This is a genomic window from Reyranella soli, assembly GCF_007992495.1.
Taxonomy (GTDB): Bacteria; Pseudomonadota; Alphaproteobacteria; order Reyranellales; family Reyranellaceae; genus Reyranella; species Reyranella soli.
The window spans coordinates 111340-196573 of sequence record NZ_BKAJ01000030.1 but is presented as its reverse complement, the minus strand read 5'-3'; the positions used below and the strand labels follow the sequence as shown (position 1 = coordinate 196573).

82 protein-coding genes (1 of these 82 cut by a window edge) are annotated in these 85234 nt (G+C 65.8%); 53 read left to right on the top strand and 29 right to left on the bottom strand.

Features of this window, described 5'->3' with window-relative positions; all coding sequences use genetic code 11:
• Positions 1–70 precede the first annotated feature (70 nt).
• Positions 71–1195: an EF-hand domain-containing protein gene (locus RSO01_RS08250; protein ID WP_147148037.1), complete on the bottom strand. Its 1125-nt coding sequence runs from the start codon at positions 1193–1195 to the stop codon at positions 71–73.
• Between the two features lie 260 nt (positions 1196–1455).
• Between RSO01_RS08250 and RSO01_RS08245 the strand changes: the two genes are divergently transcribed.
• The 9 genes from RSO01_RS08245 to RSO01_RS08205 all read left to right on the top strand — a co-directional run bounded on the left by RSO01_RS08245 (position 1456) and on the right by RSO01_RS08205 (position 11698).
• On the top strand, positions 1456–2244 hold the full coding sequence (locus RSO01_RS08245; RefSeq protein WP_147148035.1) for an ABC transporter ATP-binding protein: 789 nt from the start codon (positions 1456–1458) through the stop codon (positions 2242–2244).
• A complete protein-coding gene (locus RSO01_RS08240) occupies positions 2244–2957 on the top strand; it encodes an ABC transporter ATP-binding protein (protein WP_147148032.1) in 714 nt (237 codons plus the stop codon). The genes RSO01_RS08245 and RSO01_RS08240 overlap by 1 nt, the downstream gene beginning before the upstream one ends.
• A 9-nt stretch (positions 2958–2966) precedes the next feature.
• Positions 2967–3872, top strand: a complete 906-nt coding sequence (locus tag RSO01_RS08235; RefSeq protein WP_147148030.1) for a branched-chain amino acid ABC transporter permease — start codon at positions 2967–2969, stop codon at positions 3870–3872.
• Between the two features lies 1 nt (position 3873).
• A complete protein-coding gene (locus RSO01_RS08230) occupies positions 3874–4935 on the top strand; it encodes a branched-chain amino acid ABC transporter permease (protein ID WP_147148028.1) in 1062 nt (353 codons plus the stop codon).
• Positions 4936–5013: 78 nt separating this feature from the next.
• On the top strand, positions 5014–6234 hold the full coding sequence (locus tag RSO01_RS08225) for an ABC transporter substrate-binding protein (protein WP_147148027.1): 1221 nt from the start codon (positions 5014–5016) through the stop codon (positions 6232–6234).
• 104 nt (positions 6235–6338) lie between these two features.
• The gene (locus tag RSO01_RS08220) at positions 6339–7559 is read left to right on the top strand and encodes an ABC transporter substrate-binding protein (protein WP_147148025.1); all 1221 of its coding nucleotides are present in this window, start codon (positions 6339–6341) and stop codon (positions 7557–7559) included.
• Positions 7560–7661: 102 nt separating this feature from the next.
• On the top strand, positions 7662–8882 hold the full coding sequence (locus tag RSO01_RS08215) for an ABC transporter substrate-binding protein (RefSeq protein ID WP_147148023.1): 1221 nt from the start codon (positions 7662–7664) through the stop codon (positions 8880–8882).
• Positions 8883–9135: 253 nt separating this feature from the next.
• Positions 9136–10365 carry an ABC transporter substrate-binding protein gene (locus tag RSO01_RS08210; protein WP_147148021.1) on the top strand — a complete coding sequence of 410 codons (1230 nt, stop codon included), beginning with the start codon at positions 9136–9138 and terminating at the stop codon, positions 10363–10365.
• A gap of 112 nt (positions 10366–10477) precedes the next feature.
• Entirely contained in the window at positions 10478–11698 is a 1221-nt protein-coding gene (locus RSO01_RS08205) for an ABC transporter substrate-binding protein (RefSeq protein WP_246158191.1), read from the top strand.
• Between the two features lie 154 nt (positions 11699–11852).
• On the opposite strand, the gene RSO01_RS08200 is transcribed toward RSO01_RS08205, so the two are convergent.
• Positions 11853–12323, bottom strand: a complete 471-nt coding sequence (locus RSO01_RS08200; protein WP_147148017.1) for an EF-hand domain-containing protein — start codon at positions 12321–12323, stop codon at positions 11853–11855.
• A gap of 137 nt (positions 12324–12460) precedes the next feature.
• Here RSO01_RS08200 and gor point away from each other — a divergent pair, with 137 nt between their 5' ends.
• The 5 genes from gor (at position 12461) to RSO01_RS08175 (ending at position 18180) form a co-directional block, all read left to right on the top strand.
• Positions 12461–13846: a glutathione-disulfide reductase gene (gene gor, locus RSO01_RS08195; RefSeq protein WP_147148015.1), complete on the top strand. Its 1386-nt coding sequence runs from the start codon at positions 12461–12463 to the stop codon at positions 13844–13846.
• A 124-nt stretch (positions 13847–13970) separates the two neighbouring features.
• Positions 13971–15407 (top strand): class II 3-deoxy-7-phosphoheptulonate synthase, encoded by a 1437-nt coding sequence (locus RSO01_RS08190; protein WP_147148013.1) that lies wholly within the window; start codon positions 13971–13973, stop codon positions 15405–15407.
• Positions 15408–15437: 30 nt separating this feature from the next.
• Positions 15438–16589, top strand: a complete 1152-nt coding sequence (locus RSO01_RS08185) for a nicotinate phosphoribosyltransferase (RefSeq protein ID WP_147148011.1) — start codon at positions 15438–15440, stop codon at positions 16587–16589.
• A 132-nt stretch (positions 16590–16721) separates the two neighbouring features.
• The gene (locus RSO01_RS08180) at positions 16722–17531 is read left to right on the top strand and encodes an adenylate/guanylate cyclase domain-containing protein (protein WP_147148009.1); all 810 of its coding nucleotides are present in this window, start codon (positions 16722–16724) and stop codon (positions 17529–17531) included.
• Between the two features lie 19 nt (positions 17532–17550).
• Positions 17551–18180: a glutathione S-transferase family protein gene (locus RSO01_RS08175; protein ID WP_147148007.1), complete on the top strand. Its 630-nt coding sequence runs from the start codon at positions 17551–17553 to the stop codon at positions 18178–18180.
• Between the two features lie 16 nt (positions 18181–18196).
• Here the strand turns inward: RSO01_RS08175 and RSO01_RS08170 are convergent, their stop codons facing one another.
• Both RSO01_RS08170 and RSO01_RS08165 read right to left on the bottom strand, forming a co-directional pair.
• A complete protein-coding gene (locus tag RSO01_RS08170; RefSeq protein ID WP_147148005.1) occupies positions 18197–19078 on the bottom strand; it encodes an alpha/beta fold hydrolase in 882 nt (293 codons plus the stop codon).
• Positions 19079–19122: 44 nt separating this feature from the next.
• Positions 19123–20115 (bottom strand): TauD/TfdA family dioxygenase, encoded by a 993-nt coding sequence (locus RSO01_RS08165; protein WP_170302925.1) that lies wholly within the window; start codon positions 20113–20115, stop codon positions 19123–19125.
• 251 nt (positions 20116–20366) lie between these two features.
• On the opposite strand from RSO01_RS08165, the gene RSO01_RS08160 reads away from it, so the two are divergent.
• The 3 genes from RSO01_RS08160 to RSO01_RS08150 are packed head-to-tail and all read left to right on the top strand — an operon-like array spanning position 20367 to position 23009.
• Complete coding sequence (locus RSO01_RS08160) at positions 20367–21152, top strand: ABC transporter ATP-binding protein (RefSeq protein ID WP_147148001.1); 786 nt, start codon at positions 20367–20369, stop codon at positions 21150–21152.
• Positions 21149–21979, top strand: a complete 831-nt coding sequence (locus RSO01_RS08155) for an ABC transporter permease (RefSeq protein WP_147147999.1) — start codon at positions 21149–21151, stop codon at positions 21977–21979. Before RSO01_RS08160 ends, RSO01_RS08155 begins: the two co-directional genes overlap by 4 nt.
• Before the next feature lie 52 nt (positions 21980–22031).
• Complete coding sequence (locus RSO01_RS08150) at positions 22032–23009, top strand: ABC transporter substrate-binding protein (protein WP_147147997.1); 978 nt, start codon at positions 22032–22034, stop codon at positions 23007–23009.
• Between the two features lie 6 nt (positions 23010–23015).
• On the opposite strand, the gene RSO01_RS08145 is transcribed toward RSO01_RS08150, so the two are convergent.
• The 6 genes from RSO01_RS08145 to RSO01_RS08120 are packed head-to-tail and all read right to left on the bottom strand — an operon-like array spanning position 23016 to position 30324.
• The gene (locus RSO01_RS08145) at positions 23016–23747 is read right to left on the bottom strand and encodes a GntR family transcriptional regulator (protein ID WP_170302924.1); all 732 of its coding nucleotides are present in this window, start codon (positions 23745–23747) and stop codon (positions 23016–23018) included.
• 1 nt (position 23748) lies between these two features.
• On the bottom strand, positions 23749–24489 hold the full coding sequence (locus tag RSO01_RS08140; RefSeq protein ID WP_147147994.1) for an SDR family NAD(P)-dependent oxidoreductase: 741 nt from the start codon (positions 24487–24489) through the stop codon (positions 23749–23751).
• Positions 24486–25424: an NAD-dependent epimerase/dehydratase family protein gene (locus RSO01_RS08135; RefSeq protein ID WP_147147992.1), complete on the bottom strand. Its 939-nt coding sequence runs from the start codon at positions 25422–25424 to the stop codon at positions 24486–24488. The genes RSO01_RS08140 and RSO01_RS08135 overlap by 4 nt, the downstream gene beginning before the upstream one ends.
• Positions 25421–27475 (bottom strand): hydantoinase B/oxoprolinase family protein, encoded by a 2055-nt coding sequence (locus RSO01_RS08130; protein WP_147147990.1) that lies wholly within the window; start codon positions 27473–27475, stop codon positions 25421–25423. Before RSO01_RS08130 ends, RSO01_RS08135 begins: the two co-directional genes overlap by 4 nt.
• Positions 27472–29502: a hydantoinase/oxoprolinase family protein gene (locus tag RSO01_RS08125; protein WP_147147988.1), complete on the bottom strand. Its 2031-nt coding sequence runs from the start codon at positions 29500–29502 to the stop codon at positions 27472–27474. Before RSO01_RS08125 ends, RSO01_RS08130 begins: the two co-directional genes overlap by 4 nt.
• 30 nt (positions 29503–29532) lie before the next feature.
• Positions 29533–30324, bottom strand: coding sequence for an enoyl-CoA hydratase/isomerase family protein (locus tag RSO01_RS08120; RefSeq protein ID WP_170302923.1), 792 nt, complete (start codon positions 30322–30324; stop codon positions 29533–29535).
• A gap of 107 nt (positions 30325–30431) precedes the next feature.
• On the opposite strand from RSO01_RS08120, the gene RSO01_RS08115 reads away from it, so the two are divergent.
• From RSO01_RS08115 to RSO01_RS47145, 10 genes are all read left to right on the top strand, one after another.
• On the top strand, positions 30432–31613 hold the full coding sequence (locus RSO01_RS08115) for an ABC transporter substrate-binding protein (RefSeq protein WP_170302922.1): 1182 nt from the start codon (positions 30432–30434) through the stop codon (positions 31611–31613).
• 6 nt (positions 31614–31619) lie between these two features.
• The gene (locus tag RSO01_RS08110; protein ID WP_147147983.1) at positions 31620–32501 is read left to right on the top strand and encodes a branched-chain amino acid ABC transporter permease; all 882 of its coding nucleotides are present in this window, start codon (positions 31620–31622) and stop codon (positions 32499–32501) included.
• A gap of 1 nt (position 32502) precedes the next feature.
• Positions 32503–33510, top strand: a complete 1008-nt coding sequence (locus RSO01_RS08105) for a branched-chain amino acid ABC transporter permease (protein ID WP_147147981.1) — start codon at positions 32503–32505, stop codon at positions 33508–33510.
• Positions 33507–34298, top strand: a complete 792-nt coding sequence (locus RSO01_RS08100) for an ABC transporter ATP-binding protein (RefSeq protein WP_147147980.1) — start codon at positions 33507–33509, stop codon at positions 34296–34298. Before RSO01_RS08105 ends, RSO01_RS08100 begins: the two co-directional genes overlap by 4 nt.
• Positions 34276–34980, top strand: a complete 705-nt coding sequence (locus RSO01_RS08095) for an ABC transporter ATP-binding protein (protein ID WP_147147978.1) — start codon at positions 34276–34278, stop codon at positions 34978–34980. Before RSO01_RS08100 ends, RSO01_RS08095 begins: the two co-directional genes overlap by 23 nt.
• 102 nt (positions 34981–35082) lie before the next feature.
• Positions 35083–35607, top strand: a complete 525-nt coding sequence (locus RSO01_RS08090; protein WP_147147976.1) for an RNA polymerase sigma factor — start codon at positions 35083–35085, stop codon at positions 35605–35607.
• 75 nt (positions 35608–35682) lie between these two features.
• Complete coding sequence (locus RSO01_RS08085; RefSeq protein WP_147147974.1) at positions 35683–36672, top strand: FecR family protein; 990 nt, start codon at positions 35683–35685, stop codon at positions 36670–36672.
• Positions 36673–36793: 121 nt separating this feature from the next.
• On the top strand, positions 36794–39172 hold the full coding sequence (locus RSO01_RS08080) for a TonB-dependent receptor (protein WP_170302921.1): 2379 nt from the start codon (positions 36794–36796) through the stop codon (positions 39170–39172).
• Positions 39172–40329, top strand: coding sequence for a PepSY-associated TM helix domain-containing protein (locus RSO01_RS08075; protein WP_147147971.1), 1158 nt, complete (start codon positions 39172–39174; stop codon positions 40327–40329). The genes RSO01_RS08080 and RSO01_RS08075 overlap by 1 nt, the downstream gene beginning before the upstream one ends.
• A gap of 1 nt (position 40330) precedes the next feature.
• On the top strand, positions 40331–40483 hold the full coding sequence (locus tag RSO01_RS47145; RefSeq protein WP_170302900.1) for a hypothetical protein: 153 nt from the start codon (positions 40331–40333) through the stop codon (positions 40481–40483).
• A gap of 1 nt (position 40484) precedes the next feature.
• Here the strand turns inward: RSO01_RS47145 and RSO01_RS08070 are convergent, their stop codons facing one another.
• Entirely contained in the window at positions 40485–40874 is a 390-nt protein-coding gene (locus RSO01_RS08070; protein ID WP_147147969.1) for a hypothetical protein, read from the bottom strand.
• A gap of 173 nt (positions 40875–41047) precedes the next feature.
• On the opposite strand from RSO01_RS08070, the gene RSO01_RS08065 reads away from it, so the two are divergent.
• On the top strand, positions 41048–42208 hold the full coding sequence (locus RSO01_RS08065; protein ID WP_170302920.1) for an MFS transporter: 1161 nt from the start codon (positions 41048–41050) through the stop codon (positions 42206–42208).
• A 44-nt stretch (positions 42209–42252) separates the two neighbouring features.
• Here the strand turns inward: RSO01_RS08065 and hemA are convergent, their stop codons facing one another.
• Positions 42253–43473 carry a 5-aminolevulinate synthase gene (gene hemA, locus RSO01_RS08060; RefSeq protein ID WP_147147965.1) on the bottom strand — a complete coding sequence of 407 codons (1221 nt, stop codon included), beginning with the start codon at positions 43471–43473 and terminating at the stop codon, positions 42253–42255.
• A 248-nt stretch (positions 43474–43721) separates the two neighbouring features.
• Here hemA and RSO01_RS08055 point away from each other — a divergent pair, with 248 nt between their 5' ends.
• On the top strand, positions 43722–44300 hold the full coding sequence (locus tag RSO01_RS08055) for a ferritin-like domain-containing protein (protein WP_147148063.1): 579 nt from the start codon (positions 43722–43724) through the stop codon (positions 44298–44300).
• A gap of 1 nt (position 44301) precedes the next feature.
• A complete protein-coding gene (locus tag RSO01_RS08050) occupies positions 44302–44667 on the top strand; it encodes a c-type cytochrome (RefSeq protein WP_246158185.1) in 366 nt (121 codons plus the stop codon).
• Between the two features lie 159 nt (positions 44668–44826).
• On the opposite strand, the gene RSO01_RS08045 is transcribed toward RSO01_RS08050, so the two are convergent.
• Positions 44827–46236 carry an aspartate aminotransferase family protein gene (locus tag RSO01_RS08045; protein WP_147147963.1) on the bottom strand — a complete coding sequence of 470 codons (1410 nt, stop codon included), beginning with the start codon at positions 46234–46236 and terminating at the stop codon, positions 44827–44829.
• A 211-nt stretch (positions 46237–46447) separates the two neighbouring features.
• Between RSO01_RS08045 and RSO01_RS08040 the strand changes: the two genes are divergently transcribed.
• The 5 genes from RSO01_RS08040 (at position 46448) to RSO01_RS08020 (ending at position 52434) form a co-directional block, all read left to right on the top strand.
• On the top strand, positions 46448–48061 hold the full coding sequence (locus RSO01_RS08040) for an ABC transporter substrate-binding protein (RefSeq protein ID WP_147147962.1): 1614 nt from the start codon (positions 46448–46450) through the stop codon (positions 48059–48061).
• A 248-nt stretch (positions 48062–48309) separates the two neighbouring features.
• Entirely contained in the window at positions 48310–49302 is a 993-nt protein-coding gene (locus RSO01_RS08035; protein ID WP_147147960.1) for an ABC transporter permease, read from the top strand.
• Positions 49303–49309: 7 nt separating this feature from the next.
• Entirely contained in the window at positions 49310–50242 is a 933-nt protein-coding gene (locus RSO01_RS08030) for an ABC transporter permease (RefSeq protein ID WP_147147958.1), read from the top strand.
• 118 nt (positions 50243–50360) lie between these two features.
• Positions 50361–51395 (top strand): ABC transporter ATP-binding protein, encoded by a 1035-nt coding sequence (locus tag RSO01_RS08025; RefSeq protein WP_147147956.1) that lies wholly within the window; start codon positions 50361–50363, stop codon positions 51393–51395.
• A gap of 10 nt (positions 51396–51405) precedes the next feature.
• Positions 51406–52434, top strand: a complete 1029-nt coding sequence (locus RSO01_RS08020) for an ABC transporter ATP-binding protein (RefSeq protein WP_147148059.1) — start codon at positions 51406–51408, stop codon at positions 52432–52434.
• 572 nt (positions 52435–53006) lie between these two features.
• Here RSO01_RS08020 and RSO01_RS08015 read toward each other — a convergent pair.
• Positions 53007–53942, bottom strand: a complete 936-nt coding sequence (locus RSO01_RS08015; protein ID WP_147147954.1) for a lytic transglycosylase domain-containing protein — start codon at positions 53940–53942, stop codon at positions 53007–53009.
• A 198-nt stretch (positions 53943–54140) separates the two neighbouring features.
• On the opposite strand from RSO01_RS08015, the gene RSO01_RS08010 reads away from it, so the two are divergent.
• Both RSO01_RS08010 and RSO01_RS08005 read left to right on the top strand, forming a co-directional pair.
• A complete protein-coding gene (locus RSO01_RS08010; protein WP_147147952.1) occupies positions 54141–55334 on the top strand; it encodes a M20 aminoacylase family protein in 1194 nt (397 codons plus the stop codon).
• Positions 55335–55380: 46 nt separating this feature from the next.
• Positions 55381–56250: a DUF6671 family protein gene (locus RSO01_RS08005; RefSeq protein WP_147147950.1), complete on the top strand. Its 870-nt coding sequence runs from the start codon at positions 55381–55383 to the stop codon at positions 56248–56250.
• Between the two features lie 94 nt (positions 56251–56344).
• Here the strand turns inward: RSO01_RS08005 and RSO01_RS08000 are convergent, their stop codons facing one another.
• Together RSO01_RS08000 and RSO01_RS07995 are read right to left on the bottom strand one after the other, a co-directional pair.
• Complete coding sequence (locus tag RSO01_RS08000) at positions 56345–57100, bottom strand: response regulator transcription factor (RefSeq protein WP_170302919.1); 756 nt, start codon at positions 57098–57100, stop codon at positions 56345–56347.
• Between the two features lie 131 nt (positions 57101–57231).
• Positions 57232–58773, bottom strand: a complete 1542-nt coding sequence (locus RSO01_RS07995) for a winged helix-turn-helix domain-containing protein (protein WP_147147946.1) — start codon at positions 58771–58773, stop codon at positions 57232–57234.
• 308 nt (positions 58774–59081) lie between these two features.
• On the opposite strand from RSO01_RS07995, the gene RSO01_RS07990 reads away from it, so the two are divergent.
• The 5 genes from RSO01_RS07990 to RSO01_RS07970 all read left to right on the top strand — a co-directional run bounded on the left by RSO01_RS07990 (position 59082) and on the right by RSO01_RS07970 (position 62061).
• Positions 59082–59576: a hypothetical protein gene (locus RSO01_RS07990; RefSeq protein ID WP_147147944.1), complete on the top strand. Its 495-nt coding sequence runs from the start codon at positions 59082–59084 to the stop codon at positions 59574–59576.
• Between the two features lie 264 nt (positions 59577–59840).
• Complete coding sequence (locus RSO01_RS07985; RefSeq protein WP_147147942.1) at positions 59841–60812, top strand: tripartite tricarboxylate transporter substrate binding protein; 972 nt, start codon at positions 59841–59843, stop codon at positions 60810–60812.
• Between the two features lie 93 nt (positions 60813–60905).
• The gene (locus RSO01_RS07980; RefSeq protein ID WP_147147940.1) at positions 60906–61229 is read left to right on the top strand and encodes an ArsR/SmtB family transcription factor; all 324 of its coding nucleotides are present in this window, start codon (positions 60906–60908) and stop codon (positions 61227–61229) included.
• Positions 61226–61648: an SRPBCC family protein gene (locus tag RSO01_RS07975; RefSeq protein ID WP_147147938.1), complete on the top strand. Its 423-nt coding sequence runs from the start codon at positions 61226–61228 to the stop codon at positions 61646–61648. Before RSO01_RS07980 ends, RSO01_RS07975 begins: the two co-directional genes overlap by 4 nt.
• 17 nt (positions 61649–61665) lie before the next feature.
• Positions 61666–62061 carry a DUF1801 domain-containing protein gene (locus RSO01_RS07970; RefSeq protein ID WP_147147936.1) on the top strand — a complete coding sequence of 132 codons (396 nt, stop codon included), beginning with the start codon at positions 61666–61668 and terminating at the stop codon, positions 62059–62061.
• 12 nt (positions 62062–62073) lie between these two features.
• Here the strand turns inward: RSO01_RS07970 and RSO01_RS07965 are convergent, their stop codons facing one another.
• Entirely contained in the window at positions 62074–62265 is a 192-nt protein-coding gene (locus tag RSO01_RS07965) for a hypothetical protein (RefSeq protein WP_147147934.1), read from the bottom strand.
• Between the two features lie 189 nt (positions 62266–62454).
• Here RSO01_RS07965 and RSO01_RS07960 point away from each other — a divergent pair, with 189 nt between their 5' ends.
• Positions 62455–63291: a TauD/TfdA dioxygenase family protein gene (locus tag RSO01_RS07960; protein ID WP_147147932.1), complete on the top strand. Its 837-nt coding sequence runs from the start codon at positions 62455–62457 to the stop codon at positions 63289–63291.
• Between the two features lie 254 nt (positions 63292–63545).
• Here RSO01_RS07960 and RSO01_RS07955 read toward each other — a convergent pair whose 3' ends face one another.
• Positions 63546–64316, bottom strand: a complete 771-nt coding sequence (locus RSO01_RS07955) for a helix-turn-helix domain-containing protein (protein WP_147147930.1) — start codon at positions 64314–64316, stop codon at positions 63546–63548.
• Between the two features lie 20 nt (positions 64317–64336).
• The gene (locus tag RSO01_RS07950) at positions 64337–65356 is read right to left on the bottom strand and encodes a succinylglutamate desuccinylase/aspartoacylase family protein (RefSeq protein ID WP_147147928.1); all 1020 of its coding nucleotides are present in this window, start codon (positions 65354–65356) and stop codon (positions 64337–64339) included.
• A 70-nt stretch (positions 65357–65426) separates the two neighbouring features.
• Here RSO01_RS07950 and RSO01_RS07945 point away from each other — a divergent pair, with 70 nt between their 5' ends.
• Both RSO01_RS07945 and RSO01_RS07940 read left to right on the top strand, forming a co-directional pair.
• Complete coding sequence (locus RSO01_RS07945) at positions 65427–65852, top strand: DUF1801 domain-containing protein (protein ID WP_246158183.1); 426 nt, start codon at positions 65427–65429, stop codon at positions 65850–65852.
• Between the two features lie 35 nt (positions 65853–65887).
• Positions 65888–66889: a TauD/TfdA dioxygenase family protein gene (locus RSO01_RS07940; protein ID WP_147147924.1), complete on the top strand. Its 1002-nt coding sequence runs from the start codon at positions 65888–65890 to the stop codon at positions 66887–66889.
• A gap of 13 nt (positions 66890–66902) precedes the next feature.
• On the opposite strand, the gene RSO01_RS07935 is transcribed toward RSO01_RS07940, so the two are convergent.
• Positions 66903–67397: a hypothetical protein gene (locus RSO01_RS07935; RefSeq protein WP_170302918.1), complete on the bottom strand. Its 495-nt coding sequence runs from the start codon at positions 67395–67397 to the stop codon at positions 66903–66905.
• Positions 67398–67533: 136 nt separating this feature from the next.
• Positions 67534–68445, bottom strand: coding sequence for a LysR family transcriptional regulator (locus tag RSO01_RS07930; protein ID WP_147147919.1), 912 nt, complete (start codon positions 68443–68445; stop codon positions 67534–67536).
• 99 nt (positions 68446–68544) lie between these two features.
• Between RSO01_RS07930 and RSO01_RS07925 the strand changes: the two genes are divergently transcribed.
• Entirely contained in the window at positions 68545–69618 is a 1074-nt protein-coding gene (locus RSO01_RS07925) for a TauD/TfdA family dioxygenase (RefSeq protein WP_147147918.1), read from the top strand.
• A gap of 158 nt (positions 69619–69776) precedes the next feature.
• On the opposite strand, the gene RSO01_RS07920 is transcribed toward RSO01_RS07925, so the two are convergent.
• Positions 69777–70346: a hypothetical protein gene (locus RSO01_RS07920; protein ID WP_147147916.1), complete on the bottom strand. Its 570-nt coding sequence runs from the start codon at positions 70344–70346 to the stop codon at positions 69777–69779.
• A gap of 89 nt (positions 70347–70435) precedes the next feature.
• On the opposite strand from RSO01_RS07920, the gene RSO01_RS07915 reads away from it, so the two are divergent.
• The gene (locus RSO01_RS07915; protein ID WP_218037276.1) at positions 70436–71410 is read left to right on the top strand and encodes an NADPH:quinone oxidoreductase family protein; all 975 of its coding nucleotides are present in this window, start codon (positions 70436–70438) and stop codon (positions 71408–71410) included.
• Between the two features lie 81 nt (positions 71411–71491).
• Here the strand turns inward: RSO01_RS07915 and RSO01_RS07910 are convergent, their stop codons facing one another.
• The 5 genes from RSO01_RS07910 to RSO01_RS07890 form a co-directional block, all read right to left on the bottom strand.
• A complete protein-coding gene (locus tag RSO01_RS07910; RefSeq protein ID WP_147147912.1) occupies positions 71492–72427 on the bottom strand; it encodes an ABC transporter permease in 936 nt (311 codons plus the stop codon).
• Complete coding sequence (locus tag RSO01_RS07905) at positions 72424–73401, bottom strand: ABC transporter permease (protein WP_147147910.1); 978 nt, start codon at positions 73399–73401, stop codon at positions 72424–72426. The genes RSO01_RS07910 and RSO01_RS07905 overlap by 4 nt, the downstream gene beginning before the upstream one ends.
• An 87-nt stretch (positions 73402–73488) precedes the next feature.
• Positions 73489–75150, bottom strand: a complete 1662-nt coding sequence (locus RSO01_RS07900) for a peptide ABC transporter substrate-binding protein (RefSeq protein WP_147147908.1) — start codon at positions 75148–75150, stop codon at positions 73489–73491.
• Positions 75151–75262: 112 nt separating this feature from the next.
• Positions 75263–76045 carry an orotate phosphoribosyltransferase gene (locus RSO01_RS07895; RefSeq protein ID WP_147147906.1) on the bottom strand — a complete coding sequence of 261 codons (783 nt, stop codon included), beginning with the start codon at positions 76043–76045 and terminating at the stop codon, positions 75263–75265.
• Between the two features lie 102 nt (positions 76046–76147).
• Complete coding sequence (locus tag RSO01_RS07890) at positions 76148–76765, bottom strand: trimeric intracellular cation channel family protein (RefSeq protein WP_147147904.1); 618 nt, start codon at positions 76763–76765, stop codon at positions 76148–76150.
• A 65-nt stretch (positions 76766–76830) separates the two neighbouring features.
• Between RSO01_RS07890 and RSO01_RS07885 the strand changes: the two genes are divergently transcribed.
• Positions 76831–77502 (top strand): DUF1345 domain-containing protein, encoded by a 672-nt coding sequence (locus RSO01_RS07885; protein ID WP_170302917.1) that lies wholly within the window; start codon positions 76831–76833, stop codon positions 77500–77502.
• Between the two features lie 2 nt (positions 77503–77504).
• Complete coding sequence (locus RSO01_RS07880; protein ID WP_147147900.1) at positions 77505–77996, top strand: TspO/MBR family protein; 492 nt, start codon at positions 77505–77507, stop codon at positions 77994–77996.
• Positions 77997–78005: 9 nt separating this feature from the next.
• Here RSO01_RS07880 and RSO01_RS07875 read toward each other — a convergent pair whose 3' ends face one another.
• Complete coding sequence (locus RSO01_RS07875) at positions 78006–79448, bottom strand: MFS transporter (protein ID WP_147147898.1); 1443 nt, start codon at positions 79446–79448, stop codon at positions 78006–78008.
• Positions 79449–79540: 92 nt separating this feature from the next.
• Here RSO01_RS07875 and RSO01_RS07870 point away from each other — a divergent pair, with 92 nt between their 5' ends.
• The 3 genes from RSO01_RS07870 (at position 79541) to RSO01_RS07860 (ending at position 83608) form a co-directional block, all read left to right on the top strand.
• Complete coding sequence (locus RSO01_RS07870; RefSeq protein ID WP_373867880.1) at positions 79541–80542, top strand: HAD family hydrolase; 1002 nt, start codon at positions 79541–79543, stop codon at positions 80540–80542.
• Positions 80542–80964 carry a DUF333 domain-containing protein gene (locus tag RSO01_RS07865; RefSeq protein WP_147147896.1) on the top strand — a complete coding sequence of 141 codons (423 nt, stop codon included), beginning with the start codon at positions 80542–80544 and terminating at the stop codon, positions 80962–80964. Before RSO01_RS07870 ends, RSO01_RS07865 begins: the two co-directional genes overlap by 1 nt.
• A 238-nt stretch (positions 80965–81202) precedes the next feature.
• Positions 81203–83608 (top strand): phosphoketolase family protein, encoded by a 2406-nt coding sequence (locus RSO01_RS07860; RefSeq protein WP_147147894.1) that lies wholly within the window; start codon positions 81203–81205, stop codon positions 83606–83608.
• 85 nt (positions 83609–83693) lie between these two features.
• Here the strand turns inward: RSO01_RS07860 and RSO01_RS07855 are convergent, their stop codons facing one another.
• The gene (locus RSO01_RS07855; protein WP_147147892.1) at positions 83694–84764 is read right to left on the bottom strand and encodes a hypothetical protein; all 1071 of its coding nucleotides are present in this window, start codon (positions 84762–84764) and stop codon (positions 83694–83696) included.
• A gap of 114 nt (positions 84765–84878) precedes the next feature.
• On the opposite strand from RSO01_RS07855, the gene RSO01_RS07850 reads away from it, so the two are divergent.
• Positions 84879–85234, top strand: the start of a protein-coding gene (locus RSO01_RS07850) for a VTT domain-containing protein (RefSeq protein ID WP_147147890.1). The gene runs 1735 nt beyond the window's last position; only the first 356 of its 2091 coding nucleotides appear in the window; it begins with the start codon at positions 84879–84881; the stop codon falls past the right edge of the window.

Sequence of the window (85234 nt, the reverse complement as noted above, 5' to 3'; positions counted from 1 at the left end):
CGAATAGCGGGAGCGCGGGCCTCTGGCCCGCATCAGATCATGAGCGGGCCAGAGGCCTGCGCTCCCAATACTACCGCGTTCCCTGCGGAAGCCCCGGGGCCAGGCCCTGCGGCTGCTGCGGCGCTTGCTGCGGCTGGGGACCGCGCGGCTGAGCCGGCGCGGGGGCTGGGCGCGGCTGGGCGGGCTGCGCCGGCTGCATCGCCTGGATGATGGCGCGCATCTTCTTGGTCTCGTTCTCCTGCGCCTTTTTGAACTCTTCCTCGGTGAGGAAGCGGTCCTTGTTGTCGTCGATCTCGAGGAACTGCCGGACAGCGGCGCCCGTCAGCTCGACTCGATCGAGCTGGCCGTCCTTGTTGGTGTCGATCTCGGCGAACTTGCGCAGCACGAGCTGCTTGCGGATGTCGTAGGGCAGCAGTCCCTTGGCCTGTGGCCCGTCGGCCGGACCACTCAGCACGAGATATTCCTGCTGGTTGATCTTGCCGTCGTTGTTCTTGTCGAGCTTGTCGGCCTCGCGCAGCTGCATGTCGATGAAGTCGTTGATCGCCGCCATGCCCTGGCGGCGGCGCTGCTCGACTTCCTGGCGTGCGGCGGCCTCGCGCTGCAGCGAGCGCTGCACGATCAGGCGTACCTCGGGCTCGGTCACCTTGTTGTCGCGGTCCGTGTCGTACTGGTTGAACTCGGAATGGACGAGCGCCTCGGCTTCGGCACGCTCGATGAAGCCGTCGCGGTTGGTATCGAGGTTGCCGAACTCGGCCTTGGCGCGGTTGCGGCGCTCCTCGAGAGTCGGCCCGCCCGGCACGTCGGTCGACATCGGCGGCTCGGCGACCTTGAGGAACTCGTCAAGCGAGAGCTTGCCGTCCTTGTTGGCGTCGAGCTCTTCGAACGACTTCATGCGGTACTTCAGGAAGTCGGCGCGCGAGACCTCGCCCGTCTTGGCAGTGTCAATTTCGACGAACCATTGCGGCAGCGGAATCGCCGGAGGCGCCCCCGTGGCTTGCTGAGCCTGACCGCCCGGTGCGGGAGCGGCGGGCGCGCCTACTGCTGCCGGTGGCGTGGCCGCCTGCGGCGGCGTGGCCTGCGGCGCTGCGGCGGGCGGCCGGTTGGCCGGCCAGCCTTGCGTCGGCGGCGTCTGGGCTGCGACCGGTAGGCTGATGATGGCGGCGGTGTAGAGGAGAGGTCGGAAGATGCGTTTCATCGGCGGTAAACCCGCATTGAGAGGGGTGCTGTCGTATCGGCGGCAACGCGCAACGTGTCAACGTCCGCGCTGCGGATCAATCCTGCGGCGCAATCGCGCCCAAAGCATGGCGTGCCGCCAATGGGGTTGCGTCCCCCAGGCGGATAGGCCATCGTCTTTGCGGACGACGATTCCGCAGAAGGGTCGCAAGTGTTTGGGAGGCAAGGGTAATTTCGCGGAGCCGGCGCGTTGAATGGCTGGCCTTCGAAACCAGCGTGAACATGGCAGGACCGACTTCTTCCAGCGGCTCGCCGCTGCTTAGCGTGCGCGACGTCTCGGTCCGCTTCGGCGGCATCGTGGCGCTCGATGGCGTCACCTTCGACGTCTCCCCTGGACAGATCGCCGGCTTGATCGGCCCCAACGGTGCCGGCAAGACGACGCTCTTCAACTGCCTCAGTCGACTCTACACGCCCAACGGCGGCGACATTCTGTTCGAGGGCGCGTCGATCCTCGGCCGGCCGCGCCACGATATCCCGCGCATCGGCATCGGCCGCACCTTCCAGAACGTGGCGCTGTTCGACCGCATGTCGGTGCTCGACAACGTCAAGGTCGGCTGCCACAGCGTCAGCAGCACGAGCTTCCTCGACAATGCGCTGCGCCTGCCCAAGGTCGCGCCCGAGGAGGCGCACATCGCGGCGCGCGCGATCGAGCTGATCGATTTCATGGACCTCGTGCCCTTCACCAACGCCATGGCCGGCGGCCTGCCGTTCCCGATCCGCAAGCGCGTCGAGCTCGCCCGCGCGCTCGCCTCCAGCCCCAAGCTTCTGCTGCTCGACGAGCCGGCGGCCGGACTGAACCACGACGAGATCGAGGTGCTGAAGGGCCAGATCAAGCGCGTGCGCGACACCCAGCACGTCACCGTGCTGCTGGTCGAGCATCACATGAGCCTGGTGATGTCGGTGTCCGACAAGGTGGTCGCCATCGACTTCGGCAAGAAGATCGCCGATGGCACCCCGGCCGAGGTGCAGCGCGATCCCGAAGTGATCCGTGCCTATCTGGGGACTTCGTAATGGCCGCGTTGCTGGAAGTGAAGGGACTGAAGGCGTTCTACGGCCAGACTCAATCGCTCTATGACGTCGGATTCGAAATCGAGACCGGCGGCATCACCACCCTGCTGGGCGCCAACGGCGCCGGCAAGACGACCACGCTCCGTGCCATCTGCAACATGGTGCGCTGCGAGGGCGTCATCCGGTTCGACGGCAAGGACATGACCAAGCTGCCGACCGAGGAGATCGTCCGGCAGCGCATTGCCCACGTGCCCGAGGGCCGCGGCACCTTCACCACGCTCACGGTCGACGAGAACCTGCGCATCGCCGCCTACACCCGCAGGGACAAGGCCGGCGTCGCGCGCGAGCTCGAGCGGGTCTTCGCCTATTTCCCGCGGCTCAAGGAGCGCGTCCAGCAGCAGGCCGGCACGCTGTCGGGCGGCGAGCAGCAGATGCTGGCGATCGCCCGCGCCCTGATGCTGGGACCGCGCCTGATGCTGCTCGACGAGCCGTCGTTCGGCCTCGCCCCGCTGATCGTGGTCGAGATCTTCCGCATCCTGCGGCGCATCAACGAGGAGGAGAAGGTGAGCATCCTGTTGGTCGAGCAGAATGCGGCGCTCGCCCTCGACCTCGCCGATCACGCCTATGTGCTTGAAACTGGCCACGTCGTGATGTCCGGCCCCTCGTCAGTCGTGAAGAACGACGAGAACATCCGCAAATCCTACCTAGGGTACTGAGGCGCAGACATGGAACAGTTCCTCCAGCAGGTCGCTTCCGGATTGGCCAACGGCGCCATCTACGCCTGCGTGGCGCTGGCGCTGGTCATGATCTACGTGTCGACAGACCACATCAATTTCGCCCAGGGCGAGATGGCGATGTTCTCGACCTACATCAGCTGGCAGCTCATGAGCTGGGGCCTGAGCTTCTGGTTCGCCTTCATCCTGGCGGTGGTGCTGTCCTTCATACTTGGCGTGGTCATCGAACGGGTGATCCTGAGACCGCTGCACAACGCGCCGGTGCTCTCGATCGTCGTGGTCTTCATCGGCCTGCTGGCGATCTTCAACTCGGTCGCCGGCGCGATCTGGAGCTACCTGATCAAGGAGTATCCCTCGCCGTTCCCCAAGAGCAGCTTCGGCATCGCGGGCGTCATCGGGCCTCACCAGCTCGGCGTGGTGCTCGTCACCCTGATCGTGCTCGGCCTGTTGTTCGCCTTCTTCCGCTACACGCCGCTCGGGCTCGCCATGCGCGCCGCGGCGCAGAACCCGCAGATGGCCCGCCTGGTCGGCGTGCGTGTTGACTGGATGCTGGCGCTGGGCTGGGGCCTGGCGGCATCGGTCGGTGCGGTGGCCGGCATCATGGTCGCCCACATCGTCTATCTCGACCCCAACATGATGGCCGGCATCCTGCTCTACGCCTTCGCCGGCGCCCTGGTGGGCGGCATCGGCAATCCGGGCGGCGCGGTGCTGGGCGGCTTCATCGTCGGCGTGCTCGAGAACATGGTGGCCTTCGCCGGCAACCAGATCGAGAAGGCGACCGGCATCTACATCATCGGCAACGGCGAGAAGCTCACCGTCGCCCTGATCATCGTGATCTTCGTGCTCACCGTGCGACCGGCCGGCATCTTCGGCCGCGTCGTCGTGAAGAGGGTCTGACATGACCGCATCGACCAAGAAGTGGTGGCTGTGGCTGGTGCTGGCACTGGCCTTCCTGGTGCCGCTGCTGCGGCCGGTGCTGCCCGACCTCGTCTCCGACTACCGGCTGTTCCTGGTCAGCACCATGATGATCGCGGCCATCGCGGTGCTCGGCCTCAACCTGCTGACCGGCTTCAACGGCCAGATCTCGCTCGGCCACGGCGCGTTCTATGCGGTCGGCGCCTATACGGCGGCGGTCCTGATGGACCATCTCAACATGCCGTACTGGCTGACCCTGCCGTGCGCGGCGGTCGTCTGCTTCATGGTCGGCTACCTGTTCGGCCTGCCGGCGCTCAAGCTCGAGGGCCATTACCTCGCGCTCGCGACCTTCGCGCTGGCGCTCGCGGTTCCGCAGATCCTGAAATACAAGTGGCTGGAGGGCCTGACCGGCGGCGTCCAGGGCATCGTGCTCAACAAGCCCGAGGTGCCGTTCGACCTGCCGCTGACCGAAGACCAGTGGCTCTACTACTACATCCTGATCGTCATGGTGCTGCTCTACTGGGCGGCCGCCAACATGCTGAACAGCCGCAGCGGGCGGGCCATGATGGCGATCCGCGACTACACCATCGCGGCCAGCACGATGGGCATCGACACCTCGCTGTACAAGACCGTGACCTTCGGCATCAGCGCCGCCTACACCGGCATCGCCGGCGCGCTTTCCGCCTCGGCCATCGCCTTCGTGGCGCCCGACAGTTTCAACATCTTCCTGTCGATCAAGTTCCTGATCGGCCTGGTGGTGGGCGGCATTGGCTCGCTGGTCGGCTCGGTGGTCGGCGGCATCTTCTACGTGCTGGTCGACAACTCGGCACAGGCGCTCTCGACCTTCGCCAAGAACGACCTCGGCCTGCAGTTCGACCTGTCGGCCTACACCGTGTTCGGCATCCTGCTGATCGTGTTGATGTACCTGATGCCGATGGGCATCGTCGGCGGCGTCTACTACCTGGTGCAGAGCCTGCGCGGCAGCCTGCGCGGCGGTCGGGCCGCCCAGCAGCAGGCAGCACAGAAACAGCCGGCAGCCCGGTAGCGGGCTGCGTCTCGAACCAACCGTACCAACAGCGAGTGAGGAGTAGTTGATGGCGTAAACCCAACAGGGAGAAGAATCATGAAGACGAACAGGCGTACTTTCGTGGGCGGCCTTTCTGCCGCTGCGGTGCTTTCGGGTTCCCGATCAGCGTTCGCTCAAAAGAAGTATTCCGACGGCGCGACCGACAAGGAGATCAAGATCGGTCACACCAACCCCTACAGCGGGCCGGCGTCTTCCTACGGTGTCATCGGCAAGTGCATTGAGGCTTATTGGAAGAGCGTCAATGACCGGGGCGGCATCAACGGCCGCCGAATCAACTTCATCACGCTGGACGACGGCTACAATCCCTCCAAGACGGTGGAGTGCGTCCGCCAGCTCGTCGAACAGGACAAGGTGCTGTGCACCTTCAATACGCTCGGCACGCCGACCAACACGGCGATCCACAAGTACATGAACCAAAAGAAGGTGCCGATGCTGTTCGTCGCCACCGGTGCGTCGAAGTGGGGCAAGCCCAAGGAGTTCCCGTGGACGATGGGCTATCAGCCCGACTATCACACCGAGGCCGTCATCTTTGCAAAGCACATCCTGGCCAACGTCAAGGATCCCAAGATCGCCGTCCTCATGCAGAACGACGACTACGGCAAGGATTACTGGGAAGGCTTCCGGGAAGGCCTCGGCAAGGAGGCCGGCCGCGTCGTCAAGCACGTGACCTACGAGGTGACCGATCCGACGGTCGACAGCCAGACCATCCAGCTGAAGGATTCCGGCGCCAACGTCTTCTTCAACATCTCGATCCCGAAGTTCGCGGCCCAATCCATGCGTAAGGCGGCGGACATCGGCTGGAAGCCCGCGATCTACCTCAACAACGTGGCGGCCCAGGTGACGACGACCATGAAGCCCGCCGGGTTCGAAAACGTGCAGGGCGTGATCACCGCGGCCTGGCTCAAGGATCCCACCGATCACCAGTGGGACAACGACGAGGAAATGAAGGCCTGGCGCGACTGGATGGCCAAGTACATGCCCGGCGCGAACCTGGGTGACGTGAACTTCAACTATGCGTGCTCGGTGTCCTGCCTGATGGAGCAGACACTGAAGAAGTGCGGCGATGAGTTGACGCACGAGAACCTGATGAAGCAGGCGGCCAACCACCAGAAGCTTCGGGTTCCCGGCCTGCTGCCGGGCATCACGGTCTCGACCAGCCCGACCGATTTCTACCCCGTGCAGGCTGTGCAATTGCAGCGCTTCAAGGGCGAGTCGTGGGAGCTCTTCGGCGAGATCATGCACGCCGAAAGCAGCTAAGAGGTGCAACATTCCCGTATCGCGGAAGGCCGCTTTCGAGCGGCCTTCTTTTTTGCGTCATTTCAAAAGAAACTCCGCGCCGCTTAACAGCAGGGAGGATTTAAGTGGTTACGAGTAGGCGTGTTTTTGTGGGTGGGGCGTCGGCGTTGGCGTTGCTTTCCGGTTCTTCATCAGCGTTCGCTCAGAAGAAGTACTCAGACGGTGCGACCGACACCGAGATCAAGATCGGTCATACCGGCCCCTATAGCGGCCCGGCTTCGTCCTACGGTCAGATCGGCAAGACGATCGAGGCCTACTGGAAGAGCGTGAACGACGCGGGCGGCATCAACGGCCGCAAGGTCAAGTTCATCACGCTGGATGACGGCTACTCGCCGCCCAAGATGGTCGAGCTGGTGCGCCAGCTGGTCGAGCAGGAGAAGGTGCTGTGCACCTTCAATACGCTCGGCACGCCGACCAACACGGCGATCCATCGCTACATGAACCAGAAGAAAGTGCCGATGCTCTACGTCGCCACCGGTGCGTCGAAGTGGGGCAAGCCCAAGGAGTTCCCGTGGACGATGGGCTTCCAGCCCGACTACCACACCGAGGGCGTGATCTATGCCAAGCACATCCTGGCCAACGTCAAGGACCCCAAGATCGCCGTCCTCATGCAGAACGACGACTACGGCAAGGATTACTACGAAGGCTTCAAGGAAGGCCTCGGCAAGGATGCGGACAAGATCGTCAAGCATGTGACCTTCGAGGTCACCGATCCGACGGTCGACAGCCAGGTGATCCAGCTCAAGGACTCCGGCGCCAACGTCTTCTTCAACATCGCCACGCCCAAGGCCGCCGCCCAGGCGATCCGCAAGGCCGGCGACCTCAGCTGGAAGCCCGCGCAGTACCTCAACAACGTCTCGGCCTCGGTCGGCTCGGTGATGAAGCCGGCCGGCTTCGAGAACAGCCAGGGCATCATCACGGCGCAGTACCTGATGGACCCGACCGACAAGCAGTGGGCCGACAACGCCGACATGAAGGGCTGGGTCGCCTGGATGGACAAGTGGATGCCCGGCGGCAACAAGGCCGACGCCAACCACGTGTTCGGCTACGCCGTCGCCATCCTGATGCACGAGACGCTGAAGAAGTGCGGTGACGATCTCACGCGCGACAACGTCATGAGGCAGGCGGCCAACTTCCAGAAGTACAAGCTGCCGATGCTCATTCCGGGCATCACCATCAACACCAGCCCGACCGACTACTATCCGATCCAGTCGGTGAAGCTCGCCAAGTTCTCGAACGATACCTGGGAGCTGTTCGGCGACGTCATGTCGGCGGAAGGGGCCTAAGATCCTGCGACATCTTGGTTGCGAAGGCCGCCGAAAGGCGGCCTTCTTTTTGGGTCGCTTTTGGGCTTAGCTGCGGCACCATTTCTCAGGGAGGAATAATAAGTGCATACAAGCAGGCGCGGTTTCGTGGGGGGCGTATCGGCGCTGGCCCTGGCTTCGGGTTCGACTTCGGCATTTGCGCAGAAGAAGTACGACGATGGGGTGACCGACACCGAGATCAAGATCGGCAACACCAACCCCTATAGCGGCCCGGCCTCGGCCTATGCCGCGATCGCCAAGACGATCGATACCTACTTCAAGGTCGTAAACGAGGCCGGCGGTGTCAACGGCCGCAAGATCAAGTTCATCTCGCTGGACGACGGCTACAATCCATCCAAGACGGTGGAGATGGTCCGCCAGCTGGTCGAGCAGGACAAGATCTTCGCCCTGTTCCAGTCGCTCGGCACGCCGTGCAACACGGCGATCCACAAGTACATGAACCAGAAGAAGGTGCCGCAGCTCTACGTCGCCACTGGCGCGTCGAAGTGGGGTGACCCCAAGAACTTCCCGTGGACGATGGGCTTCCAACCCGACTACCACACCGAAGCGGTGATCTACGCCAAGCACATCCTGGCCAACATCAAGGACGCGAAGATCGGCGTGCTGCACCAGAATGACGACTACGGTCGCGACTATCTGGGCGGCTTCAAGGAGGGCCTGGGCAAGGAGACGGACCGCATCGTCAAGGTGGTGACCTTCGAGGCCACCGATCCGACGGTCGACAGCCAGATCATCCAGCTCAAGGATTCGGGCGCCAACGTCTTCTTCAACGTCTCGGGCCCCAAGGCCGCTGCGCAGGGCATCCGCAAGGCAGCCGACATCGACTGGAAGCCGGTGCATTATCTCAACAACGTGTCGGCTTCGGTCGCGGCGGTCATGAAGCCCGCGGGCTTCGACAACGCCCAGGGCATCATCACGGCGGCCTACATCATGGACGCCACCGACAAGGCCTGGGACGATAACGCCGAGATGAAGGAGTGGCGAGCCTGGATGGACAAGAACATGCCATCCGCCAACAAGGCCGACGCCAACCACATCTACGGCTATGCCGTCGCCGCGCTGATGACCGAGACGCTGAAGCGCTGCGGCAATGAGATGACGCGCGCCAACCTGATGAAGCAGGCGGCGAGCTTCCAGAAGTACCGCCTGCCGTTGCTGCTGCCTGGCATCACCGTCAGCACCAGCCCGACGGATTTCTATCCGATCCAGGCGGTCCAGCTGCAGCGTTTCAAGGGCGAGACCTGGGAGCTTTTCGGCGAGGTCATGCACGCCGAGAGCACTTAAGCGCCTAAGCTTTGCATCGTCCTCGCGACGATGTGACCCTCCTTCGCTCCTGGCGGAGCTTCGGAGGGCAAGCCCGTCCTCCGAAGCCTTGGCGAAGGAGGATGAAAGGCCGCCGGTTACGGCGGCCTTTTCTTTTGGCGCTTCCGCGCTGCAACATTGAAAAGTTGTATATCGCCTCGCGAGTTTTTTCCTTTCCCGCGCACGTATTTCGGGCAACTCTCGCACTGCAAACCATAAAACACAGGAGGACGCGTTGAGGACCAATAGGCGTACGTTTCTAGGCGGCGTTTCCACGGCCGCCGTGTTGTCAGCGTCGGGCGTATCGTTCGCGCAAGGCGCGAAGAAGTACTCGGACGGCGCCAGCGATACCGAGATCAAGATCGGTCACACCAATCCTTACAGCGGCCCGGCCTCGGCCTACGGCGTGATCGGCAAGACGATCCAGGCGTACTGGAAATTCGTCAACGAGACGCAGGGCGGCGTGAACGGCCGCAAGATCAACTTCATCACCTACGACGACGGCTACAACCCGGCCAAGACGGTCGAGCTGGTCCGTCAGCTCGTCGAGCAGGACAAGGTGCTGTGCACCTTCAATACGCTCGGCACGCCGACCAACACGGCGATCCACAAGTACATGAACCAAAAGAAGGTGCCGATGCTGTTCGTCGCCACCGGTGCGTCGAAGTGGGGCAAGCCCAAGGAGTTCCCGTGGACGATGGGCTTCCAGCCCGACTACCACACCGAGGCTGTCATCTATGCCAAGCACATCCTGGCCAACGTCAAGGATCCGAAGATCGCCGTGCTGATGCAGAACGACGACTACGGCAAGGACTACTGGGAGGGCCTGAAGGAAGGTCTCGGCAAGGATGTCAACAAGATCGCCAAGCACGTCACCTACGAGGTGACCGATCCGACCGTCGACAGCCAGGTGATCCAGCTGAAGGACTCCGGCGCCAACGTCTTCTTCAACATCTCGACGCCGAAATTCGCCGCCCAGGCGATGCGCAAGGCGGCCGACATCGGCTGGAAGCCGGCACAGTACCTCAACAACGTGTCGAGCAGCGTCGCCTCGGTGATGAAGCCCGCTGGCTTCGAGAACACGCAAGGCGTGCTGACGGCGGCCTACCTGATGGATCCGACCGACAAGCAGTGGGACGACAACGCCGACATGAAGGCGTGGGTCGCCTGGATGAACAAGTACAACGCGGGCGCCAGCCTGTCGGACGCGTCCAACGTCTTCGCCTATTCGGTCGTCAGCCTGATGCACGAGACATTGAAGAAGTGCGGCAACGACCTCACTCGTGAGAACCTCATGCGCCAAGCGGCGAACTTCCAGAAGTGGAAGCTGCCGATGGCGCTGCCGGGTATTACCGTCTCGACCAGCCCGACCGACTTTTATCCGATCCAGGCGGTCCAGCTGCAGCGCTTCAAGGGTGAGAGCTGGGAGCTGTTCGGCGACGTCATGCACGCCGAGAGCACCTGATCCTTTTTCCTTCGCATCGTGGAAGAGGCCGCCGCAGGGCGGCCTTTTTCATGTTTCCAAGCCTCGGAATTCGAGTGAACCTTGGCCGTGAATGATAACGAAGGAGGAAGCGTTGATTACCAGCAGGCGTGGTTTCGTGGGTGGCGTGTCGGCTGCGGCCTTGCTTACCGCTACGCGTTCGGCGGTCGCCCAGAGGAAGTACGACGACGGGGCGACCGACAAGGAGATCAAGATCGGGCATTTCTGCCCCTACAGCGGGCCGGCCTCGGCCTATGGCGTGATCGGCCAGGCCCATCAGGTGTTCTGGAAGATGGTCAACGAGGCCGGCGGCATCAACGGCCGCAAGGTCGTGTTCGTCACCCTCGACGACGGCTACTCGCCGCCCAAGTCGGTCGAGGTGACGCGCCAGCTGGTCGAGCAGGAGAAGGTGCTCTGCCTGTTCAACACGCTCGGCACGCCGACCAACACGGCGATCCACAAGTACGTCAACCAGAAGAAGGTGCCGCACCTCTTCGTGTCGACCGGCGCGTCGAAGTGGGGCAAGCCCAAGGAGTTCCCGTGGACCATGGGCTTCCAGCCCGACTACCACACCGAGGGCGTGATCTATGCCAAGCACGCCCTGAAGAACACGCCCGACGCCAAGGTCGCCGTGCTGATGCAGAACGACGACTATGGCAAGGACTACTTCGAGGGCTTCAAGGCCGGGCTGGGCAGCGAGGCGGGCCGCATCGTCAAGCACGTGACCTACGAGGTGACCGATCCCACGGTCGACAGCCAGGTCATCCAGATGAAGGATTCCGGCGCCAACGTCTTCTTCAACATCTCGACGCCGAAGTTCGCGGCGCAGTCGATCCGCAAGGCGACCGAGATCGGCTGGAAGCCGGTGCAGTACCTCAACAACGTCTCGGCCTCGGTGGCCGCCGTCATGAAGCCGGCCGGCTTTGAGAACGGCCAGGGCATCCTGACCGCGGCCTATCTCAAGGATCCCACCGATCACCAGTGGGACAACGATGACGAGATGAAGATGTGGCGCGAGTACATGACCAAGTCCATGCCGCAGGCCAACCAGGCCGACGCCAATTACATCTTCGCCTACGCCGTCGCCACGATGATGCGCGAGACCCTGAAGAAGTGCGGCGACAACCTGACGCGCGAGAACGTCATGAAGCAGGCCGCCAACTTCCAGAACGTGCGCATCCCGCTGCTGCTGCCCGGCATCAATGTGTCGACCAGCCCGACCGACTTCTACCCGATCCAGGCCGTCCAGCTCTCGCGCTTCAAGGGCGAGACCTGGGAGCTGTTCGGCGACGTCATGCACGCGGAAAGCGCCTGAGCCTCGCTCATTCACCTCCCCCGTCTTACGGGGGAGGCGGGGAGGGGGAGAGCATCAGTCGCGATTTCTGAGCTTTCAGATCTGAAACTTCAGAGATCGCGCCTGGGGCCTTCCCCCTCCTGTATCCTCCCCCGTGTGACGGGGGAGGATCTGGCTACTGCCGAGTTCTCTGCAACGCCTGGCGGCACTCCGCCGTATCCGTCTTCCCGTCCTTGTTCACATCGCAGCGTGCGAAGTTGCGGTCGGCCTGGGCCATGAACTCCTCGAGCGTCACGACGCCGTCCTTGTTGGTGTCGAGGCGCTGGAAGTAGGCCGACTGGCGCTCGACCTGGCGGTCGGAGGGCAGCACGCTGTTGCCGACCGCCGGCGTGCGCGCGAACAGCTCGGCCTCGGTGAGCTTGCCGTCGTTGTTGGTGTCGAGGCGCTTGAAGCGCGCCTCCTGGCCCGCCTTCCATTCGGCGCGGTCGACCACGCCGTCCTTGTTGGTGTCGTAGCGCATGATGCCGGCATTGCCGCGCGACGGCCGGTCGGTGGTGGGCGCGGGAGCCGGCGGATCGCCAGGAGCGGCAAGGGCGGGGGCGGCCAGGAGCAGGGCGGCGGCGGGGATGACCAGGAGTTTCAGCATGGGGACATATCCTTGAAGTTGTATCGGGAGATGGTTACACACGCTCCATTTCCCTTACCGCGCCGTTTAAGCGCCGATATAGTCCGACCCACGACCGAATTTGGGCGGTGTTGTGGTTTTGTTCTCAAGGTATCCCCATGGCCTATGACTACGATTTGTTCGTGATTGGCGCCGGTTCGGGCGGCGTGCGCGCTTCGCGCATCGCCGCCGGCCATGGCGCGCGCGTCGGCATCTGCGAAGATTTCCGCGTCGGCGGGACCTGCGTGATCCGCGGCTGCGTGCCCAAGAAGCTCCTGGTCTACGGCTCCAAGTTCGCCCACGACTTCGAGGACGCCGCGGCCTATGGCTGGACGCTGGCGCCGCCCACGCACTCCTGGGCGACGCTGCGCGACAACGTCGCCAAGGAGGTCGATCGCCTGAACGGCGTCTACATCCGCCTGCTCGACGGCGCCGGCGTGAAGCTGCACATGGGGCGCGGCCGGCTGATGGACCGTCATACCATTGCGATCGGCGAGGAGACGGTCACCGCGGAGAAGATCCTGATCGCCACGGGCGGCGCACCGGTGGTGCCGGAGATTCGCGGCCGGGAATTCGCCATCACCTCCAACGAGGCCTTCCACCTGCCCGAGCTGCCCCAGCGCATCGCCATCGTCGGCGGCGGCTACATCGCGGTCGAGTTCGCCGGCATCTTCAACGGGCTCGGTGCGCACGTCGATCTCGTGCTGCGCCGTGATCGCGTGCTGCGCGGCTTCGACGAGGAGTGCCGCACCGCCGTGCACGAGTCGTTGAAGGAAAGCGGCATCAAGATGCGCACCGAGATGCAAATCGAATGCATCGAGTCCAAGGACGGCAAGGCGCCGTTCACGGTGTACACCCAGCTCGGCGGCATGTTCGAGACCGATCTCGTGATGTACGCCACCGGCCGCGCGCCCAACACCAAGGGCATTGGTCTCGAGAAGGTCGGCGTGCAGCTCGACAAGGCTGGTGCCGTGGCCGTCGACGAATGGTCGAAGACCACAGTCGACAACATCTGGGCGGTGGGCGATGTCACCGACCGCATCAACCTCACGCCGGTGGCGCTGATGGAGGGCCACTGTTTCGCCGACACCGAGTTCGGCAACAAGCCGCGCAAGGCCGACCATCGCGACGTGGCGTCGGCGGTGTTCTGCCAGCCCGAGCTCGCCAATGTCGGGCTGACGGAAGAAGAGGCGAGGATGCGGCTGGGCGAGCTCAAGGTCTTCACCTCGGCCTTCCGGCCGATGAAGTACACCGTGTCGGGCCGGCAGCAGCGCACCTTCATGAAGCTGATCGTCGAGGCCGCGACCGACAAGGTGGTCGGCGTGCACATGGTCGGCGACGATGCCGCCGAGCTGGTCCAGGGCCTGGCCGTCGCTGTGAAAGCCGGCGCCACCAAGGCCCAATTCGACGCCACCGTGGGCATCCATCCGACGGCCGGCGAGGAGTTCGTGACCATGCGCACAGCCCGTGTCGAGCCGGCGCCGAGGCAGAAGGCGGCGGAATAGGGCCCGCCTTCGCCAAGGCTTCGGCGGGCTCGCCCCCTGAAGGGGGCTCGCCTTTTATCCACAGCGCGTATAGGTTCACCGGCCCCGGCGGCCAACGCGCCGGTGGTTGTAGGAGGAAGGAAAAATGACCGCGATTCAGGGCCCGTCCAAGACGGCCGCGAAAGCGCAGTCCCGCAGTTCGAGTGCCGCCGACTGGACGCCGACGAGCTGGCGCGGCCGGCCGGCCCAGCAGATGCCGGTCTATGCGGATGCCGCCGTCCTGGCCAGCGCTGAGGCCCGGCTGCGCCGCTATCCGCCGCTAGTGTTCGCCGGCGAGGCGCGCAAGCTCAAGGCGGCGCTGGCCAAGGTAGCCGCGGGCGACGCCTTCCTGCTGCAAGGCGGCGACTGCGCCGAGAGCTTCGTCGATTTCAGTGCCAACAACATCCGCGACACGTTCCGCGTGCTGCTGCAGATGGCCGTCGTGCTGACTTATGGTGCCGGCGTGCCGGTGGTGAAGGTCGGCCGCATGGCCGGCCAGTTCGCCAAGCCGCGCTCGTCCGACGTCGAGAAGATCGGCGACGTCCAGCTGCCGTCCTACCGCGGCGACAACGTCAACGGTTTCGAGTTCACGCCCGAGGCGCGCCTGCCCGATCCCGAGCGCATGGTGCAGGCCTACAACCAGTCGGCCGCGACTCTCAATCTGCTGCGCGCCTTCGCCCAGGGCGGCTACGCCGACCTCCACGAAGTAAACCGCTGGAACCTCGACTTCGTGCGCAACTCGCCGGCGTCGGAGCGCTATCACGACCTCGCCGCCCGTCTCGACGAGACGCTGAATTTCATGGCCGCCTGCGGGCTCAACTCGGTGACCACGCCGCAGATCGCCGAGACCGACTTCTTCACCTGCCACGAGGGGCTACTGCTGCAGTACGAGGAGGCGCTGACCCGCGTCGATTCGACCTCGGGCGACTGGTACGACTGTTCGGCCCATCTCCTGTGGATCGGTGATCGCACGCGCCAGCCCGACGGCGCGCATGTCGAATTCTTCCGCGGCGTGCGCAACCCGCTCGGCTTCAAGGCCGGCCCGTCGCTCTCGGTCGACGACTTCCTGCGGCTGAACGAGACTCTGAACCCGACCAACGAGCCCGGCCGCATCGTCATCATCAGCCGCATGGGCGCCGGGAAGGTCGGCGACAAGCTGCCGGCGCTGCTGCGCGCTGCCAAGAAAGAGGGGCGCTCGGTCGTGTGGTCGTGCGATCCCATGCACGGCAACACCGTGACGGCAACCAACGGCAAGAAGACCCGCCACTTCGACGCCATCCTGAGCGAGGTGAAGGACTTCTTCGCCGTGCATCGCGCCGAGGGCACCCATCCCGGCGGCGTGCATTTCGAGATGACCGGCCAGGAGGTCACCGAGTGCATCGGTGGCGCCACCGATATCACCGTCGACAATCTCAACGAACGCTACGAGACGCAATGCGACCCGCGACTCAACGCCAGCCAGGCGCTGGAGCTGGCCTTCCTGCTCGCCGAGCAGCTCAAGGCCGAGCGCCTGTCCGTCGCCCGGGCACGACCGGCCGTTTAACGACGGCCGGTCGGGGCCAGGGGAGGGCCTATGACGACGCATCCAAGCGACCGTGAGATCGAGCGGTATACCGATCACTACTTCAATCGCACGAAGCAGGTGATCGGCCGCTTCGGCGATGCCCGCGTGACCTACGCCATCTTCATGCGCCGCCCCGTGGTGTTCGCGCCGCGGCTGGCGTTGCAATGGCTGGAAGAGCTCGGCCGTTCGCGCAACACGTCGGTCGATCTCGACCTGCGCTATGGCGAGGGCAAGTGGGTCGGTGCCGGCGAGCCGATGATGTACATCACCGGTTCGTTCTTCCATCTCGTCGATCTCGAGACGATCTTCCTGCAGAAGCTGGGGCCGGCCTGCGTCGCCGCCTACAACGCTTGGACGATGTGCGCCGACATGCCGAAGTCGGCCTTCCTTGCCATGGATGCGCGTCATTGCGCGGGGCAGGAGATGGCCGAGATGATGGCCTATGCCGCCTCGGTCGGCTCGGCGCGCGCCAAGCGCAAGGTGGGCGCCGTGGGCTTCATCGGCAACGCCACGCACGCCACCGCGCACTTCTTCGGCCGCGACCAGGGGCTCGGCACCATGCCGCATGCCCTGATCGGCTATGCCGGTTCGACCTTGCGGGCGGCCGAGATGTACCACGAGACCTATGCCGGCGAGCCGATGACCGTGCTGGTCGACTACTTCGCGCGCGAGATCTCGGATTCGCTGGACGTCTGTCGGCGCTTTCCCGAACTTGCCGCCAAGGGCATGCTGTCGTTCAGGCTGGACACGACCGGCGGCCGCTACATCGAAGGCCTCGATCCCGCGTCGTCCTACGCGGTGCTGGAGCGCTTCTCGCCCGAATCGATCCGCGGCTATCGCAGCGAAGAGGAATTGCGCTACCTCGTCGGTACCGGCGTATCGGCGGCGGCGATCTTCCATCTGCGCGCCGAACTCGACCGCGCGGGCTTCGACAAGGTCAAGATCGTGGCCTCCTCGGGCTTCGGCCCGGCCAAGTGCCGCGTCATGGCCGAGGCCAAGGCACCTATCGACGTGGTGGGCTCGGGGTCGTTCCTGCCGTCCAACTGGACCGAGACCTACGCCACGGCGGACATCGTCGAGTACGACGGGCAGAAGCGGGTCAAGATCGGCCGCGAGTTCCTGCACCGCAATCGGCCGAACGGCGCTGCCAAGCCGCTCTAGCGGGATCGAGCCTGCCTCGCGGAAGGTGATGCAATCGGCGTCGACTTGGAAGATTATCGCCGAGGAGGGTTCGATGACCCAGAAGCTCCCCAAGCGCGGTTGTCGCCCATGCACCCCGGGTAGCGCAGAGCGATGACAGACAAGGTGAAACGGCGGTTGACCACTGTCCTGTGCGCCGACGTGCACGGATATTCCCGTCTCATGGAAGCAGACGAAACAGGAACGATGGCGACGCTGCGCCGCCATCGCACCGCCATGGCGGGATTGGTGGAACGCCATGACGGGCGGATCGTCAACACCTGGGGCGATGCCGTGATCGCCGAGTTCGCGAGCGTCGTCGAGGCCGTGCAGTGCGCGGTCGAGATTCAGCAGGAAGTATCCAGCCAGGAGCTGGACGCCACCCAGGCGCAGCGCATGCAGTTTCGCATTGGCATCAACCTAGGAGATGTGATGGTCGAGGGGCCCGACATCTATGGCGACGGGGTCAATATAGCGGCGCGGTTACAGGAGCTTGCCGAGCCCGGCGGCATCGTGGTCGCCGGTTCCGTTTACGAACAGGTGCACAACAAGTTGTCCGTCGGCTTCGACCATCTCGGCCAGCAGCAGATGAAGAACGTCGCCCCCGTGACCACCTATCGGGTGGCCATGGCCGGCGGTGGCACCATGTCCCGGGCGGACGCAGCCCCACAGGTCGGCGCTTCGGGGCTTCGCGACATGCACGAGCCGTCGACGTGGATGGGCGTCGTCTCGCATTGGCTCTCGAACCTGCCGCGCGACGTCACAACGCTGCTCGCCATTGCGGGATTTCTGATCCTGATCAATGTATTCACCGGCCTGCACAGGATCTGGTTCCACTGGCCGGTCGCCGCATTGCTGTTCATTGTCGTCATGCGGATACTGCGTCGGCGCGGACCTGCGTCGGACAGGAAGGAAGACCGTTGAGCGAGATCGGGAGGAAGACATGCTGAAGCTCTACTACGCGCCCGGCGCATGCTCGACGGCGTCGCATCTCGCGCTCGAGGAAAGCGGCGCCAAGTTCGATTCGCAGCCGCTGGCCTTCGCCAAGAACGAGCAGAAGACGCCGGAGTATCTCAAGGTCAATCCGCGCGGCCGCGTGCCGGCGCTGGTGATCGACGAGGGCACGATCGTGGAGAACACCGCGATCCTCGACTTCATCGCCGCCACGCATGCGCCGCAGCTCATGCCCAAGGATCCGGTGCAGCGGGCCCGGGCGATCTCGCTGATGGCGTGGTTCTCCAACAACGTCCATCCGTCCTTCACCCACATCTCGCGGCCCGAGCGCTTCGCCACGGACACCAAGGTGTTCGACCATCTGAAGGAGGTCGGCCGCTCGAACTTCCACAACTGCCTCAAGGAGATCGACGGCATCATCGGCGACAAGCCGTGGATCCTGGGCGACCAGTTCAGCGTCGTCGACTGCTACGCCCTGGTGTTCTACGGCTGGGGCAAGCGCATCGGCCTGCCGGTGGAGGAGCTCAAGCACTACACCGCCTGGAAGGACCGCATGCTGGCCCGCCCGGCCGTGCGCCGCGTGCTCGAGCGCGAGCAGAACGTCCTCGTAGCCGCATAGACCGGGCCGTCGACCTCTACTTCATGCCGGTGATCGAGCCGCTGATGGCGCGCGGATCGCGCTTGGGCCAGCGGCCGGCCTCGACCTGGACGACGAAATCGCTGACGATGCGATTGAACTGGTCGGGGTCCTCGAGATTGATGGTGTGGCCGCAGTTCGGCATCACCGACAGCGCCGCCGACGGGATCTCGCGCTTCATCAGGATGCCTGGAGCCAGGCATGGCCAGTCTTCGTCGCCAGTCAGGATCAGGGTCGGCACGGTGAGCGCGCGCATCTGATCGACCAGGTCGTACAGCGAGGGTCGCTCGCCCTGCACGCCGATCTGGGTGTTGCCCGAGCCGAGTGCGGAGTGCTCGCCCAGCTCCTTCTTGAACTGGGCGAAGCCGCGCGGATCCTTGTTCTCGAACTGAACGCGCGTCGGGCCATAGGCGTATTTCTCCGCGAACTTGACCATGCCCTCGTTCAACAGGGATTTGGCGACGAGCGCCGCCTCGCCCTTGAACTTCGCCGCTTCCTGCTTCTCCGCGCCGTAGCCGCAGCCCGCGACGACCAGCGACTTCGCGCGCGTGGGGTGGCGGAAGCCGAAATGCAGCGTGGCGAAGCCGCCCATCGACAAGCCGACGATGTGGGCCTGCGGCAGCTTCAGGTGATCGAGGATCGCCAGAATGTCGTCGGCGGCGCGGGCCTGGCTGTAGCTTGAAGGATTTTCCGGCACGTCCGAGGGTGGATATCCGCGCGCGCTCCAGGTCACGCAATGATAGCGCTGGCCAAAATGGCGCATCTGGCCTTCCCACGAGCGGTGATCGGCGGCGAATTCGTGGACGAACACGATCGGTGCGCCGGAGCCGGTCTCTTCGTAGTAGAGCTTCACACCATCGTCGGTCGTGGCAAACGGCATCGTCTTCTCCAGGTCATGTCGACTGTTGTTTATATGGCGGCCTTTTACCCCATGTAGCTCCGCCGGCCTTCGTCGCGCAGGAAGATGCGCGACAGATGCCGCTTGAGGGCAGGGTCGTCGTGATCGATGAACGCCGTCCGGCGATGTGCGATCCTCGAATTGTTGAGAAATTCCATCTGGCCCGGCGCCAGCACGAAGTCGACGTGGTGTTCCGGCTCGGAAAGGATGTCGTGCAAGGCGTTCAGCGCGTCCATGCCGTCCGGATCGATTTCGCGGCCGACCAATCGATAGCCGACAGGCTGCAGGGCGCGATTGAAGCGGGCGCGAACCGCACCGCCATGGTCAGAAAAAATCGGGTTGCTGGTGCAGATCGGCATGCCTTCCGCATGCTCGCCCTGCCGGTTCCAGATATAGGGTTCGTAGAGCCGCTGCAGCAGCCTGGCATCCCGCTCGCGCAGGACTTCGTGTGCGGTGTGCAGGCTCCCGGTGGACGAAACGCCGCCCGACAACGCCGTCCGCATCACCAGCAGGCCGATATAGGGCGGCGGATGGTTGAAGCCATAGTCGGTGTGCCAGCTCAGATCCTCGTTGGTCAGGTCAGCGCGAACGCGAACATCGGTCTTCTTTCCGGTGTCGTGGACGTCATAGAGCAACGTGCCCTTGAAGGCCTGGGCGACGGGACGCGCCAGCATCTGGCTGAACAGCCAATAAACGGCGAGGAGTTCCTCCTTGCTGTAAGCATCGACCGGCAGTCGGTCGACGACGGCGAAGCCGATCCCGGCGTCGAGCATGTCCTTCAGGCGAGCTGCCAGGCGCCGACACGCCGTCAGCTCGAATTCGTCCGGTGACAGAACGAGGGTCGGCACGGGGTGCTCACGCAGCGAGCGGACAACCGCGTCGATCTCCGACAGGCAGTCGTCCGGAATGGGCAGCAGCCAATCAGACTCCGACACGTCGCTCCGGCGCCAGGCGGTGCGACGGGGCAGGGGATCGCGATGAACGGCGCTGAGCGGCCAGCGCCGGCTCGCATCTATCATCGGATCGTCGTGTGCAATCGGAGCATTCATCATCGGTGCCCTCTGGCTGGATTCAACTCGTCAGCGCATGAACGCGAAGCAAATCGGGTGCCGCGGTTGGTGCCCTGCAGTGTCCAATTCGTGTATACAATATACACGAAAGCATGCAAATCTCGCGGCGGAGGCGGGTCCATGAAGGGAAAAATAGTCAGGCGCGAAGCGGGTCTGCTCGTCGGCGGCTTCGGCGGCACAGTTCTTGCGCGTCTTTCGTCATGGCATTGATCTCACTGGCCGACGTCGGCAAGAGCTTCCGCTCCCGAGAGGGACGGTCCTGGTCGGCGGTCGCCGACTTCAACCTCACTCTCGAAGACGGCGAGTTCTATTGCCTGCTCGGCCCCTCCGGCTGCGGCAAGAGCACGATCTTGAGCTTGTTGGCGGGCTTCACTCTTCCGAGCGCCGGCCGGCTGGAACTATCCGGCAAGCCGATCAAAGGCGCTTCCCGGGATCGCGGTGTCGTCTTTCAGGGTGACGATTCCCTCTATCCCTGGCTGACCGCCGTGGAGAATGTCGAATTCGGCCTGCGCTTGCGCGGCGTGGACCGCAGAGAGCGCCGCGACCGTGCCATGCAGTATCTCGAGCTGGTCGGGCTGCGCGGTCAGGAAGGCAAGCACCCGTCCGAGCTGTCCGGCGGCATGAAGCAGCGCGTGCAGATCGCACGCGCGCTCGCCAACGAGCCGCGGATTCTGCTGATGGATGAACCCTTTGGCGCGCTGGATGCGCAGACGCGCGGCGCCATGCAGGTCGAATTGCGCCGCATCTGGGAACGCATGAAGGTCACGGTGGTCTTCATCACCCACGATATCGATGAGGCAATCGTCCTCGGGACGCGCGTGGGCGTGATGACGGCCGGTCCCGGCGGCACGCTGAAGAAGAACCTGCCGATCGACATTCCCGGCGAACGCACGCGGGGCGACCCGCGATACATCGCCCTTTACGAAGAGATCCATGCACTGGTTCGTGAAGAAGTGCTGCGCGCAAACGCACGGAGGGCCGCATGAGCGAGGCCACGCGTACGCTGCCCGTATCGGACACCGGCGGCGCTGCGGGCAGCTCCGCTTCGTCGATCTGGCAGGCGATCAAGAATGGGTTCCCGTACTTTCTCGGCTTCTTCAGCCTTTTCTTCATTTGGCACGTCGTCGCCGTCTATGTCGTCGCCTCGGTTCTGTTCCCGCCGCCCTATGCCGTGCTCCTGCGCGCCATCGAGCTGCTGCAGGACGGGGTCCTGGTCGAGAATGTCGGGGCCAGCCTGCAACGCATCATCATCGGCTTCATCGCAGGCTCGCTCATCGGCATCCCGATCGGGTTGATCATCGGCAGCTTTCCGCTGGCCCGGAAGATCCTGGAGCCATGGACCGAATCCCTGCGCTTCATTCCTTCCGTGGCGATGATCACCATCGCGGTCATCTGGTTCGGCATCGGCGAGCCGTCGAAGATCTTCCTGATCATCTACACGACTGTCTTCATCGTGATCCTGAACACGGCGGCAGGCGTGGGTGCGATATCGGCCAACAAGATCCGCGCGGCGCAGGCGCTCGGCGCGAACTCGCGGCAGATCTTCTTCCTCGTCGCCCTTCCCGCGACCGTCCCCTACATCCTGACGGGGATGCGCATCGCGATGGCCAATTCGTTCACCACGATCGTCGCTGCCGAGCTGGTGGCTGCGAATGCCGGCCTCGGCGTCATGCTGTGGCAGGGGCGGATGTACATGCAGATCGGCGACATCTTCGTCGCGCTCGTGTCGCTCTGCATCCTGGGTTTCACGGCCGACCGCCTGTTCCGCTTCGGCGTAGCCCGTTTTGCCGGACGCTATGACGTCACGCCGTGACCAGCTGATGCTGCGCGAGTGTGGGTTCTTCTCTTTGGATTGGGGGTTATGAATGTTTGACATCGGACGGCGATCCGCCCTGAAACTGGCGGCCGGGCTTGCGGTTGTCCCATCGGTGGTGCGCGCGCAGCCTGCCAAGATCACCATCGCGACGGGCGTGGATCCCTCGTTCTCGGCATATTACGTCGCGAAGGAGTCCGGCATCTTCACCAAGAACGGGCTGGAGGTGCAGCTCAACACCGGACCGAGCGGCTCGGCGATGGTGGCGCTGCTGATCCAGAACCAGGTGCAATCGGCATTCGGCGCGGAGCAGGCCGGCCTGCTCAATCACGCGCTCGATCCGAACGTCGTGGTGGCTGCCGAAGGCGCCATGCTGGCGCGCTGGTACGGCATCGTCGGCAAGGAAATCGCCAGCATGGACGCCCTCAAGGGCAAGCGCCTGGGAATTGCCCGCGGTTCGGGCAGCGAAGTGTTCTGGCTGGCGGCGGTCAACAAGCTGAAGCTGGATCCCAAGGACTACAAGATCGTCCAGGTCGAGGCGCCGGAGATGGTCGCGGCCCTCGAGCGCGGCGACATCGACGCCTACAGCGCCTGGGAGCCGTGGCTGACGCGCGGCGCGGCAGCGGTCAAGGGCGCGCGGCTGGTCGTGGACAATGTCGGCATCATCGAAGGCCGCGTGTTCATCTACGTGAACAAGGATTGGGCGGTGAAGAACCGTACTGCCGCCGTGTCGTTCATGCGCAGCATGGTCGAGGCCACGGACGTCATCAACACCAAGCGCGACCAGGCCGCCGCCGACGTCGCCAAGTTCCTGAAGCTCGACCTGCCGTTGACCAAGCAGCTGATGGATAAGTTGAGCTTCGACGTCCATCTGGACCAGCAATCCATCGGCAACTTTCAGATCGCCGAAGCTCAGTTGAAGAGCATTGGCAGGCTTCCCAAGCCGGTGTCCTGGAACACCCTGTTCTATCCCGACCTGCTCCGCGAAGTGGCCCCGAGCAAGGTGAACTACAAGCTGCCCGACGCCTGATCGGCTTCAGAGATCGTCGAAGGTCGCCCCGACATCCCCAGGCACGGCATAGGCCGATTCGGCCAGTGCCTTTGCGATCACACCATGGGCGCGCCGCATGAGCTGCTCGGCGCGACGCCGGGCAAGGCTCGCTTCGCCGGCAAGAACAGCCTCAGCCACTTCGCTGTGGCCCTCGAGCGACATCGACAGCATCTCGTGGGTCTGCAGATGGGCAAGGTAGCGATAGCGCAACGCCTGCTTCTCGATGCCGGCGACCACGCGGATGAGCGTCTGGTTTTGCGAGGCCGCGTGAACCGCGCGAGTCAGGGCGACGTTGTGCTTGAAGAACGTCGGCACATCCTTCGCCTTGAACGCCTTGTTCATCGCGGCGAGATGCGACTCGATCGTCTTGCGCGCCTTCTTGTCGAGATGGCGGGCCGCCTCCGCCGCGGCGAGCCCCTCCAGGCCGACACGGCAGGCGTAGACCTCGTCGAGGTCGCGCCGGCTCATCGGCGTGACGCTGACACCCTTGCGGGCGGCACGGACCACGAGGCCGTCGGCTTCGAGCATCCGGAAGACTTCGCGGACCGGCGAACGGCTCACCCCGAAGGCGGCGCCGACTTCCTCCTCGTGGATGCGGGAGCCCGGCGCCAGTTCCAGGAAGACGATGCGGTCGGACAGGATCCGCGCGATCTCCGTGGCGATCACGGACGGGGCGACGAAGTCCGCCTGCGACAACAGCGGCGGGCGCGGGGCCATTCTAGCCGTGGACATAGCCACCGTCGGCGATGACGGTCTCGCCCGTCATGTAGGAGGCGGCGTCGGAGACGAGAAACATCGCCATCTTCGCAATTTCCTCCGCCGTTCCCCAACGGCCAAGCGGAACGCGCGCCAGGCCCCGGTCTCCCGACTGCCCTTCCTTCGCCGTCTGTCGCGTCATTCGGGTGAGGGAGCGCCCCGGCGCCAGGCAGACGACACGCACACCGTAGGGCCCCCATTCCACCGCGGCCGACTTGGTGAGCTGCGATATGGCGGCCTTGGCGGCGGCATAAACCGCCCGATTCTCGCCGCCAGAAAAGGCCGTCTGCGAACCGATCGACAGGATGACGCCGCGTCGTCGCTCGACCATGCCGCGGCCGATCAGCTGGATCAGCCGCAAGGCGCCGACGAAGTCGATGTCGACCGTGCGCCGGACCTCCTCGAGGCTGGTTTCCAGCAGCGGCTTGGCGACCAGCACGCCGGCGTTGTTGATGAGGATGTCGACCGGTCCTGCAGCCTTGGCGAGGTCCTCAACGGACGCGGGATCAGCCTGATCGAACACATGAGCCGCGGCGCCGTACCGCGACGCGACGGCGGCAAGCGGCTGCTCTTCAATATCTGCCAGCACCAGCTGCGCGCCAGCTGCGTAGAAGAGGCCCGCCATGGCCTCGCCGAAGCCGTTTGCCGCGCCGGTTACCAGGATGCGCCGGCCCGAGAAGTACAGGTCGTGCGCCAGGCTCACGAACCACCTCGGCCGATCACCCAGTCGCGCGTGGCAGCCGCACCATCTGCGATCGACGTCGCCGGCGAGAAGCCGAGGTCGCGCCGGGCGGCATCGATGACGAGCGGCCCGAGGCCGAACGTATTCCAGGCAGTGCCCTCCGGATCCAGGACAGCCTCCGCCGCGGGAACGGCCTTTCGGACCTGTTCGACGATTTCCGACAGGCTTTGTGCGCGGCCCGGACCGACATTGTAGGCACGCTGCGGCAAGGTGGGAGCATCGAGGGCCCCGCGAACCGCGCCGACGACATCGTCGATGAAGACATGCTGGCGCGTGCGACCGTCCGCCGGATGGATGCGGCTGACGCGGCCCGTCAAGCCGTCTTCGATGAGCGTGCGGATCATGCAGGATGTCGTCCGGCCGGCGCCGTAGCAGGAAGCGACGCGAAGCGCAACGGCATCGACCCCGTGCTCCGCGTGATAGGCATGGATCAGCGCTTCGCCCGCGGCCTTGCTGGCCCCATATACCGTGTCCGGCCGAAGCGGCATGTCTTCATTGACGGGCATCAGGTCCCGTCGATTGCCATAGGCCACGATCGAGGAGAACCAGACGATCCGTCCGAGGCGATGAATGCGCGCGGCCTCGAGGAGGCCACTCAGGCCCGCAAGATTGATCTCGCATACGCGGCTCGGATTGTCGCTGAGCAGCATCGGCCCCGAGATCCCACCGGCGTGCACGACACGACGGACACCGAAGCGCACGATCGCTTCGTGCCATCGGCTCGGATCCGGCAGGTCGTGGGCAAAGAAGGGGACCGACAACTTGCCGAGATCCAGATCCGACGGCCGCACTCGATCGGCCGCCACGACCGGAATGCCGTCGGCCACGAGCTGCTGCAGCACGGCAGCGCCGATCATCCCGCCGACACCGGTGACGAGAACAGTGCCGTCGTTCATTCGGCGGCCTCGGCGAGACGCTGCTGCGGCAGCACGACGGTCGCGATTCGCCTCACCTCTAGCCTCTGCCCCGGCGATATCTGCAGGATCGTCAGGCCTGCCTGATCGATCGGCAGGGTACCCACCGCTATCGACGGGTCGATGCGCAGCCACGCCCGGAGGGGCGCTGCCCGACGGGCATCGACCTCCACAAGGTCGTCTTCCTGAAGGCCCGCAGCCGAGGCGTCTCTTGGATGCAGGCGGCAGATGCGGCGACGACTTACGGCACCGGCCTCGTAGGAATCGTCGACAAGGACAGCCGTCAGGGCGAACCGAGAATCACGTAGACGGCGACGGAGTGCTTCCGTCGCGACCGGATCCACAGCACCTTTGGCGTCGAGCGCCACGCCATAGAGATCGCGTGCCGCCTGCCGCGAGACATACCCTTCCTCGACATCCTGCTGGACGCTCCCGGGCGCCCGCAGCAGCGGGTCGCCGTAGCCTCCGCCGCCGGCCGATCGCACGACGACGACGCTGCCGTTGCCCACCGGATGTCCAGCGATCTTGCCCGGCGTGTCGAACCCTTCGACGGCGCCGTCCCGCTCGATCCATGCGCCAACCTGCACGCCCGACAGCCCACCCATCACGCCGAAGGCCGGCACGACGGCGCCGTCGGACAGCAGCGAATAGCGCGAGTCCGGCGCCAACACCCGCATCGAGCGCTGCATCGACAGCCCGCCCCGGGTGGTGCCGGCGCCGCCGGAGTCGGTGGCCAGGCGCGACGTCTCGACGACCAGCGGCATGCGCGTCTCGATGACCTCCGTCGACTGGACCGTGACGAGGTCACCCCAGTCGATCGTGGCCATTGCGCTTGGGCCATCGCTCTCACGGAAGGCGCCGTTGCCGCCGGCCGACCATTCGTAGTGCACCCACTCGCGGCCGCTCCGGGCGTCGTAGCCGCCGATCAGATTGTGGAAGGAGGTCCGGCAGAGATCGCCCGCCACGAGATCGGGGACGACCTGTGACAGGGCGCCGACCATCGTCGCGATGACGCGCTTGCGGATCTCGCCGTGGGAGCCGGCAGGCGCGGGCCGCTGCACGTTGACGATGGACCCAGGCGGGGCATTGACCTCGATCGGACGGAACGAACCCTGGTTGAGCGGCGCCGCGGGATCGAAGACCGATTTGACCGCAATGAAGACCGACGCGGCCGTCACCGCCGCTGTCGAGTTCACAGGAAAAGGCACTTGTGGCGAGGCGCCGGCGAAGTCGGCGATCATGCGGTCGCCGGCAACGGTGAGCGCCAGCGGCAGCAGCAGTGGCTCGAAGATGCCGCCGATGTAGGTCTCGAGATAGTCCTCGAAGCGATAGGTGCCGTCCGGCAAGCCGGCAATGCAGGCGCGCATTCTCGCTTCCGACCGGTCCAGGTCGAGGCGCACAGCCTCGAGCAACGTGTCGACGCCGTAGCGGGCGCAGATCTCATGGATGCGCCTTTCGGCGACCCGGCAGGAGGCAAGGCTCGCCTGCAGATCGCCCAGCCGCTCCTCGGGCACCCGCATGTTGGAGAGGAGGATGTCGAGCGCTCCCTGATTGAAGCGGCCGGCTTCCTGGATCTTGATTGGCGGGATGCGCACGCCCTCCTGGTAGATCTCGGTCGCCTTGCCCGACATGCTGCCGGGAACCATGCCGCCGACATCGGCCCAGTGGGCGCGTACCGCCGGAAAGAAGATCAGACGGCCGTCCTGGAAGACCGGGAATATCACCGTTACGTCGTTGAGATGCGTGCCGCCCGTGTAGGGGTCGTTCGAGAGGATGACGTCGCCGGGCGCGAGATCGTGGCCGAACTTCTCCATGGCCGAACGCACCGACCAGGGCAGGGGAACGACGTGGGAGCCGATATCCTCCGATTGCGCTACGACCTGGCTGTCGGGCGCGAAGAGACCGCAGGAGAAATCCTTCGCATCGTAGATGGCTACCGAGCTCGCCGTGCGGCATACGGTGGCGCGCATCTCGCGGACGATGGAAATCAGCCCCTGGGTCAGGACCTCCAGGGTGATGGGATCGATGGTCATTGAAGGCTCCCGTCGTGACGGCGGAGTGCGAGGCAGCCGATCCGGTCGAGCGCGACCGACCAGCCCGGCGGCACAATGGTCGAAGAGCCGGCTTCTTCGATGATGGCCGGCCCTGTCACGGTCTCTCCTGGCGGCATGCGTTCGCGATCGACAACGGGCACGGCGAAGGACTCGCCGTCGAAGATGGTCGTCCGCGTGCTGACGACAGCCGCGGCCATCGTGCGTCCCGCTGCCTCTACCGGCGGCAGGACCGGCTTGTCGGACAGCCCCCAGGCAGCAATGCGATAGCTGACGATCTCGACCGGCGCCGTCGTCGTGCCGCCGTAGCGAATCTCGTAGATCTTTTCGAAGGCCCGCACGATCTCCGCCGTGTCGGAGAGATCCATGTTGACCGGGACCGACAGCTCGAAGGATTGGCCGGCGTAGCGCATATCGAGGGTAGCGGCGAAGCGCCGGCGGGCCGGCGGGAAGCCGGCAGCCTGCAGCTCCCGCTCGCCGTCCTCGAGCAGGCCCGAAAGCATGGCCCGGACATCGGCTGCCGAAAGCGCACTGATCGTCGCGACCTTGGTGCGCACCAGATCGCGGCGGACGTCGGCTACCAGCAAGCCGAAAGCCGAGAAATTGCCCGGCATTGGCGGGACGACGACAGTGCGCATGCCAAGCTCGTCGGCGATCGCTGCGGCCTGCAGCGGACCTGCGCCGCCATAGGAGAGGAGGGTGAAATCGCGCGGATCGATGCCACGCAGCACCGATACTTCCTTGATCGCGGCCGCCATCGACACCACGGCGATGCGCAGGATGCCCTCGGCCATCTGCTCTGCCGACAACCCGATCTCGCTGCCGAGTCGCCCTACGGCCGCCGCCGCGGCGGCGCGGTCCAGGCGGATCTCGCCGCCGAGAAGCTGCTCGGTGCCGAGACGACCCAGCACCACATTGGCGTCGGTCACCGTCGGCTCGATGCCACCCCGGCCAAAGCAGGCCGGGCCCGGAAATGCCCCCGCCGAGCGTGGACCGACCGTCAGGAAGCCCGAAGTCACGGCCGCGATGCTGCCGCCGCCGGCGCCGACCGTGTTGATGTCGATCTGCCGGATCTTGACGGGGAAGGCGCCGACCCGTCCGTCCGTCGTCATGGTGAATTCGCCGCCGCGCACCAGGCACACATCGGTCGAGGTTCCACCCATGTCGCAGGTGATCACGTCGGGGAAATTGGCGGCGTGGCCGACGTGACTGGCGGCGATGACACCGGCCGCCGGCCCCGAGAGCATCGACAGCACCGGCATCGATTCGACCCGCTTGGCCGGCAGGGTGCCGCCGTTCGAGGTCATGATGGACAGGGGCGCGGAGATGGAGGACGAAGTGAGGCGGGCCTGCAATTCCCTCAGATACCGCCGCATGCGCGGCGCCACGAAGGCATTGAGAGCCGTCGTCGAGAAGCGCTCGTACTCGCGATATTCCGGCAAGACCTCGGACGAGGTCGTGATGACCGCGTCGGGCAGCAGGCGGCCCAGAATCTCCGCGGCGCGGCGCTCGTGCTCGGCGTTGGCGTAGGAATGAAGGAAGCAGACCGCGACCGCCTCGATCCGGTCTTCGGCGAGCCGGCGACCGATCGCCGACACGGCCTCCTCGTCGAGCGGCGCAGACACGGCGCCGTCGGGCCGCAGGCGTTCGCGCACTTCGTAGCAGCGCGATCGCGGCACCAGCGGCCGATTGGGCCGCGCCTTGATATTGTACATGGCCATGCGATTGCCGCGGCCGACCACGAGAACATCGCGATGGCCCTCGGTCGCGAGCACGGCCAGCCGCGCCCCATCCCCTTCAAGTGCCGTGTTTGTGGCGACGGTGGTCCCGTGCACGATGCGATCCAGATCTCCCGGCTCCAGCGACAGGCGACCGATGCCGACCAGAATTCCTTCCGACTGGTCGCCGGGCGTGGACGGGGTCTTGAGCACCTGCAGCCGTCCGCTCGCGCGGTCCAGGAAAACGAGGTCGGTAAAAGTCCCCCCGACGTCAACGCCCAACCAACTCATGCGCCCGATTCTCCTGCCTTCGGCTACTGGTCAACGCCCGACGAAGCGCGGCGGCCGCTTTGCGGCGAAGGCCGCTGCGCCTTCCTTGTAATCCGCGCTGTCCATGGCGCGACCGATGAAGACGTCGATCTCCCCGGCGCGGGCGTCGGCGGTGCCCGTCGCCAGCGCGTCCAGCACGAGCTTGGCGCCGCGGATCGACAGAGGCGCGTTCTTCGACAGATCGGCGGCGAAGGCATGCGCCGCCTCGAGGGCGCTGCCCTGTTCGGCTGCCATGTCGGCGAGGCCCATGCGGCGGCAATCGGCAAGATCGAAGGCGCGCCCCGAGTAGAGCACGCGCTTGGCGTTCGCGAGGCCCACCTGCCGCAGCAGCAGCGAGCAGTCGAGCGGCCCGTAGACGATGCCCAGGCGGGCGGCGGGTATGCCCATCCGCGTGCTGGCGTCCCCGATCCGGAAGTCGCACGCCAGCGCGAGGCCGCAGCCTCCGCCCATGGCATAGCCCGACACCGCAGCGATGGTGGGAAGCTCACAGTCCCGGACAGCGCGGGTCGCTCTGTCGGCTACGGCCTCGTAGGCCTCGCCCATCTTGGAATCGGCACGCACGGTCGCGAATTCGGAGATGTCGGCGCCGGCGCAGAAATTGCCGCCGGCGCCGGTCAGGACGACGGCCCGTACGCCGTCCTGTTGTCCGACACCGGCGAAGATCTCTGCCAGCCGCCGCCACATGGCGAGCGACACGGCGTTGCGCTTGGCCGGCCGGTTGAGCGTGACGGTGACGATGCCGTCCGCCACCGTGACGACGATTTCCTCGGCAGGACTGGACAAGAAATTCCCCATGACAATCTTGTGTACTGTATACAAGATGTCGCGGCGCAAAGGGAATGAAAGTTGCTTCGAACGTCGTGGGTTCTTTGCGAAGGGCGGAGGGGATGATGACATTGAAAAGGTGTGTGAAGGCGGGCCTGTCGGGCCTGTTCCTGGCGGTCGCGGCGCTGCAGCCCGGCCAGGCGCAGGTGCCCGGCGTCACGGCAGATACGATCAAGATCGGGTCGTTCGGCGCGCTGACGGGCCCCGGCTATCTCTACGGCAAGCTGCCGATGAACGGCATCGAGGTCGTTTTCGACCAGGTCAATGCGGCCGGCGGCATCAACGGCCGCAAGCTTGAGCTGGTCCGCGAGGACGATCGTTGCGACCCGGCGGCGGCCATCGGGGCCGTCAAGAAGCTGATTCACGAGGACAAGGTCTTCGCCATCATCGGCGGCGGCTGCAGCAATGCAACGGTTGCGGCCCGCGAAACCCTGGCGGAAGCGAGGATACCCGTGATCATCATGGCGTCGGTGCACGACGGCATCACGACGCCGGTCGCTCCGACGATCTTCAGCACGGCGCTCACCTCGTCCCTTGAGAGCGCGGCCATGCTTCAGTTCGCCCTCGACCAGGGCGCCAAGCGCATCGCCGTCATCTCAATGCGCGACGCCTGGGGGCGCTCGCGCTACACGCCGCTGATCGAGGCCTTCCAGAAGAAGGGCATCAAGCCCGTCCTGGACGAGGAGATGGCGCCCGACGCCAACGACGCCACCGCCCAGGTGCTGCGCCTGAAGGGGGCCAACGCCGACGCCGTCCTGGTCGTCCTCTACCCCAAGCCAGCGGCGATCTTCATGCGGGACGCCCAGAAGCTCGGCTTCAAGCCGCTCGCGGTCGGCCAGAGCGGCATCGCCGATCCCGCCGCCTTCGAGGACCAGGTCGGCTCGCCGGGCGCCACGGCCTCATTCCGGACCATCTCGATGGTGCGTTATACGCCCGAGGATCCGGCCGTCGACAAGTGGCGCAAGGCGATCGAGGCGAAGTTCCCCGGCGACCGGCTGTCGGTCTTCAATCTGTTCGGCATCGGCAGCGCCCAGGTGATGGTGGAAGGCCTCAAGCGTGCCGGACCCGATCTCACTCGGGAGAAGCTGGTGGCTGCGCTGAACGGTCTGAAGGACTTCGAGACAGATGTCTATCCCGGCGGCATCACCTGCGTAGAAACCGACCATCGCTGCAACAAGAACCCGGCCTGGATCGCCAAGGAGCCCGGCAAGCCGGTTCGCGTGCTGGGCGTCACCAAGGTCGAGTAGAACCTCTTGGAGCTGCTGGTCTATCTACTGCTGAGCGGACTGACGACGGGTTCTCTCTACGCCCTAATCGCGCTCGGCATCGTGGTGGTGAACAAGGCCACCGCCGTGATCAACTTCGCTCACGGCGAGCTGTTCATGTTCTCGGGCTTCGTCGCCTGGATGTTGCACGTGCAGATGGGCGTGCCCTATCTGCCGTCGCTGCTGGCGGCGGTTGCCTTCGGTTTCCTGCTGGGGGCGGCGACCGATCTGATCGCCTTCCGGCCGCTCAAGAATGCGAACATCATCAGCCTCGTCCTCGCCACGATCGGCATCGCGTTCATGCTGCGCGGCACGGCTCGCGTCATCTGGGGAGGGAAGGGCGACTATCTGCCATTCCCGCCCATTACGTCTCCAGAACCGATCATGATCGGCGGCATCATGGTGATCCCGCAACAGCTCGCCGTGCTCGCCGGCTCGATCGTCATCATGGTGGCCTTCGCTGCTTTTTTTCGCCTGACGCGCGCCGGCAAGATGATGCAGGCCACCGCCGACAATGCCAAGGCCGCGACCCTCGCCGGCATCCGTATCGATCGCATCTACATGCTGTCCTTCGGAACGGGCGCCGCCATCGCGGGCGCGGCTGCCGCGCTGATGGCGCCGCTTACGCTGCTCTATCCCGACATGGGTTTCTCCTTCTTCATCAAGGGATTCGCTGCGGCGGTGCTGGGCGGCCTGACCAGCCTGCCGGGCGCGGTGCTCGGAGGCATTTCCATCGGCATCATCGAGTCGCTGGCCGGCGGCTACCTCCATTCGAGCTTCATCGAGGTCTCGGCCTTCATCGTCATCATGTTCGTGCTCGTGGTGCGCCCGACCGGGTTGCTCGGCTCCACGCGCTTTCGTCGGGTCTGACATGGCGCTGTTCGGCAGACGCAACGTGCTGGTGGCGATGCTCCTGTTCGCCGCCGTGGCGCCGACGTTCCTCAACGCCTATTACCTGTTCGTTGCCAACACGATCCTCATCTACGTTCTGCTGGCGATCGGACTCAACATCCTGGTGGGCTATGCGGGCCAGCTCGCCTTCGCCAATGCCGCGATGTTCGGCATCGGCGCCTATGGCACCGGCCTGCTCCAGGTCCATTTCGGCTGGCCGTTCTGGCTGGCGTTCCCGCTCGGCGCATTGATCGCGACCATGGTCGGCCTTGCCATATCGCTGCCGGCGCTGCGGCTCAGCGGACTCTACCTCGCGCTCTCCACCCTGGCCTTCGCCCAGTTCACGCAATGGGTGTTCCTGAACTGGGAGCCGGTGACGTTCGGCGCCGGCGGCTTCAAGACGCCGCCCATTTCCTTCGCGCCGCTGCCGATCTCGAAGACGCTGGGACTGTATTACCTGAGCCTGATCCTGGTGATGGTGCTCTTCGCCCTGGCGCAGAATCTCGTGCGTTCCCGCATCGGCCGGGCCTTCGTCGCGGTCCGCGACGGCGAGATCGCCGCCGAATCTCTCGGCGTCGACCTGCTGCGCTACAAGGCGCTCGCCTTCGGGATCAGCGGTTTCTACGCGGGCATCGCCGGAGGCCTCTATTCGGCGATGCTGAACTTCGTGTCGCCGGAAGGCTTCGACCTGTTCCAGATGGTGATCCACAAGGCGATGATCATCGTCGGCGGCCTCGGCTCGATCGTCGGCTCGGTCCTGGGCGCGGGGACGCTCGTCTTCGTTCTCGAGGCGCTGCGCAAGGTGAAGGGCGTCCAGGAGATCGCCTTCGGCGCGATCCTCGTCGGTTTCATTCTCTTCATGCCAGGCGGCATCATCGGCTACCTCAAGGAGAAGGTTCGCGGCTGGGAAGAGCCGTTGCATCGCGCCCGGGCGAGCAGGCGTCCGCCGGTCGCTGCGACGTCGGAGAGCAGCGAGGTTCGGCCGTGAACGAGGCGCTGCTTTCCGTCCGCGGCGTGTCGGTGAGCTTCGGCGGCGTGAAGGTGCTCGACGGCATCGACCTCGACGTCAAGCCCGGCGAGATCAGGGGCCTGATTGGCCCCAACGGTGCGGGCAAGACGACGATGCTCAACGTCATCTGCGGCATTCACCCCCCGCATCAAGGCGACGTGCTGCTCGACGGCGTATCCATCGTCGGGCGCAAGCCGAGCGCGATCGCGCGGCTCGGCCTTGGCCGAACCTTCCAGACGTCGCAGCTGTTTCGCGGCATGACGGTGCTGGAGAACCTCATGACGGGGCTGCACCACCGCACCACGGCCGGCTTCGTCGCCGCCAGCCTCAATCTGCGCCGCTACCGGGAGGAAGAGGAGGCCGCCGAGGAAGCCGCCCGCCAGGCCCTCGAATTCATCGGCATGTCGGCGTTCGCTGATCGGCCGGCGTCGGCCCTTTCCTTCGGGCAGCAACGCGTCATTGAGATCGCCCGGACCCTGATCAGCGACCCGAAGGTCGTGCTGCTGGACGAGCCGGCGGTCGGCCTCAGCCTCAATCGGCTGGCCGAGTTCGATACTCTGCTGCGCCGGATTCGCGATGAAAAAGGCGTCACGCTCATCCTCATCGAGCACGTCATCCGCCTCGTGATGGATGTCTGCGATCAGGTGACGGTGCTGAGTTCCGGCCGGCGCATTGCCGAGGGAACGCCGGACGCGGTGCGCAACGACCCCGGAGTCATCGAAGCCTATCTCGGGAAGGAACTTCGTGCTCGCCATTCAGCATCTTAAGGTCTCGTACGGGATCACGCAGGTCCTGCGCGACGTCACCTTCGAGGTGCCGGCCGGAAAGATCGTCGCCCTGCTCGGCGGCAACGGCTCGGGCAAGACGACGATGCTGAACACCCTGTCCGGAGTGGTGCGCTGCAGCGGCGGCTCCATCCTGTTCGAGGGCAAGGAATGCGCGGGCCTCTCGGCCGACAACATGGTTCGCCGCGGCATCGTCCAGGTGCCGCAGGGGCGCGAGGTCTGGCCCAGCATGTCCGTCCAGGACAATCTGGAGCTGGGTGCGGCCACCCGTCGGGACTGGGGGGCGATGCGCGCCGACCTGGACGAGGTCTACGCGATGTTTCCCAAGCTGGCGGCGGTGAGGAAACGCCGCGCCGGCAGCCTGAGCGGCGGCGAGCAGCAGATGGTGGCCATCGGCCGCGCGCTGATGGCGCGGCCACGCTGCCTCCTGATGGACGAGCCTTCGGCGGGACTCGCCCCGACCATCGTCGGCGACATGGTGGATACGATCCTGGCGCTCAACAGGCGCGGCCTCACGATCCTCCTGGTCGAACAGAACATCGGCGTCGCTGCTGCGGTCGCCGAGAGCGCGCACATCCTGCAGGGCGGCGAGATTACCTTCTCAGGTCCAGCCGCAGGTCTCGTCGACAATGACGAAGTCTTGCGCTCGTATCTCGGCCGCTGAGCCGTAAGCGCTCCTGATGCCGGCGGCGGCTCCACGGTCGGCATTGCGGTTGCGAAGCATTCGCAATCGATATAGACCTGTCGGACCACACCGGCAGGGACGATGGGGCGACAGGACGTATCGACGCTGCTCGCGAGCTTTCGCGACAATTACCGGGATCTGCTGCGTTTCCTGACGCGGCGGACCGGTGGTGATGCCGAGCGCGCCGCCGACCTCGCCCAGGATACCTACGTCAAGCTCGCCGCCCTCGGCCCTGTCGGCGGCGAGATCCGCAATCCGCGGGCCTATGTCTACCGGGTCGCCGGCAACCTCGCGGTCGACACCTTGCGGCGCGACGGCCGGGTCGCCAACGACTTCATCTACCTCGAGGCGGCCGACGCCGTGGCCGATCCCACGCCGTCGCAGGAGACGCACGCGATCGCCCGGCAACGGCTGCGTCGCCTCGAAGCGGCGCTGGACGAGCTGCCGCCCAGGCCGCGCCTGGCGCTGCTGCTCAACCGGGTGGAGGGCCGGACCTTCGCCGAGATCGCGCGACGGCTCGGCGTCTCGGAAAGCATGGTGGCCAAGTACATCGCCCAGGCTCTGCAGCACTGCCGCGACCGCCTGGACCGCGGCGATAACGAATAGTTTATCGTCGCCGCTGCAAGGCCGGTGCAGCAGAATCGTCTTTGTGACGAGGCCATCCATCGCTCAGGTTGTTGCATGTCGGAAGAGAAGCAGGGGCCGCTGATGGCCGAGGACGGCGCCGGCCGGCGGCTGAGCGACGAGGCCATCGACTGGCTGGTCCGCCTGGGCTCGGGACGCGCGACCGCGACGGATCGCCTGGCTTTCCAGCGCTGGCGCCAGAGCTCGACGGCGCACGAGGCGGCGGCCGTCGAGGCCGAGGTGCTGTTGCATGCCGTCGGCGAAACCCGCCAGGCCGATGAGCTTCGCCGCCAAGGCACGCCGCTGTCTGCCGGATCGGTGCGCCGCCATCCGGTCGGGCGACGTGTCTTGTTCGCCGGCGCTGCGGCCGCGTCGGTTGCCGCCGTGGCCGTCGCCCTGCCGGCGCTCGGCCCCCTGTCCGGACTCTATGCCGACCATGCGACGGCCGTCGGCGGTCGCAAGCGGGTGGCGCTGGCGGACAGCTCGGTCGTCGTCCTCAACACCGCGACGGCCGTCTCGGTCGACTATTCCGCCCAGGAGCGCCGCCTCGTGCTGCATGACGGCGAGGCGCTGTTCGAGGTCGCCAAGGATGCCGCTCGTCCCTTCATCGTCGTCGCCGGCGACGTCGAGGTGAGGGCCGTCGGCACGGCCTTCGTCGTGCGCCTCAAGCGTGTCTTCGAGAACGTCACGGTGAGCGAGGGAACGGTCGAGGTGAAGATGGGCGACCGCCCGTCGATCAGGGTCGTGGCGGGCCAGCAGCTGGATGTGAGCGAGAGCGACGGCTTCAAGCTGCGCGTGGTCGACGTCGACGCGGCGACCGCCTGGCAGCGCGGCAAGCTCATCTTCAACCGTCGTCCGCTGGAGAACGTCGTCGCCGAGCTGGAGCGCTACCGTACCGGCCGGATCGTGATCCTTGGCGACCGGCTCAAGACGCTGGAAGTCACCGGCGTGTTCGACCTCGACGACACCGATCGCATCCTGCGCACCATCGAGGAGACGACCAAGGCGCGGGTCGTCCAGATGCCGTTGTTCACCATCATCCGCTGATCGCAAGTTTTTTTTTGCTCCCGTCACTGCAAGTCCGCCGTCGTCGATTCGTCCCAGGATCGTGCGAGACATCGAGGGCGAGATGGTACGGCGGGGAGCTTGGGTTGCGCTGGCAGCGGCGATGAGTGTGGGCTTCGGCTCGTCGGCACTGGCTCAGTCGCCGACGACGGAGCAGGGGCAGGCGCCGCGCACCGTGCACTTCGATATCCCGCCGCAGGATCTCGACACGGCAATGACGCGGCTCGCCGACCAGGCCGGTATCCGCCTGATGGGCGCGTCGGGCGATCTTGCCGGCAAGCGCACCGCAGGCCTTTCCGGCAACTACACCATCGCCCAGGCCCTGAACGCCCTGCTCGCCGGATCGGGCGTCAGCTGGCGGTTCAGCGAGGCCAACACCGTCGTTCTCGAACGGGTGGCGACGGGCAGCGGCACGTCCGGCGCAGTGCAGCTCGATCCGGTGCGCGTGCAGGCCGGCGTGCCGCCGCAGGCCGTGATCGACAACCTGCCGCCGCCCTATGCCGGCGGGCAGGTCGCGAAAGGGGCGCAGGTCGGCTTCCTGGGCGAACGCGACTTCATGGATACGCCCTTCAACCAGTCTGCCTACACCTCGACGCTGATGCAGAACCAGCAGGCGCGCAGCATCGCCGACGTCGCTGCCAACGACCCCTCGGTGCGCAACGCCTGGCCGGCCGTCGGCTACAACTCGGCCCTGATGATCCGAGGCTTCTCCTTCAACAACTACGACATGTCCTTCGGCGGCCTCTACGGCATCGCGCCGACGCTGCAGGTCGCGCCCGACTACCTCGAGCGTGTGGAAATCCTGAAGGGACCGAGCGCAATGATGAACGGCATGCCGCCCTTCGGCAGCGTCGGCGGCGCCGTGAATCTTGTCCCGAAGCGGGCGGCCGCGCAGGAGCTGAACCGGGTGACGGCGACCTATGCGTCGGCCGGCCAGGTCGGTGGCACGACGGATATCTCACGGCGCTTCGGCGATGACCAGGCGTTCGGTGTCCGCTTCAACGGCACCTATCGCAACGGCAGCACGCCGGTCGACCGCCAGACCCAGGCGTTGGGGGCGGCGGTGTTCGGCCTCGACTATCGCGGTGATCGCCTGCGCGCCGCGGTCGACTACGGTTACCAGAGCCAGACCTTCAACTCGCCACTGCGCGCCACCTACGTTGCGGCAGGCCTGCCGGTGCCGTTGGCGCCCGGAGGCACTGCCAACTGGTTCCAGCCCTGGACCTACCAGCAGAACAACGACCTCTTCGGCGCCACGCGTGTCGAGTACGACGTCATGCCCGATTGGACGGTCTATGGCGCGGCGGGTGCGCGCTGGTCGCAGTTCAACTCCCTGACCGGCTTCGCTACGGTGACCAGCGCCAACGGCAACCTGACCGAAACGCCGCTCAATTTCCCCGGTTGGTCGCAGGCCAACACCGAGGAGGTCGGCGTGCGCGGCCGCGCCGACACCGGCCCGATCCATCACGCGCTCTCGCTCAACGCCACGCGCGTCATGCTGGAGGGCGGTCAGCTCTTCCCGGTGGTGGCGACCATTTCGTCAAACCTCTACCAGCCGACCTTCATCGCCAAGCCCAACGTCGCGGCGCTCAACCCACCGAAGACCAGCTCCGTCGAGCTGTCGACGTTCGGCATCGCCGACATCATCTCGGTGTTCGACGAGCGCATCCAGTTCATCGTTGGCGGCCGCCTGCAGCGCGTCCAGGTCGGCAACTACAGCCCGACCACGGGCGCGGTGACCTCGTACTACGACCAGAGCGCGTTCTCGCCCGCTGTCGGTTTCATCGCCAAGCCGTTGAGCAATCTCGCGGTGTACGGCAATTTCATCCAGGGTTTGCAGCAGGGGCCGACAGCGCCGGCGGGTACGCTCAACGCTGGCACCGTCTTTGCGCCGCAGAAGACCCAGCAGCTCGAGATCGGCGCCAAGCTCGATCTCGGCAAGTTCGCCACGACCTTCAGCCTGTTCCAGATCGATCGGCCGTTCGGCGTCACCAATCCGTCGACCGCGATCTTCGCCGTCGGCGGCACCCAGCGTAACCAAGGCCTGGAATGGATGATGTTCGGCGAGCCGTTCCAGGGATTTCGTCCGCTGGGCGGCATCACGCTGCTCAATGCCAGGCAGCTCGACACCGGCTCCAACCTGACCAACGGCCTGAAGGCGACCGGCGTGCCCGATGTGCAGCTCAACCTCGGCGCCGAATGGGACGCCTCGTTCCTGCGCGGCCTCACCTTCTCGGGGCGGCTGATCTACACCAGCCTGCAGTATCTCGACGCCGCCAACACCCAGAGCATCCCCAACTGGACGCGCTTCGATGCCGGCGTGCGCTACGTCTTCGAGCGCAAGGACGGCAAACCGATTGCGCTGCGCTTCAACGTCGAGAACCTGTTCAACCTGAACTACTGGGCGTCGGCCAACTCGGAGCTCGGCCTTGCCATGGGGGCGCCGCGCACCTTCCTGCTGTCGCTCTCCGCCGACTTTTGATGAATGTCCGCTCGCTCAGGCGTTGGGCTGCGGTCCACAAATGGACCAGCTTGGTCTGCGCCGTCTTCCTGCTGCTGTTCTGCCTGACCGGCCTGCCGCTGATCTTCAAGCACGAGCTGCGCGAGCTTTTGAGCCAGGACCCGCCTTACGCGGCGCTGCCGGCCGACACGCCGCGGGCCAGCCTCGACACCATCGGCGCCGCGGCGCGCCGGCGTCATCCCGACCATGTACCGATGTTCGTCTTCGTCGATGACGACGAGCCCAAGGTCACGGTCGGCATGCTGCCCTCGCCGACGGCGCTGCCGACGCAGACCCGGCTGCTCAAGTTCGATGCGCGCACCGGTGAGCTCCTGAAGGAAACCGAGCCTGCCGAGACCAGCGGTCCCGATTTCCTCGACATCATGCTGCGGCTCCATCGCGATCTGTTCGCCGGCCTGCCCGGCGAGCTGTTCCTCGGCGCCATAGGGTTGGTGTTCGCGGCGTCCGTCGTCTCCGGCGTCGTGCTCTACGCGCCCTTCATGCGGCGCCTCGAGTTCGGCACGGTGCGATGGCGCCGGGGCAGGCGGCTGCGCTGGCTCGACCTGCATAACCTCATGGGCATCGCGACAATGGCCTGGGTGCTGGTAGTGGGCGTCACCGGCGTGCTGAACGAACTCTCGCGGCCGCTGTTCCTGCTCTATCAGCGGACCGACGTGCAGGCCATGCTGGCGCCCCACCGCGGACGGCCGGTGCCGCCGCTCGACAGGCTGTCGTCGGTCGAGGCCGCGTACACGCTGGTGCAGCGCGAGCTGCCGGGGCGGACGCCGACCAGCGTCGTGTTCCCCAACAACCGCGTCGGCAGTCCGCATCATTACCTGGTGTGGACCAAGGGCAGCTCGCCGCTGACCAGCCGGCTGTTCACGCCGGTGCTGATCGATGCCGAGCGCGGCGAGCTTGCCATGGTCGTCGACCTGCCCTGGTACCTGCGGGCGATCCAGGTATCGCGGCCTCTCCATTTCGGCGATTACGGCGGCCTGCCGCTCAAGGTCATCTGGTTCGTGCTCGACCTGATCACCATCGTTGTCCTGGCAAGCGGCCTCTATCTCTGGCTGTCGCGCCGCCGCTCGCCAATCGAAGCGCAATTGGCCGAGCTCGAGGGCGTGGCCGATGAGGCCTAGCGTGATCTGGCGCTGGCCGTTGCTGATGGCCGTGCTGACGGTGGTCGGCCTGGTGTCGGCGTTGCTGGGTGAGGGCGGCGTGTGGTGGGGCCTGTCGTGGGCCGCGCTTGCGATCCCGCTCGTCGTGATGGCCGCTTGCGTCGTTCGCCGCTGAATCAGCCGACGACGAAGCTCTGGTACATGAAGCGCAGGTCCTGGGTCTCCTGCGGCGTGATCTCGCCGTCGAGCACGCGGGCTTCCCAGGTGCGGAGCTTGCGCTTGATCTCGATCGGCGTGCGCGGGCTCAGCAGCACCATGAAGAACTGCTCGTGCGGCGACAGCTCGCGGTCGCGGCGATAGCCGAACGGGCCGGCGCCGATCGCGCGCGTTGCCGGCGCCTGGGCAGCGCGGCCGTGGATTTCGGGCGCCAGGACGTCATCCCAGGTGAGACCCGCCTCGCGCAGCATGGTAGAGGCAAGCTTGGCCGCAGCCAGCGCCTCCCCGGCGTTGCTGCTGTCGAGGATCTCCAAAACCTTCACCAGTGTGGTGCGGTTGAATGTCGACATCTCTCCCGCTCCGTCACCGCCGCGCTTCCGAGGGGTCGGAGGCTGCGGCCTGTGCTCTTTGACTATTGGATGAGCAAGCGGCACTAACGTCCTGCAAGATATAGTTGAAAAACGACTGAGGCAAGTTACAACCCGTGCCGCGCTTTTCCCCCTTCGCCATATATTTGACAGGATTGGGCAGCTGGTTCGTGCCGCTCGGCATCCAGCAGGTGCTGTTCGCCTGGCTGGCGGCGATCGTGCTGCACATGGATGCCTTCGCCGTCGGCATCGCCCAGGTGGCGCTGATGGCGCCCAGCATCCTGTTCCTGCCGCTCGGTGGCTTGGTCGCCGACCGCGGCGATGCACGCCGCCTGCTGCTACGCTACCACCTGCTCTATGCCGTGCCGCCGTTGGTGCTGATCGGCGTGCTGTCGATGGGCGGGCTGAGCTACCCGCTGCTTATTGCCTATGGCCTGGCGGCGGGTTCGATCGGCGCCTTCGCGGTGCCGACCCGCGATGCGCTTCTGCCGATGGTGGCGGGTCCCAACCTGCCACGCGCCGTGGCGCTGGCAACGGCGCTGCAGTTCATCGGCCAGCTTTTAGGTATCGCCGCGGCCTCGGAGGCCGACCGCATCGGCGCCGTGCCGCTGCTGATCGCGCAGTCCGCGCTCGTGGCGGCCGGCGCGATCGCCGTGTGGCGCCTGCCCAAGCCGTCGCCGCATCCGCCGGTCGTGCATCCAAGTTTTTGGCGCAGCATCGGCGATGGCATTGCCGAGGCGGCTCGCTCGGAGCAGATGTGGCCCGTCCTGCTGCTCAATTTCGGCGTTGGCGTGTTCTATGTCGGCCCGTTCATGGCCGTGCTGCCGATCGTCGTGCGCGACGTCTATCACGGCGGCGCGGCCGAGATCGCCTACATCAACCTGGCCTTCTGGGCCGGTACCATCGTCGCCGCCTTCGCCTTTGCGGGCCTGGCCCGCCGGCTGTCGCTGCGCGGCCGCCTGGTGGTGAGTGCGGTGTCGGTAGGTGCGGTGATCCTGGGCCTGATGGCGTTGCAGCCGCCGTTCCTCGCCTTCAACGCGCTTTGCTTCATCTGGGGCCTGGGCGCCGGCATCACGCTGACCCAGGGCCGCACCATTCTGCAGATCGTGGCGCCGCCCACGCATCGCGCACGGGTGATGGCGCTGTTTCAGCTCGGCCTGGGCGGTGGCGGTCCGATCGGCGCCTTCATCGCGGGCTCGCTGGCTGCGGTGCTGGGGCTGAAGCTCGCCATGGTGCTGCCCGCGATCGCCATGACGGTGCTGATCGGCGCGGTGCTGGTGTTCTCACGCATCTGGTCGATGCGCACGGTGGAGTAGGGCTTATTGGACCGCGGGCTTCCAGGCTCGCTGTCCGGCAAGAGTTATTCCGCAGCAGCGCGCAGGCTCAAGCCCAAGGTCTGCCAGATATCCTGCAATGCCTCGACCAGCCGCTCCATGTGGTCGTCGCTGTGCAGCGGCGTCGGCGTAAGACGCAGGCGCTCGGTGCCGCGCGGCACGGTCGGGTAGTTGATGGGCTGCACGTAGATCGAATGCCGCTCCATCAGGAGGTCGGTCGCCTGCTTGGCGAGCGCGGCGTCGCCTACGAACACTGGCACGATGTGCGTCACCGACGGCATGATCGGCAGGCCGGCGGCGGCTAGCTTCCGCTTCAGCGTCGCCGCGCGCTCCTGGTGGCGCACCCGGAGCTCGGGATGGGCGGTGACGTGGCGGATGCTGGCCAGCGCCGCGCCGGCGATCGCGGGCGGCATCGAGGTCGAGAAGATGAAGCCCGAGCCGCAGGAGCGCACGAAGTCGACGGTGGCTGCCGTCGAGGCGATGTAGCCGCCGACCACGCCGAACGCCTTGGCGAGCGTGCCCTGCACGATGTCGACCTTGCCGAGCGCGCCGTCGCGCTCGGCCACGCCAGCGCCGCGGGCGCCGTACATGCCGACGGCATGGACCTCGTCGAGATAGGCGAGGGCGCCGTAGCGATGGGCGAGGTCGCAGATCTCTTCGATCGGCGAGATGTCGCCATCCATCGAGTAGACCGATTCGAAGGCCACGATCTTGGGTGTCGCTGGATCGGCGACCTTCAAGAGCTCCTCGAGATGGGCGAGGTCGTTGTGGCGGAAGATCTTGCGCACCGCGCCCGAATGGCGGATGCCCGCGATCATCGAGGCATGATTGAAAGCGTCGGAATAGAGCTCGCAGCCGGGCAGCATGGCGCCGAGCGTCTGCAGCGTCGTCTCGTTGGCGACGTAGCCCGAGGTGAAGACCAGCGCCGCGTCTTTGTCGTGCAGCTTGGCGAGCTCGCGCTCCAGCGCCACATGCAGGGTATTGGTGCCGGAGATGTTGCGCGTGCCGCCGGCGCCCGAGCCCTGGGCGCCGATCGCCGCCTGCATGGCCTCGATCACCACGGGATGCTGGCCCATGGCGAGATAGTCGTTGGAGCACCAGACGGTGACGTCGCGCACCGTGCCATCTTGGTGGAAGCGGGCGCGCGGGAAGGCGCCGGCGACGCGCTCCAGCTCGGCGAAGACGCGATAGCGTCCTTCGTCGTGCAGGCGCCGCAGATGGCTGGCGAAAAAAGCTTCGTAGTCCATTGCCCGTCATTCTCTCCCGCCGCCGATCTTAATCGCCTTGGCCCGGTTGCAGCAGACGCATTTTGGTCGCGGCCGCCGACACGAACGCGTGACCCGACTTGAGAATGGCTCGCAACTGGCGCTCGCGATTGTCTCACCGAGCCGTGACGGACGGTGATCGATCCGTCAGCGCGGTGCGGCGCGTAGGTCACGCACGAACGGAGCGGACCGCTCCTTCGCTCAACCCAAGGAGACCTAGCGTGACTCAGATGATCGATCTTCGCCGCCGCGGATTGCTTCGCGGGTCCGGCATCACCGTCCTCTCGGCCTCGGCGGTGGCGCTGCTGGCCGGCTGCGAGCGGAAGGCCGTGGCCCAGTCGGCCAACGGTGGCGCCGCGGCCAACGACGTCGGCATCCTCAACACCGCGCTGGCGCTGGAGAACGAGGCGATCAGCGCCTACCAGCTCGGCGCCCAGAGCGGCCTGCTGCAGAAGCCGGTGCTGGAAGTGGCCGTGCTGTTCCAGACGCATCACAAGGAGCATCGCGACGCCCTGATCGCCACTATCCGCAAGCTCGGCGGCACGCCCGTAGCAGCCAAGAGCGACGCCGAGGTGGCGCAGGCTTTGAATGCGTCGGCGCTCAAGACCCAGACCGACGTGCTGCGCCTGGCGCAGCGTCTCGAGAAGGGCGCGGCCAACGCCTATATCGGCGTCATCCCGTCGTTCGGCGATCGCAACCTGGCGCAGGTCTCGGCACGGCTCGCCGCCGACGAGGCCATGCACTGGACGGTGCTGACGCAGGCGCTGAAGGACCCGCTGCCCGCCAAGGCGCTGAGCTTCGGAGCGTAGGGTGCGTCTGCCGGTGTTGCCACTGGCGATGCTCGCGCTGGCCGCGGCGGCGGATGCCGCCGCGGCCGACGCGGCACACGGCCAGGAGCTCTACGAATCGCGCTGCGGCGGCTGCCACTCGCTCGACGCCAACCGCGTCGGCCCGGCGCATCGCGGCGTCTACGGCCGCAAGGCGGGCTCGGCGCCGAACTTCAACTACTCGAGCGCGGTCAAGAGCTCGACCGTGGTGTGTGAGGAGAAGACGCTCGACGCCTGGCTCACCAATCCGCAGAGCCTGATCCCCGGCCAGCGCATGAACTTCCGTGTGGCCCTGCCGCAGGACCGCGCCGACATCATCGCCTACCTGCGCCAGCAGTCGGGCAAGTGAGACGAGAAACCCGGCGCCGCACGCCGCCGGGTAGGGCGGGGGTGCGCTGACCGCATCCCCTTGTTCGGTGCGCCTCCGCCCGCCTTCAAATGAACAGCGCCGCGATGAGCGCGGCGCTGAAGAAGAGGGAGCCGGGGCGGCCGTGCCGCCCCGCTCACGTCAGCCCTTGAAGAGGCCTTCCGACTTGAGGTCGGCGAGGGTCGCGTCGAAGGATTGGCGCAGGCGACCGAACAGGTCGGCGAGCTCGGCCTCGTTGATGACCAGCGGCGGGCAGATCGCGACGCGGTCGCCCATGTTGCGGATGAAGAGGCCGCGCGCCACGGCGTGGTTGTAGACGCGGTTGCCCGCGCCGACCGCGACCAGGTCGAACGGCGTCTTGGTCTTCTTGTCGGCGACGATCTCGAGCGCGCCCATCATGCCGACGCTCATCGCCTCGCCGACCAGCGGATGGTCGGCAAACGACTGGATGTGCTTGGTGAAGACCGGCGACATGCGCTTGGCATGGCCGAACAGGTCGATCTCGTCGTAGATCTTTTGTGCCTCGAGCGCGACGGCGGCCGCCACCGGATGGCCCGAGTAGGTGAAGCCGTGGCCCCAGGTGCCGATCTTGGCGCTCTCGCTCATCAGGGCCTGGTAGACCTTCTCGTTCACCATCACCGCCGAGATCGGCAGGAACGAGGCCGACAGCGCCTTGGCGCAGGTCAGGATGTCCGGCTTGATGTTCATGGTCTGGCTGCCCCAGACGTTGCCGGTGCGGCCGAAGCCGCAGATCACCTCGTCGGCGACGAACAGCATGTCGTACTTGCGGCACACCGCCTGGATCTTCTCGTAGTAGCCCTTGGGCGGCACGATGACGCCGCCGGCGCCCATCACCGGCTCGCAGATCATGGCTGCGACCTCGTCGGCGCCGCCTTCCTTGATGATGAGCTGCTCGAGTTCCTCGGCGCAGCGCGTCGTGAACTGGTCCTCGGTCTCGCCGTCCTTGGCGCCGCGGTAGTAGTGCGGCGTCAGCGTGTGCACGACGCCCTGGATCGGCAGATCGAAGGAGCGATGATTGTGCGGCAGGCCGGTCAGGCTGCCCGACGCAACGGTGATGCCGTGGTAGCCCTTGAGGCGCGACACGATCTTCTTCTTCTTTGGCCTATCGAGCGCATTGTTCATGTACCACACCATCTTGACGACGGTGTCGTTGGCCTCGGAGCCCGAGTTGGCGAAGAACACCTTCGACATCTCGACCGGCGCCATCTGCTTCAGCTTCTCGGCGAGGTTGATGGCGGGCTCGTGGGAGCGCTGGTTGAAGGCGTGGTAGAACGGCAGCTGCTTCATCTGCTCGTAGGCCACCGTGGCCAGGCGCTCGTTGCTGAAGCCCAGCGCAGCCGACCACAGGCCGGCCATGCCCTCGATGTATTCCTTGCCGTCGTCGTCGGTGACGTAGATGCCTCGGCCGCGCACGATGGTCAGCGGGCCGGTTTCCTCGTGCTTCTTGAAGTTGGTGTAGGGGTGCAGGTGGTGCGCAATATCCCGCGCCGCGTTGGAATTGCCGCGAAAGCTGCGTGGAACGTCATTCATGGTCGCACCCTGAGAAAAAATAACCGGACCGTGACGATACCGGCCCCAGCCTGGGGATGTCCAACGTATGTACCCATGCAAAAAATTTGGGCAATTGACGCCATCACACTGTCCGTGCAACGTAAAGGAGGTATGCGTTAGCGCATAACACACTAGGGGTCGGGGAGACCGTCGGCGCAACATAGGTGGGGCGCCACAAAGGGGTAACACGATGATTTTCAGTTTGCGGCAGTCTGTTGCGCTGGCGGCGGTCGCCTGCGCCGGTTTCGGCATGGCGTCGATGGCCGAGGCCAAGACCTTCAAGTGGTCCAATTCGGGCGACGTCAGCTCGATGGACCCGTACGCCCGTCAGGAGACCTTCCTCCTGACCTTCACTCAGAACATCTACGATCCGCTGATCCGGCGCGACAAGAACCTCAAGCTCGAGCCGGCGCTGGCCACCAAGTGGGGGCAGACCGATCCGACGACCTGGTTCTTCGACATCCGTCCGAACGTGAAGTTCCATGACGGATCGCCGCTCACCGCCGACGACGTGGTGTTCTCGCTGAACCGCGCCAATGGCCCGGGCTCGAACCTGCAGAGCAACTTCGTGTCGGTGAAGGAGATCAAGAAGGACGGCGACATGCGCGTCGTCGTCACCACCAAGTATCCCGACCCGCTGCTGGCCGACAAATGGGCGGCGATCACGATCATGTCCAAGGCGTGGGCCGAGAAGAACAACGCCGTGAACTCGGCGGACATGACCAAGAACGAGGAGAACTTCGCCACCCGCAACGCCATGGGCACCGGCCCCTTCATGCTGAAGGAGCGCAAGGCCGGCGAGCGCACGGTGCTGGTGAACAATCCCAACTGGTGGGACAAGCCCGAGCATAACCTCACCGAGGTGATCTTCACGCCGGTCGCCAACCCCGCGACCCGCATCGCCGCGCTGAAGGCAGGCGACATCGACATGACCTACGAGGTACCGCCGGCCGACACCGAGTCGCTGAAGAAGGACGCCAGCATCAAGGTCATGGAAGGCCCCGAGACCCGCGTCGTCTATCTCGGCATGGACCAGGAGCGGCCCGAGCTGCTCGAGTCCAACGTCAAGGGCAAGAACCCCTTCAAGGACAAGAAGGTCCGCGAGGCCATCCACCGCTCGATCGACGTCGAGGCGATCAAGCGCACCGTGATGCGCGGCCAGTCCTACCCGACCAACCTGATGGTGGCGCCGGGCATCAACGGCTACATGAAGGATCTCGACAAGCGGCCGGCCCTGCTGAAGCCGGACGAGGCCAAAAAGATGCTGGCCGACGCCGGCTATCCCAACGGCTTCGAGGTCGGCATGGACTGCCCGAACGACCGCTACGTCAACGACGAGAAGATCTGCCAGGCCGTCGTGGCGATGCTCGCCAAGATCGGCGTGAAGGTGAATCTCAAGGCGCAGACCCGCAACCTCTACTTCGCCAAGATCCTGCGCAAGAACGACCTGTCGCCGGGTGAGACGAGCTTCTACATGCTCGGCTGGTCGCCGGCCCAGACCTACGACGTGCACAACGTCTTCGAGGCGCTGATCCAGACGCCGAACAAGACGACCAAGAAGGGCCAGTTCAACGCCGGCGGCTACTCGAACCCTGAGCTCGACAAGCTGGCCGACGCCATGGAGCAGGAGACCGACAAGGCCAAGCGCGATGACGAGATCGCCAAGGCCACCAAGCTCTATGTCGACGACTTCGCCTACATCCCGCTGCACCAGCAGGCGCTGGTGTGGGCGTCGCGCAAGAACATCGACCTGGTGCAGCCGGCCGACAACTCCTTCCCGCTGCGCTTCGTCAACGTGAAGTAGGGAACGGTAAGCAACCGACGAGATCACCTCCACCGTCTGACGGGGGAGGTGGCCCGAAGGGCCGGAGGGGGAGAGCCCCAGTCCGGCCCTCTCTCGTTTCAGATCAGATCTTCAATTTTCGCCAATTCCCTGCGTGGCCTTCCCCCTCCCGGCCTCCCCCGTTTGACGGGGGAGGAGGAAGAGGCCAAACGCACATTCCGTTCTGGCGTCTTTCCTGCTAGGCCTCTGCCGGGCCGACCTTATCCATCATGATTGCCTTTATCCTGCGACGAATGCTGCAATCCATCGCCGTTCTGGTGGCGGTGGGCTTGGTCGCCTTCTCGCTGTTCCGCTACGTCGGCGACCCCATCAACGCCATGGTCGGCCAGGACACCTCGATGGAGGACCGGGCGGCCCTGCGCGAAAAGCTGGGGCTGAATGATTCGCCACCCGTGCAGTTCCTGCGATTCATCTCCAATGCGGCCCGCGGCAATTTCGGATTGTCCTACCGCACCTCCGAGCCGGTCAGCCGCATGATCTTCGAGCGCATACCCGCGACCCTCGAGCTCGCCTTCTGTGCGGCGATCTTCGTCCTCTTCGTCGGCGTGCCGATGGGCGTCTATACCGGGCTCTATCCCAAGCACTGGTCAAGCCGATTGCTGCAGACCGTCTCCCTGCTGGGCGTGTCGTTGCCGCCCTTCCTGCTGGGCATCCTGCTGATCCTGGTCTTTGCTGTCATGCTGCACTGGCTGCCGTCGTTCGGCCGCGGCGAGACCGTGCAGATCGGCTGGTGGACCACTAACTTCCTCACCCTCTCAGGCCTGAAGGCCCTGATCCTGCCCTCGATCACCCTTGGCCTGTTCCAGCTCACCCTGATCATGCGCTTGGTGCGCTCGGAGATGCTCGAGGTGATGCGCACCGACTACATCAAGTTCGCGCGCGCCCGCGGGCTCTCCAACCGCGCCATCAACTTCGGCCACGCGCTCAAGAACACCTTGGTGCCGGTGATCACCGTGATGGGCCTTCAGCTCGGCACCCTGATCGCCTTCGCCATCGTCACCGAGACGGTGTTCGCCTGGCCGGGTGTCGGCCAGCTCTTCCTGCAGTCGGTGCAGTTCTCCGACATCCCGGTGATGGCGGCCTACCTGCTGCTGATTGCGCTGCTGTTCGTGGTCATCAACCTCGTCGTCGATCTCCTCTATTTCGTCGTCGATCCGCGCCTGCGCAGCCAGGGCGGCGCGGCCAAAGTCGCGGGCCACTGACATGGCGATGCAGCAACCCGCAACCACCAGCTGGCTGCACCGCATGACCGACAGCGACATCTGGTGGAGCTTCAAGTCGTCGCCCACCACTGTCGCGGCGGCAGCGGTCACGCTCTTCATCTTTGTCATCGCCTTCTTCGCGCCACTGCTCGCGCCGCACACGCCGTTCGACCCGGCCACGCTCAGCCTCAGCGACGGGCTGAAGCCGCCGGTCCTGGTCTCGCCCGACGGCGAGTGGACCTTCCCATTGGGCACCGACGACCAGGGCAGGGACGTGCTGAGCGCGATCATGTACGGCACGCGGCTGTCGCTGATCGTGGGCTTTGCCTCGGTGATCGTGGCCATGGTGATCGGTATCGCGCTCGGCCTGGTCAGCGGCTATGTCGGCGGCGCGGTCGACACGGTGATCATGCGCATCGCCGACGTGCAGCTCACCTTCCCGGCGATCCTGGTGGCGCTGCTGATCGATGGCGTGGTGCGCGGCATCATCTCCGTGCAGCGCCACGACGAGATCGCGATCTTCGTCATCGTCGGGGCCATCGGCCTTTCCTTCTGGGTGCAGTATGCCCGCACCGTGCGCGGCTCCGTCCTGGTCGAGAAGAACAAGGAGTACGTGCAGGCCGCCCGCGTTATCGGCCTGTCGCCGGTGCTGATCATGGTCCGCCACGTGCTGCCCAACGTCACCGGCCCGGTGCTGGTGATCGCCACCATCAATCTCGGCCTCGCCATCATCACCGAGGCGACGCTCTCCTTCCTGGGCGTCGGCCTGCCCTCGACCCAGCCCTCGCTCGGCACGCTCATTCGCCTCGGCAACGAGGTCCTGCAGTCGGGCGAATGGTGGGTGATCGTCTTCCCCGGCGCCATGCTCGCCGCCCTGGTGCTGGCCGTGAACCTGCTGGGCGACTGGCTGCGCGACGCCCTCAATCCGAAACTGCGATGAGCATCATGACGCACGGTAGCCGCCGCACCACAACTGTCATCCCGAGGGCGAAGCCCGAGGGACCTTTAAGGGGCCAGGAAAGGTCCCTCGCTACGCTCGGGATGACACCGAGGGTTTAATGGCCAGCCCCTCCAACAATCCGCCGCTTCTCGAGGTCAAGAACCTCAGGGTCGAGTTCCCGACACGGCGCGGCACGCTTTTAGCCGTCGACGACGTCTCCTTCGACATCGCTCCCGGCGAGGTGTTGGGCGTCGTGGGTGAATCGGGCGCCGGCAAGTCGCTGACCGGCAACGCCATCATCGGCCTGCTCGAGCCGCCCGGCCGCATCGCCGGCGGCGAGGTCAAGCTGGAAGGCCGGCGCATCGACAACCTGCCCTATGAGGAGATGCGCAAGATCCGCGGCCACAGGATCGGCGCCATCTTCCAGGATCCGCTGACCAGCCTGAACCCGCTTTATTCGATCGGCCGCCAGCTGGTCGAGACCATCCAGACCCATCTGCCGCTCTCCGCCAGCCAGGCGCGCAAGCGCGCTCTCGATCTCCTGAAGGAGGTCGGCATTCCCGGCGCCGAGAACCGCATCGATCACTATCCCCACCAGTTCTCCGGCGGCATGCGCCAGCGCGTCGTGATCGCCCTGGCGCTGTGCGCCGGTCCGCGCCTGATCGTGGCCGATGAGCCGACGACGGCGCTCGACGTCTCGATCCAGGCGCAGATCATCGCGCTGCTGAAAAAGCTCTGCCGCGAGCACCAGACGGCGGTGATGCTGGTGACCCACGACATGGGCGTGATCGCCGAGACCGCCGACCGCGTGGCGGTGATGTATGCCGGCCGCATCGCCGAGATCGGCCCGGTGCGCGACGTGGTCAAGCAGGCGAAGCACCCCTACACCAAGGGCCTGATGGGCTCGATCCCGAGCCTCGGCGTGCGCCACGACAAGCTCACGCAGATCGACGGCGCCATGCCGCGGCTCACCGAGATCCCGACGGGCTGCGCCTTCAACCCGCGCTGCACCTTCCGCGGCAGCCGCTGCCTCAGCGAACGGCCGGATCTGATGAGCGCTGGCGCGAGCCGCGCCGCCTGCTGGCTGCACGATCGCGGCGGCGTCGGCGCGCCAATTCCCAGTGACGGCGCCAAGGAGCTGGTCGATGCCTGACGGCGCGAGCATGAACCAGTTCGTCAAGATCGAAGGGCTGAAGCGCTACTTCGATGTCTCCGCCCCCTGGCTGGTGCGCACGCTGGAAGGCCGGCCGCGCCAGATCGTGCAGGCAGTCGACGGCATCGACATCGAGATCGCTAAGGGCGAGACCTTCTCGCTGGTAGGCGAATCGGGCTGCGGCAAGTCGACGGTCGCCCGCCTCGTGGTCGGCCTCTATCCGCCGACGGCGGGCTCGATCGAGTTCGACGGCAACGACATGGCTGGCTCGCGCAGCCGCGCCGACATGGCGGCACTCCGCCGGCGTATGCAGATGATCTTCCAGGACCCGTACGCCAGCCTCAATCCGCGCTGGCGCGTGTTCGACATCGTCGCCGAACCGATCCGCGCCTTCGGGCTCGCCAAGGACAAGGCCGATCTCGAGAACCAGGTCGGCGAGCGCCTGCGCCAGGTGCGGCTGACGCCGGCCGACGGCCGCAAGTATCCGCACGAATTCTCCGGCGGCCAGCGCCAGCGCATCTCGATCGCCCGCGCGCTCGCGAGCCATCCCGAGTTCCTGGTGTGCGACGAGCCGACCTCGGCGCTCGACGTCTCGGTGCAGGCGCAGATCCTGAACCTGATGGTCGACCTGCAGCGCCGGCTGCAGCTCACCTATCTCTTCATCAGCCACAATCTCGCGGTCGTCTATCACATCTCGACGCGCGTCGGCGTGATGTACCTCGGCCGCCTGGTCGAGGTGGCGCCGACCGACACGCTGTTCCGGCGGCCCAAGCACCCGTATACGCGGATGCTGCTGGACACGATCCCCGACCTCGACATGACCGGGCGCCAGCGCGCGCCGGTGGCGGGCGAAGTGCCGAGCCCGATCAACCCGCCTTCGGGCTGCACCTTCCATCCGCGCTGCCCCTTCGCCAACGAACGCTGCAAGGTCGAGCGGCCGAAGGCGCTGCCGATCGAGGGCGGCACTGTGGCATGTCATGCGATCGAAGAAGGCCGGCTTGGCGTCGAGGAACGGTCGTACGCTGCAAGCGCGGCCTAGGCGCTCTGCACCGTGGTTTTGACGGGCTGAAGCGCAAACGGCATCGTGTTCGTGCGACTCCGTGGCTAATATTCGCAAGCCATTGGCGCGCTGCGTTTTTCGGCCCTGCCGGCGGCTAACTGCTGTCCCCTAAAAGGGGACAAAAACGACATTTCGTGCGCCTCGGCTCGACCGCTGGTCGGGTGAATTCCCGCTAGTTTCCGCGAGACCCGGAAGCACCGACGAAGCCATTGAATCTTCCGCCTTTTTGAATTTGCGCCATTTCCGCAGGCGGTTTCCACGCTGTGGCAGTGCCGGGTCGCTTCGGGTTGGCTTCGCTTGGGATGACGGAAGTCGGACCCGGCTGGGTTGCCGCCGGGCGCGATGGTATCGGATGAACGATGCATAGAGCGGAGCCACCGGGAGGCGAGCGCGAAGCCAATATAACTGAAGTGCTTTATCGAGTCAACTGTGGTTCTAATTATTGCGCCCCATAGGCGGTAGAGCGGCGCAATTTCTCCGGGCCGGGACCGGTGCCAGCAGTGCTGGCAATCACACCGTCCCCGCGCCAAACCGTCATGATCACTGCGGAGCTACTGGTTTCGCGGATTGCGCAGGACGACGCAGGCCCCGCCAGCGGCACGCAGTTTTGAACACAGCAAGTCCGCCGATGCCCGGCTGCTTTCCGAGACGCGCACGATGAACCTTGACGGCGCGCGACGGTACGCCTCCACGACGAGCGGCAGCCGGTCACCGAGGACCGCGCCGTATTTGCGCCGCAGCTGCTCGTAGGTGGCGAGCACGCGTCCTTCCGACCACGTCCCGGCAAGCTGGACGCCCCACGGCCCCCACGCCGGATCGGCGGTGAGATCGCGCCGCCGCCGCGGCGTCTCGAGCATCAGCTTGGCGAGCTCGACGCAGCGTTCGCCGGTCGGCGGCGTGTTCGAGAACGACAGTTGCGGCGGTGTCGACGACGCCCACTCCTGCGCGGCATGACCCGTGATGATGCGGACATAGGCCTGTGTCTCGAAAGGCAGCCCGCGGCGGCCGGAGAGCCATGCTTCGACCTGGGCGGGGCCGGCATTGTAGGCCGCCGCGGCGAGGCCGAGGCTGCCGCGGAAGGTCGTGCGCAGCTCGCGCAAATAGCTCGCCGATTCGCGCAGCGCTTCCAGCGGCTCGAATGCATTGATGAGCCCGCGCATCGCGGCGGTCTGCGGCATGAACTGCGCGATGCCCCGCGCCCCGGCCGGGCTGACCGCCGTCGGGTCGAACCGGCTCTCCTGCCAGATCAGGCGCGTGAAGAACTCCTCGGGAAGCTCGTTGTCGGCAGCCGCCTGCGCCAGCGTGCGGCAGATGTCGTCGACGGAGGGGCGCCGATCCTTGGCGTCCGTCTCGCTCTTCGCGGCCGGCCCCTCCTTGTCTTGCGGTTCGGCACGCGCCGGCATCAGGTACGCCAGGGCAGCGGCGAGCGTCACACATGCTGCCGTGAGCCGCACCATCGAGCCCTGCCGGAGCATCGCGCGCTTCATTGGATGGAATGCCTCCTGCGGCTGAGCCGGCTCGTTCTACACATGGTTGCATTGGCCATCGCAGGAGGCAATCGTGCCATCCGGCGCGGGACCGAACTTCCTGCACTATGCCTGATGTGCGCGGGCGCATGCTCGGCGCGCTTGACCCGTCGCCGGGCATCCTTACGATCCGCACCCATATTTGGGAGAAATAGCGGAATGCCGGTCATTAATCGTATCGCCTCGTTTCACAAGGACATGACCGCTTGGCGCCATGACATTCACAGTCATCCAGAGACGGCCTTCGAGGAAGTACGGACCGCCGACGTCGTCGCTGAAAAACTGAAATCCTTCGGTATCGAGGTGCATCGCGGCCTCGCCAAGACCGGCGTGGTGGGCGTATTGCGCTCGGGCTCCTCCAAGCGGGCGATCGGACTGCGCGCCGACATGGATGCGCTCGATGTGCACGAGACCAACGAGTTCGATCACAAGTCGACCATCCCCGGCAAGATGCATGCCTGCGGCCACGACGGCCACACCGTGATGCTGCTGGGCGCCGCCAAGTACCTCAGCGAGACCAAGAACTTCGACGGCACCGTCTACTTCATCTTCCAGCCGGCCGAGGAGAACGAGGGCGGCGGCCGCGTCATGGTGGAGGAGGGGCTGTTCGACAAGTTCCCGGTCGAGGGCGTCTACGGCATGCACAACATCCCGGGCATCCCGATCGGCCGCTTCGCCGTCCGGCCCGGCCCGATGATGGCGGCGTACGACATCTTCGAGGTGGTGGTGAAGGGCGTCGGCGCCCACGGCGCCATGCCGCATCACGGCATCGATCCGGTGGTGGTGGGCAGCCACATCGTGACGGCGCTGCAGTCGATCGTGGCGCGCAACATCGACCCGATGGACACCGCCGTGGTCTCGACCACCCAGATCCATGCCGGCGACACGTGGAACGTGATCCCGCAGGAATGCGTGCTGCGCGGCACCGTCCGCACCTTCAAGAAGCCGGTGCAGGACATGATCGAGCGGCGCATCGAGCATATCGCGCGCAACGTCGCCGCGGGCTTCGGCGCCGAAGTCACCAAGTGGCGCTACGAGCGGCGCTATCCCGCGACCGTGAACAGCGAGCAGGAGACCGAGTTCGCGGCCAAGGCGGCCTCGGCCCTGGTCGGCCTCGAGAACGTCAACCGCAATCCGACGCCGGCCATGGGCAGCGAGGACTTCGCCTGGATGCTGCTGAAGCGGCCCGGCTGCTACATCTGGATCGGCAACGGCGACGGCGCGGGCAGCTGCATGGTCCACAACCCGGGCTACGACTTCAACGACGAGATCCTGCCGATCGGCGCCTCCTACTGGGCGACGCTGGTCGAGCAGCAGCTCGCCCGACAGGCCATGCCGCAAGCGGCCGAGTAATTCTGCTGGAGTAAGTCCCATCGATTCGGTCGTCGACCGTGGTGCCGTGGCTCTGACAGGACATCATCCTTACGCCGGCCAGCGCATCGGTCTTGCGACCATGCACGCCAAGGAGCTGGCGGTGGCGCCGCCGTTCCGCCGGCTGCTCGATGCCGAGATCGTGGTGGCGCCGCAACTCGACACCGACGAGCTCGGCACCTTCTCGGGCGAGGTACCGCGGCCCGACGCCCTGGTCGAGACCTGCGCCATCAAGGCCGAGCTCGCCTTCCGTTCGCTCGACGTCGACTGCGCCATCGCCAACGAGGGCAGCTACGGGCCGATCAACACCGTGCCGCTGGTGCCGAGCGGCGTGGAGATCATGGCCTTCATCGACCGCAAGCGCGGCATCAAACTGATCGAGACCCTGCCGACGCATCGCACCAACTGGCGCCTGCTGCGCTTCAAGGCGGGCGATCCCAACATTCCCGCCGCGGTGAAGGCGATCGGCTTCCCGCGCTTCGGCGTGTTCGTGCTGTGCAGCAGCGACATGGACCATCCGATCAAGACGGGGCTGGATACCCTGGACGACGTCGTCTCGGCGATGAACCAGGAGGCCAGGCGGTCGGAGGACGGCATGGCCGTGTTGATCGCTGACATGCGCGCCCATCGCAACCCCTTGCGCATGCGCGTGCTGCGCGCGCTGTCCTGGAAGCTCGCCAAGCGCCTGGAGCGGCTCTGCCCGAAATGCGACACGCCGGGCTTCGGCTCGAGCGGCAACCGCCGCGGCCTGCCGTGCGAGGATTGCGGCAAGCCGACCCACTGGGTGCATTTCGAGATCGACGGCTGCTCGGTCTGCGGCCACGCCGAGACGCGGCCGCGCAAGGATGGGCGCACGACGGCGAAGAAGCTTTCGTGCGCGAGTTGCACCCCGAAGTAGCTCTCTTCCGGACCGCCGACGCCTGCCTCCGCCGAAGCGAAGCCGCTTCGGCTTCGCGCAGGCAGGTCTCGCCGGCGGTCTGGAAGGTTCTGAGTTAGCCCTGCTCAGGCTTGCGCCAGGAATATCCGACACCCGCGAAGTTCTCGATCTCGGCAAAGGCTGGGTCGAGCGCCAGGAACTTCTTGCGGATGCGCTTCATCGCCGACCTGACATTGACAAGATAGCCGTCGGTGCCGAAGCCGGCCATGAAGCCTGCGTAGTGCATGGTGTCGTAGATCGCCCGGTAGGTCAGCGGCTTGCCGGCGTTGGCGACCAGCAGGCTGATCACCTTGTACTCGGTGAGCGTCAGCCCGGTATCGGCTCCGCGCCATTCGATGCGCGGGTTGCGATGCCACAGGCTGAGCGCGCCGCAGACCACCGGCGTTTCGCGCTCGGCCGGGGCGACAGCAGGCCGCCGGCGGCTGCCGACGACCATGCGGTTCAGTCGCTGGGCAATGATGTCGATGCCGCGCATCTTGTCGATGAAATCGATGGCGCCGCGATTCAGTGCGAGGTGCTCGTAATCGACCAGGGCGCGGCCGGTCAGGAAGGCAACAGGCACGTCGATGCCGCGATCCCGCATTGCCGACAGCACGTCGATTCCTGACATGCTGGGCAGCGTCCAGTCGAGCAGCAGGGCGTCCGCTTCGGACGCCCTGTCCAGTTCCTTGAAGAGCGAAGGACCGTCGAGGTAGCCGCGCGTCGCGAAGCCTCGGTCCTCTAGCTCGGCCATCATGGTTTCGAGATAGAGCTCGTCATCGTCGACGAGCAGCACGCGGTTGTTCGAAGTCTCCCAGTTCGTTGACGGCATTTGACCCACGTCCTTTCCCACACACCCGTCGCACGAACGTCGGGCGCGAGGGCTTAGTTTCCATGGCACTGGAAGGACACAGGTGGGCATGCCGGGTGTTGCTGAATAGCAACACTTTTGGTCCTTGGGGCCTACTCCAGACCAGCGCGGCGGAACGCTTCCAGGTAGTGCGCCCGTTCGACCGGGTCTCTCACCAGCATCTGACTCTCGACCCAGGCCAGCGAGATGTTGGGCTGCGTGCGGCGCAGCTCCTGCAGGGCGGACTGGGCGAGGTCGTGGTCGCCCGCCATGGCGGCGGCTGCAGTGAGGATGCGGTAGCCGCCGACGAATTCCGGGCGCTGGCGGATCCCCTCGCGGGCGAGGCGCACGGCCTCTGCATAGTTGCGACCGACGAACTCGGCGTAGGCCGCGACGCCGCTGAAGATGGCCGAAAACGGATCGCGTGGGCTGAGCCGGAGCGCTCGCCGGGCGGCGTCGGCGCCCTCGCGCCAGCGTCCAACGCCGGGCAGCACCAGGCCGTAGTAGCCCAGCGCCAATGAGAAGTTCGGATTGAGGCGCAGCGCCCGCTCGAACGCGGCCAGCGAATCGTCGAAGCGCCCGCGGTGCAGATGGATGGTCGCCAGCGCCAGGTGCGCCCAGGGATCCTCACTGTCGGCGCGGACCGCCTCGAGAGCGGCGCGCTCGGCGACCGGCACGGCGACAGCCGGATCCTGCCAGCCCATGTGGGCGCCGAACATGGTGCTGACCGCATATACCGCCAGCGCCTGAGCGTAGTCCGGCGAGAGGACGATCGCCTGCTCGAGGAGCTGCAGGGCCAGCAGATTGTCCGCCTTGGTCACGCGCCAGTAGTGCGATAGCGCGCGCATCACCAGGTCCCAGGCGTCGAGCCTCTCCGGCGCCTTGCGCTGGGCGCGGAAGCTCTCGTTGGCCCAGACCTGCGGCTCGATGGCGGCCACCACCGCCGCGGTGATCTCGTCCTGGATGGCGAACACGTCGGAGAGCAGGCGGTCGTAGCGCTCCGCCCACAGCTGCTTGCCCGTTGTGACCTCGTTGAGCTGCGCGGTGATGCGCACGCGATCGCCGCTCTTGCGCACGCTGCCCTCGACCAGGTAGCCGACGCCCAGCTCCTCGCCGATCTGCCTCATCGGCACCGGCTTGCCCTTGTAGGTGAAGGAGGAATTGCGGGCGATGACCAGGAACCAGCGCAGCCGGGAGAGTTCCGTGATGATGTCCTCGGAGATGCCATCGGCGAAGTAGTCCTGCTCCGGCTCGCCATTGGCGTTCACGAAGGGCAGCACCGCGATGGCGGGGCGCTCTGCGCGCAACGTGGGCGCAGGGGATGATGCCGGTGACGGGCTGGCGCTGCTTGTGTCCACCGATCCGACGAAGCGGATGCCGCGCCGGGCGACGGTCCGGATCAGCCTTTGCGCATCGCCGTTGTCGCCGATCGCCCGCCGGGCGGCGTTGATGCGGCTCGCCAAGGTCGAATCCGACACGATCCGACCGCGCCACACCGACGCTATGAGGTCGTCCTTGCTGACGACACGGTCGCGATTCCGGACCAGGTGGAGCAGTAGGTCGAATACCTGCGGCTCGACTGCAACCGACATGCGGCCGCGATGTAGCTCGCGTCGGTCGGCATCGAGCACATGATTGTCAAAGACGAATTGCACGCGGGAATGCCTCACGATGCACACGGGGCTGGGAACATCAATCAAGAGCTTCTCAAGGACAAATCAATCATCCGTCAAAGTCTTGCAGCGCGAGTTCGGGCATTTGGGGGCCGCTCGATGAAGACCCCTCACCGAGGAAAGGAAAAGCGTGCCCGTACGCATATCAACTCAACACACTGGCGCTGCGGAAATCCTGATCCGCTGAACGCTCGCGCGTAACCCGCTTCTCCATCTCTCGATGTCTTGGCCACGGGTTCGGCAATGCCGGACCGCGCCTCTCTCTGTTTGTCAGTGAAGAAGGAAAGCAAATGACTGTTGCCTACTGCCTCAAGTTTCTGACGGTCGCGGCTTTGATATCGCTTGCGACGGCCGTCCTCGCCCAGCAGCGCGGCCACACGCTGGTGGACAAGGTGCGCATGGCCAACGACCGCTTCAAGGACGTGTCGGTCGCCGTATCCGAGGGCTACGCGCCGATCCCCTGCGCCAGCGGCATCGATGGCGGTGCGATGGGTGTCCACTATGTCAGCGAGCAGCTTTTGAAGGCCGACGCCGTCGACATCGCCCATCCGCAGGCGGTGATGTACGAGCCGGGACCCGACGGCAAGATGGCGTTGATTGCGGTGGAGTACATCACCTCGAAGGGGCCCGCCCAGCTGCAAGGCCAGCTCTTCAACTTCATGAACGCGCCCAACCGCTACGGGCTGGGGCCGTTCTACGAGCTGCATGTCTGGGCCTGGAAGAGCAACCCACGCGGCGCCTTCGCCGACATGAACCCCAATGTCACCTGTGAGCACGCGCATTGATGGTCAACCGTCATCCCGAGCGAAGCCGTCCGGAGGACGGCGCAGTCGAGGGACCTTTTCTTTGCGATGCAGCCATAAGAACAGGTCCCTCCGCTTCGCCTCGCTTCGCTCGGCTCCGGTCGGGATGACGGAAGGGCGGGAAGATCACCCTTCAACCAGCGCTCAACCTTGTCATCGCCGCGGCTCTCGGGTCGGCAGTTCGAGGTTGCCGTCACCTGCTGCTCGTCGTCTCCGGCATCAGCCTCGCGCTCTGAGGAGCCCGTCATGAATCGCTTTGTCTTATTGGCCATCCTGTCCGTGTTGGCCGACATTCCGTTCTTGCAGCGCGCAATGGCGGAGACCTGGCCCGATCAGCCGATCCACATCGTCGTGCCCTTCACGCCGGGCAGTGCCACCGACGTCGTGGCTCGCATCGTGGCGGCGGAAATGAGCCGGAATCTCGGCCAACCCATCATCATCGACAACCGGCCGGGCGCCGGCGGCACCATCGGCGCCGGCCAGGTCGCTCGCGCGGAGCCCAGCGGCTACACGCTGCTCGTCAACTCCTCGGCCCACACGGTCAATCCCGCGATCTATCCCGACCTGACCTTCGACACGCGGGTGGACCTGCGCGCCATCACGATGCTTGCCCAGCAGCCCAACATCCTGGTCGCTGCGCCGTCGAAAGGCTGGAAGACCGCGGCCGACTACGCACAGGCGGCGGCCGCGGAACCGGGCAAGCTCACCTACGCCACCGCCGGCACGGGCAGCGGCACGCACATGAACGCCGAGAAGTTCCGGCTCTCGGCGCAGATCGGCGTCGTGCACGTGCCCTATCGCGGTACGCCGGAGGCGCTGCGCGACACCATGAACGGCGAGACCGACCTCTGCTTCTGTCCGATCGTCGCCGCCCTGCCGATGATCAAGCAGGGCCGTATCGTGGCGCTGGCTAACGGCAGCCCGCGGCGCTCCCCGGCACTGCCCGATCTTGCGACCACCGAGGAGCAGGGCTTCCCCGACAGCGGCTACACCTTCTGGATTGGCCTGTTCGCGCCCGCCAGCACGCCGCGCACGGTGATCGACCGGCTGAACGCCGAGGCGAAAAGGGCGCTCGAGTCACCCGAGGTCCGCGAGCGGCTGCTGGAACTCGGCACCGACCCTTCGCCCACCACGTCGCAGGAGTTCGAGCGGATCATCAAGTGGGAGATACGGGACAACATCGATCTCGCGAAGAAGGCCGCCATCAGGATGCAGTGAGCGCCGTACCGAAAGTCTCCCTCCTGGCGGCTTGACCAACGCATATCTCGCCGGTTATACGTTGATCAATAGCCAACGGGTTATTGATCCAGGATGCCGAACGCTCACGATGTGCTCTTCAGGACGCTCGCCGATCCCACGCGGCGGGCGATCTTCGAACGACTGTGCCGCGAAGGGGAGAAGACGGTCGGGGCGCTGACGGCCCGGGCCGGAGTCTCGCAACCGGCCGTGTCCAAGCATCTTGGAGTCCTGAAGCAGGCCGGGCTGGTGCGCGACCGCCACGAAGGCCGACAGACGCACTACAGCGCGCAACTCAGCGCGCTCGCCCCGCTGATCGACTGGACGAGCCAGATGACCCGCTTCTGGCAAGGCCGGTTCGACGATCTCGAAGATCTCCTCAAGAGGATGGACCAATGAGCAACACTGCTGCTGCCCCCGCCACCCAAGTGCGCTCCGTCGTCGTCGAACGCGAGATTGCCCATCCGCCGGAAAAGATCTGGCGTGCGCTCACCCAGCCGCATCTGATCCAGGAGTGGCTGATGAAGAGCGACTTCAAGCCCGTCGTCGGGCACGACTTCAAGTTCAGCGCCGACTGGGGTTCCGTCGACTGCCAGGTCGTGACCGTCGAGCCGAACAGGACGCTGTCCTACACGTGGGGCGCTTATGGCCTCGAGAGCGTCGTGACCTGGACGCTCACGCCGATATCCACCGGTACCCATCTGCGCATGGAACAGTCGGGCTTCCGGCCGGACCAGCAGCAGGCCTATGGCGGCGCCAAGGTCGGATGGGCGCGGTTCTTTGCCAGCCTGGAGCAGGTCTTGGCGCGGCCGGGGTGATCAGGCATTAAGAGCCCATGACTCCTTCGGAACGCATCGACCGGATGATCGCAGAACTCACGGACTGGAGGGCTGCGACCTTCGTCACCGTCCGCAAGGCCATCCTCACGGCCGACCGCGAGATCGTCGAGGAATGGAAGTGGATGGGCAGCCCGGTGTGGTCGCGCGACGGCATCATTGCCGTCGCCAACCCGCACAAAGGCAAGGTGAAGGTCACCTTTGAATATGGCGCGCGCCTGGCGGATCCCGACAAGCTCTTCAACGCGGGCCTGGAAGGCAACCAGCGCCGGGCGATCGATTTGTTCGAGGGCGACAAGGTCAACGAGCGCGCCCTGAAGGCCCTCGTCCGTGCCGCGATCGAGTTCAATCAGAGCAAAGCGAAGAAGAAGGCGCCCAAGAGCAAAAAGAAGTGAAACGCGCTCTGGTTAGCCTGCGGCGGTCCCGTGGTCCTCGTGCGTCCGCGTCGGTGACGCCGCAATGCGGTGGCAACTCACGGCGCGATTGACGTCGCAATGCAATGGCAACTCACGGTCCGCGAGCCATTCCGCCTCGTCGGTGCTGTCCGCCTGCACTTCAATCGTCAGGGTCACGTTGTAGGTTACGGTGTAGGTCGTCATGGTCCCGTCTCCATTGTCCTGGACGACTCAATTTCAATCCTATCACAGAAGCCGACTTTCCATACCGCTTCGGGCGGTACTGCCGCGGCACGGCACTCCGTAATACGGACTTTGCCCACTCTGACCGTGCGGCTGCAGGCAGGTGGGCCTAGAACGCTGCAAACGAGCTTGAAGCCAACGGAGGAAGCTATGGCCTATCAGTCGATCGAGGTGCGCAAGCTCACGCCCACCATTGGCGCGGAGATCTTCGGCGTCGACCTTGCGAAGCCGCTCGGCAACCAGCAGTTCCAGGAAGTGCACGATGCGCTGATGGACAACCTGGTGGTCTTCTTCCGCGACCAGAAGATGACGATCGACCAGCACAAGGATTTCGGCCGCCGCTTCGGGCCGTTGCACACCCATCCCAACGCGCCGATCGAGTTCAAGGACCATCCTGAGATCCTGGTGATCAAGGCCGACGAGAAGTCCAAGCACGTCGCCGGCGAGGAATGGCACTCCGACGTGAGCTGTGACGTGGAGCCGCCGATGGGCTCGATCCTCTACCTCACCGAGGTGCCGCCCAGCGGCGGTGACACACTGTTCGCCAACATGTACCGCGCCTACGAGACGCTGTCAGAGCCGATCAAGCGGATGCTGCAGGAGCTGACGGCGCTGCACGACAGCTCCAAGGCGCACTATTACCGCGTGAAGGCCAAAGACCGCGACGACATCAAGTTCCCCAACGCCGAGCATCCCGTGGTGCGCACCCATCCGGTGACGGGCAAGCAGGGGCTCTACGTCAATCGCGGCTTCACCCTGCGCATCCCGCAGCTCAAGCGCAACGAAAGCGACGCGCTGCTCGAGATGCTCTACCGGCACATCGAGACGCCGGAGTTCCAGTGCCGCTTCAAGTGGCAGGCGAACTCGGTGGCGTTCTGGGACAATCGCTGCGCCCAGCACCATGCGATGTTCGATTACTTCCCGCACCGCCGCTACGGCCATCGCGTGACGGTGTGCGGCGACAAGCCCTTCTACAGAGCAGCGTGAAGGGGGCGGGTTGGCGCGTCGTGCGCGCGACCCTGCGCCCAAAAACAACAAAGCCGCCCGAAGGCGGCTTTGCGCCGACGACCGTCGACTTTTAGCAATTCGCCAGCGCAGGAACGATCCCGGTGGCGGTTACAGAGAAGGTCAACGGTGTCGCATTGGTGAACTTCACGTAATCACCTCCTTTCGAAATTGATGGGACCTCAGCCTTGCACGGCCGAGGCGAGCGGTACATCTGCGCAATATGCCGCAGCTGTTCACAACCCGGAGCCGCTCCCGCTCGCCCCATCGCGCCGGTCCGTCAGATCGGCCGCGATCGCTGCCGTCATCCTGGCTAAAAGTCTGCCATAGCGGGCGCCGGCTTCCGTCTCGCTCATCGCCGAGCGCGGGAAGCGCATGGAAATGCAGCCGGCCACGCGGTCCTTGTCGAGAATCGGCACGGCCATGCCGTGCATGCGCATCGGACGCAGCGGCTGGGTGAAGGCAAAGCCGTCGCGGCGGATGCGCTCGAGCGCGGCATTCAGCGTGGGACCCTGGCGGACGCCGAGGCTGCGCAGGATGCGGCGCCGCTCGTCGTCGGGACAGAAGGCGATCCAGGCGCGGCCGAGTGCGCCCACCAGCACCGGGCTTTTGCGATCGTAGCCGGCCGCCTCGAACGACATCGGGCTCTCCGGCGCGGTCGAATGGCGGATCGCCATGCCGCCGGCGCTCAGCGTGGCGAGATAAAGCGGCCAGCCCTGTTCGCGCGTGAAGCGGCTCATGTGCGGGATGGCGGCGTCGACCAGGTGATCGATGAAGCGCACGCCTCCGGCCAGCGACAGCACCTGGTCGGTCAGCCGGTAGCCCGCCTCGCGCGATACGCGCGAGGCGTAGCCCAGCGCGATCAGGGTATGGAGCAGCCGCACCACGGTCGGGCCTGGCAGGCCAGTCTCGGCGGCCAGCACCGCAAGCGTCGTCGAGCGCCGGCGATTGAGCGCCTGCAGCACCGCGAAGGCGCGGCGGATGGGCTCGATCACGGGCTCAGGCATGGCCTTGCGCTGGAGTTTCTCTATCCCGCAACATCCGTCGCCAGATGGAACAGGCAGTCGCCGCGCTCGCAGCGCGCCGGCACGCGCTTGCACAGCACCAGGCCGTCGCGCTTGAAGGGCACGACCTCGGGCTCGCGCCACGGTGTGTGATGGAAATGGATGCGCGCCGCGGGCTGTCCTGCTTTCACTTCGGCGCCGAGGTCGACCAGCGGCTCGAACAGGCCGCCGTCGGTGGCATAGACGTAGTAGTCGTCGCCGCCGATCTCGGTCAGCCGCGTCTTGGTCGGCGCCGGCACAGGCCCCTGCAGCAGGCCAATATGCGCCAGCACGCGACGCATGCCGTCCTCGGCGACTTTCAGCGAGCCCGGCGTCACCAGCCCGCCGCCGCCCAGCTCCGTGCCCATGGAGATCACGCCCTGGCGCGCCGAGGCCGAGGTGAAGGTCTTGCCGCCGCCCTGCGGCATCGAGGCGAGGTAGCTCACCGGGGCGCCGAAGGCTTTCAGCATGCCGATGACCTTCTGCAGGCGCGCCTCATCCTCGTGCTTGGGCGCGAGCGCACTCGGGATGTAGGTGAGCGAGCTGCCGCCGGAATGGAAGTCGAAGCTGTAGTCGAAGCCCGGCAGCAGGGCATGTTCGATGAAATAGGCGATCTGCTGGGTGATGGTGCCGTCGGCGTCGCCGGGGAAGGAGCGGTTGAGGTTGCCCTCGTCGATCGGCGAGGTGCGGCGACCTTCCATCGCCGCCGGAAAGTTGGCCGAGGGCAGGATGACCAGCCGGCCCTTGATGTCCTTCGGCTGCAGCGCACGGATCAGGTTGCCGAGGCCGATCTGGCCTTCCCATTCGTCGCCATGGTTGCCGGCCTGCATCAGCACGCTGGGGCCGTCGCCGTTCTTGATGCGCACGATGGGGATGGGAATCCAGCCATAGGCCGAGCGATGCACCGAATGCGGCACGCGCACGAACCCGGTCGCCTTGCCTTCGGCTAAAAGGTCGATGTCGGCCGACAGGCGGCTCATGGCCGTGAAATCCGTACGCTGCATCCCAAGACCCCTTCATTGATTAAGATCGTCGATCGGTTATCCGTCCATCAGTCGGGTGAACGCAATGGCCATGAAGACAAGGAAGTGTGCCAAGCCGATCCTCCTCTCAGGCGGCAATCCTCAGATCGCCAAGGCTGACGGCGACGCCGCCGTGCAGGCCTACATCGCCGCCATGCCGGGCTGGAAGCGCGACGTCGGCCGCCGCCTCGACGCGCTCATCGTCCGCGCCGTTCCCGGCGTGCAGAAAGCAGTCAAATGGAACTCGCCGTTCTACGGGATGGCAGGGCAGGGCTGGTTTCTCAGCTTCCACTGCTTCACGCGCTACGTGAAGGTCAGCTTCTTCCGCGGCGCCGCCCTCAATCCCGTTCCGCCCGGCGAGTCCAAGCAAAAGGACGTGCGCTACCTCGACATCCACGAGGACGACCGCATCGACGAAGCCCGTTTCGCGGCCTGGGTGAAGCAGGCCAGTCGATTGCCGGGTTGGGGCGGTGCCTGACTCTGTTCTAGGATGGACCCTCTGGAGGTGGTCCGATGAGTGTTGCTTTTGACGTCACCAAACCTCTGGCCGGCGCTTCGTTCGGCGCGACAGTCCGGCTGGCGGAGTCCTTGTCGGAAGGCATTCCCAAAGGCCTGCCGGGGGTGCTGGCGGATGCCAACGGCCTGATGCTGATCCCGGGCCTGCAGGAGATCGCCGACAAGCCGGAGCTGCTGGTGGCGCTCAGCCGTGCCTTCGGCTCGGAGGTCGAGGACTATCGCTACACGCTCACGCAGCGCAGCTCGGTGCACACGACGGTGCCCGAGATCTTCCTGGTGTCGAACATGGCGCCGGTGAACCGGAAGCCGCCCCGGCGGCCCGATCCGCCAACGACACCTGACGGCCGTCTGCCGGTGCAGTATCCGCATCGCAAGGGCTGGCACACCGACCAGAGCTATCGCCGGCCGCCACCCGACATCTCGCTGTTCTATGCCGTGACGCCGGTCGCCCGCGACCGCGGCCAAACGCTGTTCGCCGACGGCACGGCGGCCTACGCCGCCCTGCCGGCTCACCTGAAGGCGAAGGTCCACGGGCTGCAGGGCCTGCATTGCCAGCCGGGCACGGCGCGCTCGCGCGAGGGCGCGCTGGCCGGCCGCACCGACATCGAGCAGGCGCCGACTGCGCGCTCGCAGCCGCAGCCCGTCGTGCGCATCCATCCAGTGACCGGCAGGCCTGCGCTCTATGTCTGCGAATGGGGCCAGATGGACTGGGTCGACGGCCCGTTCGTCGGCATGGAGCCCGGCCCGCGCGGCGAGGGCGCCGCGCTGCTCGATGAGCTGATGGCGCACTACACGCGGCCGGAGTTCGTCTACGCCCACGAATGGACGGTGGGTGACCTGGTGGTGTGGGACAATCGCTGCCTGGTCCATGCCGCCACATGGTATGACGGCGACACGGAGCAGCGCATGATGTGGCGCACGACGGTGCGCGGCAATCCGGGCGCGATCTACGAGGGCGAAGCGCGCAGCTGGATGCCGCGCGAGCAGGTGCCGGCGTAGGTCCGGAAGATTTTCAGCCCTTCGGGCAGGGAAAGACCTTCATCTCGGGTCCGAGATCGTAGGGCGCCGGAACCTGGGTGAGTGACGTCACCTCGGCGAACAGTGCCCAGTCGAAGGCGCGCTGATATCGCGAACAGAATTCGTGGTCGTGGACCGGCCGCTGGGCCGTTCGATTGGCGATCTCGGTGACCATGACGTCGAGGTTGGCCTTCTTGCGCTTGACCAGGGATTTCAGCTCGTTGGCGTTGCTCGAAAGCTCGGGACTGAACTTCTTGATGAAGGCGGCGTACTCGTCGTCGAGATAGATCTTGCCATTGGCGCCCTTGCACTGGAGGGCGGCGACGACGAGCTGCTGCTGGACCATGCGGACGCGAAAGGCGCTGAGGTCCGTGTCGTTGTAGCAGACCGAGCGGAGGTTGGTGGGAGGGGCGACAGCCGTGACGGGTGCCTGATAGTCGGCCGAGATCTTCTTCTCAGGTGGGGTCGGGTCACAGGCCGCAAGAGACAAAGCGCACAAGACAAATAGCGGAAGCAACTGTTTCTGCATCTTTGTTTTTCCTTAAGAGGGGCAATCCCTTATTGCTCGATCTTGAGACTCCAATGCAAGACGGTTCCGTAGCCTATCGTCTGCCCAGTTTTTGCCTTTATTCGTGAACACGGGCGTTGCTGGTGAAGACGGCAAGGGCCGCGGCGATGACCGGCCGTGTCGCGCGGTCGGCTCGCCACACCAGGACGAGATCGCGGAACAGCGGCGGCGCCAGCCCGAAGAGGTCGATCCGGCCGGCAGCTGCCGCTTCGCGTGCCGCGACTTCCGAGACGATCGCCCAGCCCAGACCCGCGGCGACGAACGCCGTCATCGCCTCGGCGCTGCCGATGTCGCTGACGCGGATGCGCTTGCGGTCAGTTGCGCCGAGCCAGGTGTCGGCGGCGCGCCGGATGGTGCCGCCGCGGTCGTAGAGGAAGAGCTGGCGGCCCTCGAGGTCGCGCGGCCGGATCGTGCGGGTGGCCGGCGCCTGGCCCGGCGGTGCGATGCACACCAGCCGGTCGTGGAAGAAGAACCTGGTGCGCAGATGGCGATGGCGCACCGGCGCGGTGACCAGGCCGAGATCGGTCGAGCCGTCGAGCAGGCCCGGGATCAGGTCGACGGTATTGCCGGTGATGACCCTGAGGTCGATGCCGGGATGGCGCAGACGGAGGTCGGCCATGACCGGCGGCAGCAAGTGCGTGGTCGCGGTGGCGCCTGTCGCCAGCACGAGAGGACCGGAAACGGCGGCCTTGGCGCGGGCGATCTCGTCCATCGCCCGATCGATCTCGGCGAAGGCGCGCGAGCTCGCCGCGATCAGGGTGTCGCCTTCCGGCGTCGGCCGCGCCGTCTTGCCGATGCGTTCGAGGAGCTTCGTGCCCAGTTGCTGCTCGAGCAGGCGGATGTGGTTGCTGACCGCGGGCTGGGTGAGACCGAGAGCCTTGGCGGCCGACGAGAATCCTCCCAGGCGGGCGACCTCGCGCAGGGCGCGAAGCCGCTCGAGGCTCGGGAGATGGCGGCGGGCAGGGGCCATGGCCTCATAGTTTCAGAAATGATTTCAATCAGAAACAACAATTTCTGAAATGATCCTGGATGCGCGATCCTCAGGGCCCCGCAAACCAAGGAGTCCCGCATGGATATGCCCAAAACACCGATCGGCGGCAGCTCCGCCTGGACCGTGCCGCAGGTCATGCTGCGCGACGACTGGGTTTGCCGGCTGGGCGAGTCCGACGTCGCCGAGATCGACGCCGCCGTGCGCGCGACGCGCCAGCGCGGGCTCGGCATCCAGGAGATCGAGCGCGACGACTTTCCGCTCGACCGGCTGACGACGCGTCTCGGCGCGCTCAGGGCGCAGATCCGCTCAGGCCTCGGCTTCGGCTACATCAAGGGGCTGCCGGTCGAGCGCTACGACCGCGAGACGCTGATCCGCATCTACTGGGGGCTCAGCCGCCACATCGGCGACCCGATCACCCAGAACCGCAACGGTCATGTCGTGGGCCATGTCATCGATGTCGGCGACACCGAGCAGCATCACGACAGGCGGCTGACCCAGAGCACGGCCGAGCTCTGCTTCCACACCGATTCCTGCGATGTCGTGGGACTGCTTTGCATCAACCGCGCCAGGACGGGCGGCGAGAGCAGGATCGTGAGCGGCATCGCCGTGCACGACGAATTGATGCGGAGGCGACCCGACCTGCTGCCCGAGCTCTACAAGCCGATCTACATGGACCGCCGCGGCGAGGTGCCGGCGGGCAAGCAGCCGTGGTTCGGCATGCCGCTCTTCTCCTGGCATCGCGGCCAGTTCACCGGCTATTCGCCGATCCGGCAGTATATCGAGTCGATGACGCGTTTCCCCGACGCACCGCGCATGTCGAACGCGCAGCGGGAGGCGCTTGATGTCTACTACGATATCTGCGAGGAGGAGCGGTTCTGCCTGAAGCTGCACTTCGAGCCGGGCGACATGCAGTTCCTGCAGAACCACATCGTCTTCCACTCGCGCACCGAATACGCTGACGGGCCCAGTGCCGAGGGATGGCCGAAGCGCCACCTGATACGGATGTGGCTATCACTGCCCGACGGCCGGATCCTGCCGCCGCACATGGCGGAGAAGTGGATCAACATCGAGGTCGGCACGAAGCGTGGTGGAGTGCCGACAGATCGCGAGTCGATCATCCCGCTCGACCCGTTCACGCCCGCCTATGCCTAGCTCTTCGCTGGGGGCGCGCCACTAGAGGCGGAGTAAACTCCGCCGTAAGTGGCGCGTCTTCTCATGCTCTTCCGGACCGCGCGCATCTTGCGCGCTCAAGCTCATGAGCGCGCTGGAAGCGCGCGGTCCAGAAGACATGACGCGCCCCCAGCAATGAGTCAGCCGGCCGCTGATGGGCCTCGGTAGGTCGCTCCGCCAATGAAACCGTCGATCTCGGCATCGGTGAGCGGCCGGCCGCGCGGCTCGCAGCGCACGCCATAAAGGATCCACTGGTAGCCGGCTCCCTGCGCGGGGCCGTAGCGTCGGATGCCGACGCAGGCGTCGCCCGAGCCACCGGTGAAAGTCATGTAGTCGGCGCCGCCGCGATTGCCGAGCGATGAGAAGTTGGCGAGGCTGTTGCCGTCGCGCATCTCGGAGCGGATCGCCTGCTTCAGTGAGGCGCTTTCCATCAGGCCGGCGCCCAGGCTGGTCGCCTCGACCAGATAGTAGAAGACGCCGGCGCCGCTCGCCATCCAGCCGCGGAAGGTGCCGCCGGCATCGCCACCCCAGCTGTGCTCGCCGCCGGCGTAGTTCTGTGTCGTGCTGCACTTCAGGCCAGCCGGCACCGTGATGCGTGAGTGGCTGCAATCGATGCCGTACCAGCGCGGCGTGTCCTGGCCGGCGGCTTGGTCAGCCACCATCAATGCCGAAGCCGCGACGGCGAAGCCGCACAGGAATTTGCTCATCATGGAATGGTCTCCCCCAGGCTTTTTACCGCGCGCCCTCGGGGGCCGTCACCTGCTACGGTCGGTGCGGTACGCATGGTCGGAGTTTTCAGGTGAGATACGTACGCGGGACTGCGCTGAACACGATTTCGGATTATCGGATTGCCGAACGCGATGCGCCGCAGGCCGGTCCTGGCCAGGTCCAGATCAAGGTCGCCGCCTGCGGCATCGGCTACGTTGATGTTTTAGTGGCGCTGGGCGGCTACCAGGTGAAGCCGGCGCTGCCCCATACGCCCGGCCAGGAGATCGCCGGCACGGTCTCGGCGGTCGGCGCCGGCGTCACGGGCCTTGCGGTCGGCGATCGCGTCCTGGCGGCCGCCCAAGGCGGCTTCGCCGAGTACGCCGTGGCGCCGCGCGAGGGCGTGTTCCGCATCCCCGATAAGCTGCCCTTCGCGAGTGCGGCGAGCCTGCGGCTCAACTACCTCACGGCGCTGCACGGGCTACGCGACCGCGCCAACCTGCAGAAGGGCGAGCGCCTGCTCGTGCTGGGGGCCGCCGGCGGCGTCGGCATCGCCGCCGTGCAGATCGGCAAGTTTTTGGGTGCCGAGGTGATCGCCGTGGCCTCGACCGAGGAAAAGCGCGCCTTCGCGCGAGAAGGAGGTGCCGATCGCGTCCTCGACAGTGCCGTCGAGGGATGGCGCGAGCGATTGAAGGAGGCCTGCAACGGCGGCGGACCGGACGTGGTGTTCGACCCGTTGTGCGGGCCGTTGTTCGAGCCGGCCTTCCGCTCGCTCGCCTGGCGCGGACGGCATCTCGTCGTCGGCTTCGTCGGCGGCGAGATCCCGCGCCTGCGCGTCAATCTCCCGCTGATGAAGGGAGCGGCCCTGGTCGGCGTCGACGTCCGTCAGTTCGTTCTGTTCGAACGCACCAAGGCGGCGGCCGAGCTGGAGGAGCTGATCGCCTGGGCAGGCGAGGGCCGGCTTTCCCCGGCCGTGGGTCGCAAGTTCGCTTTCACCGATTTCGCCGAGGCGATGGCCTGGGCGCAGAGCGGCCGTGGCATGGGCAAGACGATCCTGGAGATCGCCTGACTCATGTCTTCCGGACCGCGCGCTTCCAGCGCCCTCATGAGCTTGAGCGCGCAAGATGCGCGCAGTCCGGAAGAGAAGACTCTACAAACGTCTCTCGCTTCTAGGATCGAGGGCGTCCTGCAGGCCGTCGCCCAGGAAATTGAAGGCGATCACGGTGACGAAGATCATGAGGCCCGGCAGCAGCGCCAGCACGGGCGCCTGCTGCAGCAGCTCCTGCGCACCGGTCAGCATGTTGCCCCAGCTCGCCGCCGGCGGCTGGGTGCCGAGGCCGAGGAAGGACAGCGTCGATTCGAGCAGGACGAGCGAGCCGATCGACAGTGTCGTGGCGACCACCAGCGAGCCCGCGGCGTTGGGCAGGATGTGGCGGAACATGATGCGCTCGGGCCGCGCGCCCAGCGCCCTGGCGGCGCGGGTGAAGTCGCGGGCTTTCAGCGACAGCGTCTCGGCGCGCACCAGGCGCGCCACGGTCGTCCAGCCGGTCAGCGACACGATGAAGACGATGCGATAGAGCGAGAAGGTCTCCGACTGCGCGATCTCGACCGGCACGCCGATCTTGCGCGGATCGACCGCGGCCAGGACGATCAGCAACGGCAGCATGGGGAGCGCGATCACGCCGTCGGTGACGCGCATCAGCACCGCGTCGAGCCGGCCGCCGAGATAGCCCGCTAGAACGCCGATCAGGGCGCCGATGACCGCCGACAGGAGCGCACCCGAAACGCCGACCAGCAGCGACACGCGTCCGCCGTCGAGCAGGCGCTGGAAGAGATCGCGGCCGAGATCGTCGGTGCCCAGCCAATGCTCGGCCGAGGGCGGCTCGAAGCGGCGGAAGAGGTCGGTCGCGGTGGGGTCGATGCCGCGCCAGTCGGCGATCCACGGGGCGGCGAGCGACAGGACGAGCAGCACCAGCAGGAAGATCAGCGAAGCCAGCGCCAGGCGATGGCGTATCAGGCGGGTCCATACCAGCCATCCCGGGCTGGCCGATGGTCCCGAGGACGGGCCGGAGGCGGTGTCGGTCATGCGCTCTGCTCGATCGACACGCGCGGGTCGACCCAGGCGTAGGCGAGGTCGGCTAAAAGGTTGCCCAGCATGGTGGCCAGCGTGGCGATCAGCAGACCGACCAAAGCGAGGTTGTAGTCGTTGTCGAGGATGGCCTGGTAGATCGCTTTGCCCATGCCGGGCCAGGCGAACATGGTCTCGGTGATCAGCGCGCCGGAGAAGAGTCCGCCGAACGACAGCGCCAGGATGGTGAGCACCGGCGCCAGCGCATTGCCGAAGGCATGGCCCCAGCGCACGCGGCCCTCGGGCAGGCCCTTGGCGCGTGCCGTACGAATATAGTCCTGGCGCAATACCTCGATCATGGCGCCCCGCATGAAGCGGGTGTAGCCGCCGACCTGAACCAGCACGAGCGTGGTCACGGGTAGGACGAGATAGCGCGAGCGATCGCCGAGGGCCGCGAGCCACGACGTGCCCGGCCGGATGTCGGCCTGGCCGCCGGCCGGCAGCCAGCCGAGCTTCACGGCGAACAGCGTGATCAGCAGCAGGGCGAGCCAGAAGGGCGGGGTGGAGATGCCGCCGAAGCATAGAAGGTTGATCAGGTAGTCGATGCGGCTGCGCGGCCGCGACGCCGCCCAGATGCCGAGCGGCAGGGCGATGGCGACGGCGATGACGAAGGCCAGTCCCGCCAGGACGAAGGTGTTGACCAGGCGCGGCCACAGCACGGTCAACACCGGCTGGCTGAAGGTGCGCGAGTAGCCGAAGTTGCCCTGCAGTGCCTGCCAGGCCCACGCCGCGTAGCGTTCGAGCAGGGGCTTGTCGAGGCCGTAGACGGCGCGCAGGCGGGCGGCGTCCTCGCTCCGCATGTTGGGATCGCCCGCGATCATCATGTCGATGGGATCGCCCGGCATCAGGCCGATCAGCAGGTAGACCACGAAGCTCATCAGCGCGAGCGTGACGACGGTCTGGACGGCCCGGCTGGCGAGGTAACGGCTCATGGCTGGGGGCGCGCGACTCCAGTCGCGCGCCTTTGACGGCAACGACAGATGATCGCGCCACTGGAGTGGCGCGCCCCCAGCCTCAACTCAGTTCTCCCAGCGCCACTGCTCGATCCACAGGGTCGAGCTGTTGATGTGGCCTGTCGGCACGACGCCCTTGAGCTGCTTGGGGATGACGAAGGGATCGACGCGGAAGAACATCGGCAGCACCGGCAGGTCCTCGGCATGGATGCGCTGGATGTCGGCGAACAGGGCGCGGCGCTTGTCGAAGTTGAGCTCGCGTTCGGCGCCGTCGAGCGCGGCGTCCATGGCGGGGTTGCGGTAGCCCGGGTAGTTCTGGCCGCTCCAGGCGTTCTCGGCCGTCGGGATCTCGGTGGAATAGAGCAGCGTGCGCGGCACGCCCTCGGGCGACTGCACCCAGGCATACATGGCGAGGGCCGAGAACTGGCGGCGATTCAGCGCCTCGGAGAAGACGCGCATCGGCTCGGCCTTGATGCGCAATTCGATGCCGACCTGACGGAGCTGGCTCTGGATCACCTGCGTCACCAGCTCGCGCACGCGATTGCCGGCGGTGGTGGTGATCTCGAGCGACAGCCGCTCGCCCTTGGCGTTGTGGCGCACGCCGTTCTTGATGTCGGAGAAGCCCGCTTCGTCCAAAAGCTTGCGCGCAGCGGCCGGATCGTAGGCGTAATGTTTGGTGTTGGGGGTGAACATCGGGTCGAGCGGGCTGATCGGCCCGTCGGCGATCGGGTTCTTGCCCTCGAACAGCTTCTCGGAGATGGCCTTGCGATCGATCGCGCTCAGGATCGCCTGGCGCACGCGGCGGTCCTCGAGGAGCTTGTTGTCGAGCATGGTGTCGATGTGCTCGTAGATCAGCGCCGGCTTGTAGATGAAGTCGTACTTGTCCTTGTGGCGCTTCTCGAAGGCCAGCACCTGGTCGAGCGACAGGCCGAGTTCGCCGAAGACGTAGTCGACATTGCCGGAGAGAAGGTTCGCTTCGAGCGCCGCCGTGTTCTCGATAATCTTGACGACGATGCGCTTGAAATACGGCTTCTCCCCCGTCCAGGTCGGGTTCTGTTCGAGGACGATGCGGTTGCCCGGCACGATCTCGACGATGCGGAAGGGGCCGAAGAACAGGCCAGGGTTGGTCGAGTTGGTGTCGAACGCCGTCTTGTTGCGATACTCGGCAGGATTGGCCTCGAAGATCGGCTTCTCGATGTGCGCCGGCAGCAGGAGCAGGCCCATGCTGTTGTAGTCGAAGGTGACGCGATCGATCGTCATGGTGAAGCGACGATCGTCCTTGGCGTCGAACTTGATGACGCGCTTAAAAAACTCTGCCGAGGCCACGCCCGACAGCGGATGGCGGCCGACCTCGAGCGTGAAGGCGACGTCCTTGGCGGTGACCGGCGTGCCGTCGCCCCATTTCAGGTCGCGCAGCTCGAGATCGACTTCCATGCCCTTCTTGCCGCCCCCCTTGCCATCATCTGGAAGGTCGATCACGCGGGCCTTGCCATTCTCGATCGTCGGTAGCTCGGTGCAGACCAGGCAGACCAGCTTCCAGTCGGCGTTCCACGCCGTCAGCGGCCGGCTGGTCATGTTGCTGATCAGCGACTTGGCGAGCATCGAGCTGATCAACGGATTCCAGGTGCCCGGCGACTGGGTCATCCCGATCACCAGCTCGTCCTTGGCGCGGGCAGGGCTGGCCAGCGCTGCGAGCGCGAGGAGTACAAAAAGAATGCGACGGATCATGTCCGCGCACCGTCGCATTCGTTGATGCGTGAGGCAACCTCAAGGGACCGCGGGCCTCCAGGCCCGCCTCATGATTCATGAGCGGGCCTGGAGGCCCGCGGTCCAATGACTCTTACCGTCCCAGCGTCGGGCGCGGCGCCGGTGGACGGCCGCCGTGGTTGGCCGACCATTGCTCGGGCGCTTCGAGGAAGGCGCGGGTCTCGGCGAGGCCCTTCTCGTCGAAGTACTTGTACTTCGAGGCCGCCTCCAGCGCGTCCCACCAGGTGGCGAGCGCATGCAGCTTGACGCCGCCGGCCGCCAGCATCTCGACGCTCTGCGGGAAGATGCCGTAGTGGAAGATCACGAAGCAGTCGGTGACCTTGGCCTCGGCCTTCTTCAGCGCCTCGATGAAGACCAGCTTGCTGCCGCCGTCGGTGGCCAGGTCCTCGACCAGCAGCACGCGCTTGCCGGGCTTGAGGTCACCCTCGATCTGCGCCATGCGGCCGAAGCCCTTGGGCTGCTTGCGCACGTAGATCATCGGCTTCTTGGCCAGCGCCGCCAGGAAGGCGGCGAACGGGATGCCGGCGGTTTCGCCGCCCGCCACCACGTCGATCTTGTTCCAGCCGATGTCGCGATCGATCGCTCTGAGCGCATGGCTCATGATCTTGGAGCGCGCCTCGGGGTAGGAGATCAGCTTTCGGCAGTCGATATAGACCGGGCTCGCCCGCCCCGAGGTGAAGATGTACGGGTTCTCGGGCCGGCAGTGGATGGCCTCGATCTCCAGCAGCAGGCGCGCGGTGTCCCGCGCCTCGGTCGTGCCGCTGGCCCGAGCCGAATTTACCTTGCCGTTCAACTTGTTGGCCGACCCGTTCAGAGTTTCAGCGGCCGGCGTCTTGCTCTTCTTCTTCGTCGCCATTGACTGCCTTTCCCCCGATCGGCTTGCGACAAAATGACGGCCGTGTGTTTAGCGTTCATACAGAGGACCGGCAAGGGCGACGGTGCTTCCCGGTCTTCGAAGTTAATCAGTTTCTTTGAAATACTTACTAGAAGGCAGTCGCCAGCCCCGATAAAGCGACATCAGTCGCAGGAAGAGGCAGAGACCGGCCCCGAAGACCATGACCGGGATGTGCGGTAGGCCGAGCGTGAAGCCGAGCGCCATCGACCCCGCGCCCGCCAGCGCCGCTACGGCATAGAGCTCGGCCCTGAGCACGGTCGGGATCTCGAGCGTCAGAAGGTCCCGCGCCACGCCGCCGCCGATGCAGGTCATCATGCCCAGGACGGCCGCCACAAAGGGGTTGAGGCCGTAGGCCAGGGCCTTCTCGGTGCCGGTCACGGCGAACAGGCAAAGGCCCGCGGCATCGAAGAGCTGCACCGGCGTCTTCAGCCGGGCGATTTGTGCGGAGGCGAAGAAGCCGACCAGCCCGGCGGCGATGGTGATGGCGAAGTATCGCCAATGGGCGATTGCGGCCGGTGGCACGGCGCCGATCAGCAGATCGCGGGCGATGCCGCCTGCCACGCCGGCGGCCCAGGCGACGACCAGCACGCCGAACAGATCGAGCCGCTTGCGCACGCCCTGGGTGGCGCCGCTGATGGCGAAGACGAAGGTGGCGCCGAGATCGAGCGCGTCAAACAACATGGCCCAAAAGACTACACCGATTGCACCGACGTGCCGACATGGCAGAGTGCGGCGAGGGAGAGGGCATGGCCACAGGCACGTATCGCGACAAGCGGGTCTTTCGCTTCATCATCGGCCGCAAGCGCCTGTTGGCGTCGACGGTTGCCGGCCTGGTCCTGCTGGCCTTGCTGCCGGCCGAGATCCGGCTGACGACCCGCTTCATCATGGCCTGGGACCTCACGGCGTTGCTCTATATCAGCGCCATCATGTGGATGATCCACGGCTCGACGGTCGAGGATTGCCACGACCATGCCGCGCTCAATGACGAGGGCGACTGGGTGATCCTGCTCCTGGTCGTCTCTGCTGTCGTCGCCAGTTTCATTTGCATCGCCGCCGAGATGCCGGCGCTGAAATCGCCCAACCATTCGCTGGCGCTCGGGATCTTCCTCACCGCGCTCACGGTCGTCCTGTCATGGACCTTCACCCACACTGTCTTCACCTTGCACTACGCTAACGTCTACTACCGGCCCGACGAGGATGGTCCGGGCGGATTGCACTTCCCCGGCCATCGCGAGCCCGACTATCGCGACTTCCTCTACTATTCCTTCGTCATCGGCTGCGCCTCGCAGACCGCCGACGTGTCCACCGAGTCGCGCGCCATGCGCCAGCTGACGATGGTGCACGGCATCGTGTCCTTCGCCTTCAACACCGCCATCCTCGCGCTGACCATCAATGTCGGCGCGAGCATGCTCAGCTGATCATGCCGCGCAACCGCGTCGTCGACCTGATCGGACTCGCGTTCTTCGTGGCTCTCTGCCTCGGCGTCGGCGCGCTCGGCGCCGGGGTCGTCGCGACCAGCGTCGATACCTGGTACGCCGATCTCGCCAAGCCGGCCTTCACGCCGCCCGACGGTGCGTTCGGCCCGGTCTGGACGTTGCTCTATGTGCTGATGGCGATCGCGGCCTGGCGCGTGTGGCGCACCGCCGATCGCGACACAAGGCGCGGGCCGCTGACGCTGTTCGCCCTGCAGCTCGCGCTCACCCTCGGCTGGACGGTGGTGTTCTTCGGCCTGCAGAAGATCGGCGCCGCGCTCGCAACCATCGTAGTGCTCGATGTCGGCGTGGCGGTGACCACGCTCGCCTTCCGCCCCATCGACCGCTGGGCGGGGCTGCTGATGCTTCCCTATCTCGCCTGGGTGGCCTTCGCCACGGTGCTCAACATCGCCATCTGGCGTCTCAACCCGACGGCTTGATGCGACGACCTAGTGTTCGTCGTGGCGGCGATGGCTCGCATCGTGGTTGCTCATGCCCTCGCCGTCGTCGGCCTTGAGCTCCATGAAGACGACCGACGACAGGACGGTCAGCACGCCCAGCGCCAGGAAGGCCTGCTGCACGCCGTGCACGATCGCGGCGGGATGCGAATGGAGCTCGGGCGGCACGAAGATGGCGGCGACCAACGCCGCGCCCGCCACGCCGAAGCTTATGGCGAGCTGCTGGCCGGTGGCGGCGATGGTGCTGGCGGCGCTGGTCTGCTGAGCCGAGACGTCGGCGTACACCAGCGTATTCATGCTGGTGTATTGCATGGAGGTGAAGAAGCCCAGGATGAAGGCCTGGCCGACGATCTGCCAGACCGGCGTGTGCGTGCCTACGGTCGCGAACGACAGGATCATCAGGCCGACCACGACCGTGTTGCCGACCAGCACGTTGCGATAGCCGAGCCGCGCCAGGATCGCCGGCATGAAGGCTTTCAAGCCGATCGAGGCCACGGCCTGCGGCAGCACCAGCAGGCCCGACACGACCGGCGAGAAGCCGAGCCCGATCTGGTAGAGCAGGGGGAACAGGAACGGGATGCCGCCCAATCCCAGCCGCGTGAAGAAACCGCCGCTCACCGCCGCGCGGAAGGTGCGCAACCGGAACAGGCCGAGATTGAGCAGGGGGTGGGGCGTCAACCTGGCGCGCACGCCATAGGCCGCGAGCAGCGCGGCCGCGATCGCCAGCATCACCACGACCGTGGCGGCGCCGTGCGTATGATCGCCAAAGACCTCCAGTACGTAGGACAGGAGCGCAATGCCGCCGCCAAACAGCACCATCCCGGCCATGTCGAGCGCAGGGACCTTCGCCTCGCGATAGTCGGGCAGGTAGCGCTGCACGAAGTAGAGGCCGAGCAGGCCGACCGGTACGTTGACGTAGAACACGCCGCGCCAGTCGAGATAGGTGACGATCAGGCCGCCGGCCACCGGCCCGACCATCGGGCCGATCAGGCTCGGGATGGCGACGAAGCTCATGACGCGCACCAGCTCGGCCTTGCCGAAGGTGCGGGCGAGCGTCATGCGCCCGACCGGCATCATCATGGCGCCGCCCATGCCCTGTACGACGCGGCACGCCACCAGCATCTCCAGGCTGGTCGCGAGGCCACACAGAACCGAACCCAGGGTGAAGAGCCCGATTGCCCCGGCAAAGACGCGGCGCGTCCCGTAGCGGTCGGCCATCCAACCGCTTATCGGGATGAACACCGCGAGGCTCAGCGTATAGCTCGCGAGCACCGACTTCACGTTGAGCGGTTTGACGTCCATCGCCTGGGCGATGGCCGGCACCGCGGTGTTGAGGATCGTTGTGTCGAGCGACTGCATGAAGAAGGCGACGGCTACGAGCCAGGGCAGGAGGCGCTGCACGGAAGCGTCGGGCTGTTCGGTCGTCGCGGCCATCGTCGGTGCAGTCTGCCCACGCGTCGACGCAGGGGCAATTGCGTTCAGTGCGGCGCTGTTTCCTGCTAGGCTTGCAGCCTCAGGAGGGGGATTTGCAACGTCGATCACTCATCGGCGGCGTCGTCGCTTCGGCGATTGTGCTCCGCGCCGCACCGTCGTGGCCGCAAGGCGATCCGTTGCCGTCGTGGAACGAAGGGCCGGCCAAGCAATCGATCGTCGACTTCGTGACGCGCACGACGACGGTGGGCGGCCGCGACTGGGTACCTGTCCCTGAGCGCATCGCCACTTTCGACAATGACGGCACGCTGTGGACCGAGCAGCCGATGTATGTCCAGACCGTCTTCGCGCTCGACCGCGTGAAGGCATTGGCCGCTCGCCATCCGGAATGGCGGACGACCGAGCCGTTCCGCTCGATCCTGGCCGACGATCGTGATCAGCTCGCCCTTCTCAGCGAGAAGGGGTTTCTCGAGGCCGTCGTGGCGACGCATGCCGGCATCACGACCGAAGAGTTCCGGAAGACAGTGCTCGACTGGTTGGCGACGGCGCGTCATCCGCGCTTCAAGCGGCCCTACACCGACCTGATCTACCAGCCGATGCTGGAGCTTCTGGCCTACCTGCGCGCCAACCAGTTCAAGACCTTCATCGTCTCGGGCGGCGGCATCGAGTTCATGCGGCCATGGACCGAGCGCACCTACGGCATCCCGCCGGAGCAGGTCGTGGGCTCGTCAGGCGTCACCAAGTACGTCATGACGGCGCCCGACAAGCCGATGCTGATGAAGGAGGCCAAGGTCGACTTCATCGATGACGGGCCGGGCAAGCCGGTCGGCATCAACCAATTCATCGGGCGTCGCCCGTACCTCGCCTTCGGCAACTCCGACGGCGACCAACAGATGCTGGAATGGACGGCGGCAGGCGAGGGCCTGCGCTTCATGGGGCTCGTCCATCACACCGACGCCGTGCGCGAGTACGCCTACGACCGCAACTCACCGATCGGCCACCTCGACAAGGCCTGGGACGAGGCCGTGCGACGCAAGTGGACGGTCGTCTCGATGAAGGATGACTGGAAGGTCATCTATCCGTTCGAGCTGCGCTGATGATCAGGCGGCTGAAGGTCCCGCTTGCCGTCGGCTTGATGGCTTTGTGCATGTTTGCCCACGAGGCGCTGGCCCAAACCCAGCCGGCGCCGCAACTCGCCAATCCGGCCTCGGTGCGCTGCATCGAGAAAGGGGGCACGCTGCGCATCGAGCGTCGCCCCGACGGCGGACAATACGGCGTCTGCGTTTTCGTCGACAACTACCAGTGCGAGGAATGGGCGCTGTTCCGGGGCGAGTGTCCGGCCGGCGGGCTCCGCGTCACCGGCTACATCACGCCAGCGGCGCGCTACTGCGCCATCACCGGCGGGCGCTACACGGTCGTGGCCAAGAGCGGCACCGCCGACGAGCAGGGCTCCTGCGCCTTGCCCGGTGGCAAGGCTTGTGATGCCGACGCCTACTATTCCGGCACTTGCCGGCGGTAGTCGCTGGTGCCAGCAGGCGCCCTTCAGGCCGCGGCCTTTTGCGGCTCAAAGCCAAGGCCTTTCGCGATCGGTAGGCGGCCTGTCACAATGGCGACGCGCGCGGTGGACTATCGTGTCTTTTCGGCCTGGAGCCGGCATCGGCCGTCCTACCGCCTCTCAATCCTGCAGCTGCGGCCAGATAGGAGGTCGCAACCTGGACCATGGAGGCGACTTACTAGTACGGGATCTGGAGGCAATGATGGCAAATGCGTTGTCCGACAAGGAACGGGCGTTGATGGATGCGTATTGGCGGGCCGCCAACTACCTCTCCGTCGGCCAGATCTATCTCTATGACAATCCGCTGCTCAAGCAATCGCTCACAAAGGAGCACATCAAGCCACGGCTCCTTGGCCACTGGGGAACGACACCAGGCCTGAACTTCATCTACGTTCATCTCAATCGCCTGATCAGGAAGCACGACCTCGACATGATCTACGTCACCGGCCCCGGGCATGGCGGGCCGGGCCTGGTCGCGAACGCCTATCTCGAGGGCACTTACAGCGAGGTCTATCCGAACATTTCACGCGACGAGGACGGCCTGAAGCGCCTGTTCACCCAATTCTCGTTTCCCGGCGGTATCCCCAGCCACGTCGCACCCGAGACGCCCGGTTCGATCCACGAGGGTGGCGAGCTCGGCTACGCCCTCTCGCATGCCTACGGCGCCGCCTTCGACAATCCTGGCCTCGTCGTTGCCTGTGTCGTCGGTGATGGTGAGGCCGAAACCGGGCCCATGGCGACGAGCTGGCACTCCAACAAGTTCCTGAACCCGGTCACCGATGGCGTGGTTCTGCCGATCCTTCATCTCAATGGCTACAAGATCGCCAATCCCACCGTTCTCGCCCGCATCAGCCATGACGAGCTGGACCACCTGTTCCGCGGCTATGGCTACACGCCGCATTTTGTCGAGGGACATGACCCGGAGACGATGCACGAGCTGATGGCCGCCACCCTCGACACCGTTACTGGCGAGATTCAGCGCATCAAGGCTGACGCTGCTAAGAACGGCTTCAGCGAGCGGCCCCGTTGGCCGATGATCGTGCTTCGCACCCCCAAAGGCTGGACGTGCCCGAAGGAGATCGATGGCAGGCGCACCGAGGACTACTGGCGCGCGCATCAGGTGCCGATGGGCGAGATGCACGAGAACCCGGCCCATGTGCGCATCCTCGAAGACTGGATGAAGAGCTACAGACCAGCGGAGCTTTTCGACAGCAACGGCGGCCTCCGCCCCGAGTTGGTCGAGCTCGCCCCCAAAGGCACGCGTCGCATGAGCGCGAACCCGCACACCAATGGCGGCTCGCTTCTCCGCGCCTTGCGGCTGCCGGATTTCCGTGACTACGCCGTCGATGTGCCGGCGCCCGGTGCCGCCATTGCCGAAGCCACACGAGTCATGGGCCGGTTCCTTCGGGACGTTATGAAATTGAGCGCGGAGGAACGAAATTTCCGGCTCTTCAGTCCGGACGAGAACAACTCGAACCGCTGGCAGGATGTGCTCGAGGTGACCAACCGCGCCTGGGCGGCGGAACGCCATGCCTGGGACGACCATCTCGCGCCCGATGGGCGGGTGATGGAGATGCTGAGCGAACATCAATGTCAGGGCTGGCTCGAGGGCTATCTGCTGACCGGCCGGCACGGCTTCTTCTCGTGCTACGAGGCGTTCATCCACATCGTCGATTCGATGTTCAACCAGCACGCCAAGTGGCTGAAGGTGTGCAATCACATTCCCTGGCGGCGGCCGATCGGTTCGCTGAACTACCTCCTGTCGAGCCATGTCTGGCGGCAGGATCACAATGGCTTCAGCCATCAGGATCCGGGGTTCATCGATCACGTCGTCAACAAGAAGGCCGAGGTCGTCCGCGTCTACTTGCCGCCGGATGCCAACTGCCTGCTCTCGGTCACCGATCACTGCCTGCGCAGCCGGAACTACGTCAACGTCGTCGTTGCCGGCAAGCAGCCAGCACCGCAATGGCTGACGATGGACGAGGCCGTGAAGCACTGCGAGGCCGGCCTTGGCATCTGGGAGTGGGCCAGCAACGATCGCGGCGGCGAGCCCGATGTCGTCATGGCCTGCTGTGGCGACGTTCCGACGCTGGAGACGCTGGCCGCTGTCGATCTCCTTCGCCGGCACGCCCCCGACCTGAAGGTGCGGGTCATCAATGTCGTCAATCTGATGAAGCTGCAGCCGGCGAGCGAGCATCCGCACGGCTTGTCGGATCACGATTTCGATGCACTGTTCACCGTCGACAAGCCGATCATCTTCGCGTTCCACGGCTACCCCACGCTGGTGCATCGGCTGACGTACCGGCGAACAGGCCACCAGAACATCCACGTGCGTGGATACAAGGAAGAGGGCACCACCACGACGCCGTTCGACATGTGCGTGCTGAACGGTCTCGACCGCTTCTATCTGGTGGTCGACGTGATCGATCGCGTGCCCAAGCTTGGTGCGCGCGCCGCCTACGCCAAGCAGGCGATCCGCGACAAGCTGATCGACCACAGGGAGTTCATCGCCCGGCATGGCGACGACATGCCCGAGATCACCGGCTGGAAATGGGGCCAGGAAGCGGCTTCCGGAGGAGGCGGCTCCACGGAAGCCGACAACATCTGACCGTGGCCGGTTGCATCACCGTCCTCAACGCCGGTTCATCGAGCATCACACACCGGCGCGGAGCGAAAGGCGTTGCGTGACCCGTTCAGGCCGCCGCTGCCTTCTTGCGGTTGGCTTCCAGCCGTCGGTCGACCAGTGCCACGCCGCGGTCGATCTCGGGATGGCTGAGACCTTTCTCGCGGGCGATGAGCTGAACCAGCTTGTCGGCGCGCTCGATGAAGGGCACGCCGTTGTTCAAGGCGCGCGCCGCCGAGGCCGGTCGCACCAGGCTCTGGGCGGCCGCCGCGTACTTCTCGAACGGAACGAGGTCCTTGGGGTCAGCGCCGAGCTTGACGCAGAGGTCGAGCACGAAGTTGTAGACCGACCGCGAGGTCTCGATGTCGCTGTGCACGGCCTCTTGCGCGGTGCGCATGCCGTCCTCGGTGACGCAGCGGTAGTTGCCGGCCAGCAGCATCGCCCACTTGGCGAGCGGCACGAACACCGAATCGTAGACCTTGAGCTTGACCGGCAGCTCGATCTTGCCCTCGGGCGTATCGAAGCGCGCCGCCTCGACGTCCTTCTCGAGCTGGCTCAGAATGGCTGTCAGCTTGTCGTCCTTGAAGCGGGCGACCTTGAAGTTGGTGGGCAGCGTCACCTGCAGGAAGTTGATCTTCTCCTCCGGCGGCCGGATCGCCTGCGGATCGGGGCTGTTCAGCGTGATGCGCTCGGGGTCGAAGCTGTCCCAGACGGACGCGTCGGTGTAGGCGGGCTTGAGCTTGTCGCAATCGAGGCCGGGGATGCGCCGCAGGTAGGCGAGCGGCGGCATGTTCATGATCGACATGCACGGCACCTTCGACTTGCCGACCGCGTCCAGCAGCTGGCGCACGCCGTCGACGCGATATTGCGGCTCCTGCATGGCGAGCCCGATCAGGTCATAGTCGGCCGGATTGACGCCTGCCACGCCGCCGGCCGTCACCTTGCCCGGCAGTTTTTTCGAATCGAGCAGGACAGGGTCCTTGCGGCCGCGGATCGGCAGGCGGACTTTAAAGCCCTCCTGGTTGATCAGGTCGGCTTCGGCCGGCAGGCAGATGAGATGGATCGAATGGCCGCCGAACAGCATTTTCGACGCCAGCAGGGAGCCGTAGGACGCCCCCAGCAGCAGGATCTTGTAAGCCATTTGCCCGTCTCCCTTCACGATTTCTCAGCGCGCCGGCACTATAGCTTCTCCCGGCTGGCGAGGGGGCGTCAATTGCATTGCACAACCATTTGCCTGCCCGCACGTTGAGGGGCGATGAATTTCCTGCGGCCCAACCACAATGTCTGGCGGATCGAGCGGGCCGCCAGGGCCGCCGTCCTGATCGACGCCGCCGCCTTCTTCGAGGCCGTGCGCGGCGCCTGCCTGAAGGCCGAGCGCAGCATCCTGGTGGTCGGCTGGGACATCGACAGCCGCATGCAGCTGGTCGGCGCCGACGGCAATCCGGTCGACGGCTTTGCCAGCGGCTTCGGCGACTTCCTGAGCGACCTGGTGCGGGTCCGGCCTGAGCTGCATGTCCATCTCCTGCTGTGGGACTATTCGTTGCTCTATGCCGGCGAGCGCGAGCTGCTGCCGCGGCTGTCGCTGGGCTGGCGCACCCCCGAGCGCGTGAC

Bases quoted from the DNA above. Each gene is read 5' to 3' on its own strand.
- RSO01_RS08250 (WP_147148037.1), bottom strand. From the start codon at position 1,195: ATGAAACGCATCTTCCGACCTCTCCTCTACACCGCCGCCATCATCAGC.
- RSO01_RS08245 (WP_147148035.1), top strand. From the start codon at position 1,456: ATGGCAGGACCGACTTCTTCCAGCGGCTCGCCGCTGCTTAGCGTGCGC.
- RSO01_RS08240 (WP_147148032.1), top strand. From the start codon at position 2,244: ATGGCCGCGTTGCTGGAAGTGAAGGGACTGAAGGCGTTCTACGGCCAG.
- RSO01_RS08235 (WP_147148030.1), top strand. From the start codon at position 2,967: ATGGAACAGTTCCTCCAGCAGGTCGCTTCCGGATTGGCCAACGGCGCC.
- RSO01_RS08230 (WP_147148028.1), top strand. From the start codon at position 3,874: ATGACCGCATCGACCAAGAAGTGGTGGCTGTGGCTGGTGCTGGCACTG.
- RSO01_RS08225 (WP_147148027.1), top strand. From the start codon at position 5,014: ATGAAGACGAACAGGCGTACTTTCGTGGGCGGCCTTTCTGCCGCTGCG.
- RSO01_RS08200 (WP_147148017.1), bottom strand. From the start codon at position 12,323: ATGCTGAAACTCCTGGTCATCCCCGCCGCCGCCCTGCTCCTGGCCGCC.
- gor (WP_147148015.1), top strand. From the start codon at position 12,461: ATGGCCTATGACTACGATTTGTTCGTGATTGGCGCCGGTTCGGGCGGC.
- RSO01_RS08190 (WP_147148013.1), top strand. From the start codon at position 13,971: ATGACCGCGATTCAGGGCCCGTCCAAGACGGCCGCGAAAGCGCAGTCC.
- RSO01_RS08185 (WP_147148011.1), top strand. From the start codon at position 15,438: ATGACGACGCATCCAAGCGACCGTGAGATCGAGCGGTATACCGATCAC.
- RSO01_RS08180 (WP_147148009.1), top strand. From the start codon at position 16,722: ATGACAGACAAGGTGAAACGGCGGTTGACCACTGTCCTGTGCGCCGAC.
- RSO01_RS08175 (WP_147148007.1), top strand. From the start codon at position 17,551: ATGCTGAAGCTCTACTACGCGCCCGGCGCATGCTCGACGGCGTCGCAT.
- RSO01_RS08170 (WP_147148005.1), bottom strand. From the start codon at position 19,078: ATGCCGTTTGCCACGACCGACGATGGTGTGAAGCTCTACTACGAAGAG.
- RSO01_RS08165 (WP_170302925.1), bottom strand. From the start codon at position 20,115: ATGATAGATGCGAGCCGGCGCTGGCCGCTCAGCGCCGTTCATCGCGAT.
- RSO01_RS08160 (WP_147148001.1), top strand. From the start codon at position 20,367: ATGGCATTGATCTCACTGGCCGACGTCGGCAAGAGCTTCCGCTCCCGA.
- RSO01_RS08155 (WP_147147999.1), top strand. From the start codon at position 21,149: ATGAGCGAGGCCACGCGTACGCTGCCCGTATCGGACACCGGCGGCGCT.
- RSO01_RS08150 (WP_147147997.1), top strand. From the start codon at position 22,032: ATGTTTGACATCGGACGGCGATCCGCCCTGAAACTGGCGGCCGGGCTT.
- RSO01_RS08145 (WP_170302924.1), bottom strand. From the start codon at position 23,747: ATGGCCCCGCGCCCGCCGCTGTTGTCGCAGGCGGACTTCGTCGCCCCG.
- RSO01_RS08135 (WP_147147992.1), bottom strand. From the start codon at position 25,424: ATGAACGACGGCACTGTTCTCGTCACCGGTGTCGGCGGGATGATCGGC.
- RSO01_RS08130 (WP_147147990.1), bottom strand. From the start codon at position 27,475: ATGACCATCGATCCCATCACCCTGGAGGTCCTGACCCAGGGGCTGATT.
- RSO01_RS08125 (WP_147147988.1), bottom strand. From the start codon at position 29,502: ATGAGTTGGTTGGGCGTTGACGTCGGGGGGACTTTTACCGACCTCGTT.
- RSO01_RS08115 (WP_170302922.1), top strand. From the start codon at position 30,432: ATGACATTGAAAAGGTGTGTGAAGGCGGGCCTGTCGGGCCTGTTCCTG.
- RSO01_RS08105 (WP_147147981.1), top strand. From the start codon at position 32,503: ATGGCGCTGTTCGGCAGACGCAACGTGCTGGTGGCGATGCTCCTGTTC.
- RSO01_RS08090 (WP_147147976.1), top strand. From the start codon at position 35,083: ATGGGGCGACAGGACGTATCGACGCTGCTCGCGAGCTTTCGCGACAAT.
- RSO01_RS08085 (WP_147147974.1), top strand. From the start codon at position 35,683: ATGTCGGAAGAGAAGCAGGGGCCGCTGATGGCCGAGGACGGCGCCGGC.
- RSO01_RS08080 (WP_170302921.1), top strand. From the start codon at position 36,794: ATGAGTGTGGGCTTCGGCTCGTCGGCACTGGCTCAGTCGCCGACGACG.
- RSO01_RS08075 (WP_147147971.1), top strand. From the start codon at position 39,172: ATGAATGTCCGCTCGCTCAGGCGTTGGGCTGCGGTCCACAAATGGACC.
- RSO01_RS08070 (WP_147147969.1), bottom strand. From the start codon at position 40,874: ATGTCGACATTCAACCGCACCACACTGGTGAAGGTTTTGGAGATCCTC.
- hemA (WP_147147965.1), bottom strand. From the start codon at position 43,473: ATGGACTACGAAGCTTTTTTCGCCAGCCATCTGCGGCGCCTGCACGAC.
- RSO01_RS08055 (WP_147148063.1), top strand. From the start codon at position 43,722: ATGATCGATCTTCGCCGCCGCGGATTGCTTCGCGGGTCCGGCATCACC.
- RSO01_RS08045 (WP_147147963.1), bottom strand. From the start codon at position 46,236: ATGAATGACGTTCCACGCAGCTTTCGCGGCAATTCCAACGCGGCGCGG.
- RSO01_RS08040 (WP_147147962.1), top strand. From the start codon at position 46,448: ATGATTTTCAGTTTGCGGCAGTCTGTTGCGCTGGCGGCGGTCGCCTGC.
- RSO01_RS08035 (WP_147147960.1), top strand. From the start codon at position 48,310: ATGATTGCCTTTATCCTGCGACGAATGCTGCAATCCATCGCCGTTCTG.
- RSO01_RS08030 (WP_147147958.1), top strand. From the start codon at position 49,310: ATGCAGCAACCCGCAACCACCAGCTGGCTGCACCGCATGACCGACAGC.
- RSO01_RS08025 (WP_147147956.1), top strand. From the start codon at position 50,361: ATGGCCAGCCCCTCCAACAATCCGCCGCTTCTCGAGGTCAAGAACCTC.
- RSO01_RS08020 (WP_147148059.1), top strand. From the start codon at position 51,406: ATGAACCAGTTCGTCAAGATCGAAGGGCTGAAGCGCTACTTCGATGTC.
- RSO01_RS08015 (WP_147147954.1), bottom strand. From the start codon at position 53,942: ATGAAGCGCGCGATGCTCCGGCAGGGCTCGATGGTGCGGCTCACGGCA.
- RSO01_RS08010 (WP_147147952.1), top strand. From the start codon at position 54,141: ATGCCGGTCATTAATCGTATCGCCTCGTTTCACAAGGACATGACCGCT.
- RSO01_RS08000 (WP_170302919.1), bottom strand. From the start codon at position 57,100: ATGCCGTCAACGAACTGGGAGACTTCGAACAACCGCGTGCTGCTCGTC.
- RSO01_RS07990 (WP_147147944.1), top strand. From the start codon at position 59,082: ATGACTGTTGCCTACTGCCTCAAGTTTCTGACGGTCGCGGCTTTGATA.
- RSO01_RS07985 (WP_147147942.1), top strand. From the start codon at position 59,841: ATGAATCGCTTTGTCTTATTGGCCATCCTGTCCGTGTTGGCCGACATT.
- RSO01_RS07980 (WP_147147940.1), top strand. From the start codon at position 60,906: ATGCCGAACGCTCACGATGTGCTCTTCAGGACGCTCGCCGATCCCACG.
- RSO01_RS07975 (WP_147147938.1), top strand. From the start codon at position 61,226: ATGAGCAACACTGCTGCTGCCCCCGCCACCCAAGTGCGCTCCGTCGTC.
- RSO01_RS07970 (WP_147147936.1), top strand. From the start codon at position 61,666: ATGACTCCTTCGGAACGCATCGACCGGATGATCGCAGAACTCACGGAC.
- RSO01_RS07965 (WP_147147934.1), bottom strand. From the start codon at position 62,265: ATGACGACCTACACCGTAACCTACAACGTGACCCTGACGATTGAAGTG.
- RSO01_RS07960 (WP_147147932.1), top strand. From the start codon at position 62,455: ATGGCCTATCAGTCGATCGAGGTGCGCAAGCTCACGCCCACCATTGGC.
- RSO01_RS07955 (WP_147147930.1), bottom strand. From the start codon at position 64,316: ATGCCTGAGCCCGTGATCGAGCCCATCCGCCGCGCCTTCGCGGTGCTG.
- RSO01_RS07950 (WP_147147928.1), bottom strand. From the start codon at position 65,356: ATGCAGCGTACGGATTTCACGGCCATGAGCCGCCTGTCGGCCGACATC.
- RSO01_RS07945 (WP_246158183.1), top strand. From the start codon at position 65,427: ATGAAGACAAGGAAGTGTGCCAAGCCGATCCTCCTCTCAGGCGGCAAT.
- RSO01_RS07940 (WP_147147924.1), top strand. From the start codon at position 65,888: ATGAGTGTTGCTTTTGACGTCACCAAACCTCTGGCCGGCGCTTCGTTC.
- RSO01_RS07930 (WP_147147919.1), bottom strand. From the start codon at position 68,445: ATGGCCCCTGCCCGCCGCCATCTCCCGAGCCTCGAGCGGCTTCGCGCC.
- RSO01_RS07925 (WP_147147918.1), top strand. From the start codon at position 68,545: ATGGATATGCCCAAAACACCGATCGGCGGCAGCTCCGCCTGGACCGTG.
- RSO01_RS07920 (WP_147147916.1), bottom strand. From the start codon at position 70,346: ATGATGAGCAAATTCCTGTGCGGCTTCGCCGTCGCGGCTTCGGCATTG.
- RSO01_RS07910 (WP_147147912.1), bottom strand. From the start codon at position 72,427: ATGACCGACACCGCCTCCGGCCCGTCCTCGGGACCATCGGCCAGCCCG.
- RSO01_RS07905 (WP_147147910.1), bottom strand. From the start codon at position 73,401: ATGAGCCGTTACCTCGCCAGCCGGGCCGTCCAGACCGTCGTCACGCTC.
- RSO01_RS07900 (WP_147147908.1), bottom strand. From the start codon at position 75,150: ATGATCCGTCGCATTCTTTTTGTACTCCTCGCGCTCGCAGCGCTGGCC.
- RSO01_RS07895 (WP_147147906.1), bottom strand. From the start codon at position 76,045: ATGGCGACGAAGAAGAAGAGCAAGACGCCGGCCGCTGAAACTCTGAAC.
- RSO01_RS07890 (WP_147147904.1), bottom strand. From the start codon at position 76,765: ATGTTGTTTGACGCGCTCGATCTCGGCGCCACCTTCGTCTTCGCCATC.
- RSO01_RS07885 (WP_170302917.1), top strand. From the start codon at position 76,831: ATGGCCACAGGCACGTATCGCGACAAGCGGGTCTTTCGCTTCATCATC.
- RSO01_RS07880 (WP_147147900.1), top strand. From the start codon at position 77,505: ATGCCGCGCAACCGCGTCGTCGACCTGATCGGACTCGCGTTCTTCGTG.
- RSO01_RS07875 (WP_147147898.1), bottom strand. From the start codon at position 79,448: ATGGCCGCGACGACCGAACAGCCCGACGCTTCCGTGCAGCGCCTCCTG.
- RSO01_RS07865 (WP_147147896.1), top strand. From the start codon at position 80,542: ATGATCAGGCGGCTGAAGGTCCCGCTTGCCGTCGGCTTGATGGCTTTG.
- RSO01_RS07860 (WP_147147894.1), top strand. From the start codon at position 81,203: ATGGCAAATGCGTTGTCCGACAAGGAACGGGCGTTGATGGATGCGTAT.
- RSO01_RS07855 (WP_147147892.1), bottom strand. From the start codon at position 84,764: ATGGCTTACAAGATCCTGCTGCTGGGGGCGTCCTACGGCTCCCTGCTG.